Source organism: Bacteroidia bacterium (assembly GCA_033391075.1).
Lineage (GTDB): Bacteria > Bacteroidota > Bacteroidia > J057 > J057 > JAWPMV01.
The window spans coordinates 115,344-230,686 of record JAWPMV010000004.1 but is presented as its reverse complement, the minus strand read 5'-3'; the positions used below and the strand labels follow the sequence as shown (position 1 = coordinate 230,686).

Sequence of the window (115,343 nt, the reverse complement as noted above, 5' to 3'; positions counted from 1 at the left end):
ATTGGTATATAGCAAAGCATGGAATTCGGTCGCTTCTGATTGAAAAACCCTGGAAACAATGTCTTTGAATGCATCAGCTTTCTTTACATATATTTTAGCGGAATCAATTTCCCCCAGGCCAATAAAGGCAGTACTCAAATTATTGAGCCAAAAGGCACGAAATACTCCTCCTGCTTTAGGATAAGAAAGGGCAGACCTAAAATAACTAATGGCTTGCGGATAATCTTCCATAGAGGCAAATGCCGCCCCGATATTGGAAAGAAGAATGGGATAATTGGGATGTTGCAAATCATCCGACAAAGCCAGTTTATAATTTTCAATTGCACTGTAATAATCACCAATAGCCTGATAGAGCCTACCCCTACTCGCATAAGGGACAACTTTATTGGGATTATTATCCGCCAGAGAGTCGCTAATCGATACTGCCTGATGTAAGAGATTCAGCGCTCGGGCATAATCATTCCTTTTGCAATAGCCAGCAATCATGACGCTCGCCAACCCATTGTAAGAAACCCAGAGATCGTTCTGTTTTTCTTGAGCTAATTGCTGGTAAGTATCTATCGCTTTCAGGTAATAATATTCTGAAGAATCACAAGCTTGAACAAGAAGAAATGCCTGTGCCAAAAAATTTAGGGATTTCCCCAATTGTTCACTTTTAGCTCCCCAAATTTCAGCTTGAAAATGAGATGCCCTCCTCAAACAGATAAGAGCAGAATCCATTTTGCCTTCCGCCGGATTGCTGTAGCCTACCCCCAGGGTAAATAATGAGCTCGCATACAAACTGCTGTCATTTCTATTGTTCTTGTTTTCTGTCTTTCGAAGCAGAGCCTGTATAATCGGGAAGGCTTTTTGAAAGGATCCCTTAAAAGTATAAGTAGCTGCTCGATAGTAATTACCCAAACTTCGCTCGTAGGTATTGCTGCCGCTCTCGCTTAGCGCATCCTGATGACGATCCAGTACGAGAAGGGCACTGTCGTAGTAAGCCGTCTTGAATAGTAATATCCCTTTTGCCAATAACACAGAAGGACAGTCCCGCGAATCTTTTTTACAAAATTCACCTAGCTGGTTCAGGTAAAAATATTCTTGTTCATATGATTTCTGGTAATCAGTGGCCTCATCGATCTGTTGAATGTACCAACTGATCTTATGCTCGGAATAATTCTCTCCTTTTTGACAAGCAGTAAGTAAGAGAAGAGAAAAAAATCCTATCCAGCTCAACTTAGGGGATACCAACATCGGGAAGTTTTTGTCCATTTTTGAGTTAAATCAAAATAGTAAATATTTGAAGATCTGTTCTGTTGCCTTCCTTTATTTCCTATTACCTGAAAAACTGATTTTTTCGCATTTCAAGAATTTTTTCTTATAAAGCCCTGCTTATCAGGTAGTTAAATTTTTATCTATATTTTTTTCGGATAAGCAGGCGAATAATTGGGCAAAAAGGGTAATAGGTATATAAACAAGCTATTCATCAAGCATTAATTCATTTAGCCATGAACAGAAACAGTACCTTTATTCTCATTTTCCTTTTCCTTTCAAGCCCTCTTTTCGGGAATTCGCCTGTATCTGGCAACATGATCAACCAGGTATGGACCAAAGCCAATTCTCCTTATTGCGTGTCAGGGGATATTTTCGTTTCCAGCCTCACAATAGAGGCAGGTGTGAGAGTCATTTTTCAGGGAGATTACCTATTTGAAGTGGGGGGTATACTAACTGCCGTGGGAGCCCCTACGGATTCCATTTATTTTACCAAATCGGATTCTATCAGCGGTTGGCGAGGGATCCAGTTCAATTTTAGTAATCCAGCCTCAGAAATGGCCTATTGCAGAATTGACAGTTCAACTTCAGGAGGGATTAGGGTAAATAATTCTTCTCCAACTATCCGAAACTGCAGAATCATACATAATAGCAGCACAGATCATGGAGCAGGAGTATGGACAAATTCACAGTTGACCCTGAATTGTACAGAAATAATCGGCAACTATAGCAGCAGTCGATTTGGAGGAGGAGTTTACAATGAAGGTTCCCTTCGTCTGCTCAATTGTGCAGTAAGATATAATGTGAATGAATGGCTGCGTAGCTCTGTCTGGTCAGCCGGCGGGGGAATTTATTCTACGGGCAGCTTGTATGCTGAAAAATCAGAGATTAGCTACAACCATAACATCTCTACTAATGGCAATCCTTTTCAATCCTCATTTAGCTATGGAGGGGGAATTTATATAGATGCGGATAGCCTCGAACTTAAGGCCTGCGAATTGAATGGGAATGCAACTGCTGCCCATGCAAATACGAGTGCTGAAGTAAACGATGGAGGGGCTTTATACACGCTTGGGCTCAATTACGGGAAAATCAGCAATAGCATCTTTGGCTATGACTCTTTGTACTGGAGAGGAGTATGGGCAGGAAGCTCGGCCAAAGGAGGGGGCATATACATATTTTCGGGTAATCTGGATATCACGAATTCCACCATAGCCTACAACAGCTTTGATGGTATTTTCAATCGAACGGGTAACGTAAACTTACGGAACAGCATTGTATTTTTTCATCCAACAGCTCAGATTCAAGGGACAGTAAGTACCACCTACAGCAATGTTCAGAACTCTTTTCCCGGGACTGGAAATATTGCCCTAAATCCCCTCTTCTTTAGTACAGATGACTTGCGAATCGTGCCTGGTTCCCCTTCCATCGATGCTGGTGATCCTGCCAGTCAATACAATGATGTTTGTTCTCCGCCTTCTTTGGGTAATACTCGTAATGATATGGGTGCAGAAGGAGGTCCTACAGCCTGTTCCTGGCTCATTGACTGCAGCAATTCCCTCAAGATTCGTGCTGAGGCAGGACCTGATCAGGCCATTTGTGAAGGAGAAAGTGTTCAGATTGGGGGTTCGCCTACCGTCTCTGGGGGTACTCCTCCATATACTTACAGCTGGACTCCCACTACTAATTTGAATGCTGCGAACATCCCTAATCCTGCAGCTTCACCGGGAATATCAAGGCGCTATACTGTAAGTGTCACAGATGCTGCTGGTTCTATTGTCAGGGACAGCGTTTGGATAGAGGTGGGCAATCCTGTCTCTGTAAATCTGGGCCCGGATGTCGTGATTAATCCGGGAGGCTCTATTGTGTTGGATGCAAAAAATCCAGGGGCAAGCTATGCATGGAATACCGGAGATACCAGTAGAACCTTGACGGTAAATCAAGCCGGTGATTATTATGTAACGGTTCGATCAGGAGGTTGTATTGGCAGTGATACAATTTCGGTTTTCATGTCTAACAATCTGGATAGTTGTCTGGTCGTACATTATGACTTCAATGGGGATGCAAATGATAGAGGTCCTCACGGTCTGGATGGGACGGTATTTGGAGCGACTCTTACCCAGGACAATTTCGGCAATCCCAATTCGGCTTACCTATTTGATGGAAATGACCGAATTGATGTAGCAGATGATCCAGCCCTCACGTTCGGAACCGACGAATTCACCTTCACTGCTTGTGTACGGATAGATGCCTTTGGACCAGATGGAGGATATTACCTCATGGGACATTCCAATGGACCCGGAACAACACGAAAATGGATTTTTTGGTTGGGGGATGAAGGAATAAGTTTTATCGTAGGTCCTTCAAATGGATGGAATTGGCTGGGAGACTATGATTTCCAATTGAATACCTGGTATACTGTTGCAATAAGAAGAGATGCTGATAGCATTGCAGCTTTTGTAGACAGCGTCCACATTGGAAGTATAGATGCTTCTCTATTTGTACTCCCCAATATGAGTACTAATTTTCAGATAGGAACGGCAGAAACTGGCAGGCCAAACCGTCTTTTCAAAGGTGCGATAAGCGATCTAAGCTTGTATAGATGTGCCTTGAATGACTTAGAATTGCGAGAGTTATGTACACAAAACAGCACAGGTCGCGAAGCCTTTTCTCCCATAGAATCTCTTAAGGTTTACCCTAATCCATCAGATGCAAATTTCCGAATTGAACTCCAGCTGGATCAAATAGAGGACATTCAGATGAGGCTTTTTGACCTGAGAGGGAAAATGATCGCAGAGCAAGCCTGGCATAGGACTCTTTTTATTGAGCATCAAATTGATCTTTCCGCCCAAACAGATGGGGTCTATCTACTACAATTACAAATGGGAAATTATGTGATACATAAAAAATTATACCTGCTACATTAGCGGCAAACCTTCCTTTTCCTCAATGGAATTGCCAAAGCCTGAATACGTATTCAGGCTTTGGCAATAGGTGTTTATTGAAAATAATTTCTGCTTTCTGCCTGCAGGAGACATGCATAGAAATTGCACCATTTGTATGCGCTTTTTTCTGATCTCCGATTAGCTTAAATAGCGTTCGACCAGCACCTTTGTATGGTGAATCTCATGCCCAATGAGTTTAAAACCTATTGCGCGAACAGAGATTTCGTAGCCACTTGCCATGCCTGAACGCAGGAGCATCTCCCTGTCAAGACTCTTGAAGAACTGAATATTCGACATTTTTAAAAAGCGGTACTCTTCGATCATATCCTTAACGGGACGTAAATGAACTTTAGCAGGCGACACATAATCATCTACTTCGAATCCCGGCAGATGGCTTTGGTCATTTCGTGCAAATCTTAGCGCCCGATAGGCAAAAATCCGTTCTGTATCGATCATGTGCTGTAAAACCTCCTGAACACTCCACTTATTGGGGGCATACCGATACGCCCATTTGTCTTCGGGAATCTTGGAGAAAAACTCTATGCAAAACAACATATGCTTTTGCATTAAGTCCAGGAGTTCTCCTTCCGGTACAAGCCCCAGGTAGTGGGCTGTATTCTCATCATACTCTTGCTTTTGTAGATCTGTAACTATCATATTTTTGATAAAATTGAGGTAAATCCTATTGAATTATAAATGAAAGCTATGGCTATACTTGAGGAAAATCGTTTGTGTGCTGCTCATGGCTAACCAGGGACTCCGGCGATCAGTCTGTTGATTGAGTCCCCCATTATAGACGAGATAGAAGTCATTGCCTTCTTTGGGATTGAAGCGGAGCCTCAAACTGGCCAGATAAGATTTGGAAACGTTATTATGTTGTAATTGGGCACTAAGGCTCAATTTGGTGCTAAAGGTGTACAGGAATTTTAGCCTACTCAATTGTACATGAATAGCTGCGGCTTCAGAGGGAAAATGGAGAAGATTGTATTCATAATTTCCTTCCAGAATCAAATCAGGGGTAATATTGACTGCCGGTGCAAACAGAATGGTACTCTTTTTACCATGATAAAAACCTCCGCTCGAAAGACTGGCAAAATAGGAGAAGCCTTGCGAACTCGGGCTACTAACTGAAGCATGGAGAGAATTGAATTGATATTTTCCACGTTCTAAAGCAATATCATGAGTCAGCGGCAATTCATATAGAAGTTCCTCTGCATCTGCCTGTAAGAGAAGATCGAAGCTATAGCCTGATTTACTCAGCACATTGTACCCCAGGTGAATAAATCTGGATTCCAAAATCCTGTTTTCATTTCCCCAGGTCAAATCAGCCAGGATGTAAGGCCCCGATTGCACAATCTTTGACTCCCTTGAGGGAAACATATTGTAGGAAAGATTTGCAGCCAGTTTCTGGAAATCATGTCGATGCTCAAATCCTATACCCGGGACAAACTCTTTTCCGGACCTACCATAATTGACATTATAGGTAAAGCCTTTTTGTGAGCGTTTGGCCACTTCTACATAAAACTTACTTGCATCTAAAGAGTTGAGCTTATTCTCTTGCCCATCCGTAAAACTTTGAGCCCATCTAAAGGAGAGAAAGTTTTGCGGAAGAAAGCGGATATTTGCATCAAGCCCATAGACAGAATTAAAATCCCCCTTAAAGTCGGCACGATTCGTATAGATTAAGCCAATGTTCGAATTTTCATTCCACACTCTTTTTCTGAGTCGAAATACTGTGAAATTCTCAGAACCAAGCTCCTCATGTGCCGCCGTTTGCATTGATAGAAAGCCGCTCTCCCAATTTCCAAATTTTCCTACGGCTCTTAAGCCTCCAAAAATCCTGGTCTGAGCCCCATTTACAATACCTATCCTCCGACTGTGAAATAATTTATCATAGCTTCCAAAATTGAAATCAAACAAACCTGCTCTTTCCTGGAAGAAGAGTCGTTTTTCTGGAAAGAATATATTTAACCTACTCAGATTTATCTGCTGATCATCTGCTTCTACTTGTGCAAAGTCAGTATTGAGCGAAACATCTAAAGTCGCATTACTACTCAAGGCAATTTTCGCATCCAGACCAACTTCCTTTTTTATAGCAGTCTGGGTATGGTAAGATTCAGGATTAGGAATATATTCTGTAGTCCGAGCCATTCCCCCCAAAATATAGGGCGTAATATGAATAGGATTTTTGGAGTTGATTGCTGAAAACTCAAACCTTTGAGTCAGAGAGGGGCGAAAGGAACTACCAGTAGACAAATCTCTGGGAGGAAAAATATCCGTTTCATCATTTCGGGCCAGGTATCGCCAGGTCGTAATGCCCATGATCACCTTACCTTCTTTTTCTTCAAAGGGGAGCGTCGTCCAGGGTATCCGCATTTCAGCAAACCATCCCTCTTCCGTTCGGGTCACAGCTGCATCCCAATAGGCATTCCAACTTAGATTGAAAGCACCCAATCCCTGTATATCATTTGCCAAAGCCATATCCAGTTTTGAAGCCGTAGGGGTTACAAAGAAAGCCAGTGCATTTTCTCTATCATTGTAAGAATCAATGAGCAAACCACACCATTCGCTATTTTCCGTAAAATCATCCCGTTTTTTACTGTTTGCCACAATTTTATCAACTTCTGAGTCAAACATCCTCCCGGATAGGTAGAGGTAATCTTCATCGTAAGCAAGACGAATTTCTGTTTTCTGTGTAGGAGGATCTCCGGCATTGGGCACCTTTTGGCTTAAAGGAATGATTTCTACATTTGCCCATTCCTGTTCCGTAACCTTGCCATCCAGAATTATCTGATGGTCAATTTTTTGAGCCTGTAGAATTTGATTTTGTGCGTAGACCGTTTGAGAAGTACAAAAAAGAAGAGCCAACATTTTGAAAAGAACCAGAGCCTGTGGGAGCCGCCCATAACGTTCATATACATTGCGATTTTGCTGGGCGTTTATATCCTTATCCGGGGAAAGTTTTGCCTGAGTTTGCCTATTGAGACTGAGCAGACGATAGGAGCTTTTCAGATAAGTAGTCGAAATAAATAGTACTCTGATCAGTTTCACTATCCGGCTAAAAATGCTATGCTTTGCCAGGGGCTTTTGGGTATCTGTTTGTGAAGTGTGATGAGTTTTCATTTTATCTGATTTAGAAGGTCCAAAACTCAAGACCGAATGGGGTTCTATTCCCTATTTTTCCAGTTCGGGGAAAGAAAATCTACCATCCAGTAGTGAAGTACAGAATAAAAGTATAGCTTAACTGGAGCAGTAGACTACTCCAGTTTTTATAAATCATGTAGACCAGTTATGCTTCCTTTTAAAACCATGCTTCATCTGGATCGTTCCTCCAGAACCCCTCTATACCTTCAATTGTCCAATGCATTGATCAAAAATATCCATGCAGGCATGATCCAAGCGGGTCATAAATTGCCGGGAAGCAGGAAAATGGCGGCATTATTAGCCATCAATCGGAGAACAGTGATTACGGCCTATGAAGAATTAGAATCACAAGGATGGTTGGAGATTAAACTAAATAGCGGTTGCTATGTCAGTTCTATTTTACCCCAGCTTCATCCCAGACAGTTTGCGGATGCAGACTATCCCATGCAGATTTCTCATACTCCTTTCGAATTTGAGGATCAGTTTTCCTATCTCTCTCATTTTGAACCGGACCCATTCAGGGCTGAACCTTTGGTAATTGATGCAGGTTATCCGGATATCCGGCTCGCACCGCTCGTATCGCTATCCAGTAATTTAAGCAGCTTGATGAAAGGGAAGCGGTCAAATCGACTCATGAATTACAGTACTGATTTTTGCGGGGACCTTAATTTAAGGACGCAGTTGGTTCAACATCTACAAGCTAGTCGAAGCATTCAGATAGATATAGATAACCTTATGATCACAAGAGGAAGTCTCATGGCATTTTTCAATATTTTTCAAATAATTTTGCAAACAGGGGATAAAGTTATCGTAGGAGTTCCGGGCTTCCAGGTAGCAAATAATATTATCCGAATCGCTGGCGGAGAGATTCTGGAAGTGCCTGTCGATGATTACGGGATAGATGTTGATGAGATTGAGCGGACTTGTCAACGAGAGAGAATCAAAGCTGTCTTTATCATGCCTCACCACCATAATCCAACAACCGTTTCTCTACGAGCGGATCGGCGGATGAAATTATTGACGCTTTCCCATCAATATGGATTTGCCATCATAGAGGATGATTATGACTATGACTTTCATTACAATAGTAGTCCAATCCTGCCTATGGCTAGTCTTGATAAAAGTGGGCATGTGATCTATGTGGGTTCTCTGAGCAAGACCATCGCTCCGGCTTTACGGATGGGTTTTATCGTTGCAAGCAAAGAATTGATTCGACATATCAGCCGGCTAAGTCGTTTTATAGATTGTCATGGAAATATCGTGATGGAACGGGCAATTTCTATGCTATTCGATGAGGGAGAGATCAAGCGTTATTTCAAAAAGGCGCTCAAAAAATACCACGAACGCAGAGATCATTTTTGCCAACTCCTTCGCAAAGAATTGGGAAGCGCTATCGAATTTGACGATCCGGAAGGAGGAATGGCAGCCTGGGTGAAATTTGATCCGGCTATTTCTTTGCCCGACTTGCGGAAAAAGTCTTTAACGAAAGGCCTGGTTATTTCTAAATCCGTTTTTCACGATGACAAAAACAATCATTTAAACGCCATTCGAATGGGATTTGCCTCTCTTAGCGAGGAAGAAGCAAGTAATGCCATTGGTATATTGAAAAAGGTACTCTGATAAAAAGGGAGACATATCCTTGAAAAAATCTTCCCTTGGATGGGGGAAGGAGCTTTCTCCCGATGTCTAATAGGTATATCACAATACTTCTACAGGAAAATTATGAATAGAAAAAAATTCTTACGCAAAGGAGCCTGGGGGCTTAGTTCTATTTTTGCAATACCTTCGGTCTTAACGGGTTGTGAAGAAGGAAATGTTGATCCTTCCTCCTGCAATGTTACCCCCAGCGAAATTGCCGGACCATTTCCTATAAAATCACCCGCAGATTGGGTGCGAGAAAATATCATAGGAGATCGCTCTGGAATACCTTTGATGATGACTTTTATCGTTCAGAATACCAATGACAATTGTGCACCACTGGCTGATGTCTTTGTTGATATCTGGCAATGTGATGCTCAGGGAAATTATTCTGAGTATGACGGACAGCTGGATGGGAATTTCACCAGTGATCACTTTCTCAGGGGAAGGCAAAAAACGAATGCAAATGGGACTGCCTCCTTCATTAGTATCTATCCAGGTTGGTATCCGGGCAGGGCTCCTCACCTCCATATTGAAATTCTGGATGGCAATGAGAATTCCCTTTTGGTCAGTCAGGTTGCCTTTCCGGAAGACATTTCGAATGAGGTATATGCAACTTCCGATTACAAAGGAGATTTCGACACTTCCAATAATCGTGACGGATCATTCAGGGATTCTTTGAGCCGCAATATTGTAGATACCATTGGGGGAAATGTTACCGATGGCTATACGATAAGTAAGATAATCAAAGTAGCGGGCTGAGGCCCTGGGAATCTGGCAGATCTAAATCACAATCGCCAGATTCCCTTTTTTTCTACCCAAATCCACATAGGCATGAGCATCTGCAATTTGTTCCAGGGGATAGCTTCGATCAATCACGGCTTTTATACTTTCCTTTTCCAATAACTCTTTTAGCAGTTCCAAATCTTTCAAGCGCAAATGTGGAGCGCGTAAACCAGTAGCTGCAATCCGCATTTTCTTTCGCCCAAAAATAGCTGTCCATAGTACCGGGCCAAATCCCGACAGGCTCATACCCGCTTCCAGAAAGATCCCTCCCTCTTTTAGCGAATCTTTGCATTTGGAGAAAGTTGTTTTGCCAACCGCATCGAATATGATGTCATAATTTCTGCCAAGCTGAGTAAAATCCTCTTTTTTATAATCCACTACCCTATCCGCACCGATCTCGACCATTAGTTTTACATTGGCAGTACTGCAAACAGCCGTAACCTTTGCTCCATAATATTTGGCTACCTGTACGGCTGCTGAACCTACACTTCCGGAAGCACCATAGATCAAAACTTCCTGTCCGGCTTTGATTTCGCCCTGATCTCGGAGGAAAGGCAAGGCTGTCAGAAAACCATCCACACTGGCAGCAGCTTCTGCATGGCTGAGATTTTCGGGTTTGAAAGTCAATACGCCTTCTTCGGCTACACAGAGATATTCAGCATTTGCGCCAAAGCCAGGACCTGCTGTACCAAATACTTCATCTCCGACTTTAAATTTTTTCACATCCTTTCCTACGGCTTCTACAACACCCGACAATTCTTCTCCTAATCGCTTGATTTTGGGTTTTTGGATTCCCGTGAAAAGTCGGGAAAAGTAGGGTTCTCCTTTTCTGAAGGTTGCTTCAGTTGCCGTAACGGATGTGGCGTGAATCCTAAGCAGGATTTCATTGTCCTGGGGTTCAGGTTTGGATACTTCTTTCAGCTTCATTACCTGGGGGCCTCCATAATTTTCGTATTCTACTGCTTTCATTTTCTCCATGTTTGTATTGTTAAATGATTGATGATACAAATATGAAGAACAGGCAGGAGAGAATCGTTCGGGATTATAAATCCGAACAAATTGAGATTCGGGACGCTATGCTTGCTGGAATTTTTGGAATTGGCGAGGCGTCATGCCCGTTTCCTTTTTGAAAAAGGTATTGAAGGTAGTTTTGGAATTAAAGCCACTTTCAAAAGCGAGGCCCATGATGGTTATCGCAGAATTTTTGGGATCTAAGAGGAGGGATTTGAAGGTCTCTACCCGATAATGATTGATAAAATCATTGAAGTTCTTGTCCAGATGCTCATTTAGGAGCCAGGACAATTGGTTGGGATGAATGCTTAGCTGTTCGGCAAGAGAACGAAGCGATAAATCAGGATCTAGATAAGGGCGATCCGTTTCAATATACTTCAACAGGAGCTCCGTAAAATGTTTCGCCTGACTTTCGTCCAATAAGGCTTTCTTTTGTTTCTCCTCAGGCAAAGATTCTCCTAGTTGATAAATCCTGGCTTTGTAGGCGGTATATCGAGGATCCGTCCGAAGATTTTCAACCAAAGGATCTCCATACCTGAGTAAGAGCATAGAAGCTTTTCCTTTCAAGGCATTTTCTACCCACTCAAAAGCCTTATCAAACTGCCCCGTATTGGCGTAATACATGAATAAATAGCCATCAGCGGTTTGCCCCACAACTTCCTTAGCCTTCGTTTTTAAAAGTTCCAGGTGTTCTTCTTCTTTCTGCTTATCTCCCTTCAAGGCATAAGCAAGCGTAAGTATCCCTGTTTTCTCCTGAATGACCACAATCTCTTGAGGTACCTGATCATAATAATTAATGATCTCATCAAATGCTTTCATTTTCAGGAGGGCCATGGTTTTGACAGCATGGGCCGGTATGTTCTTATCATTAGATTCCAAACAAATATTCAGGAGCTTCAGGGCTTCACCATAGTTTTCAAAGGTGTAATGATACAGAGCATTCCAAAAGTGATTTTCATCGGATAAAGGATTGATCCTATTAGCAATATCCAGATGTTCTCGGGCTTTTTCCTTTTCTCCCGAAACGATATAGAAATAGGCAATGATTTGCTGAGCCTCTGCATTATTGGGATTGAGAATGAGGGCTTGTTTCATGTTCATCAAAGCCTTCCGAAAATCGACCTCGATGAAAAAGGCCTCATTGCCTAACTGATAATACACATCTGACAATTGCCTATTTAATTTGAAGGCTTGCAGGGTGTAGGTATGTGATTTTTTCCAGGCTTCATTGAAAGGAAGAAAACCCGTCGTGCCCAGAAAACTATAACAATCCGCCATTCCTACATAGGACTGTGCATGCTGAGGATCTATCTCCAAAGCTTTTTCATACAGACTTATGGCTTTTTTTGAATCCTCTGGATTCCATTTATTTTGGTAGTATTTGGCTCTGAGGGAATATTCATAGGCAGTTATGCTCTGGGTTTGTCGGTCTACCAGTCTGTCCATGATTTCAAAGTGGCCGAAATGCTCCCGCAATTTATCTGCTATCAGCAAACTGATCTCATCCTGTATGTCGAAGATATTTTCCAGCTTTCGATCCCATGTTTCTGACCAAAAGTGATAATCCTCATCTGCCTGAATCAACTGAGCCGTGATACGGATGGCATCTCTATGAATTCGGACACTTCCTTCCAATATGGTAGAAACCTTGAGTTCCTTGGCAATCTGGCTGAGGGGAATTTGCTTGTTCTTAAAGTAAAAAGAAGAGGTACGAGAGGTAACTTTTAACTGCTCGATCTTAGCAAGGGCATTAATTATTTCCTCTGTAATTCCATCACTAAAGAACTCACTATCTTCCTGATTGCTCATATTCACAAAGGGCAAAACAGCAATACTTTTCATATCCTGTTTTCTCTTCCCCTTGCCTTTCAATTCTGCTATATCCGGTATGCGGATTCCCTCATTGCTCACTGCAAATATCTCAACCGTTTCAAGGATATTCTTTAGGCTAAATTCTCCTAAAGAAATGGTTGAAATATGTGCGTGATTCTTGAGTTCGTCATTAAGTTTATCAGACACAAGAATGGCCCCGGCTTCTCCCATACTCTCTATCCTTGAGGCAAAATTCACCCCATCTCCATAGACCTCTGTTTTGTCAAAAACGATGTCTCCCAAATGAATGCCAATCCGTATGGGTACCTCAAGTCCGGATTGAAGTTGAAGTTGTAAAGCAATTGCACATTCGACAGCCTCAACCGCACTTTTAAAAACACTCAGGCTTCCATCCCCATAATACTGAAGAATCTCTCCCTGATGACTTTGATGCTCTCTTTCAAAAACTGACCTGTGCTTTGCCCGTACTTTTGCTGCTTTATCCTCATCTGCCTGCATCAAGGCTGTATAGCCCACAATATCTGTGAACATCACCGCTGCCAACTGCCTTTTACTTCTTTCTAGCATTGTATCGATTAGGACGGAAAGATAAGTTTCTAAATACTGAGATAGAATAATCTTATCGCCTTTTTTCTGGTATTTGGAAGGCCGACTTTCAAAGCAATTAAAGTCCTCGTAACTTCCTTATATATGACACGCAAAGTTCCCGATCAGTTGGAAGAAATTAATCCCCTGCGATTAAAAAAAGCGAAACATGTTTGTTTGGCTGAATATCAACGTTCGGAGCCTTGTGAATCAACACCTACCTTTTTATCTGAGCATAGCCTGATTTTCCTGATAAAAGGAGCCAAACGGTTTTATTATCAAGGCGAAAAAATAAGTGTTAAACTCGACAAGGTTATCCTTTTGAAAAGAGGCTATTATCTCATGTGTGAGCGGGATATTTCGGATGAAGACTACGAAAGTCTGGCCTTGTATTGCAATGAAGCCTTTCTAGAGCCGATCTGGAAAAAATATCAAGCTCTCTTTTCTGAGAAGGAGAGAAGCTCAGTTCCCGATTCTTCTATCCCTTTGATCGAAACGCATCCCTCCTACCTGAAATTGAAAGAGCAATTGTTGACTTATTTCGATTATCGGGGCAATCATTTGGAAGAGCATCTGAGAAATAAAGTAGAAGCATTCATGCTGGAGTTGGCAGATCAAAAGCCCCAATCGGTCTTTTTCAGCTTCTTGCAAGGGATTTTCTCCACAAAGCAACAGCAGATTAGTGATGTTGTCTCAGCCAATCTCTTCAACCCCTTGCAAGTAGAAGATCTGGCAAAATTGTCAGGAATGAGTAGTTCTACTTTCAAACGAAAGTTTAAAGAACTCTATAATAGTCCCCCCAAACGCTGGATCAGACACAAGCGATTGGAACATGCGAAGGCTCTGCTGCAAAGCTCAGAGAAAACAGTGGCAGAGATTGCTTTTGCTTGCGGATTTGAAGATCCTTCTCATTTCATTCGACTCTATAAAAATCAATATGGCCTCACACCTAAGGCTTCTTTGAACCTTCCTTCCTATACTTTGGACTAAACAGCATATAGCCAGGGCATTTGCAGGCCTAATTTTGTCAGGATCATTTATATAATCCACCAACTATGACTGACAAAGAAGCAATTCAACAAGTATTAGCTAATTATGTAGAGGGAGGAACTGAGGGAAATAAAGCTCAATTAAGAAGTGCTTTTCATCCCCAAGCCAAAATCAAATTTCTCAAAGAGGATCGAGTGCAGGAAGTAAGTGTAGAAGAATTTCTTTCCTGGCCAGCGATCGGGAAAAAGCATGATCGAAAGGCCAGAAATATTTCCTTTCAATATCGGGGAGAAATAGGAAGTGCTCATATTGTGCTGGAATATGCTGACTTTCGTTTTGTCGATTTCTTTCATTTGCTTAAAGAGGAAGGCAAGTGGTATATCTCCAACAAAATCTTTTATCGGGAAGAAGAGGAAAAGAATGCCGCTGAGAAAGAAGCCTTAAAGCCCGTTTATCAGTATTTCGAAGGTACGGCTACAGCTGATATCGCAATGCTGAAATCGGGTTTTACAGAAGATTGTAAGATTTACTTTATCAATGAAGAAGGCGCCTATGATTTTCTGAATAAGGATCAGTTTCATCAGATCGTTCGGGAATCAGAGGAGAAATTTGGAGAAAGAATCAATCGACTCATATCTATTGATATCGTGGGAAATATGGCCCGCGCCCATAGTCGCTCAGATTTTGAAAGTTTCTATTTTGAAGACTACCTCAATCTGCTCAAGATTGGGAAGGAGTGGAAAATCGTAGCAAAATGTAGCATACGGAAACCTAAGTAGTTTTCAAGACTTGGAGAATGGCATCTCCAAATCGTTTTTCAGAGCCGGGAAAGTTTGCAACAAATAATTCCGGCTCCACCAATTCCAGTTCCATCAAATAGAAGTTCCCATCTCTGATAATTCCGTCAACCCGCGCATAGCAGATCGCTTCTTCGATTCCATTCAGAATTTCCTGCGCTTGCTCTATGGAATTGGGAGGAGCTTCGAGCAAATCGACCGTTCCTCCATAATCACTCTGGACCCGGAAGTCTCCTTTTTTTGCTCGCTTCAAGACGGCATGACTAAAGACTTTATTGAAAAAGACCAGCGACCATTCCCCCTCTGTCACTACTTCGGGTGAAAATTCCTGAAGGATAAGATCGCGCTCTGAAAGCAGGGAATCTAACTCTCCTTGCCTGGTTGCTGCATCTTCTCTCTTACAGGTCCAGGTTTTATATCCACTGGCAGAAATGACCGGCTTGATTACGGCTTTTTCCCACTTTTCTTTCTCCATATATGCTGCCAGGTCCCAATTGCTTCCTTTTTTCAGGATTCGAAGAGGAAGCTGATTCGTTTTATTTAGAAAATTCTGGAGGTATGATTTATTAGAATTCCAGCGAAGTACAGAGATCGGATTCTGAACCATACAATTATGTTGCTCCAGTTTATCCAGAAAAGCCATCCATTCTTCATAGCGTTTGTGATAGTCCCAAACCGATCGTACCAGATAAAGCTCGTAGGTCTCCAGCTTCAAATTGGGATCATCCCAAATTACAAGTTCTGTATGGAAACCATGAGACTCCAAATAATCCGCAACAAGCTTATCGCTGGGTGTCAGTTTGGGAAAATTGGAGGAAGTCAGAAAGGCAATGGATTTCAAGGCGTTTACTTATTAAATGGAGGAATGAAGAAACGTCCTTCCTTGCTTTTATCAAAATTTTTACTGCTTAAATACGAATGGCAATAGGGGAAAATGGAATGCCAACTGTCATGATGAAAAGCGGCAGCAGTTGCCGGCTCTTTTACGCAAACATGGAATCCTTGAATAATTAATATTGTGTATTTGGGTTTGGGGTTTTTATCAATCCCATCATCTATGTAAAGTGGGTATGGCCAGGACGGGCATATCCGCTTTTTTTATGACGAGCTGTCATCCCGAGCAAAGTCGAAGGACCTAAACAAGCTGCCAACAATCATCGATGCAAAATAAAATCTGCCATGTTTATGTAGAAATAACGTGAGGCCCTTAAGTTTTGGTCAGGGGGACAGATTGTTTAAGCCTCATCCCTCATCTTTATCCAGGCCCTTATGACAGCTTGAAGTGCCTCTTTTTTCTTTTCGATATCCTCCATGCCATGAAAACGGGCAACACGGGATTCTTTCCCATCGCCTTCCAGCAATCCATGTGGATCATCTATCGTAGCTCCTTTGTGAAACATCAGGCTTACCAACTTTTTCGCATTCATAAAAAAGGAAGCAATATTTCCTTTGTACATAAAGGTCGGGCTGCTCCATTTTATAGTTTCCTCAATCCGATCATCCGCAGCAAGTACGATCTCTCGCACCCGTTCAATTTCGGTAGTCAAGGGATGAGCTTTTTTGTCCAAATATTGATCTACTTCAGGATTCTTATTCATTGCATTATAAATTAGAGGAGGCGTATAAATAAGAAACGAATTCTCAGGCTAAATAGCTGCTAGTGAGCTTCTACCCACTCTCTGAATTTGGGACTCCGGCTATTGCTGGTATAAAGGACTTGCTGAGAAGCAAGGAGATTGATGGCCAGTCGATTTTTGGTATAAGGGCTGAAATGTTGAATCGAAGCAAAGGGAATAATTTCACTTCGATTGATGCGAAAAAAAGCTTTAGGATCAAGCAGCTCCTCCAATTTTTGCAAAGTATAATTCAGAATATGCTTTTTGCCTGCCCGATCAATAGCCAATACGAAATCCCCTTGCGATTGAAAGAAAAGTACCTCTTCCAGACGCAGGATAAATATGCCTTCTTTCTTTTTGACGGTAAAGGTTGATTTATGGCTATTTGACTTTTGGGATAATGTCGCTTTCAGCTGCTCTAAACTCTGCTGAAAGTCGGGCTTTCTTTCTTTTTGGGCGAAAAGCTGTTGGTATTTGTTCCAGCTTTCCTCAAACTGCTCCCGACTGTAGGGCTTTAAGAGATAGGCAATGCCATTTGTGCGAAAAGCATCCAGAAAATATTGATTGTAGGCGGTACAAAAAATGAGCGGGCAGTTTGGATGTATTTCTTCAAAAAGAGAAAACACATTTCCATCCAGCAATTCTATATCGGAATAAATAAGATCAAGTTCGGGATGTTCCTGAATAAATATACGCCCCTCCAGTATGCTTCTTTTCCATTCAAGCTTTGCGGTGGGAGCGAAACTGCGAATCATATCGATGAGCTTTTCACCTGCCCCCTGCTCATCCTCCAATACCAATATGTTCAATTGTTCAGCCATATACTTTTTTCAACAAGGGTAAGCGAACGAGAAAATGATCTCCATCCTCTACCAGGATATCTTTATCAGCCAGGAGTTTGTAGCGCGCCTGCAAATTTTTCAAACCCGTTCCATTGGAATCCGAAGCCTGAATTTTGGGTCGTTTCTCATGGGAAATGCTGATGCCGGATGTATCGGCTTTGATTTCGACCTGCAAGGGATCATCTGCTTGCGCCTGATTATGCTTGACTACATTTTCGACCAGGCCCTGAAGGGAAGTTGGAGGAATGAGGTAGGCTTTGAGATCCGACAACTCATTTACTTTGTCAAACACATAGAGTCGATTGAAACGCTTTTCCAGCAAATAGATATAGTCATCTACAAACTTCCATTCTTCTTCAAGACTCACCACATCCTGCTCCGTCTGTCCCAACCAATAGCGGTAAATATTGGCCAACTTGTGAAGGTAGGCTTTGGCCTCCTCCTTATCCCTTTCGATCAGGTCATCCAGGACATTGAGATTGTTAAAAAGAAAATGAGGATTGGTTTGCGCTTTGAGAACACTGAGTTCGAGGGCAATCTTCTCTTCTCTTAATTCCTGTATGGTTCGGGTATTGCTGATGCGGTCTTTGGTAAAGCGATAGGCCAGAGAAAAGACAAAGGCAAAAAACATCGAATTGGGCAGACCCAGGACCAGATTTTCACGACTAAGTATTTCAAAGAAAATGCTGGAGAAAAAAGAATCAGCTTTGGGAAAGCTCAAGGCAAACATACTTGCACGAAGCAATTCAACTCCTAAAAGCAGCAAGAAACTAATCAGAAAATATCGATACCATTTGGGTCCATTCAGAAAGCGGGGAACCAGCCAAAAGGCATTGAGGTAGAAAAAAACGGGAAATAGAAGGGCAGAAATGGGAGCGGGAGTATTAGGACGAAGGCTTCTGTCCAGCCAGTTTTCATTCCAGTCCACATTCAGGATGGATACAAAAAACAGCCAGAACATGAGATGCAGCAGGCTCTCTTTTCTAAAAAACAGGGATTTGATCTGGTTCAGGTGCATAGCTATGGTACCGCTCCCTATAGACACATCCAGCATGTGAAAGGAGGTAAAAGCTAGTCAAAAAATCCTGTTTTTCTGATTCTTTCCTTTATTCTGGGGCGAAAGGAAGATGATGCGGGCCAAATTTCCGATGAATGAATCAAGCGCCTTTTTTTTATTGAACGGAATAATGCCCTTGTTTAGCGGAAAATAGGCCCGGGAGAAAGAGAAGTGCCTGACTTTTAGGAGAAGAATGCCTAAGATTAATCAAGGATTGCAAACACAGCCCTGGTCTATGTTTAGAAAGATATTTTCATTTGAATTTACTTCCTGGTTGAAAAGCCCTACTATCTATGTATATGGGCTTAGCTTTTTTGCCATAGCATTTCTTTCCTTGGCCGGTTCGCTGGGTGTATTTGATGAGCTGAGCCCCAAAGCCGAATTACAATCTCATTTAAATTCGCCTTATGAAGTCAGCTATATCCTTTTCTATTTCAATAAGATCTTTCTCTTTTTGCTCCCAGCTATAATTGGGGCAACGATCTACAAAGACTTTCGGCATAATCTTCATAGTATCCTCTACAGCTTCCCCATTAAGAAACATGCTTATTTGGGGGGCAAATTTTTGAGTGCTTTTTCCATAACTCTCGCTATCAGTTTGTTTGCGGCTTCCGGTCTCGTCTTTGCCGAACTTATGCCGGGAGCTGATCCTTCCAAATTGGGGCCTTTTAGTTGGGGTTCCTATATGCAGGCATTTTCCCTCTTCCTCATCCCCAATTTACTATTCCAGGGCTTGATCGTATTTTCTCTGGTATTACTTAGCAGAAATGTCATTTCAGGCTTTTTGGGGGTAGTGGTATTATTTCTCATTCAGGTAATCAGTGAAAATGCCTTCGCAGGGCATGGCTTTTGGGTGGCACTTTTGGATCCTTTCGCCCAAAATACTTCTCTTTATGAAAGTCAATTCTGGACTTTGAGTGAAAGAAATGTCACTTACTATTCACTCCAGGGAGTACTGCTCTATAATCGAATCTTTTGGCTGGGACTTTCTTTTCTGCTAGGAGTCTATACCTATCGGAAATTTCAGTTTCATCAGGAGCAGCAGTGGAAATGGCAAGTTTTTAACAAGAAGAAATCTAGTAAGGAAGAATCCTCTCCAACAGGCAATATCTCTATTCCCCAAACTACAAAGAGCTACGGATGGAAAGAGGATCTCAGGCGAGTTTTACATCTCAGCTTTTTCAATCTTCGCTTCATTATAAAGAATTGGACCTTTTTAGCCATAGCCCTGATCTCCTGCCTATCGGTTATATTCTCTTTGGGGAGAATCACACGTTTGGATGAAATGGTCCTGCTTCCCACTACTCAATTGATGTTGAGAATACCGGCTTTTTTCTTCCTGACCTTTACGATGCTCCTGACCTTTATCTATGCAGGTAGTTTGATGCAAAGAGATCGGATGACGAATATGTACGTTCTGATCGATAGCAGTCCGGTCCGAAATGGGGTTTTGCTAATTTCTCGTCTTCTGGCTTTACTTCTGATGCAACTCTTGATGCTCTTCCTGATGATTGTATGTGGAATCGGTGTGCAGGCCAGTCAGGCTTACTTTCATTTTGAATTGGACCTCTATGTCTCCCATCTATACGGTCTCCGTTTTTGGGGCTTGATGGTCTGGGCTATTACCGCAGTCTTCGTCCATAGTTTTTTCCCAAATCTGTATCAGGGTTTATTCGCTTTGGTTCTTTTATGGCTGGGTATCAGTGGAATGCCTTCTGTGGGTCTGGATTCACATGTTTTGCTTTTCAATTCTCCTCCGGAGCTTAGTTATTCTGATTTGAATGCTTATGACCATCAATTACCGGCCTTTGCACTTGTGCAGGGCTATTGGCTGATTGGAGCATTTCTACTTTTTTGCCTGAGTTTGTTGATATGGGAAAGAGGCGTTTCCCTGGGAATAAAAGAAAGGTGGCTACAGTTTCGCTCCCGGCTCAATAAAAGCTGGTACTTAAATCTGGGCATCCTATCTGTTGCATTTATCTCATTAGGTGCCAACATCCTCTGGGAAGAACATGAAAGAGAGGTCATATCAAATGAAGGTTTTCAGGCTTCCTTTAAGACATTCAAAAAGGAATTTAAGCAGTATGAAAAACTAAAGCAGCCTCGAATCAAGGCCCTTAATTTGGAAATGGACCTTTATCCGGAAAAGAAATCCTTTACAGCTAGTGGTAGCTATCTGTTGATCAATCCTCATGAAGTCTCTTTGGATACCTTGCTAGTCAGAACAGGATTTGATGAAGAAACAGAGCTGGATTTTGCGGGAAAGGCAGATTTACTCCTAGCAGATAGTATTATGCATTTCAGTGTTTGGGTACTGAAAAGGAGTTTGCTGCCGAAAGATAGTATGCACTTTTCCTTTTCCGTTCAAAGTAAAGGCAATACCCTTTTTGAACAGTATCCCAATGTGAAAGTCAATGGCAGCTTTCTTCGGGAAGATGCCCTGCCTCGTCTGGGCTATATTCGGGGAGCAATGGAACCAGAACCGAATTCTACTCATAGCCGTGAATTCAATTATCAATCCTGGGATTCGGACCATATTGATATGGATATTCGCCTGAGCACTTCTTCCGATCAGATCGCGATAGCGCCCGGGCAGTTGATTGAATCCTACAGTAAGGATAGGAGGAAGTATTTTCACTACAAAAGTCAGAGGCCCCTGAAGTATGCCTTGGGAATTCTTTCGGGGGACTATGAACAGAAAGAAAGCAATTGGCAGCATATAGCGATCCGGGCATTTTATCATCCCGGACATGACAAGAATCTCGAAACCATGATGGATGGACTGAAGGCGGCCTTAGCCTACAATAGTCAGTACTTTGGACCCTACCAACATGCAAGTGCAGAGATCGTAGAATTTCCCCTGACAGATGGGACATTCTCTACGACTTATGCCAATATCAGTCCTACTTCAGAATTTCGCTTTATCAGCAATGCAAGCATAGACAGCCAAAAAGTTGACCTTTCCTTTTACACGGCTGCCCATGAACTGAGTCATCAATGGTGGGGCGCTCAATTGATACCTGCACATGCAAAAGGCGCTCGGATGCTCAGTGAAAGTACAACGGAATATATTAGTCTGAATATATTTCGTAAGGCTTTTGGAGAAAAGCAGGCCCGTAAATTTCTGGGACTTCAACGGAGTCGCTACTTAAATGGCAGAGCCAATCTTTCGAGTCGGGAATTGCCCCTCTATCGGGTGAAAGCCAGTGATCAGTTCATGTTTTATGGAAAAGGAACGATGGCTTTTCATGCCCTTGCTTATTTGATTGGGGAAGAAGAAATGAATCGCATCCTCGGCAACTTTTTGGATGTTTATCGATTCAAAGGTCCCCCCTACCCTTTGTCCATCGACTTTCTCAGCTATCTCAAAGAAGAAAGCCCCGATTCCCTCAATTACCTGATCGAAGACTATTTTGAAAAGGTAATTCTGCATGATGGGAAAATTGAACATGCTGAGATGAGACAGCAAGGTTCAGGCTACGAATTGGAGGTAGAACTGAGCTTGAAGAAAGAAGAACATTTGGATATTGGCCAGTACGAGGAGCTCCCTCTGGATGATCTTGTGGAGATTGGGATTTATGATGCGAAAGATGAATTAATTCGGCTTGAGCGATTTTGGATGAAAGAAGGCAGAAAAAGCTTAAAGTTTAACCTGGAAAAGCAGGCTGCGAAAGTTGTGCTTGATCCGAATCTCTTGCAGATAGATCGGGATTTGCGGGATAATAGTATTGAAGTAGAATAATAAAATACTTCTCACCCCGAACTTGGGGAAGGACCTAAGTGTACATCCAGATTACTTGCCACATAATCAGCAAAGTTACCTGGATTTTAGATATTTCGGATTCGCTCAGTATGACCCTTTCGGATTGGAGCCTGCTTTCCTGATCATCAACAAAAAGGAACTGCCCAAAAGCAGTTCCTCATCGTCATTCTCGAAAAATTTAATCTATTCTTGTGTGAAATCTCCGGAAAAGGAAATGAAAGCTTCGTCGAATCCCACTTTTGTAGGCCTCATGCTTCCATAAAGGATCGCTCCTCCTTCCAAGATCCCATTCTCTACTTTGATCTGGCAAAAAAGGATGCCGTATTCGGTGATCAAGCCATAAAGGTCTTTGTCTCTTAGTTTGATGAGTTGGTAGTTTACCTCCTCCTCATCTCCATTCTTTATCGATAAAATTCCTTTTGCTCCTTCCAGCTGAATCTGTCCCTTTCCTTTGACTTGTTTTTTGCTTCCTCGACGAACAAAGTCCACTTCTCCTTTTCCTTTAAGGCTTAGATCCGCTTCTTCTTCTGACAAAAACAGAGATGCCAGCACATGGGCACTTTCTTCTATCATATGGGGCCTGCTCGCATTTCCCATGATGGATACACTCATTTTTTCTTCGGGGAAAATGCAGATTACGCTGCGGGTTCCTTCCATCGAACCGGCATGTTCATGAACTTTTCTCCCAAAGGGGTCTACATTGGTCCGCCATCCGATTCCCACCCAGGTTTCCTTGCCATCATTCAATGCCTGAGTCTGAAACATCCGATCTACGGTTTGGGAACTGAAGAAACCTGAATAATAGGCACTTCCCAATTTTACCAGATCGCTGGGCGTAGAAGTCATTCCTCCTCCGCCCCACTTATAGCTAGGGTCTTGCGGCTTCTTTACCTGTGATACTTTCCCAGATTTATTGATGTAAAAAAGTTCGCTCATGTCCTTGTGAATGGCATGCCTGAGATCGGGACCAGAAGATTGCATCCCAAGAGGCTCAAAAATTTCCTGATCGAGGTAATCCAGAAATTCCATCTGTGAAGCTCCTTCTATGACCGCAGAGAGCAAAGTATATCCATGGGTGGAATATTTGTATTTGGTCCCGGGTTCAAATAGCAGCTTTTGATGGGAAAAGGTTCCCAGGGATTCGGAAACAGAAGGGTAAAAGCGTTTTTGAATCTTATCGCTAAAGGAATAGTGTGGAAAGCCGGCAATATGTCCCGATAATTGAGCTACACTAAAACTATGTGCCTTTTTGGGGAATTGGGGAACATAGGAACTCACGGCTTTGTCAAAATCGAGTTTTCCCTCCTGGTACAATTTTGCCATGGCAGTAGTGGTCATCATTTTGGAGACAGAAGCTGCGCGAAAGCGGGTATTTGGCGTGACGGCTGCCTGGTCTTCCGATTTTGCAATCCCAAAACCTGCTGCATAAATCGTTTGATCTCCCTTTCTCACAGCAACTGAAATACCGGGAGGACTATCTTCAGATTGTATGAATGCTTTAAAGAGCGCCTGTGCGTGTTCTTTTGCCAGTTGGTGATTTTTCTGGCTATACACCTGCCCCATAAAGAGCAGGAAGACAAGAAGGAAAGTGGCAGTTTTCTGTTGTTTAATCATTTTTAGCGCCTTTGTCTAGTAAATAAGCTACGATATCTGAGTATCCTCCTTTGCGTGCTACTTTAAGAGGAGTATATAAACGAGAATTGAGGTTGTAGACTTCTCGGGAAGACTTGTTTACATCTGCCCCTCTGGCAACCAGAAGCTTTACCAATTCCAGATTCCCTTCTGCACAAGCTCTGATCAGAGGCGTTTCATCACCGGTTATTTCATAGTTAACATCGGCTCCTTTATCCAGGAGATATACCACTATATCTTCATGTCCATATTCCACCGCAGCAATGAGGGGATTTCCATCTCCTTTTACTCCTTTATCTATATCTGCCCCCTTTGATAAGAGGTAGGAAATGATGGCCTGATCTCCCCGAGCTGCTGCAACGATCAGGGGACTTCCGTCTCCCCGAATATCCAAATCCACATCTGCTCCCTGTTCGACCAGGTATTTCACGACCTCCATATTTCCAATTCTCACAGCTATAATCAAAGGTGTGCCGTCTCCGTAATACTTTTTATTCACATCCGCACCCCCTTCTACCATCTTTTTCACCCATTCCAACTGATCTTGTGATGAGGCATTCAACAATCCTTCTTCGTCTTGTTCGTCATCCTCATATTCATAATCATCTTCGTCATCCTCATCATCATACTCGTCATCGTCATCGTAACGATCATATTCTCCTTTATTGCTACCTCCTTTAGCCGTCAGCAAGCGAATCATCTCATCATCTCCTTTATTGAGCGCAATCTCCAGCGGATAACCATCTGCGATATTTCCGAGATTGGGATTGGCTCCATTTTCGAGCAGGTATTTGACTACCTGGGGATGTCCTCCGGCGACTGCATTGATGAGTGCGCTCCCATCTCCTGTGCTAAGGACATTGATTTTTGCTCCCAGGTTTAGAAGTTTTTTGACGATAGATAGGTGGCCGTGTCGAGCAGCGAGGATCAGAGCTGTTCCGTCTCCTCTCTCCTCTTCATTTACATCTGCTCCTTTTTTGATCATAAGATCAACCATCGCCCCCATTCCACTTCCGGATGCTGCCATCAAAGGCGTTTCATCATGTTTGTGATGAAAGCTCACCTTTGCTCCTTTGCTAATAAGGAGTTCGACTATTTCTTTATGTCCTTCCCGGGCTGCCATGACCAGAGCTGTACGAGGATTACTTTTCTCATACACACAATCTACATCTGCACTATTCAGCAGGCTGCGGACGGCGGAGATATTATTTTCTTCTACCGCTTTGAGGAGTTTGCCACAATTGTTTTGAGCAAGGAGAGCATTACAGAAGATGCCCAGCAGTAGAAAGATGACCTGATTTTTCATTGTATATAGAATTATTGAATTGAGCTACGATCCAAAGATGCAGGAAGATTTGATAGGAATGGGAGAAATAAGATCAAGACAAAGCAGCCATCGATAGACAGGCATTTTATGAGGACGAAGCATATTTAGCTCACTAATTCAGCTTTTCATTGTCATTATTCCGGTATTCGTCGACAAAGTAAAAACATAAGCTATTTTGGCTGTATTTTGCATTCATGGCTTACTCGCTATCACTTCATAACTCCAATATCAGTAGGATTGATTCCATCCCCAGGTTTATCTATCATCTGGGTTTTTGGGTTCTTGTAATCCTTTTACTGGCATATCATGGCAGCCTGTTAGGAAGTAGCTTTAAAGATAATCTGATCAATATGCTTAGTATTCTGCCGGTTCAGATGCTGGCTGCCTATTCCTTGATCTATTATCTCATTCCGAAACTATTGTATAAGGGTCGCTGGTTGCTATTTTTTGTCAGTCTGGCATTGATCGCCTATGGACTCTCTGCATTGGCCCGACTTTCCATTATCCATATCGCTGAACCCCTCATCAATTTTGAAAGTTATGAGGAATCGGTCTGGGAAGTGATCACAGACGCTGTCTATCTGATCAAGGTATATATGGTATCTGTTTATTTGCCAGCCGTACTTCTCTTTCTACTGAAGATGATGAAAGAAAGATTTCAGCAGGAGAATAAACTCATCAGCCTTGAGCGTGAAAAAAGCATGGCAGAACTCAACTTCCTCAAGGCACAAATGAATCCCCACTTCCTTTTCAATACCCTCAACAATATTTATGCATTAGCGAAAAGTGGATCAGAGCAAACGGCGGATATGGTTATGAAGTTGTCGGAGATCCTCGACTATACCATCTATGAATGCAATCAGCCAAGGGTACCTATTATAAAAGAATGGGAGTTGATCGAGAGTTATGCAGATCTTCAGAGTTTGCGGTATAAGGATAGCCTCATGATCTTACTGGACCAGAAGATAGAGGATACCGAAGTGCAAATTGCTCCCCTCCTTTTGATCAGTCTTGTAGAAAACGCTTTCAAATATGTGATGACTACCAAAGATGGTGATCCTTTAATCCGGATAAATCTGACGCTTACTGATAAGCTGCTTTCTTTCCGGGTTTTCAATTCCAAATCAAAAATTCTCTCTTCCAGAGACTCAGGAGGTAAAGGAATTGGTATAAAAAACTTGAAACGGCAGCTGAGTTTGCAATATCCGGAACGGCATAGGATGATCATCGAAGACCAGAAAGATTCCTATAGCGTAATCCTACATATAGACCTTTAAACACGAGATATGAAGAGCCCCATAAAATGCCTGATTGTAGATGATGAACCTTTGGCAGCTGAGGTGATCGAGGATTATGTAAAACAGATCCCTCAACTTCATCTTGTGGCAAGTTGTCAGGATAGTATGAAAGCATTTGAAGTCCTGAACCGAGAAGCGGTTGACCTTGTTTTTCTGGATGTGGAAATGCCTCAAATGAATGGGATTGAATTTATTCGCTCTCTTTCTAATCCTCCTCAGGTAATCCTTACAACTGCATTCAGAGAATATGCCATTGAAGGTTATGAGATTGAAGTCCTGGATTATTTATTGAAACCCATCTCTTTCGGACGTTTCTTTAAGTCTGTCAATAAATACCTGAAATTAAATCAGAAAGAGGAAGTAAAAGAAAGCAGCGAAGGACTGGAAAAACCACGTGGATCTATTTATGTGTATGCCGATAAAAAGCATGTAAAAGTTTATCTGGATCAAATTCTTTATATCGAAAGTATCAAGGATTATGTGCGTATACACACAACCGGCAAAAACATCATTTCCAAGGACACCATCAGTCGCTATGAAAAACTCTTACCGGAGGCCTTCATTCGTATTCATCGCTCCTACATCGTAAACAGTTCGATGATTTCAGCCTTTACTCATCATGATATAGAGATTGGAGATATAGAAATCCCGATAGGTGCGAGTTATAAAAAAGCAGTCATAGAGTATTTAAAAGCTCAGGCCTAGATCAGATTTTGAATGTTTCTAATAAAATTCCACCTACTGAGGAATGAGTTTCGAACAATAGGACATGGAAGAGATATTTTTTGGGAATTAAGGATTTTTGAGGTCAATTGAGCCAAAAAGCTATAGCTTTTTTATATTAGAAAATAGAGAAATCGAATTCTTTACAGGCTGAGATTATATAAAATTTCCTATATAGTCAGTTACATTATTTGTTGAGTTGGATTTTTTTTCATTGATTGAGTATTCAAGAAATGGTATGAATAAGGCCCTGGACCATTATAGTTCCCAAAATCTACTTGCAAAAATCAGCAGGAATCTCAGGATTCTTCGGGAGAAATTTGCGGGCCTCGATATTACACCTTCTGTAGACAATAAGACCCTGGGCCTGGAGGAATTCGGAGAAGAAATCTATTATGCACCTAGCGAGCGAAAGGACTTGAGGAATACCTTTACTCAACTAAAGATTAAACCGAGTGATCGTATTCTTGATTATGGATCGGGCAAAGGGGCAGCCATGCTTATTCTGGATGAATTTGGGTTCGAGGAAGTTGCGGGAGTTGAAGTTTCACCCTTTCTCGTAAGTATTGCTAAAAAGAATTTCTTTCTTCTGGAAAGCCAACATCTCTCAATATATGAGTCTGATGCCCGAGATTTTCATGACATAGATCGTTTCTCTCACTTTTACCTCTTTCATCCTTTTCCCGGCAAAGTTTTGAATACGGTTTTGGGAAATATTGAAGACTCTCTTCAAAGAAATCCACGGGCTATTCAGATCATCTACTATATGCCCGTCCATAAGGAAGTTTTTGAGGCACAAAGCTGGCTGAAATTGGATCGGGTAATTCCCGGAGGGACTTTTGAAACCCGTGTTTACTGGGCCAAGCCTACAAATTAAACCATCCATACAGGATTTTCTACCAGCAAGGCGCAGCATGTTTACTCCGCGCTTGTCAATTACTTTATTGTAGAGATATTCCAAAGACATTTCCTCCCCTTCTTCTCAGAAACAGAAGGGTATAGTGTTTGGATATACCTTGCTGCTTGCCGCTCTTTTCTCATGCCATTGAACGTTTTAGAATTGACTGTATGTTGAACGCCCTATATTCACATCAATCGGAATCGATTGATGGAAAAAAGCGCAGCTTCCTGCAAGGGAAGAGCCATCCGCACTTTGTTCCCATCATTGACAAGCTCTATTTTTTTAATGAATCTGATATGTTTCCCGGCCAGGTTTTGGGAAATAAATTCCAAAAACTGGAAAAGCTCCTGGGAAATCAACTGCAGTATGAAATATTTCTGCAACAAAAAGCCCGGCGTCCCAATTATGATATGTACGCCTGCTTTCAACCCTTCAATGAAGCTTCCAAAGCTTTGTATCCTTTCTTTAAAAAACTCAGAGCCACTGTAAAAAAAGGAGATACTATCCTTAATCTCTGGGACCGTTCGGGATGGATCACTGCCCTATTAGCGGGTCTCTTTCCGGAGAATGAAATTCTTACCACCTGGGAAGGGAATAAGGACGTTCTGGGCTATAAAGGCTACAACTTCTGGTTACAGGAAAGAGATAACATCCGTGTAATGTTTTGCGATCTGGATGAGCCTTTGCCATTGGCTGATAATAGCATCGCATTCTCAGTCGGTTTGGATACCTTCCATCGCTTTAATCAAGGCTTACTATTAAAGGAATTGATGCGGGTGGTTAAGGATGAGGGCGCTATTATTTTCCCTCATGTCCATCTCACCAATAATGAGCCGGAGCCCTGGTTTGAAAGAGGCTGCAAGCAGATGCATGGAATGGATTATGATCGTGCCTTTTCCCTTTTTCCGGATGAAAGCAATTGGAAAGGATATGTCTTCTCCGAACCCTATATGTTCGCAGCAAATGAAATCCATGCACTAGCTGAAATCCCTTTGATATCGACCCCGGATCAAACCGATTATAATTCTTTGATAGCAGTTCTACCAAAAGCATGGGAAGGCGATTCTTTGTCAGCTTTCTCTATGAAAGACCTGGATTCGATAGAGGATTGTTTTGTCATCATCAATCTGCTTCTGAATATTGACTTGCATCACCAAAAAGTAGAAGTAGACCACGACTATCTCAATGGATCAGTAGGCTATTTGCTGGATAGACATCCTATTTATATTGAGCGAATCAAAGCCCTGGATAATTTCGAGCTTTCCTTACTTGCAACTCAAATCACCTATTTGGCCACGCATGCTTATTCGGTGAAAGAGATGCAGGAACGCATCGGCTGTAGTAAGGAAGAGCTATATGCAGAGCTGGAAAAACTTGAAAAGCTGGGGATGCTACAGGTATTGCCCGTTTCCAGAGAAGCTACCCGTTTACAATACCACCTGATGTCTCAGGAGTATTTGGTTCCGGAAACACAGCAAAATCTAAAGTCTTTGTGGCAACATGCTGTCAAAGCCTTCCCGGAAAAACATGCACTCATCTCTCTGGAGGATGAAAGTGAATTTACCTATGAAGACTGCGAAGAAGTAGTCGAAATGATCATGCTTGGTTTGCATGCCTCTGGTTTGAAAAAAGGCGATAATGTCATTATTGCAGGCAATATTCATACGGAAGCAGTCATGCTATACTGGGCTTGTATGCAATTAGGGATTGTTGTTGCTCCGATTGGCGGGCATTTGCCTCAGGAAACAATCGAACACATCCTGAAATTGACAGATGCAAAACGGGTTTTCCTGACTGAAAAGCTTTACCAGGAGAAAGGATCATTTTTTGGGGAAAGTTCAATCATTCTTTTTGATGAAGAAGAGCAGGCTGAAGATGCTTTGTACTTCGAAGATTGGCTGGAAGAAATTGAGGATGAAGAATTATCAGAAGTAGAGGTTCAGTCTAAAGATAAAGCGGTCATTTTATTCACTTCGGGATCAACCGGTATGCCCAAAGGTGTTCAGCTTTCGCATGGAAATCTTTTCAGAAGTGGCAGACTGATCACAGAGACTTTTCAATGGGAAGAAGAAGATCGGCTTTTAGCGATTGGAGGTCTGGAAAGTATGAGTGGTTTGCGAAATACCGTTATAGCACCCTTACATGTAGGAGCAAGCGTAGTGCTTCCCGGGTCAAACACGATGGGTAATTTATTCGGAATCGCTGAGGCAGTAGAAGAGAGTAAAGCTACAGTCTTAAGTAGCAATCCTGCCTTACTTCATCAATTTGCCAAGTATGCCGAAAAAATCAGAGGTCAACTGGATAGCATTCGATCTCTGATTTGTACCGGAAATGCCTTGAGTCAATCTCTGAGAAAGGATTTTAAATCAGCTTTTGACAAAGATATTCTCAACTATTATGGCTTAACGGAAACCACCGGGATTTGCATTTCCCAAAATCCTTTGGAAGAAAACCTACTCAACGATAGCATTGGAAAACCCATTGATTGTATAGCACAAATCGTCGATGAATCAGGAAAGCCAGTAGCTAAAGGAGAAGAAGGAGAACTTCGTATCTACAGCGAGAATATTATGCAGGGCTATCTGGCTATGCCGGAGAAAACAGCAGAAGTAATCCGGGACGGATGGTTTTATACCCATGACCGGGCTCGCTATACAGAAGCTGGTAATATTCAACTCCTGGGCCGGATCAGAAATATTGTAAAAATCTCCAGCGGAGAAGTCGTTTATCTCAAAGAAATCCAGGATGCAATTGGCACACAGGAGCAAGTTGAAGACGTCATTTGCTATGCGTATGAGGAAGAAGATGCAGAGAAAATTGCAGCCTGTATAGTCCTGAGAAATCCTGACATGGACCCCGCTTCCTTTCGTGCAGAATTGCAACAGAATCTCCGGACCCAATTGGGAGAGCGCAAGCTTCCCCGTCGAATCTATTTCCTCCCACAGCTCCCCTATTCAGAAAACGGAAAACTATCAGAAAAAGAATTATTACATGCCATACAACAATATCACTGATCTATTTGAAAGCCTGCAAGGACCTCAGTTAAGCAAAAAAGTCTTTGCACAAATAGGCGGTAAAAAATATACCTATCAGACCTTACTCACAGACATAGATAAACTTCACCAGCTTTTCCAGCAAAGAGGATTGAAAAAAGGAGATCGGATTGTCCTCTCCGTAGAGGATGAATATTATGCGAGTCTATTCTTCCTGGCTTTTCTTCGATATGGAATTGTGAGCATTTTTATCGATCCTCGGGTTCCTGCCCAAAGAGCAAAAGGAATCATCCTTCAGGCAGCAGCGAATGGAGCCGTTATGGATGAAGCTTTATTCGCAGAAAGGAAAATTGAAGAAAATCCTTCCTTTTTTAGTCTGCCCGTGAAAAAATCCGCCCAGAAGAAAGGCAAACTTTTTAAGAAACTCCTGAAGAAGAAAAAAACAGAGGCGCCGGTGGATAATCATAGCTTCCCCGCACTTATGGATAGCATTTCAGGTCTAGTTGAACCTTTAGAAAAAATTGAGCCTTCCGATCTTTCTTTTGTCCTTTTCACCAGCGGATCTACCTCTGATCCCAAAGGAGTGATGATTTCTCATGGGAATTTATTCGCCCACCTGAAGACACTCAAGAAAGTATATGCTTTTGATGAAAACAGTCGACTGCTCAATATCCTTACCCTCTACCATGTAGATGGATCTATACAGGGCCCCTTACTTACCCTCTTTTCGCATGCAACATTATTGAGACCTTTCAGCTTTGATATGTCTCGGATGACAGAGCTCTTCGATGCGATTTATAAACTCCGGGCCACTCATTTTATGACCGTTCCGACCATCTTATCTTTTATGGACAAGTACTCAGAGAATTATGAGGAAAGTTTTCAAACGGAAGATTTCAAACTGATTATTTCAACGGCTGCCAAACTGGAAAAGAAATTCTGGGAGGACTTTCAGGATAAATTCAAGGTTGAAATTGCCAATGTATATGGCATGACCGAAACCGTCGCAGGTTCTTTATACTGTGGAGCAGCCGGATATCCAAAGAAAATCGGAACAGTTGGAGTTCCTGTTGATTGTGAAGTGAAAATCCTGACGGAAGATGGGACAGAAGCGGCAGTAAATGAGTCGGGAAATCTCATGATAAAAGGCGATCATATATTTGTTGGTTATCTCAATAATCCGGAAGCAACTGCTGAGGTTTTACAAGACGGCTGGCTATTTACCGGGGATATTGCAGCAAAAGATGAAGAAGGCTTCTTCAGCATTACTGGAAGAAAGAAAAATACCATCAATACAGGAGGGATCAACATTTATCCTGAGCAGGTAACAGAAATGATCAATAGCCATGAGGCAGTATTTGAAAGTGTCTGTTTCGCTTTGCCGGATGAGCATCATGGAGAAATGTTGGCTACTGCCATCGTTTTGAAGGCCGGGCAAAAGCTGGAAAAAATGGATTTGATCAGCTACCTCCGTCCTCTATTAGAAGCAAATCAGATTCCCAAAGAAAGCTTTTTCCTCAAAAGCCTTCCTCGTACCCTCTCCGGTAAAATTCAGGTGAATGAGGTCAGGAAATTGATAGAAGAACATAAGGCTGGATCGAGTATTTCTCAGAATTCAGCTGAGCAGGAGGGATATGTTGAGGCGATTAAAGCTTCTGCAGCAGAAGCTTTTAATATTTCTGTAACAGAAATCAGTCTGCAAGACACCTCTATGACGCTTGAAGGATGGGATTCTTTGGCACATTTGAAATATGTAAACTCCCTGGAGAAGAAATTCAAGGTCCGTTTTTCTACGGCTGAAATGATGATCATGAATAGTCTTAAAGCAACCGAGAACATTCTCCTGGAAAAACTGGCATGAGTGTGAGAGCAAAATCAACTCCTTTATATGTATGGGCCTGGGTAGGAGGATTATTTCTCCTGCTCCAGATCATCGTCCATGTGTATTGCCATAATATTCCCAATACAGACAAACTGGAATTTGATGGACTGTATGAGGAAATGAAGGAGGACTTTCAAAGTTCAAAAAAAAGAGATTTGAAAGTGATTTTTGTTGGTTCTTCCCTGGCTAAGTATGGGATTCAATGTCCGGATGAAATTTATGCTTATTCAAACAGGCTGAAAAAATCTCCCATCCTCTTGAGTAAGATGTATGGCAATGGTGAGCCCTTTAAAAGAATGGTAACTACTCATCAGCTTCTTCCCAAAATAGCTGCGCTAAACCCTGATTTGGTTTGCATCCAAACAGAATTGGCTGTCGTAAATCTGGAAAACGTAGGAGCCAAATATAAAGCGGATAGTACCCTTAAAGCTCACAGCCTAAAAGGCCAACTGGAAATGAGGTCCTGGCTAAATCGAAGGTTTTTTAAAGAAATGCTAGGCATGCTGGGGTATAAGCAAAAAATGGACTGTGTTGCTAAAGCAGGACCCTCCATCCAGCACCTGGATACACTTTCCTATGTTCCACAGAAACGAATTAGCAGATCTTTTGAGGAACTAGGCTATGCCCACGAAGAATTACAAATGCTCAGAGATCAGGGGATCAAAATAGTATTTGTGGATGTCCCTCAACCAGCGGCCCTGATGCATCAAATCTACCCTCCAAAACTTATGCAGGAACAGGCCATTTTACTGGAGCAATACCAAGAACAATTAGGGATAGAATATTGGCCTTATACAGGATCTCCGCTAGGGTATAAATACTTCTGGGATTACAGCCATTTGACCACAGCGGGACAAGAGATATATACTGAATGGCTGATAGATAAAATTGTAGCAGAAAGAAAGAACTGATGGAGATACTGCTGATCATATTGGGAGTAAGTTTTGTGTTGCTGGGCCCTGCCTGGTTGTTGCCAGAGAAATGGCAGCTGGCACCCCTCATCCTGGCAACTGCTATTTTGTTGGGAATTTATTCGCCAGCTTCCCTCCTGATTTTAGCGAGCACCAGCCTTCTTAATTTCTACCTTTTACGACATATTCCTTCTTTGAGCACAGCGACTTTGGTAGTTGTTATCCAATTGAGTTGCATCTTTCTCTTTTTTAAGATGGATTATGCAGCCATTTTTGGATTGGGAGAAACAGGCATTTTACCTTTGGGGCTTTCCTATTATTCCTTTCGCCAAATCCATTATGCTCTGGAGGTGTATAAGAAAACAAGTCTGAGTAAGCACAGCCTATGGGAATATATGTGCTATCTGTTCTTTCTTCCAACCATCCTTATCGGCCCTATCAATCGCTTTCAACCCTTCTTAAGAGATATAAAAAGAAGGCGATGGGATAATTTGCTGTTTTCTCAGGGATTGGAAAGAATTCTTTATGGCTTTGTAAAAATAGTTGTGCTTGGCAATTACCTGTTCAGTTATAAACTCAATAATTTTGCCCTGGGACTGGAAGACAGTCATCTTTGGATAGCGACCTATCTGAAGATGTTTCGATTCGCTGCCAATGCCTATGTACAGTTTGCAGGCTACTCAGATATAGCGATAGGTTTGTCTTTACTCTTTGGTTTTAAAGTCATGGAGAACTTCAATTCTCCTTTCAAAGCCACAAATATTGCTGATTTCTGGAATCGCTGGCATATTTCTCTTTCAGATTGGTGTCGGGATTATGTTTTCTATCCCTTCCTCGGTATGACGAGAAATTCCCGTATCAGCATCATTATGTCTATGCTTGTATTGGCAGGATGGCATGAAATATCCTTGCGCTATTTGATCTGGGGAATTATGCATGCTATAGCCATCAACCTCTGGCATCGCTACAATAATACGCCCATGCAGGAGGCGATCGCAAAGATTCCTCTTGTACAAAAAATCCTGGGAATAGGAATTACCCTGCATTTCGTCATGCTCAGTTTTATCCTGACCAATGAAGTGGATATGGCGGCTTCCTGGCAAACCTATAAAATTCTATTCTTCATAAACTAAGGCTATGTACACTTACCTTTTAGAAAAAATCGGAACAAAATGGGCAAATGTCCTGATGGGTATTTGGTACTTCTCCTTACTATACCTGGTAATTAGTCTTTTTGGATTTGAAGCGGGCTTGTTTAGGTACTTGAATTGGTAAAAAGAAGATTAATTTAGCCATAGCGGACTATTTATATTTTTCATTGGAGATTACGTATTTTAAGGAAAATGCCTAAAGATCCCAGCTAAATGCCGCTTTCCCCCACCAGAATTTACTTACTACTTTTTGCATGCTTTCTCCTATTCATAGATGTTGAAAATATCTATTCCCAAAATAGAAAGCTCGAATTTGAACACATTTCCGTAGAAGAGGGGCTTTCCCAGGGAAACGTAAGCTGTTTTCTCAAAGACTCTTACGGTTATCTTTGGATAGGCACCCAAGATGGACTGAACCGATATGACGGATACGAATTCACCTCCTTTTTCCATGAACCAGGCAATCCCAAAAGTCTGAAGAGCAATTACATTTGGACCGTACTAGAAGATAGAGAGAAGAATCTTTGGATCGGGACCTTTGGCGGAGGATTGAGTAAATGGGACAGAAAAACAGAGCAATTTCTCAACTTCCTGCCTGAAGCTGGAAATCCCTACGGAAGTCTGGCCCATGATGGTGTCAGGTCTTTATATCTCCATCAGGATTCTTTACTCCTGATTGGAACTGATTATGGTCTTTCAATCCTGAATACTCATACCTATCAAATCAAGAGCTGGCCACATGAACCGGGCACTTCCCGCAATTTTTTTGCGAGAAACATCCTGAGTATGAGTCCCCTCAAAGAGGGACGTTTTTTACTCGGTCATAATAATGGATTGGCTGTATTTGATCTGGAAAATGAAAAACTGGAAGCCCTCAACTTTACTTCAGAATTTCTGAGAGAAGACCAGATTTACTTTACATCCTGCATATTAGCTGAGAGCTCTCAGAGATATTGGATAGGGACTAGTATCGGATTGTTATTAGTTGTCGAAGACAGCAATGGGAAATTCAGGATTGAAAAGTATTTGCAGAAAGAGAATGCTGCTGAACAAGGACTTCTAAGCAGCTCAATCACCTCCCTCTTTCTGGATAAATACGGAACCTTTTGGATTGGCACAGCAGAAGGATTGAATTTTGGAGATATTGAGCGATTGGAAACTGAAGGAGCCCACATCCTCAATCGCAGTAGTCATGATCCCAATGTTCTATCCTCTTTATCTCATAATCGCACCAATGCCATTATGGGCGATGAATCCGGGAATCTCTTACTGGGTACAAGCTACGGGATCAATAAAACCTCTATAAATAGTCCCTTTTTTGGGAAAATAAGCTTCGAAAGTTCTCAGAGGCAGCTCTGCAATAATAAAATATTGGGAATCAATCAGGATAAAGAAGGAAAACTATGGGTAGCCACGGTAGGAGGATTGAGCATTTTTAATAGCTGGGATGAGATACCCGGAGACCTTACTTGCTACCATATGGAGCAGGAACTAGGGACAGATTATTTGTTAAATGTTTGCCGGGACAGGAATGATCAGATGTGGCTGACCACTCGCAGGGGAGGTTTCGCCAAAGTCATAGTAGAAGGATCTGGGAAATTAAGCTTTGAACACTATACCCACGATGATAAAGATCCCGAAAGTTTGAGTGCCAATACGGTCTACACATTTTATGAAGATAGTAAGGGCAGGTATTGGGTGGGAACGGCTCTCGGCGGCCTTAATTTATTCGACCCGATAAGCGGTACTTTTAAGCATTATCTTCATAATCCGGAAGATAGTACAGGATTACCTCATCCCTTTGTTTACAGTATACTGGAAGATCGGATGGGCAGATTCTGGATTGGCACTGCCGGGGGAGGATTGTGCAAAATGGATCCGGAAAAAGGAACCTTCACGACCTATGATTCCAAAGGGAACCTTCCCGGTAGCCTTAGCAATGACATGATCCTCAGCCTTCATGAAAATCAGGCAGGTCAATTGTGGATAGGAACGGCAAATGGTTTATGCCTCATGGAAAAAGAAGGAGTTTTCCGTTCTTTTTTTCGAAAAGATGGTCTACCCAATGATGTGATTTATGGGATACTCGAGGATGAAGAGGGAAATCTATGGCTAAGCACAAACAATGGAATCTCCCGAACCAGTTGGAAAGAGGGTGAATTCAAGACACGTAATTTTGGGATCGAAGATGGATTGTCCAACCTGGAGTTTAATCAGTTTGCCTACTTTAAAGCCCAAAATGGACAAATGTTTTTTGGAGGGACTCATGGGCTGGTTTATTTCCATCCCGATAGCCTGAAACTCAATAAACAATTACCCAAACTCCAGATAACAGGAATAAAGCTTTTTAATCAAGAAGTGCCGGTAGATCCCAATCCCGAGAATCAATCAGCTTTTCATTTGCCGCAATCAATCCGGGTTACAGATGAAGTGAAGCTAAGCTATGATCAGGATTTCCTCTCCTTCGAATTTGCTGCCCTGGAATACACCAAAGCAGAAAAAAATCAATTCGCTTATCAGTTGGTCGGAGTAGATAGAGACTGGGTATATAGTGGAAAGAGGCGCTTTGCAGATTATCCCAATTTAGCTCCGGGAACTTATACTTTCCGAGTTAAAGCCTCCAACAATGATGGACTTTGGAACGAGGAGGCTAAGGAACTACAAATCCATATTTCTCCCCCACCCTGGAAAAGCTGGTGGGCCTATGCCCTCTATGCACTTTGTTTTCTGGGAGCCATTTTCCTCTTTATTTCCTACCGAACCCAAGAAGTCCGTCAGGAAATGAGGACGCTTGCCCGAATTGAAAGAATCAAAGTTGAAGAAAGGGAACAATTGAGAGCCAGAACCTCTCAGGATTTTCATGATGAGGCGGGAAACAATTTGACAAAATTATCGCTCTACACGGGCTTAAGTAAAAGAAGTGCTCAGGATAATCCTGACTTGCAGGAGTACCTTCAGAAAATGGAAGAAAACCTGCAGGAATTAGGCTCTGGAATCCGGGATTTTATTTGGACCCTTGACCCCAGACACGATAGTTTGCATGCTACCCTGGATCGGATCAGAGATTTTGCCAGTTCCCTCTTCGAACACACGGATATCGAATTTCACTTTGATAATCAGCTGCAAGGAGATGAAGAGGAAAGTTTGACTTTAACTACCAAAAGGCATTTGCTCCTCATTTGTAAGGAGGCCCTGAATAATATCCTGAAGTATGCAGATTGTAGCAAAGTTTCTATTCGGGTAGCCAGGAAGGACCAAAAGCTGCTCCTTTCACTTATTGATAATGGAAAAGGTTTCCATGAGAAGGATCTTAAACGGGTCAATGGCTTAAATAATATGCGAAGCAGAGCAAAAGAAATGGAGGCTCAACTCCATATTGAGAGCCAAGAAAGTCAGGGAACTTGTATTCGCCTGGAAAAAGAAATCTTTAAGAAAGAGGAAGCCCGATTTTAAACAGGCTTCCTCCTTTTTATTAGCATGTCAGGGCATCCAGACTCGCCTGTGTATCATCAATGGCTTGTCTATAAGCGGCTCTTTCAGAGCTGATCACGCAATCGTCCAGTTTTTCAGCCTCGTCCAGATAGTCCATAAAGGCCTGGCGGTAGGCTTCACAATTTGCCGAACTTTGATCCATTCCATAGGCTGCTGCTGCATTGGAGAGTGCAGTTGCCTCATCCTGTAGTTCTGCCGCATAGTTACAAGTAATCGGATTATTGGTTTGATTACAGGAAATTGCACTAAATGCCAGAAGTAAAAAAGCTAAGATGCTTAGATTTTTAAGGGTCTTCATAGAGAATTAATTAATGATTTGATTATAAGATTTGTGTATGTATTATTTTTCAACCAGTTCCACACGTCGGTTTTGACTTCTTCCTTCTTCGGCTTGATTTGAGAGTATGGGAACCAAAGGTCCAACCCCTTTCGCCTCTAATCGAGCGCGCTTTATGCCATAATCTTCCACCAGCTTTTCTATCACTGCCTGAGCCCGATTTTCAGAAAGTCTCAGATTGTATTCCAGCTCTCCTTTCATATCGGTATGGCCTACCACATATAAATTAAGCTCAGATTTTGACCTGAGAAGTTTGGCGATTTCATCCAAAGCCGCTTTTGATTCTTCTTTTACAATGGCCTTATCAAAATCAAAATAGATTCCATAGAGAGCCACTTTTCCATACTGCTCTATCTCTCGGGAAAGATAGGCCGCATCTGCCGTTACCAGACCTGTTTCCGCTTCCTTTGCCTCAATCACGTCCAGCTGACAGATTACCCGATTTTTGCTGAAGCGTTTCGCATAAAGTACCAGATAGGTAGCTCCTTCCGCTCTTTGCACTTTCCCTACGATAGCAAAACTGCCTCCGCTGCTACTGGTGCCTCGAAACATATCATTGGCACGGGTATTTCCTGGGAAGGGATTATTCCCCAAAGCCAAACCTATCCACGTCATGCCTCCGACTTCCTTTTTGACATTTCTCTGAGGAAAGAGGCCTTTTGATAGGATATCGATCTTTGCCTTTGTCAAAGCCTGCAAATAGTCCTGATAGACTTCTCCTATCGACAACTCTTCTACAGATTTATCAATGAAATAAGTGAGACGACTCAAAGATCCTGCTATTACCCTTGATTCTTTGATTTGACGATAGCCTGTTACAGGGCCGCTTGCAAAATTGTACTCCCTGTATTTTACTTCTTCAAAGTAGCTGATATATGAACCCGGATATCGACTCAGCAAGGGATGATCCTCGCTTCCCTCTATGTCCTGGGCTTCAAGGAGGCCCGGAGAAAGTAGTAAGAGGAGGTATACTATAGTAATATAGACTTTCATAGAGGCTGCTTTAGTTAATGAGTAGGGGTTTACTAATACTACCCAAAGGGGTAAAAACTCTCAGGAGATAACTTCCTTGAGGGAGTTGATCTATACTCAGTTCATCTTCGAAGGAAGCTATTTCCGCATATTCTTTTAGCAAGATTTTCTGCCCCATCATATTCAGAATTTCAATCTGAACCGGAGCTCTCTGCGGCAACTGAAAGCTTAAGCGTATAGCCTTATTAGCTGGATTAGGAAAAAGCCGGAAGTCAATCATCTTGCTGAGAATTTCAGGATCAATAGCAGTCGCGAGGGCCTCCGTTCGGTATTGTGCCTGTTTTGTCAAGGTGCCAGGGCTAGTCGAAATACTATCCATTTGCATTATGAGGTATTTCTCTCCCTCAACGTACCAGGCATAGCGAGTAATTTCCTGGATGCTTGTAGAGGCAGGAAATCCCATAACGACAAGGGTATCATAAACCCTTTCTTCTGTCTTGATGCGCAAAGCATTGTTAAAAGTCCCCAAAGGAGTAGTAATATCTCCATAGGCATCTGCAGTATGGGTAATGCTTCCTCGTCGTTTTTGCATAAACAGATTTCCTTGTACCTGCACCCAATTCGTACCTGCAAAAGAATCTGTTTGCACATCTTCATAACTAATGGGAAAAGCCAGACTCAATTGAGGGTCTTCGTTTAACATAAACCAGGTCGTATCCCCTGTCGGAATACGGGTCAAAGCGGCTCCTAATAAGAAAAGGCTGTCATTGCTTTCCCGGTAAAAGAGATAATTGCCTATGGTATCGCCAATAGGAGTTAAAAAGCTTAAATCCGAATTGGGGAAACTGTCCTGCATCTGAATGGGCAGGGTATCTGGATTGATCGCTCGCCAGTCAAATCTAAAAGAGGGGCCAGAAATATTGCTAAAGTCCCAGCTTACATTGGGGCCGGAAGCACCCGGAGCGTAGAAATCCTGAACGATTTCTACTTCGGAAGATTCTCCCAAATCAAAAATGACCGATGAATTGATCATGGGCTGTCCTATGGCTAAATAGGACGAAAAAACCATGCATATGATGATAGAAAATAATTTCATAGGATAAGGTTAAGATTGGATAAGGTGTATGTAGGCATTCTGATCAGGAATGCCGACTAGCGTTCTTCATAATGCCTTGGGAATTCCCCGAGCAGATAAAATTCTACTTTTGTAAAATTAGAAGGGAGGGGAACGGACTTCAATTCCCCATATGGGTGATTTTAAATGAGGCGATCCTTGAGGGCTTTGGATACAGCCTCTGCTCTAGTGTGGACCTGGAGCTTCTTGTAGATATGTTTGATATGGGCTTTGATGGTATTGCTGGAAACGAACAATTTGTCCGCGATACTTTTATAATTTTCCCCTTCGCAGAGGAGCTTTAGCACTTCTGTTTCTCTTTCGCTAAGCTGAGATTGTTTTTTGTGGTGGTGGAAAGAATTGACTACCCGACGAGCAATGGCCGGACTCATAGGAGAGCCTCCTTTATGGGCATCCTCGATGGCTTGCAAAATCTGCCCGGGCGGGGTGTCTTTCAGCAAATAACCCGTTGCTCCTGCACATAGAGAGTCAAATAGAGCCTCCTCGGCAGCCTGTATGGTAAGAATAATAATATTGGTATTGGGGAGTTGGTCCTTTAGTTCGAGGGTACATTTGATCCCATTGATGCCTGGCAATTGGAGGTCCATAAGGACTACATCGGGTTTTGATATGGGAATATCTTCCAGGGCTTTTTCACCCGTTTCACATAGCGAACTACAGGAAAATCCGGGTGAGCCATCAATCAGAATTTTTAATAACTGACGAATCTCAGGATCATCTTCAACGATGGCCACACTGATTTCAGGATTTTCCATATCCCAAAATAGCAGAAAATGTGCTGAGCTGCCATTACCCATATGGGTGATTTATCTTTCGCCCTATGCTTTTACATATTGCTGAAACTGCTCAAGCAATCTTTGTGCTTGAAGCAAATGTCGTTTTTCATGACTTAGGATGATTTCGAAAGCTGTACTCAAATGGTAAAAGATCATTTTTGAAGCGGGAGAGTAAAGGACCGGATTTTGAGGGAACAAAGTAATGCATGCCTCGAATTCTTGAGTCAATTCCTCTTGATGCTTGAGAAAACGATTCAATATATCGGGAGTCTCTTCCAGATGAATGGGTTCCCAGATCGGAAAGGTTTTAATTTTCTTTTTTGTCTGCGGTTGAACGGATTTCAGGATTTCTTTACCCATAAATCTTACCATAAAACTGAGTTTGGAAAGAAAGGGGCTTTTGTAGGTGCCGTTCTGTAAAGCTTTGAAAGTAGGATAATAGCTTTCATTGATCACTATGAGATGGGCCAGTATTTCGGAGAAAGACCATTGATCGGGATGGGGACGTGTATGCATGAGGTCAGGGCCTAGTTCTCCTGCCAATTTTTCATAGGCTTTACTGAGGGACTGAATTTCCTCCTTCCAATGCTTCATTTCTTCTTGATTCATAGGACAAAGGAAGGAAGTATGGGAGTAAAAAATCTTGGTATAGACCAATATTTTCTGCTTAGCCTCTCCTACAGGCTCTTGATAATGTGTCCATATTGAATGGCATCAGCATGTGCACCCTCTGGCCAGCTTTCGATATTCTCAAAATGGATAGGAAGGCTGCGGCTGTTGGCAGGATCGGCCCCATTCGCCAAATGAAAATGTAAATGCGGAGCCTCGCTATTTCCACTATGCCCTACTCTTCCAATTTGCGCTCCTCTTTCCAGCAGATCTCCTACTTTCACTTCAATGCTATTCTTTTGTAAATGGAGGTAATAGGAATACTCTCCTCCTTCATGCTCAATGACTACATAATTTCCCAATACTCCTTCAAAGCCCTTCGCGAGTAAGGCTTGCTGTCTTTGCATACTTCTTTGTGTCCAGGCTTCTATACTCTCATTGGCTTGTCGCAAATTTTCATCAGATTCCTCATCTCCATCGCGAACACCCACCACTTTTCCTTTCCCTATACTCATGACCGCCTTTCCATAGCAAAAATAGTCTTCCAATTTACTTCCGTCCCCAATGTGGTCCTGGGTCCCCTCCCCTAGCTGAACAAAATCATAGGCAAATTCCTGTATGATTCCCCAACGATGATGGCTATGCAAATTAGGTGCTCCCCCAACAAACCAACTGCCTTTCAGAGGAAAGTGGTAACTATTGGGCGATTGATACTTTTCCACCTTAAGACTGGAAAAGCTAGAGAATTTATTCCCTTGCGAATCCGAAAAACTAATTTCGATGCCTACTTCATCTACCTCCATATCCAAAACCAGAGCTTGTTTCGTAATCAAAAGGGCTTCATTTGAAGCCAATTCTAAATCCGTAGAAAGCTTAAATCCTTCCAGGAGATTTTTGGTTTGGAACTGAAAATCATAAAGATCGAGATAGCCCAATTCCTGATATTGGGCAAAGACCTTGGCTTTCGCCTCCAGATCTTCTTTCAAGAGGCCCTTTCTCAGAAGAATTTCCCCTTCCTTTTTTGCTAGTAATTCCAGGGAGCTTATTTGATAGCTTTCTTTCCGAGGATTTTTTATGGCAATATTCTGAAGGAGCAGGGAGTAAAGTTCAGCCGGTGTCCCTGGGCCTTTTAAAGAGTAGGGGTAAATCTGATTTGTAGGATAAAAAGCGATTTCCAGAGAGGCTTCTTCCAGAATTGCCCCTTTAGGTTGAGGAAAAAGGAGGCTAAAAATGAAAACAATAAGTAAGGCAAAATTTTTCATGCTGAGATTTTCCGTTTGACGTGTGAAGCTTTCTCAGGATAGTCTGAGAAAGTTTTGAATGGGTTGCATGAAGGGATTTGCAGCGCTTTGGCAAGATTCCGCGTTAAGAATAAAAAAGCACTACAAATATGATTTCTCGAGTCAAACGGATAGTCCCTTATATATTCTTTACTTTTCTTTTGGGTGTGGGATTTATGGTTCCTAGTTGTGAATTTACCGGAGGCCCTCAGATTTCCCCCTGTAATTGTGAACGCTATGCATATTTTGACATAAATGGTTTGCAGGTGGATGCCTATGAAAATTTTTCAGAAGGGACGTTAGTTAATGCCCTTGATACCCTGAGTTTTGCCCAATTTGGTGGAATTTATGTCGATTATCAGGTGGAATATCATGCAAGCCTGGAAAAACCTGCCAAAAGCAATTGGTCTTTCTCGCTCATGAATACGGCATACGCCTGTACCTGTGTACCCGGTCCCAGAGGTTCTAAAAGAGAAACCTTCGTCAATTTTCAGGTACTTACCCTCAATGATTTCGATGAGGACCACAAAGCCAATGATGACATAAATGATCTACTCCAATATCAGGGCAATTTTCTGGGATTAGACAGTTCTACCTTAGAAGATTTTCTAAATAATAGCGAAGGGAAAATCGAAAGTGAAGACATGCTCCTTGCGCTGACCAAAGCTCCTGAATTAAACCCCGAACTAAAGCTGAAAGTCATTATGGAACTTTCAACTGGAGAAATCTACGAAGCTGAAACTGCGCCATTTTTCCTATTACCATAAAGAAAGCGCCATGACCGGCTGGCCATGACGCATCGTTTTGATTCCAAGAATTGAATCTTACTAGCAGCTGGTGTCGCGCAGAAGCGTATCCCAACAATGCCAATCTGTGTCATTGTAATGTTGTTCGTTTCTAACCCGTCCGTTTCCATTGGGTTCGTTCCACTGGATCTCAAGGATGTTGGTCGGATTAACAGGGCCGGCTCCTACTTCGAACTCTCTGTTGAAAGGGCTATTTGATGTTGCTCTATATTCTACATAGCCTCCGGTAGAATTGCTGGATGGATTTACATTGGTATAGCGGATTTGATGCAGGACACTTCCCAAATCTTTGTCATACTCAATCATGAGGTAGGATTGAGGATTGTTGGGACGGTGATTGATGGTAAAGTCAGCCTCAGAACCGTCAACTTTGGTTACTGCTGTGATCCATTCGAAATTGCTGAATCCTCCTCTTTGCGAAGTAGTCATTGTCCATTCTACTTCAGTAGCACCAAGGACATATTCTCCCGTTAAGACTACATCATAGGTTTTTCCCCCTAAGGCTGGTGGTGCAGTATATACATAGGACCATTCCCATACACCCCCACCTAAATGAACAGGTCTTTCATTGAATGCGGCGCCTACAGCAGCCAAAGGAACACTTACATTGATGACTACAGCTGTGTTCCAAACCAGGAGGTTGATTCCTGCAAAGGCCCAGTTACGATAGCTAACGTTCATGGTTTGATTAGTAACCGTATCTGTTTCGGTTTCGGTTACCTCATCAAAAGGCATGGTGTACATTTCAGCTACGGGTAAATCAGGAGCTTCGGTTTCGGCGATAGGAGGAACAGGTACGTTCTCTTCACAAGCAGAGAAAAAAGCGAGGGCAAGGATAAGAAGCAATAAGCTTGATAACTTTTTCATAACAGATTCTTTTGTGTTTATGTGTAAAAGAGTGAGCGTCTTTTTATGCTCTTTGCCTTTAATACCCAGGATCATATTCCTACCCTTAGTCCGACCCTTATTTTTTTTCAATTTTTTTGAAATTATTTTTCACCACAAGGATAAAAGACAGAAAACCAGACACTTAGAGAAAGTGTCCGGTCTCGAAAAAGGCAAAAAAAATCTTATTCAGCGATCAGGGTGTCTCGTAAAACGGCACAGGTACTGAAAAATCCCAAAGCTCCATTGCTGATATTTCCTGGAATATTGTCGGGAGTAGCATAGTACACATACCCACTCCACTCTGTTTCTAATGCCATCGCTCGCAGGAATTCAGCAAAATCATCATTCAGCCCAAACTTTTTGACTTCCACAATACTTCCTCTGGGAAAACGGACTTGCTCCCGACGAGGGAAAACCAATTGACCGATATGAACGGAATTGAAGGTGTAGAAATACTGAATCGCATGAGTATTTTCCTCATTGCTTAAATGGGACCAGTCGATATCCATTTCATACATAGCCTGCTGACTGGGATTGAAGACATGAATGAATCGAGAGAAAACCAGGCTATCAACATCCCCATTTTCTTCAAAACTAAAAGTCGGAATGGGACTCACATTGGATAACTCACTTTGAGCAGCATATCGTTCTCCTTGCCACTTTATCTCCAGGCTATAAATCAAGTTATTGATTATTTCAAAGCTCTGATCACTCAGGTAGCTTCCCGGCTCTGTATCATTGTGGGAGAAAGTATATTGCACCCCATTTACTTCTACCAGAATTTCAGCATCTGTAACTGCTGGAACAGCGCCATTGATATCCGGGAAACTTTGAGAGAGCTTGATTTCCTGTCGAATATTTTCGTCCGTAAGGATCGCTTCTACTACGAGATAGCTTTCCTCTGAAGTCTCTAGTTCCCACTCTCGATACTCTTCACAGGCAAAGAAAGTCAGGCATAGCAAGCAACAATATGTTATTGAAAGTTTCATGATTTACAATTTGAATCGATAGCTCACAGATGGTAAAAATCGCCCCAGACTAAACTGACTGGGATGGACCGGAACCTCAGAGAGGACATTCGTTTTTACTACATGGCTAAGATTACCGTCCGGTATCTTATTGAATTGAATGATGAATGGATTGACATGTCCCAATACATTGTAAATAGATACTGCAAGACTATGTTGGTATTTCCGGCTCACATCTTTATTCAGGCGAAGGCGGAAAGATATATCCATGCGATTGTAGGTAGGTAGGCGATCATTGTTCCTTTCTCCGAAAATGGGAACAGGTTGATCATTGAAATTGAGATAGGCAGTAGGTGAGCTAAAGGTCGCTCCACTATAAGTCGTCCAGTATGCACTTGCCAGGATTCGATCAGACATCTGATAGTTGACAAAAACAGAAAAATCATGGGGCCTATCCTGAACAGCTGGATACTCCAGGCTATTATTTATTCCAAGCGTCCTTCTGAAACTACGAGAATAGGTGTAGGATAGCCAACCATTTAGCCTGCCAAAATCTTTCTTCAGCAAGAATTCAATGCCATAAGAACGTGTCTCGCCAAATCGTAATTCCCCTTCAAATAAAGGATTCAAATAAACCGTTGCATGCGGCTCGTAATCGACTTGCCCGCGCATCTTTTTGTGGTAAGCCGCAGCACTAATTTCCATACGGGCTTCTTTGAAAAATTTAAGATAGCCGAGGGACCATTGCTGAGAACTTTGGGGGAAAATGTTAGGTCCGGCAGGCGCCCAGATTTCCAGGGAGGTAAAGGGTGAAATGGAATTGGAAATCAATTGTAGATATTGATGATAATTGCCGAAACTCAATTTCAATTGAGAACTTTCATCTACCTGATAGCGCACACTGAGTCTAGGATCCAGGTTTACATATCGATTATAAATCCCACGGCCATGCGCAACAGTATCTTCTACCCTATAATTTTGGTCGAAATTGTAATAGACATCAGGGCCTCCTCTGGCAAAATTGATCAGCCTTACTCCTGCCTGTAGGCGCCATTTCTTTTTAATCTTCCAGTCTCCTTGATAATAGAGAACATTCTTTCGGGAATAATTCGGATTTAGATTGGGAATAATGGATAAAGAGGAATCCAATGAAAGGCTACCCGGATTTGTAAAATAGCCCTGCAGTTCCATGCCGAATTTCTCCGTGAAATTTTGTCGTTTGTAATGGGTGAAATCTATTTTAAATCCCAACATGCCCAATTCGGACTTCCAGGTATTAGGGTCAATCAATAAGCGATTTGAATAAGTACCGGAATTGATAATGATATTGGAGAAGAGCTTGGCATTGTACAGGTGGTTCCATCGAAAGGTCGCTGCAAAGTTATTCCGAAAAACGCCAATGCGCGATCCGATTTCATTGCTGAAGTTTTGGGAAATATCCGAACTGGAAATCGTGGTAAAGTAAAGGCGATTTTTATCATTAAGTCGTCGATTCCATTTCAGGTGAAAATCCTGAAACTTTACTTTGAGTTGAGGATTATTTCTCTGGTATATCCAATCGAAATTAGATTGCCTTGTGGTGAGAAAAATAGAGCTCTTTTTCTTTCTAATAGGAGTTTCTATAGAGTAGCGAGACACAAAAGGAGTAATGGCTCCGCTAAAGTGAAATTTATTCAAATTCCCTTCTCTTGTTCGGATGCTGATGATAGAAGAAAGGCGATCTCCCATACTGGCCGGCATATCCCCCTTATAAACCCTGATGCTTTTGGTGAAATCCGGGATCACCATGGAATAAAAACCAAAGAGGTGAGAAGGATTGTAAATGGGTGCATCATCGACTATGATCAGATTTTGATCCCTTTCTCCTCCTCTTGCATAAAAATAGGCCGAACCATCCCCATCTGCTTTGAGGCCGGGGAGGCTTTGCAGGCCTTTTACCAATCCACTTTCTCCTGCGAATTCCGGCATATTGTTAAGGACTTCGGGCGAGAGTTCCATGGCATCCAATTGCTTTTTATTGAGAATATCCTCCAAAGGAGGAGCAATTACAACCTCCGGCATGTCAAAACTGACTGGAGAAATGGAGACATTTTGTTGTTCCGATACTTCCAGAAGGATGGCTTGTTCTTGTCTTTTATAGCCTACGTGAGAATAGGCAATGGTATAATTTCCCTTTTCCAGCGGAAGCGAATAATACCCAAACTCATTGGTAAAGGTTCCAAAAGAAGTTCCTAATGCATGGACCGTAGCTCCTATTAAACTTTCTCCCGAAGTCCGATCCGATAAAAAGCCTGAGAGAATCAGGTGTCGCCTCTTATTTCTTCGTGCAGAAGTGAGAACAATTTGATCATCAAAAATACGGTAACGGATATTGAGCTTCTCGGAAAGCCGATCCAGACATTCTGTAAGACTGATGTTATTAGCAGAAAAGGAAATGGGTTCCCGGGTATCGATCAGGCGAGAGTTGTAGGAAAATTCATAAGCGGATTGCTCGCTAATCTCCTCCAGGAGCTCTCCAACAGTAATCCTGGATCGTTCGATATTGATCCTAGGACTATTAACCTGCGCATAGAGCTGGCTACAGAAAAACTGAGCAAGAATTAGGTATACAAGGATTTTTTGCATGTGATCTGTGTTTGCGGAGCATGCATTACCTCGTTTCTATTTATTGCATGTTCCTTTGAAAATGATCTTTCCCCGCTCTCTTTTAGCCTGAACTCCCAGAGATTCTTCTATAACATCCAGAATATCTCGAAGCGCTTTCTTTGAAAAGTTTGCCGTTAAAGGACAGTCCATCAATTCAGGATTTACTATTTCCATCTCTTCATGGTATTGGCGCTGCAGGGCAAAAATGACTTCTTCAAGCGGGCTTTCCTCAAAAGAAAGTTGTTGATCTTTGATGGAGAGATAATTGGCATCATCATTTTCCTGTTTGTCCAAAGCACCATTAGATTTGGTAAAAACAGCTTTCTCATTGGCAGTCAAAATCTCTTCCTTGCCACCACTTCTCACCGCTACCCTACCCGATTCGACGATGACCTGAATTTCGCCCAATTCCTCCCGAGCGTCTACATAAAAGGAAGTTCCCAATACTTCAATCTCTACATTTTGAGTTTCTATGATAAAAGGACGAGCAGTGTCTCGGGCCACATCAAAAAATGCGTCGCCTTTCAATCCCACTTTGCGGATATTTCCTTTCTCCTCATTCGCGAAACTCAAGAAGGATCGTTGATTAAGCGTAACGGTACTTCCATCTTCGAGCTGTACTTCCTCAATCTCATCAAAGGTCTGCGCATAATATGGTTCAGAACTCAAGATATTTCTCCATAAGAAAATCGAGAGAATCATAAGCACTAATACCGCTGCAGCAACTCCCAGCCATCTCTGAGTATAGAAGGGCTTCTTCATCTCCAGCACTTTCGCCTGAGGTTCAATCTGTCCGAGTAGCTGTTCCCAATTCTTATTCACGTCCACAGAAACAGGATTTTCCTTCATTCCGGATAAGATCCAGGCTTTTTTGAAGTTTTTAAAAACTTCCTGGTTCTGCGGATCAGCCAATACCCATGCCTCCAGTTCCTGCACTTCTGCATCACTGGCATTCCCACTCAAATAGCGACTTATGAGTTCGGAATGATGTGTATGTATGTCCTGTTTTTCCATGATTCAGTCTCGATTTCGGCCTGATCTACCTTTACTACCCAAAAAGATATCTCTACCCTTAGTCCGGTGATCATTTTTTTACACATTTCTTATCATGAGCACTAAGAGCCAGAAATAGGGGCCCAATACTTCCCGTAAAATTTTCATGGCTTTGCTCATATGGGCTTCCACAGTTTTCTGCGAAAGCTCAAGTTCCTCGGCAATTTCCTTGTACTTCATTTGTTGAAATCTGCTCATCTCAAAAACCTGCCTACATTTAGGCGGAAGGCTTGCGAGGGCAGCTTCGATTTTCTGTTTGAGTTCCTCTTCTCCAAAATGATCCTCCTCAACAGCAATCTCAAAATCCGCATGATCCAGATCGAGGACCTGAGATCGATATTTCTTCTCGTCCCGGATGTGATTCAGGCATTTGTTTCGGACTGCAGTAAATAGGTAGGATTTGATAGAAAGTGTGGGATCGATTTCTTCTCGTTTTTCCCAAAGGGAGATGAAGACCTTTTGTACGATGTCCTGAGCGACTTCCTCATCGAAGACAAATTGGCGTGCAAAATTGCAGAGATGGGTAAAGTGCGATTTGAAGAGGACTTCAAATTGCTGTTTGTCAAAGGAGTTCTGTGATAATTGCTGAGACATCTCAGCACTAAAGGTAGGAAATAGAATTTATTTGCGCTTGACCGGGAAATTAATCACTTGAATTTTGAAGGGGAATTGTCATTAAATGATTCGCCCACCATCCAGGATCTTCTCACCCCTACCCTAAAGTCCACTTCAATAAAATCAGCTGTCTATTCCTCTGTTAGAAAAGCACTTAATTACGATTTTTCGTAATAGTATTTATTTCCATATTTACGTACTTCATTTAAAGTCAATGCTTATTCCCACATCTACTTCATTACATATTTCTTTCTAGGTCTGCGTTCCGATTCAGGCAACAGCCTTCATTTAAGACAAAAGGTTTATGACAGTTCTTACGAGTCTGGTATATGGTATATGTGCGACATTCGCCACCACAGTGGGGATAGCTTTAGATCCTTCCGATCTGTCGATCAGCCTGACTTCAGGCCCAAGCTTGTTAGTAGACAATAACAAAGGTTGTGATGAAGAGCCTCATGCTGCCTATGTTTCCTTTGAAGTATGTAATAATGGTTCTTCCGATTTATCGAATGTAACAGCTCGCCTTGAGGATTTCACAAATGCAAATTTTGGACTGGCCGCAGGTCAGTTAGCAGACCAAACAATAGGATTACTTTCAGCAGGGGATTGTAAGTCCATTTTCTGGTATATCTATTATGACTGTTCAAGCATAGGAGCAAGTTCAGACCTTAGCATCAAGTTGTTCGAAGCAAGTGGCGATACGGCAAGTCTTACAGAGACCCTAACTACCGTTTCTACTATAGATGCTGGGGCTGGCGGCACCATAATTGGAACAGAGCTCCTGGCGGGAGTGGGTATTGGAGATACGGTAGAAGTAGAAATGGAATATTCTATAGGTAGCACAAAAGCTGGTAACCCGGTAATTATTCAGCCGGCAGGTAACCTGGATTTTGATGCAGATTGTTATCAACTAGTCAGTAGCATTGTAGAATATTCAGAAGTAACTGAAATCCTGGTCGGGGATGAGGATCAACTCTATTACAGCAGCGTAAGTAAACACACAGGAAATTCGCACACTTTCCGGCTTAAATACAGATTTGTTTCCAACTGTGTAAGCTCCGACTCCACCCATTTACGGGGATATTCAGCTGCTGTTAGTGGAGCAAATATGAAACGCTACAATGTGGGAGATGAAGTTTTCAGCAGTGGGCCTACCCTGGATTTGGGATGGGAAGACCTGGAAGTTCAAAAACAAGGTCTATATGCTCAGATCAGTTGGAAACAAACAAGCAATGATCCGGAAGATCTTCTACAAATCGAACGTTCGTTGGATTCGCGCATCTTTCAAAATATTTACACTGCTCCTTATATTGAATTCAAACAGAAATCCGAGAATTATCTGTATAGAGATAAACTATCTGCATATCAAGTCGATCAAAAAATTTATTACCGGCTCAAGCATACCAATATCAATGGTGAAAGCAGTTATAGCTCAATTCTCGAACTACAGCTCTCTGAAAATTCTAGCGATCCTCTCCTCTACCCCAATCCAGCAAATGATTATCTGACAATCAATTTACAGGGTCCCGATTGGCAAGGAGGAGAACTCAGGCTTTGTGATATATATGGGAAAGTCCTTTTGCAAAGCCCATTAAAAGAAGGAGAATCCCAACTGCAACTGATTCCGCTCCAACAACTCCCCTCAGGAAAATATTTTATCCAAATCCTTCATCCTGAGTATCCATACTTTTCCTCTTTTGTGAAAAAGTGACAGAAAAACAATCCCTATATCCTATCATAATTCCGATCTAACTTATGAAGTAGAAGTTAAATATTTTTTGCATAAAGTTTAGACACTATTGACTAATTACTTAAAACAAACTAACTTGTTGGAAATTCACCTTTTTGACAACTCGCCAAAAAATTATACAGGAAGCCACCAGCTATTTCAATAAACATGGATATAGCTCCACGACTTTATTCGAATTGGCAAAGGTGCTGGGAATGAGTCGAGGCAACCTTGCCTACCATTTCAAAGAAAAAGATTTACTACTTGAAGCCATAGCCGACGATATGTGGCAATCTCTGGAGCAGGAGCGTAATAAGTCGCGCCAACTCCCCTCTTTTGAAAATCTCCATAATGAGATTCAACTTTACTATAAGTACCAAAAGAAGTATGCCTTCATCTTTCTGGATACCCATGTACTCAAACATCCTTTGATCAAAAAGCGCTTTCGGGACCTTACCTCCCAAACTATTAAAGACAACAAAGCCACTATCGCTTTTTCAATCAAATTGGGCAATATGCGAGAAGAACAAATCGCAGGTACCTATCATAACATTGCTTTTATTACCTGGATGTTGACCTTCTTTTGGCTTTCCCAACAAATCATTCGAGGTGAAAAAAGCAGAGAGGATGGAGAAAAAATGATTTGGAGTATACTCCTTCCCCATTTTACAGAAAAAGGCCAACAATCTTTCAAGGCATTCTTCGGAGAAGACTATTTCAATAGTCTCGGAGAGCCTTTCGATATAGATATTCAATCTTTAATCTCATTTTAACATAAAGAGATGAAGTCCAAAATAAATCCCAATAGCAAGAGTTTTCAACAGAATCGTGAAGAGATGCTTGCATTTGTCGAAGAGCTGGAGAAACATATGGAAGCCAGTCGATTCCAGGGCAAAGACAAGCATATTGACAGAGCTCGTAATCGAGGAAAATTGCTTGCACGTGAACGCCTTGAACTGGTACTGGATCAGGACAGCCCTTTTTTAGAGCTACTCCCCTTGAGCGGAATGAAGCAAAAAGGTGGTTTCGGAGCAGGTGGGACAAATATTTCCGGCATTGGGCTGGTACAGGGGAAACTTTGTATGGTCAATTCTAATGTAGGGACTCGTAAAGGAGGCTCAGTTGATTATGCTACCGTTTTCAAATCTTTACGTTTAGGGCAAATCGCAAGAGAAAATCGCTTACCTTCCATCAATTTGGTGGAAAGTGGTGGGGCTAACCTACCCGATCAGGCAAAGATCTTCAATTATGGAGGTGAAAGTTTCCGGGAGATTACCCGACGATCCAAAATGGGAATTCCTACCATTTCGGTGGTCTTTGGAAATGCGACTGCGGGTGGGGCTTATGTGCCTGGTATGTCAGATTATTCTATCTTCCAGAAAAAAGCGGCCAAAGTCTTTCTCGCAGGTCCGCCACTGGTAAAGATGGCGACCAATGAAGTAGCCACAGATGAAGAACTGGGCGGAGCAGAAATGCATAGCCGGGTATCGGGTGTTTCTGATTACCTGGCTGAGGATGAATACGACGGCATCCGCATTGCCCGCGAAATCATGGAATGGGTGAATGTTGCCAATCCTCATTTGATTCCGGAGGGACCCATTGAAGAGCCGCTCTATGACACCGAAGAAATCCTTGGAGTAATTCCCTCAAATCCCAAAACTCCTTTCGATGCCAGAGAGTTGATCTATCGAATTGTGGACGGATCAAAATTTTCGGAATTCAAACCAGAATACGGCAGTACCATGGTAACTGGCTGGGCAAAAATCCATGGCTATCCCATCGCCATACTCGCAAATAATGGAGTTATCTTCTCAGAGTCCGCCAATAAGGCTGCTCATTTTATCCAGCTTTCCAATAAAAAGAATATTCCTCTCCTTTTCCTCCAAAACACTACGGGTTATATGGTGGGAAAAGCCTATGAAGAAGGCGGCATCATAAAAAACGGAGCTAAACTCATCAATGCCGTTTCCAATAGTGAGGTTCCTTCCATTACCTTGATGATCGGTTCTTCTTATGGGGCAGGAAATTATGGGATGAATGGTCGCAGCTACGATCCTCGTTTCCTATTTGCCTATCCCAATTCTAAAATCGGAGTCATGGGCTCAGAACAGCTAGCCGGAGTGATGGAGATCGTTCAACGAGCTTCCGCAAAATCATTAGGAAAAGAATACGATGAAAAACAGGGTGAAATGCTCAAGCAAATGTTGATCCATGAAGCAGAATCCAAAGCATCTGCCTGGCATTCGACTTCCGAATTGTGGGACGATGGTATACTTGATCCTCGTCAAACGAGAAATTATCTGGGAATCAGCTTAGCGGTTTTATATAGCCAGCCCATCAAAGGTAGCGACGGCTTCGGTGTATTCAGAATGTAATCCTTGCCCTATGAAAAAGAAACTTATACTCATCGGATTGATCATTGCCTTGGCGGGTAGTTTGATCTGGTATGCGCTGCCTACAGGTATGCCAGCTGGTGATCTTTATTTCAAGGATATAGGGGAAAGAGAACTTCAGCAAGATGAAATCGGTCAATTCAATTATGTATATGACCAGTACCTGAAGCTGGGCATCACCGGGGACGAATTTTCGGAATGGGATGAAGATCAACAATTACTTTGGCGCTATGGAATAGCCTTTTCCTCCTACGCTATGCCTTCTATTGTGATGATTTCTGACGAATATGGCAATACAGCCAAAAAAGCCATGAAAATCATGATCGAAAAGATGAAGTCTCGCAAAGTATGGGGAGACTGGATTGACTATGGCATGGGGGATGATCCCATTTCTGAAGGAAATATCATGTACAAAGGGCATCTCAACCTGATGTATGGCCTTTTCCAACTCATTTCAGGGGATACCACTTTCGCCCGAGAATATACCTGGATGACCGAAAGGATCGTCCATGAACTTCGCAGACATCATAAAGAAGGAAAGCACGAAGGAGCTGATTGTGAACCCGGTCGCTATTTCGCCCAATGCAATTCCATCAGCCTCATGAGTCTCAAAGTCTACGACAAACTCTACGGAACGAATTACCTGAATGAGGAAGGCTCCTGGACGCTCGATTTCATCAAGGATAAAATGACGGACGAAGAAAGCGGCCTGTACAAAAGTATGTATAACTCTGATATGGAGTTTTCCGACCCATACCTCACGGGCTATACCAATGCCTGGACCATGAGTTTTTTACAGTCCTTTGATAAGGATTACAACCAGGATCTCTATCCCACCTGGAAAGATAAATTCGTCATTGATTATGGTCCTTATGCCAGCGTTCGAGAGGATTTGGGAGCCGGACCTTCTCCCCTCGCCCATATGACAGGCTTACTGGCCGCGAAAGAATTTGAGGACATTGAGCTCTACACCAAACTTCGCAATTCCATGGATCGAAGATTGTATAAAGAGACAGAGAAGGATTTCCGCAAATACGAGGGTATCAACAATGCCATTTACAATGGTCCCATCCTTTGGACGAAAGTTCATATGGGCTGGGATAATATACTGGAATACGACTGGGGACATAAAGTTCCTTACTCGATTCCCGATGTGTCCGACATGCTTTGGACCGATATACTTGATAAAAATTTAATGCTTAAAAGCGAGAATTGATCTATGAAGTCCATCAATTCAATACTCATTGCCAATAGAGGGGAGATTGCCTCTCGCGTGATTCGCAGTTGTAAAAAACTGGGGATTCGAAGCATCGCTGTATTTTCGGATGCAGACAGAAATATGCCCTTCGTAAAAGAAGCAGATATAGCTGTTCATATTGGAGCAAGTAGTCCCAGTCAGTCCTATCTGGATCAGGACAAAATCATCTCCACCGCCAAGCGGACAGGGGCTGATGCTATTCATCCAGGCTATGGTTTTCTTTCGGAGAATGCTGCTTTTGCCCGCAAATGCGAATCAGAAGGCATCATATTCATTGGCCCTCATCCCAAAGCCATAGAAGCTATGGGTTCAAAGTCTCAGGCGAAAGATCTCATGCAGAAGTTTGAGGTTCCTGTTGTGCCCGGCTACCAGGGAAAGGATCAAAGCATAGAGCGTTTGACCCAGGCAGCCAGAGAAGTCGGCTATCCTCTCCTGCTCAAAGCGACTGCAGGAGGCGGAGGAAAAGGTATGCGGATTGTTCATGAAGAATCAGAGATCGAAGCGGCCATTGCGGCTGCTAAGAGAGAGTCTAAATCAGCCTTTGGAGATGATGAATTGATTGTAGAGAAATACATCGCTTCTGGTCGGCACATTGAATTCCAGATTTTTGGGGATAAACAGGGCAATGCTATCCACATCCTGGAAAGAGAATGTTCTATCCAAAGGCGTTATCAGAAGGTCGTAGAAGAAAGCCCCTCTCCTATTATGAGTGAGGATCTCAGAACTAAGATGGGAGCCGCAGCAGTCAATGCAGCCAAAGCTTTGAGTTACGATAATGCCGGCACCGTAGAATTTATTTATGATGATAAAAGTGGGGATTTCTATTTTCTGGAAGTAAACACCCGTTTGCAGGTAGAGCATCCCGTAACAGAAGAGATTAGCGGTCTGGATTTGGTACAAATGCAAATCGAGTCTGCTTCGGGCAAAGAATTATCAATTAAGCAGGAGGATATACAGGGGAAAGGCTATGCCCTTGAGCTTCGCTTATATGCAGAAGATGCTGCCAAAGGTTTCCTCCCTGTAACAGGCAGGATTTTGAAGTTTGAATATCCGGAGGTTGAAGGTTTGCGGGTTGAGTCTGCTATCGAAAGTGGATCTGAGATTTCGATTTTCTATGATCCTATGATTGCGAAATTGATTGTTTGGGATGAAAGTCGTGAAGGAGCGCATAGGAAGATGGAATACGTATTGAAAAACATGCGTTGCCAGGGTATGATGACCAATCAGGATTTTTTATTAGCTCTTTTGGAGCATCCTGATTTTCGAGCGGGGAAATATGATACCCATTTTATCAGCCAGCAACTCAATTATAATCCGGATCGAGCCAAAAGCAATGGAGCTTTACATCAATCTATAATGGCCGCATGTTTAGCAGGATGGGTAGCAAGGGAAAATAAGCGGGTATTGCTTGCGGCTGTTCCCTCGGGCTGGCGAAATAATTTCAATGATCATCAATTAGAAAAATATAGTTGGGGAGGAGAGCTTTTTGAACTCAAGTATCGATACCTGAACAATAGCTTTAGCATGTCGATTGGCGAAGAAAATTACACGCTTCAGTTCCTGGGAAAAACAGGCGATCAACTCCAATTAGAAATAGACGGTCTTCAACAAAGCTTTTCCGTGATTTCAAATGGAAGCAAACGCTATATCCACAATGAACAATTCGGCAACGTTGAACTGGAACTACAGCCCCGCTTTCCCCAAAAAGAATCCGAAAAAGAAGCCGGAGGATATGAAGCACCTATGCCGTCTCAGATAGTAAAGGTTTTGGTGAAAGCCGGCGAGGAGGTTGAAAGTGGAGCCCCCCTTATGATCATATCTTCTATGAAAATGGAAAATACCATAGAGGCGGTAGCAGATGGAAAGGTAGAAGAAATCTTCACCACAGAAGGAGCCAATGTTGAAGCAGGTTTTCTGCTGTTAAAGATAAAAACTTGATTTTGCGTATGGGAGATGAAACGAGTGTGAACAGACAGATATGTGAGAGAACTCTGGATTACTCCTTCCACTTTGTGCCAAACTTTTCTAAAAAAGTTTGAAAAAAACAAAAAGAAACAATGAATATATACACCAAAGGACAAGTCTCAGAAATCGCAAAACAAACCTTTGCCTTTATCGAAATCGAAACAGGGGATCATGTGCTGACCCTTACCCTGGATCGGGCTGAAAAGAAAAACGCCCTGCATCCCCAAATGGTAAATGAGATTGCTTTTGCTCTTCAATATGCTCACTATCAGAAAGATATTTGGGTGGTAGTGATTCAGGCGAAAGGCAATGTTTTTTGTGCAGGAGCAGACCTAAAGGCCATGGCAGGACTAGTCGAACCCAATGATTCGACCATCCCAAAACCGGCTGGTACCATCTTGATTGGAGAACTCTTCAATAAAGTATATAAACCCACCATTGCAAAGATTACCGGGGATGTTTATGCAGGTGGATTCTTCTTCCTGGCAGGATGTAATATTGTGATCTCACAGGACGATGTAAAGTTTGGCTTACCAGAGGTAAGAAGGGGTATTTATCCTTTTCAGGTGATGGCGGCTTTGATGAAAGTTATGCCTTCCCGCAAGGTTCTGGACTGGTGTATCAGAGGCTATAATTTGCCGGTAGCAGAAGCAGAAAGATATGGTCTTGTGACCCAGGTCGTATCAGCAGATGAAATCAAAACGGCTTCAAATAGTGTCATCGAGGAGTTAAAACAAAACAGTCCCTTGGCGATCAGAAAAGGACTCGAAGCCTACGACCACATCCAGCCCAGTGCCGAGCAACACAAATACCTCCTGAAAATGCTCCAACAAACCATCATGAGCAAAGACGGACAAGAAGGCCTCAAAGCCTTCCGCGAAAAACGCTCCCCCAACTGGACTGGCGAATAATAATCATACTCCTTCGCGCGCTGGTCATCAAAATTCGGTGTTCGGGGCCAGGCTGCGAGAAGGCTTTAGAATTTTGACGGTTTTTGGGCAGCTTTTGCCGCCAAAAAGCTGCGGAAGAACCAAAAAGAAAAAATAAGATGAAAAAACTCATACTATCAGCCGCCCTCACTGGCGCAGCTACTACCAGAGCCCACTGTCCCTATATTCCCTATACGCCCAAAGAACTGGGAGAAGAAGCAAAAAGAGCCCAGGATGCGGGAGCAAGCATCGTTCATATCCATGCTCGAGAAGACAATGGAGCTCCTTCCTGGAGATTAGAAGTTTTCGAAGAGATCAAAGCGGAAGTGAGGAAGCGCTGCCCCAATATCATTATCAATTTCTCGACTGGGGCTATTGGACTTTCCAAAGAGGATCGCATGAATCATATCGGCCCTACCCGACCAGATATGGCGGCTTTCAATATGGGAAGTATGAATTACGGCATTTACTCCAAACGCCAGAAGAAGTTTCACTGGAGTGGGGTTTTTGAAAATTCCTTTGACACCTTACAATACGTAATCAAAGTAATGAATGAAGCAGGCACAACTCCGGAAATGGAATGCTTCGATACCGCACATATAAGAAATGCTGAACCGCTTAGAGATATGGGGCTGCTGCCTGAAAATGCCTGCTATAGTTTGGTAATGGGCGTCATGGGAGGGATTCCAGCAACTCCACAAAATCTCATGCACCAGATCAGCCAGGTACCCGATGGAAAGTTCTGGCAGGTAATCGCTATCAGTCGCAAACAATGGCAATTGGCAGCGATAGCCTGTACAATGGGAGGCAATTTCCGGGTAGGTCTGGAAGACAATTTCTACCTCCCAAATGGAGAAATGGCGAAATCCAATGGAGAATGTGTAGAATGGGGCGTTAAACTGGCCAAAATGATGGGAAGGGAGATCGCTAGCATTGAAGAAACAAGAGAAATGTTGCAAATTCCCTTTAGAGATTAGGGCAATGATGAGCATCAGATAATATGACCACTGAGATCAACGGACTTAACTACTATTACAAGGATAAGGGTAAAGGGAAAGAAATCATTCTTCTTTTACATGGCAATCCTGATAGTTCGGATATGTGGGAGGGAATCTTCCCATTTCTGGAGAAAGAGTATCGCTGCATTGCTCCGGATCTTCCGGGATTTGGTCGCTCAGAAATTGAGAGAAAGCCTCAATTCAGCCTTGAGAAGGGAGCCCATTGGCTCAATGCTTTCATCAGCAATCTGCTTATCACAGATCCCGTCCATATCATCTTGCATGATGTTGGGGCATTTTATGGAATTCCCTGGGCTATCAAACATCCTGAACTGGTAAAATCACTCTGTATCAGCAATACCCTCTTTTTCTCTAATTACTCATGGCATTTCTGGGGGCGAGTTTGGAGGACCCCTATTCTGGGAGAGATTGCCACAATTTTTACCACCAAATCCTTATTTAAAAGAGAAATGTTGAAAGGTGGGCCCGGCTTATCAGATGATTATCTCGAAAAAGCATTTGCGAAGCTTACCCCTCAGATGAAAAAGACTGTACTCAATATGTACAGGTATATGGATCCCCTGATTTTTAAGGAATGGGAACTGGCCTATGAAAAATTAGCCGGAGAAGTTCCGATTCAGGTGATATGGGGTGACCTCGACCCATATATACCCCTGAGATTTAGCTATGCCGAACGCTTTGCTCAAAGTCAAAATCTCCTTCATGTACCGGGAGCAGGACATTGGGTGGCAGCTGAAAAACCTGAACTTTTTGCCAAGACCTGGCTTACCTTTATTCAAAACTGAAAAAAATGTTCGCACAAGATTTATACAAAGATAAAATAGCCCTGGTAACGGGAGGAAGAAGTGGAATCGGATACGGCATCGCCAAAATGATGCTTCAATTAGGTGCTACGGTTTATATCGGCTCACGAAAAGAAGAAGCCTTACAAAAAGCAGCGGAAGAATTGGCTGAGTTTGGAGATGTACATTTTCAAAGTCTGGATATCCGCAATACTGAGGAAATCCAATTCCTGGCTGAAAAAATCAAAGCCGAACAGGGGCGCCTGGATATACTTGTTAATAATGCCGGGGGACAATTTCCGGCATTAGCCGAGATGATCAATGATAAAGGCTGGAATGCCGTAATCAACAACAACCTAAATGGAACCTTTTATATGATCCGGGAAATGGGCAATGCCTTTTTCCTTCCTCAAAAAAATGGGATCATCATCAATATCATCGCCGATATTTTCAGAGGCTTTCCCGGAATGATCCATACCGGAGCAGCCAGAGCAGGAGTCGAGAATTTGACCAAGACTCTGGCAGTAGAATGGAGCGAATATAATATCCGGATAAATTCCGTGGCACCGGGTACTATAGAGTCTTCAGGCCTTTCGACCTATCCTCCCCAGATTCAGGATATGTTTAAAGAAGCTCGGGAAGCAGTTCCATTGGGCCGCTTTGGCACTGTGGAAGATATAGCAAATGCTGTTGGCTTCCTGGCAAGTCCCTTAGCCTCTTATATAAGTGGTATCACCCTCTATGTTGATGGTGCCTCTCACTTAAATTCCGATAAAATGGGCCTGCCCAATGTTTTGAAATCCTTTATGAAACCTAATAAATAGATATAGATCACATGAATTTTGACAATAAAGTTGCCATCGTTACTGGTTCCGGTTCGGGTATAGGTAGAGCTACGGCTGTATTATTTGCTAAACAGGGAGCCAAAGTAGTTGTTTCTGATATCAATGAAGAAGGCGCCAAAGAAACCTATGATAGCATTGTGGCCGAAGGGGGAAAAGCGCTCAATATTCCTTGCGATGTTTCTCAAAAGAGTCAGGTCGAGAACCTATTTGCTCAGACTAAAGCTCAATTTGGCAGAGTAGATATTGCGGTAAATAATGCCGGAATAGGAGGCATGCTTGAATTCACTCATAAATATCCGGATGAGATGTACGAAAAGATCATGCAGGTCAATGTAAATGGCGTTTGGTACTGCATGAAAGAAGCCCTGAAAATCATGTTGGAACAGGGAGAAGGAGGTTCTATTGTGAATATTTCCTCTGTAGCAGGAATTGGTGCAGCTCCCCGGATGTCGGCCTATTCAGCAAGCAAGCATGCCGTTATAGGAATGACTCGAACAGCTGCTCACGAATATGGCAAATACAAAATTCGTGTCAATGCGATATGCCCTACAATTATTGAAACCCCTATGGGCATGGGATACGCCAATGAAGAAGAAGGTTTGATCCAGATGATCAAACATAGCATTCCCCTCAAAAGATTCGGCCAAGCAGAAGAGGTCGCAGAAAGTATTGCCTGGCTTTGCAGCAATGAAAGCAGCTTTGTTACCGGTATGGAATTAAGAGTGGATGGCGGAATGAAGGCCTAAGTTGCCCTCAGCTTCACTACCTCTTTACAGGCAGATCATATTAAATACGATCTGCCTGTAATTTTTATACCATTCCCATGATGCTTTTCAACTCCCTTCTGGCAAGGTAAATATTCTGGTGAGCCCACTTGGGAGTTTTGCCAAAAGCTTCAGAAATTTCCTGCGCATCATAACCTTCACTCAGAAGTTGCAGGATACGACGACGGGCCGGATGCGAAACCCCCTGGATCATTTGTTGAATATCTGCGACATAGGCAGCATCCAACCCATAGGGACTCACGCTTTTCTCGACATAGGGCTTAACATATTGAGCCAGGATTTCCTGACGACGTCGAGCTTTTTTGCTTTTGGAAAAATACATCTTCTTACCAATCTCAATGAGAAAGGCAGAGAGGTTTCTAACCTCAAGATCCTTAAGCCTGGTTTGACTTTCCATCAACCAGATAAAAATCTCTGAGATCAGGTCTTCAAGTTCAGTTTCATTGCAGGTATAGCGAAGTAAAACGCAGACCAGCTTTGAATGGTACTTGTTTACAATGTCGGACAATGCTTTTTCATCCCCTGCTAAAAAGGAAGTCCAAAGCAGTTTGTCTGCTTGCGTAGATTTTCTGCTGTTCATAAACATATCCCTTTGGCTGAGCCGGGTTATGCTGAACTTTCAGTATTGAAAATTCTTTAGCAGAAAATTTTTAAAAGCGAAATAAAGATGGGACTGACAGGCAGCACCTACTTATAGCAATCTAAAAATATTTCTTTCCGGCTCAGCTAATGAAAATTGACGGCTTCTAACTCCATCAATTGATGACTGCTGGAAGGATTCCATGAAAGATGATATTTAGATTTACTTAATGACATACGTTTGATATTAGTGGTTATATCTAGTAGATGTGCCAAAGAGATTATTCTCTTTTTAAATTTCATTTTATTCCCAAAAGAAAGGGGATTGATTTTTCTTACGACCAAAAGCTGCGTAGGGTTAGGCATATTTAGCGATGTTAATATCATTTTCAGCCGCCCAGCGTCTCACTATTCGTAATTCTCTGGGCTGGGCTGCTCGATTTCTTTTTCCTCTGATCTGTATGATGTAGTTAGTTGAAGAAAGCACCTCTATGGTTAGCACTCTTTCCCCATTACAATACATGGACCAGATAGAACATTTGCCTCTCATGCACTTTTGCGCATAAGATGCTACACAATGATTGAGTGCTCGCCCTTCTGCAGCCAATTCTTTCCCATTTAGCAGCTCAATGATTTTCCAGATTTTCAAATTCCGGTTTTGTGCCTGGCCTTCGATATAGTAGCCTTCTTTTTGCCCCACAGAATTCCAGCTAAGTTGACTAATACTTGATTTTCGGGCCAGCTTTTGATGCCATTTCTCTACCAAATCCAATAGGGTTTTGGGATTTCTGCCCTTCATCGAAAAGTTGGGTTTCTCCGGATCCTTCATTTTCACCTTTCCACCAGGACGGATGACACGCTCTCGTTCGTATTTTAGCGTACGTATATAATCAACCACGGGTCCAAACTGACTACTCTTTAAAGAGGGATTATCTATAAAGAATTGAATCACACTATGCCAGAAAACTTGTTGCTGAGCTGAAATCTCTCTCAAACTAGCCCTTACAGCCTGTGCCAGTGTTGGACTCCCACCCATCGCGATCGTCTGGCCCCATAAGATGGCTTCCTTGATTGTGCAATCCTCTGGCGCCTGCATAAAATGGTGTGCAACTCTTTTCGACATCTGCAATTTGAAGCCCGTGAATTTTCGCACACTGAAACCCAATCCGATATGAATAAAGAGATTCTGAGCCATTTTATCTCCGGACATATAGCCCCTAGTGATAAAGGCCGGCACCTCATATTGAGCAAACAAATGATGAATTAGGGAATAGAATTGTTTTTCGCGATTGTAGCTTTTTGCTTTCCAGGATGTAAAATCGCGTATCCAATAGCTCTTGTATTTTACCAGAGAGGAAACGATTTCGACAAATTCAACTTCTTCTAAAAGATTAGATTCTTTTGCCACATGGTAAAGGAAACGATTTCGGATATGATCCATGCCCGTTTTTCCTTTTCTCAACTCTTTGGCGAGTTTATGGAGAACTTCGGAATCTCTTTCACCCAAGACTATTTCCTCATTACTCAGACGTAAAATTTGAAGGGGAAGATTTTTAGGTTTTCTCGTTTTTTTCAGGGCCTGGTTTGCCTTTAGGGAACGAAGGAAGGTTCTTTCTTTCCAACATTCCATTTGAGACTTATCCATGCTGTAGCGAAACTTATATTGCTTGCACCATTTCAAATAGGCTTCATGACTTGCAAACCCCATTAAGCGTAGATGCTTTTGCACCCAACTATTTACCTTGGGATCTACAGGCCTCCTCGGAGCCTTCATCTTCTGCCTGTGCTGATAGTTGTGATACCTTTGCATTTGTGTTTTCTTTTGTGCTGTAGGAACTCGTAGGCTAGATGGCTAAGTAAAGGGAATCTCTTTTTTCCAGAAAAATTTTAGTCATTCATCTCAGGAGTGGAAAATTTAGGCATAGTTTATCAAGCAGAAAGTTTCTATTTTTCATTCTACAATTTCATCTCAACAACCCATGAAAAACATCCCTATAGTTCTGCTAGTCCTACTATTTTCATCCCCATTCCTCAATGCACAAGGAGATAAGAAATACGACATCCGACTGAGAGCCGGTGTACATGCAGGTATCAATGAATTGAGATTTAGTCCTCCTACCGTAGAAATTCAAAATTTTGACGAAGCCCCGGGATTTGTCTTTCTATCCAGAGAATTGGGTAGGTCATTTAAAGCTGAGCTTGCCTTCTCTATCGTTTGGAAGCGTACCAAAGATTCCTCTTTCAAGGAAAGCTGGGGGATTTCCCTGGGTTATACTTATAACCGACAAGAATACCTGCAGGCTTTAGCAGAGGATGACTTTATACGGAGTTTGTCTTTTCGATATTATAACTATTTATCTTTCCCCATCATGTTCTCCAGGAATATTTTCTGGGGAAGTCAGGATAATCGACTGGAGCTTTCCATTGGCCCCGAGTTTTCTGTGCTTTCGGGGGGGAGCAGGGGGTATCGGAGATTTATTTCAGATGGATATTTGCGAAGCAGCTTAAGAAGACCCAATGGCATAAGAGTAGATCTGGGCATTAGGGCTTTGTGGAAAGGACAGCTTTACAGGAAACAGGATATAGGCTTTGGTTTCGGGATAAATTATGGCCTGCAAAGTGTGGTAGATCAGGAATTTCAGCTATATGCAGTTGAAAGCCCCAATATTCGTCCGGACCTTATTCCCGAGAATGAATTGTATCGAATTGAAAGCAAGGTTTTACCTATCAGCTATTCTTTAATTCTCCAATATGATATTTCCCTCACCAAAAGGAACTAGTTTTTCAAATCCGATCCGATTCCTGTATTTTCAATCCTATGCAGGAAAAAAGATTCACAGGACAAACAGCCATCATCACTGGAGCCGGTATAGGTATTGGATTTGAAATAGCCCGTTCCCTGGCCAAAGAAGGAGCATCTATTATTCTCAATGATGTGGATGGAAAACTCGCTAATCAGGCCGCTAAAAAAATCCAGCAGGCAGGAGGTCGATGTATTCCTATCGCAGCAGATTCTTCTGAACTGGAGAGCATTGAGATCATGATAGAAGCTGCCAAGTCTCAATTTGGCTCTGTTGACCTGGCCATTGCCAATGCAGGTATCACTACTTTTGGCTCTTTTCTCGAATACGATCCCAAAGAATTTGATAGACTCGTCAAAGTAAACCTTAAGGGAACTTTTTTCCTGGCTCAGGCAGCTGCCAGGCAAATGATCGCTCAAAAAAGCGAGGGCAGAATCCTTCTTATGTCATCAGTTACCGGTCATCAGGCACACCCGGACCTGACAGCATATGGTATGTCAAAAGCAGCGATCCGTATGTTGGCAAAAAGCCTGGGAGTGGAATTGGGGAAATTCGGCATAACTGTCAATGCAATTTCACCCGGTGCTACTATCACAGAAAGAACTATGCAATTGGAAGGAGATTATATGACCGAATGGGAAAAGATCACTCCCAAAGGAAAAGCTGCAACAACTGAAGACATCGCACATGCAGCTTTATTCCTCCTTTCTCCCCAGGCTCATCACATTACCGGCCAAAGCCTGATAGTAGATGGAGGATGGACTTCCTATAGTCCCCCACCCCACTGATCTACCATAAGCCGTTTTTTTTCTACAAAATTCGCGTGCTTAGGCAGCGTATTTACTAATTATGCTGTTCTATGTTAGGTGGTTGTGCTCCTGCACACATATAATAAGGACGGACCACTGTCTTGAGCTAACCTAAAGATGAAAACTTCGACATGAAAAGATCCCTGATTCTCCTCGGGCTTTGCTTATCCATTGCACCTCTTTTCTCCCAAATGGGCATTGGCCTTGGAGGATCCTATGTGGTTCCGATGAATCGCAACTCCGAATTCTACGGAGCAAGTCAAGGGTTTAAGCTCTTTTTTACTCCCGATGTATCGGATGAAGATCTTGCCTGGAACTTTGGATTTGGATGGACCAAATTTCAGCCCAGACAAGAAGTATTCAATACCGAAACGCCTAATGGCGTAAAGGGAGATGTGTCTTATTCCAATTATACTACCGTACCCGTATTTGCCGGAGCTGATTTTAAAATCAAGACTCGGCCTATCAGTTTTTTTGTGGGGGCCTATGTGGGAACTAATTATATCAAATATGAGGTGGATAGTAGAGATATTTGGGGAAGAAGAACAGAGAACTTTAGTGGATTAAATGTATTTTTTTCACCCAGAGTAGGTGCGAACCTGGTGGATACCGATAGAATATCCATAGTTATAGACGCGCAGTACTATGCCACCCTTAACAAAAAAGCAGGTTGGATAGAAGACTATGTAGGCTTCAGCCTGATCTTCATGTACAAAACCAGTGTTTACATGTAAACGGCTAGTTTCTGGATGGATAGATCCCTGTCAGGCAAATAATATAATTCATCCCTAAAGCCGGAGACATACTGCTTACCGGGCTTCCCTGAAGGACATTGTATGCAGCAGTAGAACGACTTATTTCCATACTCAATTTCTTCGAGATTCCATTAAGAGGTAGGCTCAGGTTTTCTGATCCGAATTTGGTTCCCAGATTTCTATCGGACAGACCGGGTCCCGCTCCAGTACCTACCGCAGTTCTTCCGCGCAAATCAGGTAAGGCAAAAGTTGTACGGCCATCCCCTCCATAGGTAGTTCCCAGGATAGAAAACAACGCACTATTAGAAGATATGGCTAACAATTGTCCCTGACAAAGAGCCCATCCCCTAGGAGCAAAATTGCCCGCAAACATTTTGACTTCGCCTATATATCCTTCCATCACCTGAGGTTCAGGAAGCTCTGATTTTTCTGCTTCATCAAATCCGCTAAAGATGAGTAAAACAAACGCAAGAACGCCTAATAATAATAGAAGGGTTTTTTTGGGGGAAATAGTAAGTGTGAGTGTGTTCATTTTTCTCTAAAAGTTAAGGATTTATTTTCGCTTTATCTCTACACAAAGCGGATAAAAAAAGGCCCTGCAATTGCAGGGCCTTTTTTTGTTTTCTTTTGGTACTCCCTTTAGAAATTGAATCCCAAACGGGCGAAATAGTAAGAACCTCCAAAGCCCATCTGAACCGCATCAAAATAACCCCCACTATCGGTATTATCACTGGCTATTTGCTGGGTCGGATAGGTATTGAAAATATTATTCAATCCAAGCGTAAAGTTTACATTTCCAGAGAAATATACTGTACCTGTCAAATCGAATACTGTCTTGGCATCATATTCTACAGGCGTAACATTATCAAAGGAGAAATAACTTACTTTTCCGAAGTTGGTTGCCCCCAGATTGATGTTGAAGTTATCTGTAATGTAGTTAAGGTTCAGGGCAAATTTGCTGGAAGGCGCAGCATCCTCGAGCAAAGACACCTCTCTTCCTCCGAAGAAAGTTTCCACCTCCAGATTACCATTCTTGATACCGGTCACTTCCAGATCATTGAGGTTACCTGCAAGAGATGCAAGGAATCTATGTCCATTGTCAAGATCGGTACGATAAGACAAAACGACATCCAGTCCCAGAGAACGAGTATCAGCAGCATTTGCGAAGAACTGAGCCGTTTCTACTCCCTGATTAAGGAAGCTGGCATCAAAGTTACCTGTGATCACAATCCTGTCGGTAATGTCAATATAGTAACCGTCTACTGTCAGAGTAAAAGGCCCTTTCCCGTACGCAAATCCAACGCTGGCATTAAATGACTCTTCCTGCTTCAAAGGCTGGATACCAAAACCGGCAGTAACCGGGCTATTGTTAGCAGAGAGCAAAGACTCTGTCAATACACCATTTACAAAAGAGGTGAACCTTAGATTATAATAAATCTGAGCCAAGGAAGGCGCACGGAAACCTGTACTTACTGCTGCTCTGATCGTCAAGTCATCACTGGCCAGAAATCTGGAAGCTACTTTCCAGTTCAGGGTACTACCGAAGTCGGTATAGTTTTCAAATCTCAAGGCAGTATTTAACAGGAATTGGCGAGAAAGGTCAAATTCCGCATCTCCATAGATGGCGAAGTTCGAACGGTTGCGATCTACTTCATTGGCAGGGCTATAACCAGGAAATCCCTGAGAACCTGCCGCCAAACCAGTAGATACCTGATCTGGTTGCGTAATGATCAATCCATTTACGTCATAAGCCGCATATGAACCGGGCTCACCTGCAAAGATTGTGAAGTTGTCTGTACGATACTCCAGACCAAAGGCAATGTTCATTCCTTTACCTTCACCTTGCTCGTAGTACTTGGAGAAATCAAGGCTGGTAGTATTCTGAGTAAGGGTATGACCACCTGCATCAAAATCTGTAGGAGAACGGTCTCCTAAAGTTGCATTATTGGTGCCTTTGATAAAGTAGTGGAAAACATTGGTTCCAATGGTATTGTTGAAATCTGCATTCCATCCTCCAGCCAGGGATTTCCTGAAACCGGCAGATAGAGAATTATCCGTAATGATAGAGGTAATACGGGGAGTAAACCCATTAGGATAAATGGAAGGAACGGCACGATCGTCTCCTGCGTTTCTGGTAAAAGCAAAAGCATCTGTATCTCGATAGTTTCTCCCTCCAAAGAGATAAAACTCAGTATTATCTCCAACGGGGATCACAGAGTTGATAAATCCAGAGAAACCGGAAATTTCAGCTTCGCCCATTCCTCTACGGAAAGTCGCACCTGGTCTCAAGGTCTTTTCCTTATTGATAAATTCAGTAGTGATATTGGCAAATCCGCCTTTCTTACCAATGTCAAATCCATAATTCGCTGCAATCTTGGTGGTGAGTCCATCCAGGGTTGGATCATCACTTCGGGTTGTAGTTCCGCTACCATCCAAATCCAGAAAGTTTCCGGAGGTATTGGGGGTATTTGCATCATACAAACCAAATTCATCAGGAGCAATAGGATTGAAACCACCTGCTGTAACCGAACCGGTCAGCTTATTGGTTTCACTTCTCAAAACGATATTGATTACACCGGCAATGGCATCAGAGCCATACTGGGCAGCAGCACCATCTCTCAAAATCTCAATTCGCTCGATAGCCGAAGCAGGAATGGCGTTCATATCCGTTCCGGTATTTCCTCTACCACGGGTTCCAAAGATGTTGATCAATGAAGATTGATGCCTTCTTTTACCATTTATCAAAACCAGGGTCTGGTCTGGTCCCAATCCTCTTAAAGAAGCCGGGTCAATGTGTTCTGCACCATCCGATCCTGACTGCTTTTGGGCATTGAAGGAAGGGGCAAGATATTGCAGGATTTTGTTAAGCTCTGCATTACCATTGCGTAATGTTACTTCCTGGACATCGATCACATCAACCGCAGTTGGCGTATCCGTCGAAGATCTTTTGTAAGAACGAGATCCTACGATCTGGACATTTAGGGTGATCAAATCTGCCAAAGAAGCATCGATCGTACTACGGCCCGCAACCGCAATTTCCTGTTCTTCAAAGCCTGCATAGCTGATTACGATAATTGCATCAGAAGCCGATACACTTAATTTGTAATTCCCCTGAGCATCGGAAAGGACACCTCTTGTGGTTCCTTTTTCAACAATACTCACGCCCTGTAAAGCATCACCATCAGAATCTGTTATGGTTCCGCTGATAGAATGCTGTGCCCATGACGATAAAGTCAGCGTCATTGACAACAGCAGAGTGAATAAATTTTTCATAAATAGTTGCTAGATAGGTTAGTAAAGTTTTAACTAACCGTGCAATTTAATAGAAATTTTCTATTTATAAATTAATCCGTTTAATATCCCAAAACATCACCTTAATCTAATGAGTGGGTTAGGACATATTTTGATCGACTTTATAGGCTTCGGTTTGCGGGTCTTCATGAAGCTGATATTCCGCTCACAACTACAGCCATTTATATCTGTCGCAGAAAGCAGATGTTTATCTTTTCCTTTCCCCCAAACTGTCAATTCATCCACTTCCTGATCATCCATATAAACAGAATAGGGAGCAGTACCTCCTTTCACTTCAAACTTGTCTCTCTGCATAAAGCCGAGGGAAACCCGTTTTTTTCGGACGATTCGAATCTTGGGAGGATTCCTTAGAACAATGGTCTGCTTACTTGTACATCCATTATCATTTTTTACTTCTATTTGGTACCGGCCGGCTGGAATATTGGTGAGGTTTCGGGACTCACTATAAAAGCCCTTGCTATTCTTCCAGCTGAAGGTATAACTCCCTGCCCCTCTGGAACCATCAGACAATTGAACACTGATCGCACCACTACTATCTCCAAAACAACGAATTGGATAGCCTTCAAAATCCGAGATACTTGCATGAATCGCTATGGTATCCGGCATAGTCAATTGAACGGTGTCATGGGCCAGGCATTGATTGATATCCTTAAGTTCTACTGCATATTCTCCCGAATTCAATCTATCTGTCACAAAGGCATTACGGTCGCTTTTCAAACTCAGGGTATCTTCAGACCATAGGTAAGTAGCCAGATAAGGTCCGGTTCCCCCGGAGAGTTCCCATTTCACCGATCCATCCCTTTTCCCCTGACAACTCACAGAATAACCGTCATAATCGGAAGTTACAATGCCTTTGAGGGTCAATTCATCCGGTTCCTTTACCACAATGCTATCAGAAGCACAAGCCCCATTGCCTTCGATCTGATACCGATAGACTCCAGCGGGCAAATTATAATGGGCATACTGGGACTCGAGGGAATCCCAGCGAATATTGTATCGATAGCCATTTGAAATATGGAGTTCTATTGAGCCTTTTCTTTCGCCAAAACATATATTGTCTTTTACTACCGGTCGGACTGCTACTTTTTTAGGACCCGGCACAGAAAAGGAAACCGTATCCTTGCAGGTAACTGCATCTTCAATTATCACCTCATAATCTCCCTCTATCAAGTCTTCCCTTATTTCCTTTCGCCCACCATCATTCCAGAAAAATTTATAGGGCCCAAAGCCGTTTTTTACTTTCATTTCCACCCGCCCATCATTTTCTCCATTGCAGGATACAGGATCTATGAGGGGAGTACCTTCTACCCAAAGTTTTTGAGGAACGATACTCGTTTTCATCGTCAATTCGCAACCCGTAACGGACGTGATGGTACAGGAAAACTCTTTATCGATTTGATCACTGGGCACTATGATTTTTTGAGAAGCGGTAATACCGGTTGACCATTGATACCTGGCAAAGCCCTCCGGTGCGATCAAGGTCGCAAAATCATCCCCCCGACAATATTTGATCTTTACCTCAAGGGCACTGTAATAAGCATCCATATAGGCATAGCCAAAATGCCCGGTCTTTTCACAATCAAATACCGTAAACTGAACCTTGATCTTCTTTCCTATATAAGGAGTCAGATTTATGGCCTCCGTGGTCCAGTCTTTATACATCGCCTTATCGGGACCTTTCTTAAAGCCTTTCCGTTCGGCTTCCTCCCCGGCGATCACTTTATAATAGCCGCATTTAGGATCGAGAATATTTCCCAGAGAATCGGTAATGGTAATTTCAAAATAGGGTTGTTCGACCTCATCATGCTTGGGATCCTGTAGGATAATGGCATACTGGTAGACGAAAAGAGAGCTTTTGGGAGTTACCCGAAAGGTGTAGGTCACTCGATCGGCCTGGGCACCAACCTGCTTATTTCCCAACCTCAAAACCCGTCGTTTACCAAAAGGAACAATCTTGACCTCCTGCTCGGTATAGGGATCAAATTTGCTGGTATCCCGCATAAAGGTATGGCGACCCCGGATTTGGCCTTGTCGCCAATTCCCGTAATAGTTGCCGTGATAAAAAGCCAGTTGGGTAGAGTCAGAGAATATACTTCTTTGACCCATCACTGGTAAGCAAAGGCATAAAACAAAAATAAGGGTACAGATCTGTTTCATAGCGCAAACACATGTTTTAACATTAGCCCAACCCGCCAATACCCTACAGACTCAAAAGTCTGCAATAATTTGGTCAATAATTGCTTCGTTGATCCAGGTTCTCATCAAAGAAAACACTGCGAATGTTTGGTATTGGAAATTAGAAATGAGTGGATTCTCAAGGAACCCAGCAGGATAAAGTATCGTGGATGCGGAAAATACGTGTACAGCTCTAATCCTATCAAAAAAAATAGGTTTCATACAAAGAGCGGGGGATCAACATATTCAAATTACAGCTTTAGCAGCTTTCTTTCAATGAAGTGATGAAATTTAGCGGATTTATCCTTAGATGTCCTCCAATCATCTTATCCCTATTCTTTGCACGCGATTTTTTATAGAAACTATCATGCAGTTCTGAGAATCTTTTAATTATTCAAGCCTCTGATAACTATATTGCCCGTTCCATTGGGATTGCAGGGGTATTTAAAGTCCTCTACTCTTTTCTTATTGTCCAGAAGGTTTTTGTAGAATTCAGCGATATATCTTCGGAGAAATTTTTTATCCTTCGGGCCTAAAATCTCCGCTTCTTCTATGACATTCATCACTCCTTCCTTAGCATCCAGAAATTCCTGAATCACCTCTCGCAAAATCGGATCGTCCATGTCGATGCAGTATCCTCTGTATCTTCTTTCCTGTACAGAACTCATCTGCAGTGCCTCCGCTGGATGTGCATAGGTGGCACTTACGACACCAGAGTGATCAAAATCGTAGGCTACTGCTATAGGCTTCTCGTATCCCTCTTTCTCCAGTATTTTGATATTATGGTTGAATTGAATGGACCAGTCCGTATTCCCTATCATATACTGGAAAATACTCATCCGCAAAAATTCTTTGGGATCCAGCTGCTGGGGTTTGAATGTTCTATCCTCCTCAATCTTAGCTCCATTTCTTTTTGCCATCAGATCCTCATCTTCGATTAAAAAGGCGAGAATTTCATTGCTAGACTTATTTTTTTTGATGTCTTCAAAGGTGAGTTTCACCAGACGCGCCTTAAAACTTAGCGGACTAATCTGATTGTATAGTTTGTATGCCACATATTCTCTTGCGACATAGTTGTCCCCTTTACAAGGCATAACCAGCTTCAATTTATCCTGTCCCTGAAAAATAGAACCTTCCGGTATCATCTTTTTCGGAAAATTCAGGCGTAGCGGAGGATATTTACAATTGCCACGCTTCCTTCTGAAATTGCCCCGTGTTTTTATTTTAAAATCATGGGCCATAGAAGCCTGTCCTTCTTCCCGATAAAAGAGCTTCATTTGATGATAGGAAGATTCTTCTTCCCGATCTTTCATGAGCATCTTGATATCTCCCATAATACGCAACTCAATAATGCCTTCTTCCTGAAACAATTGGGGTTCCTTTTTGTCCAAAGAAGAAATATCAGAGCTACCCTGTATGAAAAACAGAAATGTAGTATAAAATAGTAAGATCCATTTCATAGGTAAAGTCTTTGAGCCAAATGAAGATACTAAATTTCCTAATTTCGGATTACTGATTATTGGGAAAATAAAGGGGAGGGTATTTGAGGTGGAAACTGCTTATTTGTTGAAAGAAGTGAGCAAATTCAAGAATTTTATCTTCCTCATACAAATTTCCCAGAAAACTGATGCTTGTGGGATGGTCCTCACTATCTAGTCCTGTTGGGACACAAACAACGGGATGACCGGTCAAATTGGTAATCATGAGTTGTCTCCCTCCGAAAGTAGGGCTGATCAGGATATCCAGCTCTTTCATGATCTCATGCACAGCTTCTATAAGCTCGCCTCTATAGCGATTTGCCTGCAAATACTCCACTGCAGGTATGAAGCGAGATTGTCTTAAACTATTGGCCCGCGATCTTTGGTTTTGTTGAACCATTTGATCTACCTCTCCGCTTCTGACCAAGTCATCGAAAAAAGCTCCAGCTTCAGCTCTCAGAATGATATCAAATACCTGATAGGGAAATCCTTCCGGTAACTCTATTGGAATGGGTTCTATCCCCTTCTCTTTCAAGATGGCCAAAGCTGCACGTAGATTATCTCCACTCTCGGTCGTGTCCTGATCTACCAGTTTCTTTAAATAACCAATTTTATAGGTTTCCGGCTTTGATTGGTGATCAAAACGATAGGGGCCATCAACAGCCGTTTGATCTAAAGGATCCTTGCCTTCAATTGCATCAAATACCATAGCACAACCTATGGCAGAACGACACATAGGGCCTACTTTATCCATAGACCAGGAAAGACTCATGACTCCATTTCTACTCACTCTCCCATACGTTGGCCTCAAACCACTGATTCCATTGCGAGTACTTGGACCGGTAATTGAGCCCAGAGTTTCCGTACCTATAGAGAAGCCCACCAATCCTGCTGAAGTGGCTGAACCCGAACCTGCAGAAGAACCACTGGCACCTTGTTCAGGATCCCAGGGATTGCGCGTCTTTCCTCCAAACCATACATCCCCTCTAGCCAAAGCTCCAGAGACAAGTTTTGCCACAAGGACTGCTCCAGCTTCTTCCAGACGCCTTGCGACTGTGGCTGTTTCTTCTATTTGCTGATTCTGATATGGTGCTGCTCCCCAGGTAGTAGGATACCCTTCAACAGAAACCAAGTCTTTGAGGCCGTAAGGGATTCCATGCAAGGGGCCAAGTAAAATTCCTGCCGCCAATAAACTGTCGGCTCTTCTTGCTTGTCGAAGGGCTAAATCCTCCGTCAAACTTATTACACAGAAGAGGCTTTTGTCGTGCTCCTTGAGTCGCTTTAGATACAACTGAGTTAACTCCACAGAGCTGATCTTTTTTTCTCGGATCAGGGCATGAAGTTGAGGGAGGGTATAAAATACAATGCTTTCTCTGTTTAGGGGTATCTCTGCAGAGGTATACAAGCCAAAATCACTCCCACCTGCTTCCCCTTCCGGCATCTCAAAAGCGATGGGATGAGGGTTGAATTGCAGACTTGGGATGCGTTGATGTTTCAGAGAATAGGAGCGCATGCTATCATAGCCCTCACGATTCCGAAGGAGATAAGGATAAAGGGTATCCAGATAGGTTTCCTCAAAGTCCAGCCCAATTATGGCCTGGCTTTTTTGCACATCTTTTTTTGAGAAAAGTGCTTTTCCAGTGGATTTGCAGGAAAGTAAAACAGAGCATAGAGAGCAGTAGAATAGTAGAGTTCGCAGGCGCATTGGGGAAATTAGGAAGATTTTCCTAATTAATTGAAATCTCCGCTTTATTTACCCCACTCCCCAACCCGCTGCCAAAAGGCATCTCTATAGGCGGGTCCGATGGATATCCGCTCCTCTCCTACCAAAACCTGATTATGCTCAACCTTCTTTATGTGGCTAAGATTAACCAGAAAGGATCGATGGATTTGAACGAAAGCATCCGGCAATAGTTCTTTCGCCTCCGTGATCTTCATCCGAACAGTAACTTTTCCCTGCTCGGTAAAGAAGTCTACATAATTGGCGGCTCCCTGAACATGACTCAAAGATTCGAAATCAATGCGAATGTATTGGTGGCCGCTTTTGACAAAGGTAAATTCCGGGCTCTGTTGTTGTTTGAGTTGAGCGGCTCTGTTGGCCGCTTTTAGAAAGCGATTGAAAGGAATAGGTTTGACCAGATAATCAACTACTCCTTCCAGTTCATAGCTTTCAACCGCATATTCAGAGAAAGCAGTAGTAAAAATGATGAGTGGGGGCTTGCTCAAGCCCCGCACCCAATCCAGGCCCGAGATGTCTGGCATTTTGATATCCAGAAATACCAGATCAACCGGATTCTTTTGTATGTACGCCATTGCAGCCAAAGCGTCTGTAAAGCACTCCTGCAAATTTAGAAATGGAACCTTCTTTGTAAGCACGCGGATCACTTCCAGCGCTTGCGGCTCATCGTCAATGGCAATTACATGCATAGATCACTCAGCTAAATCCAAACTTAATTGTGTAAAATATCGATCTTCATCTTCCTCAATCCGCCATTCGTGTTTACCGGAATAGAGAAGATTCAGTCTTTCTCTTGTATTGACCAGACCAACCCCACTTTCCTTGATCACGGCATTTCCACCTACGGCTACCAGGTCCTTGGGATGAACCGAATTTTCTACCGTAAGAATGAGGCCTTTATCCAGAATAAAGAGGTCGATATGTATATAGGACTCCTGGCTCATACTGATCCCGTGCTTAAAGGCATTTTCAATCAGGGTAATGAGCATTAAAGGAGCAATTTGCAAATCATTGGCTTCTCCATCTACCCGATATTGCAGGTCATGCTTGATCGGATTGATGCGCAGACGTTGCATGTCAATGTAGTCTGAGAGGTATTCCAATTCCGTTTCCAGAGGAATCTGTTTCTTATCTCCGTGATAGATGGCAAAGCGCATCAGGTCGCTGAGCTTCGTGATAGCCTCCGCAGTACGTGGACTTTCCTCCGTCAAGGCAAATCCATAGACCGTATTAAGGCTGTTGAAGAAAAAGTGAGGGCTAATCTGAGTCTTCAGGGTGTTCAGTTCGGCATTCAGTGCTTCTTTCTGCGCACGCAAACGAGGAATACCATTGAGAACGATGTGTCTGAGTATGGCATATAAGGGTGCAATCAGCATCATGATGACAAAGGCCATTCCGAGATCTTCAAAGCTAGGAGAAGGATGCCATTCGAAAGGATAATCCGTTACGTACCAGGAACCGTCAACCAGGGCAAAAGTATTTCGGAGGAAAGGATTGAGTGCCTGAGTAATGTTCAAAGCAATATAGATCAAACCGAGTCCTCCAACTGAGAGCAAATATTTTCCCCATCTTCTCTTGAGTAAAAATCGGCTGGCCAGTATGCGCCAGTTCACCGTAAATAGAACGATAGAACCTATGAATATAATCCACATGGCTATGCCCGGAAGTTCTACATATCCTGAATGTGTTCTCGGCATAATCTCAATCATCAGGAAGGACCAGAAGAAGGCATGGAAGGTCCACTCGATTTTTTCAAGGGTTTTGGTATTGAAGAATTTGGAACCTGTCTGCCTGAGGTAAACACCAACACCGAAAAGTATGAGACTTAGTAGAAATCCAACTAGTAGTACCGCAGAGTATTCTTTCACTTCATCATATCCATTTCTGCGTCGTATGTCCTGACGCTCATCATAGGCTCTGTCAAAGAGATCTTTCCAGGACCTTTGACCGATGGAATTGATATGGGTCAGGAAACGCTCAGGATTGGAATGATTTTCTTCATAAAAAGGAACAATAGCTCGAGACCAGGCAATGAGGGTATCCATGCGAGACTCACGATTACCCATTAAAGCATTTACCAGTTGCTTGTAAGCGTCTTTGCTCATTCCGTGAGCATATCGATGGCTTAAGAAGTCCTGAGCACGGACACCATGGTAGTGCTGTCTTTCTCTATCGGTAAGGTCAAGCAATGTAGGATCATGCTCCGCCTGTTTCCACTCAAGTCTGTAATAATCATGTGGCGAAATCAGCATGGGATAAAAAAGGTCTCCATATTGGATAAAGCCAATGGAGGTGAATATAGGATTGACCTCCAATTCAAAACGGGCAGTCATCCAGTCGATATCACCTTTAAGGGGTGTTTTGTACACATCTTGAGAGCCTTCCCATGTGGTAAAGGGAAGATGTAGGTAAATATGTTCGGGTATATCTTTTTGTTCCAGATGCTGAATGGGGAACTTGCCACGAATTTCAGTCTTGCGATCCCTGATCCCATTGATGATATCTTCTCGTGTCCAGATTTCTACTCCGGCAGGAAAAAGATGCTCACTTAGAATAGAAATGTAAATCGGTGAATTCCCTTCTGGCAATTGTATGAAATGGGTTTCGTCTCCCAGGCTAAGCATAACATCCTCACCCGCATTTTTAGGAAGGGAAAACTCATACCAGTTCTGGTCTTCTTGCAATTCCTGGGTGAAATTCTCATCGCCATCAACTGTGAAACTCAATTCATTACTATACTGAGAAGAATAATGATGGCCGTAGTGCCTGTAGATGTCATTATCGTGTAGGTAAACAAAAACATCTCTTTTGTTGCCGAAACTAAAATTGAAGTTGAAATTAAATTTCTTGGCAATGAAGCCTTCGATGGGAACTTCAAGAAATTCTCCCTCAACTTCCGGCTCAGATTCGAAAATAAGTTCAGCTTCTTCCAGTTCTGAAAATTCGGAGATTTCGATTTCATCAATCACATTCTCAGCTTCTTGCTGACCAAAGGCTGTAATCGGGAATGTGAAGAGGCATAATAGGAAAAGTCGTGTGATATATGTCATGGCAAATTAATTTGATCCCAAAATGCCGGAACCTGAGTAGAAGATAAATAAAATGTGACGAATATGGGGAGAGCTGGGATGAAATGGAGGAAAACGTATTCTGGTGTTCTCGTGTTCTGGTATTCTTGTTTATACCTCTAGAACACTTGAACACAAGAACACAAGAACACTTCCCTTTTAATTCCCTTGTCCGCCGGACTGAAGACGCTTGCTTTCGGCTTGCATCCCGCTTTTGCGCTTTCGGCTGGCTTTCACCTTGTCATTCCCAAAGTTGAAAGTAAAGTTTGCCCGGAACTGGCGGCTCTCGAATCCACCGGAAGCATCATAGAACAAGCCTCCGAATTCCTGGGTTCCTTGCCACTGCATGCTGTAGAAGATGTCATTTACAGATAGTTTGAGCGTAGCCTTCTTGTCGAACATACGAAACAATGCTCCTCCATTTACGCCCCAGAATTCGCGGGTCAGGTAATTGGCGCCCCAGATAGAAGGAGAGGAATAGAAGCCCGATACTTCCAGGCTTACATTTTCAGTCAGGGTAAAAGTATGCTGTTGATAAAGATTGGCAGTAGTACGAGCGATATCAATGCCTTTGCCGGTTTCTCCAGCTTCATTGAAGTCTCCCCTATTCTGGGTGCGGCTGACATTAAAGTTGGTGTAGGTATTCCAACGCTTGTTGATCGCAATGGGAGCACTGATATTGGCACTGAGTACTTCGCGACTTTCCAGATTTTCCAGGATGATAAAGGATGCATCTTCACTGAGGATATCGGTCAGTCGGGTGAAGTAGTCATTGGTCAGGGTATAGGAAAGACTGGCTGTATAACGATACTTATATGTATAGTTCAGTTGGACACTATGGCTAAACTGAGGTCTCAAAAATGGATTACCCTGAGAAAAGGTGATCTGGTCGATTTGAGTCAGGAAAGGATTCAGGTCCTGGTAGCGAGGACGATCTATGCGACGACTATAGTTCAAGCTGTAACTATTGCTGCGATTGGGTGAGAAAGTAAGTCCGCCGCTGGGAAATAGATTCAGGTAGGAACGCTTCACACTATCCAGTTCGGTATTCTGCAGACTGACCAATTCTCCATTGGTACGGGTATGCTCAGCACGAAGGCCCAGATTCCAGTTCCATTTCTGACCTATGCGTTTCTGAAAACTTGCATAAAGCGCATTGATATTTTCCTTGTAGACAAAATTATTGCTACGATCCTGATTCAGGATTTCTTCTCCATTGTGAAAGTCAGAGAAATTGAAGGTATTGTTTGTTTCGATAAAGGCGGATTTGAGACCGCTAGAGAATGTTCCTCCAAAAAGCTTGCGTTGGTGATCGGCTTTGAAGGTATAGATATTTATATCTCTGGGCGCATCTGTAGCGAAGGAAGCATCTCTTTCTACCTCATTGGTTTGTGGATCCAAATATAGATTGGGCTGCAGGGTCTCATTTCTCAGTCTGTATCTTCCGTAGTCTGCATCCAGGTTCCAGCTATTGCCCGCTTTATTTTTATAGGCATAGTTCAGGTTAAAGGTCTGACTGCCATTATTACTTTCTCCAAAAGTCTTTGCATCCAGGATACTCTGCACCTCATTATTCGCGACCAAGGATATAGGCGTAAGACTGATGTTGCGATTTTCTTTATCCGAAAAGAAACCGGAATACATAACTCCTAGCGTATGTTCTTTATCGATAAAGAAGTCCGCCCCCAACTTTACATTATTACTATTCCCATCGTCAAAAAAATCATTGCGCTGATCCACTTCAAATCCATTTTGCCTACGGAAGAAGTTGGTATAGCTATATCCCATCGCCTGATTTCCGCTATAATTTCCAAATACATTAAGGACCTTATTGCGGCTGTTGAAATTCAAGCCTCCATCCCATTTGCTAAAGCGTCCGATCCCATAACCCGCTGAAATACTTCCCTGAGTTCCCAGGCTTTTGTCTTTTTTCAGGCGAATGTTGATGATGCCTGCATTGCCTTCTGCATCATAGCGTGCAGAGGGATTGGTAATAATCTCAATGGATTCAATCTGGCTGGATTGCATACCTTTCAGCATGATAGCCAGGTCAGCAATCGACAGAGGCGAACGTTTTCCATCTATATAAATGCTCACACCAGATTTGCCCATCAAGATGATATTGTCAGAATTATTTACTATCACACCGGGAGCTTTCCGCAATAATTCAAAAGCATTTTCTCCTATACTATTGATGGTACCTGATACATTAAAGACCGTCATATCCGGTTTTACTTCAATCAAAGGCTTTTGGGCATAGATGTTTACTTTCGCCATGTCCACCTCTTTCTCCTGCATAGAGATATCTTCCAGTCTAAGGCTTTCCCCCTCTCCTAGCTCTAATATACCTGTGCGAAAGGTCGCCATTTCACTAAACTCCACACTGATCCAGTATTTATTTGCTGATAAAGGGGCCAGTAGAAAATTTCCCTGCTCATCACTAAAAGCTGTTTTCGCAATAGAAGAATCCTGGGCTGTATATGCGATGACCGTTGCATATGCTATAGGAGAGGCATCCATTCCTACTACTTTGCCTTTGATATTTGCTCCATTTTGTGCCGAGACATTTGCCGCACATAGAAAGCTGACGATAGCGGTAATAATCTTATTCATAATTCTTATTGTTGATTCTTGTCTACATTGTTTGATGATCCAAAACTATCGCAGGCTTTATTAATAGGCACGCAGGAATAGATAAGCTGCAGGATTTCTCGATAAAGGCTTGTTTTGTCATTCGTCGAACTATATTGCCATTCATCGATTGAGGGGAGTTCGGGAGAAAGTCTTATCTTAATTTAGGATCAAAACAATAGGCATGGATCGAATTGAGAAACCTCCCATAAAGCGTGAAGCAGTTATAGCCGTAGTCTGCTTGTATATATTTTTCGCCTTGAGTTATGGACTAACCTTATATACCTCAACCGGTTTTAAGAGCAACATTTATTTTAAAACAGCTGCCTTAGACTTTTTGACCAAGGGCCTTCTTTCTTTGCCGGTCTGGTATTTCGTATTCAGACTTTTTCAGACGAAAATTCGCTGGAAGCGGTATCTATGGCATATTCTCTTTGTCCCGATTTGGGTGTTTCTCTTCATAAAGACTTATTACTTCCTCTGCGAAAGTTTGGGCTTTTATCATTTGCAGGGGAATAACATCGCCTGGGATGTCTACTATCCTTTTATGTTTTATGTGATTCAGTTTGGCTGCTTTCACCTCTATGATGAGATCAACCGATCAGCCAGACAAGCAAAAAGAGCTATCGAATTACGGGAAATGGCGACAAGAAGCGAATTGACGGCTCTCAAAGCCCAACTCAATCCCCATTTCCTTTACAATGTGTTCAATACCATCAATGCATCCCTACCCCCCAAAGAAGAATATACACGCGAGTTAATCGCCAAGCTGGCAGACCTTTTCCGCTATCAACTGGTCGCCTCCCGTAAAAACTTTGTTCCCCTGGCCAATGAGATTGAGTTTATCCAAACCTATCTGGAACTGGAAGAGGCGCGACATAAAGAAAGGTTAAGGGTCAAGTGGGAGGTGGATCAAAGCCTGCTGGGAGTACAGGTTCCTCCTATGCTTTTGCAGCCTTTAGTTGAAAATGCCATTCGACATGGAATCGCACCCAAAATAGAAGGGGGTACCGTTAGCATTCGGATACAAAGACGCGCTGAGCAAATTCAGGTATGCATCATAGATGACGGGATCGGTTTTGCTCCTCAAACGAAAGAAAACGCTGATGGCTTCGGGCTGGGTAATACCCGAAAGATTCTGCAAAAACTTTATGGAGAAGAACTGGATGTTATAGACAATCCATCCGGAGGAACACGCGTTTGTTTTTCACTCCCTATACAACAAGATATCGCCGAACTGGCTAAAGCATGAAGAAAGTAATAATTGTAGATGATGAGGCACCCGCTCGTCAATTGATAAATGAATACCTGGAGGATTATGAGGATCTGTTTGTGGTAGGGGAATGTAACAATGGAGTTGATGCCCTCAAACTTATTATCGAATTCAAACCCGATCTGGTTTTTCTGGATGTCCAAATGCCCGGCATGACCGGATTTCAGGTTCTGGAAAAATTGCAGGAAGTTCCCCAAATCATCTTCTCAACCGCCTATGATAAATATGCCCTGGAAGCTTTCGAAGTAAATGCGGTTGATTATCTCCTCAAGCCCTACACCCGCGAACGTTTCAGTAAAGCCGTAAATAAACTGCAGGATAAAGAGAATCCCCTGATGGATCAGTTACAAAGACTGGCAGAGAACCTCCGTCAAGACCCCGTTGATCCCGGCTTTACAGGAAAGATTTTTGTTCAGTCAGGAAATAAGCTGCACGCTGTAGATAGCAAAGACATCATCTGGCTACAGGCAGAAAAAGATTACACCTGGCTCATTACTTCTGAGAAAAAATATCTCAGCACCTATGGTATGGGCCAGCTCGAACAGAAACTGGACAAGTCCAGCTTTCTCCGTGTCCATCGGTCCTCCATCATCAACTTAAATTATATCCGGGAAATCGAGAAGCATGCTTCTTCCTATGACATCGTCATGGAAAACAAGGATGTAGTCCGCGTAAGTCGGAGCTATATGGAGGATATAAAGAAGAGACTGTTGTAAACAGTCTTTGGGTGTTCGGGTGTTCTCGTATTCTTGTGTTCAGGCAGGTATTCAAACAAACACGAAAACACCTGAACACCCGCGCACTTTTTTAAATCAAAGATTTAAAAAATATCAGTGCATCCACATATCCCTGCTCAACATGATAAAAGCCTCCGGGTATCGTCCCGATGATCTCAAAACCATGATCCTTCCATACTTTGATGGCTCCCTTATTGGTGCTGACTACAAAATTGAATTGCATGCCTCGATAGCCTTCTTTTTTTGAGATTTCTATCGAATCGGCACAAAGTAAAGAGCCAATTCCTTTCCCTCGAATTCCCGTGTCCACCATATAGGCCGCATTGACAATATGTTTGCCGTAGCCGGGTTGGTTGGGATGGAGGATATAAGCACCTACGATCTTGTTTTCGAGTTCTGCTACCCGAATCGTATTTCCCATATGAATCCATAATTGCTCTATATCCGCTCGACTAAAGCTATTATCATAGGGATAATAGATCTTTTGATCCATAATGACCTTCCAGAGCCTCCATACGGCTTCCAGATCGGCTTCTGTAGCCGAACGTATATTAATATCAGCTCCTGGCTTCATAGCGCTAAAAGCAATTAGAATTCCTGGGTTTAGGTTTCTTCCTGGGTTTTCATTTTTTTCACAATCCACTTATTCGCAAAGAGCAATCCCCCCATTACGATAGCAAATTGGAAAAGAATAGCTCCAACATTGTACAAGTTCTCGGGATCATAGGGACTCAGCCATCCTTCAGGATTGGCTTTATAGGAATCATAGAAGAACCATCCTAGCAGCAGGACCATCTCAAGTGGAGCTATATAGCCAATCACAATATCCCACCATTTGCCAACTCGAATGTTGGAGTCTGGATGATTGATTTGTTCTTCTCTGAATTTCGTGATTCCATATTTGCGGATGGATAGGGTAAAGAATAAACCTGCGACCATCAGCGCCACTCCCCAAACCCAGTCCTGGTTATTGAAGATGTTCATGCTCAAAGCCGAAGGAACACCCATCAGGAAGCCTACGATTCCTATCCATCGGATTACCTTCGTTCGCTCAGCTCCCATATCCACAAATGTCCGGGTCACTACTTCTACCATCGAAACCAAACTTGAGAAAGCAGCAAAAGCCAGTGCGAGGAAGAAAAGGATCATGAAGAATTTGCCAAAGCCCATATATTTGAAGAGCTGAGGCATCCAGACAAAGGTGATCCCGGTATTGCCCTCAGAGAAAATCGTTTCCTTCATCAAATCGGTCGAATATTGTTCGCCATTGGCTACCCTTTCTTCCAAACTTCCCAGTCCGGCTAAAACAGTAGGATCTGTCTGCCCTTGCTCAACCAGACCCGGCATGATTGAAAATACCGTACTGAAGATCATAATACCGGCAAGCAGAGATATGATATTGTTGGCCGTTGGAAGAATAAAGGCATTGAGTGCCGTGTCTTCTTTCTCCCGTAAATAAATCGCATAACAAAGGACCAGACCCCAACCAGCTCCTGTATCCCAGGCATTTTGCGTCAGGGCTTCTATCCAGATACTGGCTTTCCCCAACTCTGCCCAGTCTACCGTAAAAAGGTAAGAAAGACCTTCGCTGGCTCCCGGTAAGAAGAGTGCTCGAACGGTCAGTAGGATAATGATTCCTATCAAGGTAGGCATCAGGATATTGGTTACCTTTTCGATTCCTTTTACTCCCTTTGCGACTACAAAGACCGCTAATCCGATCATAAATCCATGCGTCAGGATAGGGATAAAGGAAGTTGTGAAGTCGGTCCAAAAGGCACCCGGAACTGCGCCCGGAATTTCGCCTATTACCGCAGCCACTGTATACCGAACCGTCCAGCCAGCCACTACCGAGTAGTAAAACATGATAGCTGCTGTAACAAAGACGATAAAGGCTCCCATCCAGGCAAAGCGAGGCCCCATGATGTTGAGAAATGCTTTAATCGGACCACTGCGGGTTTTCCGGCCCATCCCAAATTCAAGAAGTATCAGGGGAACCGACCAGAGAAGCAGAAAACAAATCCAGGCAACGAGAAACTCTCCCCCGCCATTTTTTGCTGCTATTCTGGGAAAGCGCCATATATTACCAGTTCCTACGGCCATGCCCAACATTGCCAGCATCATAGACCAGCGGGAACTAAAAACGGGAGTATTATTTTTCATCTGTAGTAGTATGCGTTAGTGTCAGTTAAAAAACTGTCATCCCGGAATCCACCTCGATATCCGGGATCTCTAGCGATCAAAATGTGTTTGCGAGAGATCCCGGCTCTTGGACAAAGGCCGGGATGACATATATATTTTGATTTTTGATCAATTCAATTTTGTGATTAACAAACCTTAAAGCGAGAAGGACTCAATTGTATTTCTGCCCCTTCTCCCGCATTCGCAGCGAGGCGAGCTTCTATCTCTTTGGATGTTTTGGTAATGGAAAGGCCGCCCAAAGTCGTACACCTCAAATCATTGGGGATACTTTTGCCTACCTTATCCATGGTTTCGATTACTTCGTCCAAGGGAATCAGGTGGTCATAATTCGCAAGGGCCATATTTGCACAGGAAAGTGCATTGGATGCGGCCATTATGTTTTTGCCCAGACAAGGGGCTTCCACCCGATTGGCTATAGGATCGCAAATCATTCCCAGTGAGTTTTGTAATGCCTGAGAAGAAGCAGATATGGATTGAGACAGATTCCCTCCGCCCAAATGAACAATAGCTGCGGCAGCCATGCCTGATCCGGAACCACATTCTGCCTGGCAACCTCCAACTTCCGCAGCGAAAGTAGCATGCGCAGAAATAAAAACGCCTATCATCCCCGCTGCCAACATAGCTTTGATGGCTTCTTCTTCGGGTAAATTCATTGCTGCCCTGGCTCCCAGAACGGCTCCCGGCAAAGCCCCACATGCACCAGCAGTAGGTGCAGCTACAATAACTCCCATTGCACTTTTTACCTCCATCATGGCGGTAACATAAAGAATGATCTTATTTAGGACTTCATTATGTACCAGGCTATCTGCTTCCATTTTCTCCTGAAAACCTTTAGACTGATTTCCTAAAATCCGATCTGCATATTCTGTTCCCAGCAATCCGTAGTCAATGGATTTTTGCATGATCCCTACCAATTCCCTCATCCGATCAATTACCTCCAACTTAGAGATATTGCCTCGCATACTTTCATATTCGATGGCCAGTTCCCAAAGCTCCAGATCTTTGTCTTTATTATAAGCCAGCATTTCCTCACAGCTGATAAAGGGAACTTTCAAGCCCTGGCGAGACATGATCGGAAGAACCGGCGCCAGTTTTTTGATGAACAAAACTTCCTCCATGGCTTCCAATTCCTGCATGATTTCCTCAGACAGAAATTCCTGCGCCTTTATCTCCACAAAATCCATTTCTCCAGCATGCTCTATGATCTCATCAAATTCACCCAGGCTATTCAGGTAATCGAGAATAGAACTCCCTTTCTTCAAATAAATCAAGGTCTCATAATAATCTCCCGCCATAAAAAGAGGAGCTCCATCTATTTCAATGACCTCAATCATACCCCCACCTGTCGAAAGGGCAATCATTTTCCTTTCCTCTCGGGCATTCTTTAAACTGATCTTATAGGTGTTGGGGTGATCAGCCTGTATATCATGGATTTCTATTTGAATATCCATTCCTGCAGCTTTCACAGCTTTGAGGTAATCCGGCAATCTCTCGTCATGTGCTTCCCATCCCAGGAATCCTCCAAATAATCCCATATCTGAGCCTTGCCCTTTGTGGGTAGTCGCCAATGATCCATTGGGATCATATTCAATCAAAACCTCTTTGATATCACCATCCATCAGGTCGCGGCACAATCTTCCTATTCGCAAAGAAGCAGCACAATGGGAACTGGAAGGGCCTCGCATGACCGGGCCGAGCACATCGTTAAAGATACTGGGGTAGTTCATGTTTCAATAGATTTAGGTTTAAATATACAGGAAATCATCAATTCTTTTTGTCTCTCTTTCCCAATCTGCCTTGCCCTATAAATTTCCTCTCTTGTAAATTTCTCTTAATTTAAATCCTGAATCCTACTTGCCTCAGCATTGGTTCTGCTTTTTTCACCCTCAACAAGCTAATTGGAATTCTTTATAGACATATTCAGATTTGTTACCGTCGGCCAACTCCTGCTGACCTTAATTATGGTTCTGAGATCAGACAAAAAGAATTTTTTTAGCATGAGTGCTTCCCTCTTTGCCTTATCTCTGATGGCATACCTCATTGCCTATTGGGAACCGGTGAAAAGTAATTTCTGGCTATTTCATACGATCTTGCCTTTTTCGGTTGCAGTCCCCTTAAGCTTCTACCTCTTTAGCAAAGCCTTATTCGATGATGTCTTTCGGTGGAAAAAGAAATATCTATGGCTAATTCTGGGAATCGTTGTTCTGCATACAAGCCTTTATGTATTCAATGGCTTATTTTGGAGCAATCTGGAAGATGATATAAAGGTTCTTGCCTATTTGCCTCCTTATCTGATTTCTCTTGCATTTGTGATAGCCGGACTCTTTGAGGCCATGAAAAATTATCAGGGAGATCTGGTGCCGGGAAGGATACGATTCCGCATGCTCTTTATTCTTCTTTCCGCCTTCCTTATGATTCTCACCATAAGTTCTCTGATGGCCCTTCAACATGACGAGCTCCCAACTCTCATTGAATTTGTACAAAAGCTGGGGATATTACTCCTGGTATTGCTCTTTTCCATTTACCTTCTCAATATCAATGAGGAAATTTTTGATGCTGCAAAAAAAGTTACGCCTAGCCTACCCGAGCAGGGCAAGGAGAAAGACTTGCCTGAAGGATTGCGAGAGCACTTAGTTGATAAAAAAGTTTATCTGGAGGAAGGGCTCAGTATACGGGACCTGGCCGATCGACTGGACATGAAGGAATACAAACTCCGCCAAAGTATCAATCAGGAACTAGGGTTTCGAAACTTCAATCAGTTTATCAATTCCTTTAGGGTAAAGGATGCCATGAAAATCCTCAGCGATCCTTCTCAAGAGGAAAAAACCATCACTGAAATTGCATTTGAATTGGGCTATGTTTCGATCAGTCCTTTCAATAAAGCCTTTAAGGAGTTTAGCGGACAAACCCCCAGAGCTTACCGCAAAGAAAGGCTTGTTTCCGGAGTTCTGGAAAACGAAAATCCTGATGGATTTTGAAATCCGTCAATAATTTTTGAAAATGATAGGCATTCTCTCTCAAGCTCTGATAGCTTCGTTCCTATATTATTCACTAAAAAAGGTTCAAGCAAATGAAAGCCTCATTTCAATTTTTCAAAGCAATACTTTCTATCCTGTTCCTTCTTTTCCTAGGCGCCTGCAGTTCAGACGAAAATTGGGATTATAGCGGGCCTGTAGGAAACTGGACTTCTTATGGAGGGACTGATTTCGGAGAAAGATATTCCCCTTTAACTCAGATCACCAAAGAAAATGTAGACGAACTGAAAATAGCCTGGGAATATCATACAGGAGATGTATCTGATGGAAAGGGAGAAGTTCCTACAAGCACTGCCTTTGAGGCTACGCCAATATTGGTAGATAGTACCTTGTATTTCCCTACTCCTTTCAATCGCATTATAGCCCTGGATCCGGAAAGTGGGGAAGAAAGATGGACCTTCGATCCTCAGATAGATCTCAAAGGATTTTACGCGAATCAATTGATATGCCGTGGGGTTTCCTATTGGAAGGAAGATTCCTGTAATGCCGGAAATTGTGATGAACGCATCCTGATGGCTACGGCTGATTCTCGGCTGATAGCTGTTCAGGCTAAAGATGGACAGCCCTGCAAGGACTTTGGGAATAATGGGGAAATAGATTTGATGGAAGGCATGGGCGAAACTTTATGGAAAGGAGAATACCAAATCACTTCTCCTCCGGCTATTGCGGGTAATTTGGCAATCGTCGGATCTGCCGTAGCAGATAATATGCGAAGAGATGCCCCCAGTGGAGTGGTCAAAGCCTATGATGTGAGAAGCGGAGAATTGGTTTGGAGCTGGGATTTGAGACCACCTGAAGGAGTCATTGATAGTAGTTTGCTTTCTGAGGGAGGCTATCACTTGGGCTCGCCTAATGTTTGGGCGCCTATGTCCGTGGATATAGAAAATGACCTCCTCTTTGTTCCCACTGGCAATCCTTCCCCTGATTATTTTGGGGGCTTGAGAAATGGACTGGATTACTATGGAAGTTCGGTTGTTGCGCTACGGGCATCTACTGGTGAAGTGGTATGGAACTTTCAAACGGTTCACCATGATCTTTGGGATTTCGATGTTCCGGCACAGCCTACCCTTACAGAAGTAGAATGGGAAGGGAAAAAAGTTCCGGCGGTTCTGCAAGCTACCAAAATGGGACTCATCTTTACCCTAAATCGACTCAACGGCAAACCCATTATTCCTGTAGAAGAAAGAACAGTTCCTCAAACTACGGTTCCAGGCGAATTCACTTCCCCGACTCAACCCTATCCAACAGCTCCTCCCCCCCTTATCAGACATGATCTCTCAAAAGATGATCTTTGGGGGCCATTAGGAATGAGTGGAGATTGTGAAGAAAGCTTTGCGAAAGTTCATTATGAAGGGGCTTATACACCTCCGCGATTAAATCAAGCGACCCTGGCATATCCCGGCGTAGCAGGAGGAAGCAATTGGGGAGGGATAGCTTTTGATAAAGAAAATCAGATTTTGGTGGCCAATGTCTCTGATTTGCCCTATCTCGTCACCTTGCTACCGAATGAAGCATTTGAGCAGGCCAAAAAAGATAATCCGGGAGTAGAAATAACTCCTCAAACAGGAACTCCCTATGCAATGAGACGTGAAGCCTTCCTTTCTTCTCTGGGATTACCCTGTAATGCACCTCCCTGGGGAAAATTGATAGCCATTGATATGAGGAAGGGAGAAATTCTGTGGCAACAGCCCTTTGGTACAACTAAAGACTTAGCGCCAGTGCCCATCAAGCTGAAATACGGAGTACCAAACCTCGGAGGGCCACTTATCACAAAATCCGGCATCATTTTCATCGCCGCTGCATTAGATAACTACATACGAGCCTTCGATCTTAAAAGTGGAGAAATGTTGTGGGAGGAAAGATTGCCTGCAGGTGGACAAGCGACTCCCATGACGTACCGTACAAGTAAGGAGAATAAACAATACCTAATCATTGCTGCAGGTGGACACGGAAGAGGAGGTTCAAAACTGGGGGATTCGGTGATTGCTTATGCTTTGCCTGAATAGCAATTTCCGAATCCTTCCTATATTGGGAGGGTAGACTGCACGGGAAACTAATCATTAAATCTTGGAAGAAGCCTCTTATCAAATAGAATCCTTTCAACTTCAAACTGAAGATGGGATCGAGCTTTCTGCAAATTTCTTTCCGTCCAACGGCCCATCCAAAGCGGCAATTCTTCTGACGCCTGGTTTGGGTGTGCCGCAGGCTTATTATTTCAAATATGCGAGCTATCTCAGCGAACAAGGATATAATTGTTTGACCTTCGATTTTCGGGGCATAGGTGAAGAGCATCTCAAAGCCAAATATGCGGATCGAATCAACCTCCGAAACTGGGCCAGGCAGGACATGGTAGCAGGGCTCAATTGGATTAAAGAACGCTTTCCGCAAGAGGATATATACGGTATTTTCCACAGCATTGGAGGTCAAATTTTCGGATTGGTTGAAAATCATCATTTGCTGAAAAGGGTAGTATTCATCTCTGCAATGGGAGGCTATTGGGGAGATGAGAAGTTCCCGGTAAATTTCTTCACCCTCTTCATGTGGTACATCCATATCCCGCTCCTGACTCGCATCTATGGTTACCTCCCCAAGAGTCTGACCTATCGAGGAGTAGCTGTAGCAAAAGGAGTTGCCAGAGAATGGGCAGATTGGGGAAAGAGATCCAGGTATATATCAGGCATGCTAAAGAAGGAGCTTTCCGATCATTTTTATGATCAGATTGATTGCCCCATAGATGCGATCTGGTTTACAGACGACGAACTTGCAACAGCGGGCACGCTCTCTAGTGTTCTGGACCTTTATACCAAAGCCCCTTTAAACAGACTCCCGCTAAACCCCTTAGATTTCGGGAGGAAAAAAATCGCTCATAGCGGATTCTTTTCCTCCAAATGCCGAGATAGCCTATGGGAAGTCCCCTTGAAATTGCTGGAAGGCAAAAAAGCCTGAATGCTCCTCAGGCTTGTCTAAAAAATCACATCATTGGGCGAGAATAAGGCTTTTTATAAATGATCGCGTATTCAGACAGCGATAATTTCCATATATTAGACCGATCTAAGCTAACCTAAAAACCACCTTAGCCCATGCACTTGATAAAAGAAACGCTACGCAAAAGTCTGCTTATGCTTGCTCTGGGAATATTTACCCTTAGCCTGCTTCAGGCACAAAAATCTCAATTTCGCATTACAGTTTCTCCAGAAAATCCAACAATGAATGTCGGAGAAACTCTTCAACTCAGAGCAAAGGTTATAGATAACGATGGAAAAGAAGTAGGCACTTCCGGTCTCCGATATTTTTCCCGCTCATCCAAAACTGTATCTGTTGATGAACAGGGGATGCTAACCGCCTATAAAGGAGGAGTCGTAGGGATCATAGTAATTCGTCCTGATCCTGAAGGCAATTTTGCCCGTGCAGATATAGAAGTTAAAGTGAACTTCCCGGATCCCAAGGATGTTCAGTTTCTCAATGCCCCAACTATGGTTTATACCGGAACTCAAACCAATGTCAAAACAAGAGTTCTGGATGAAAGTGATCTATTTAGAGATGACCTGAAAGTAAGCCTGGAAAGTAGCAATCCTGCTGTTGCCAGTGTTGATCCTTTTGGAAATCTGATCGCTCATAAAAAAGGGAAAATCACCCTTACTGCCAGCCATTCAAATCTGGAAAAAAGAATCGCCGTTTCGATCGCCAAAAATCCTGTAGCTGAACTGGAAATTGCCAATCTGATACCAGAAGCTAAAACCGGAGATGTTATTCCTTTTACCGTTATCGCCAGAGATAAAGGAGGAAAGGTTCTACAGAATGTCCCTATTCACTATAGCTATCAAGGAAGATCCAACAATCCTTCTTACACAGCCGCTGGTATGATCGAGCAAGACGGAAGATTTGTAGCCTATATAGATGGAATGTATTCTATATCGGCCAATTGTGGGCCGGTTTCTGTTACTCGTAGCATCAATATTGTTCCAAGAAACATCCAGACGCCCATCGATTTCGTAGGAAAAGGTTCTGTAAATAACGTACACACCTCAGACCTCTGGGTTTGGGAAGGAGTGGATGGCAGAGATTATGCCGTAACCGGAACCTGGGGGGCAAATGGTGAAGCTTATTTCTGGGACGTAACCGATCCAGCGAATATTGTAGGAATCGATACTTTCACCGTGGATGCCAGAACCGTGAATGATGTAAAGGTTTCTGAAGATGGCAAGGTATGTATCATCAGTCGGGAAGGAGCATCCAATAGAAAGAATGGAATCGTAATTCTGGATGTTACCGATCCTAAAAATGTGAAGAAGCATACAGAATTTAATGATGGACTTACCGGAGGCGTACACAACCTCTTTATCTATAAAGATCATGTTTATGCTCTTTCCAATGGAGAGCGTTATGACATCATTAATATCAAAGACCCAAAGAATCCCAAGAAAGTAGGAACCTTTGAACTGGATTCTCCCGGACATGCTATTCACGATGTCTGGATCGAGGATGGAATAGCTTATTCTTCCAATTGGTCTGATGGGGTTCAAATGGTGGATATTGGAAATGGAAAATGGGGAGGAACTCCTGAGAAGCCTGTGAAAGTTGCCAGCTATGCCTATCCAAGCGGATGGAATCATGCGGCTTTCCCTTTCAGAAGCCCATCTACTGGAAAATTCTACATCATTGCAGGGGATGAAGCCTTCCCCAATGGCTTGTATACAGATGATAAGCCTACCTATGCTGGAGGATATTTGCACGTAATTGATTTTACCGATTTAGAGAATCCAAAAGAGGTTGCTTATTATGAAGTGCCTGGTGCAGGTTCTCACAACTTCTGGATCGAAGGAGAGACACTCTATGTAGCTAACTACAATGCAGGATTACGAGTAGTAGATATTTCTGGTGATCTTATGGGCGACCTCTTTCAACAAGGAAGGGAAATGTCCTGGTTCAAGCCAACAGATGCTAATGGACGTATTCCTAATGCCCCTATGACCTGGGGACCTCAACCTCACAAAGGACACATCTTCTTCTCCGACTGGAACAGTGGGCTTTGGTCCGTAAAAATGCAGGAGAAGAAAGAAGAGGTTAAATAATAGATCCTTCAACAAACACAATGATTGCCTTTATGCAAAAAATAATGTTAACCATAAGTTTCCTGTTCCTCCTGACTTTAGGGGGAATAGGAAGTCTTTTTGCTCAGAATTATTATGCCTATGCAACTGCTGAATCAGAAGATGAAGTTGCCCTGGTAAAATTTGATGGGGAGAAAGCTGAAGCCATACAGCGTATTCCGGTAGGATATATTCCTACAGAAATTGAAGGCCCTCACGGAATCAGTGTAAGTCCGGATAAAAAACATTGGTATCTGTCGATGGCTCATGGAATGCCTTATGGAAAAGTCTATAAGTTTACGACTGGTGATAATAAACTGGTTGGAACAACTGAATTGGGCTTATTTCCGGCAACCATGCAGATCTCACCAGCAACAGGCTTGATGTATGTTGTAAACTTCAATCTACATGGAAAAATGGTTCCCAGTTCTGTATCTGTTGTTGATCCGGAGACCATGACCGAATTGAAAAAGATCACCACCGGTTCTATGCCTCATGGTTCCAGAATTTCTCCAGATGGTATGTTCCACTACTCCGTGGCCATGATGTCAGGTGAACTTTTTGAAATAGATGCAGCCAGCCTGGAAGTGAGTCGCACCCTGAGTCTGGATGAAGAGGAAGGAGGCATGGATCATTCTATGCAAGGAATGGATCATAGCAAAATGGACCACAGTAAGATGGACCATAGCAAAATGGATCATTCGGGCATGGGAGGAGGAATGAAGATGAAGCATTCTAAAGTAAAACCCACCTGGGTTATTCCTCATCCGACCAATAATAAACTTTATGTTGCTGGAAATGGAGTAGCAGAAGTCTTGGAAGTAGATCGTGCAGAATGGAAGATTACCCGCAAATTTTCTACCGGAAAAGGACCTTATAATGTGGAGATCAGCCCCAATGGAAAATTGATGGTTGTTACCTATAAATCGGATGCACAAACCGGCGTTTGGAACCTGGAAACTGGAGAAGAACTCGCTCGCATACCCAATAGCCGCAAAGTATCTCACGGAATTGCGATCACACCAGATAGTAAATTCGCTTTCGTAACAGCAGAAGGCATAGGTGCAGAGCCAGGTTCTGTTGACGTAATTGATCTTACGAAACTGGAACTGGTTTCTACGGCAGATATCGGTAAGCAAGCAGGTGGAATTTATTTTTGGAAAATGGAAGACTAAACCTCATGAAATACTTCACACTTTTACTCAGCTTCAGCTTCCTGCTCATGAGTAGCAGCATAGCTCAAGACAAATATGCGGCCGATGTAGCTTCCCTGGATGCTATCATCGAAGCTCTTTATGGCTCCATTTCCGGAGACAAAGGAGAAAAACGAGATTGGGACCGTTTCAAATACCTCTTCACGCCGGAAGCAAAACTTATCCCTTCTGCCAAGAATCCTGAAGGAATTACCAAATACCGCATCATGACTCCTGAGAGTTATGTGGAAACTTCTGGTTCTTATCTGGAAGAAAACGGTTTCTTCGAAAAAGAAACCTACCGTGTGACTGAAGAATATGGATCACTGGTACACATTTTCAGTACCTATGATTCTTACCATACCTCAAAAGATGAGAAACCTTTTGCAAGAGGCATCAACAGCATTCAGTTGCTACATGATGGAAAGAGATGGTGGATCATGCAAATTTACTGGCTAGGGGAAACCAAGGATAATCCTTTGCCCGCCAAATATTTGCCGAAAGAATAAAACGAAGGCAGTCATTCTTAGGGCTGCCTTTGTCTTCTCTTACTCAAGCTTACTTTAGTTCCTGAGAACTTCGAATCATATCCAGAATAGTTTCCCTGGGAATCTTTTAAACTAATGTCGAAGACATAAAGGACATTTAGCAGTCGGGCTCCGGCGCTGATGTACAGGAGGTTTTTCTGGGGATCATATTTCCATTTACCAGAAACCTTGATTCGTTTGAGGTTAGAGATATTGGATTTCATTTTTGGAGCTAATAGGCCCGTCAATAACTCCCCCGTTTTACCAAGAATCGAATATTCTCCGATCAACTTGCCGTCATCCATCAATTTCAAAAAATAAGTCTCTTTAGGAATTTTCTGGATGGTGCTTAACTCCCATAATCCGGAAAAAGTTCTTTTCATCCTCGAAACTAATTCGAGGGCTTTTGGAGCATAATCACTCAAAGGATAGGTTTTTAAATACGTTTCCAAAGATTCTATGGAACCGTTTGCCAATACTGAATGCCAAATTTCTCTTTCCCTGTCCTTTGGGTTCAGATCAATTTTCTGAACAGTCTCTTCCTTTTGCTCCACTACTCTCTTGGGTCTGCGAAGTCCAATATCGAAATACTCTTCCTCTTCTTCCTCTTCGTTCGCATCTGGAAAGTCTTCATAATTACTTACATTATTTACAAGCTGAATAGGATATGCCTCTTCTTCTGATTCCGTTTGAGGGGTCTTGATTTTTGGCCTAAAAATAAATTGACCGCCCATTCCTCCGGTATCCTGAATGGGTCTTCCAATAGGAGTTTGCTTCCCATTATGAATGCTTGCTGTGGTAACTTTATCTACCAATGAAATTACAGAAATTCCTTCGTCAGCGTAATTTTTTAAAACGGCCAATAACTGTGTTGCAAAGGGACTATTTTCGCCACTTTTACCATCAGGAACAACTTCATTTCGACCGGAAGCAAGTAACCAACGACTAGGATCTTTCTCTCGGGGATCTGGTTGCGAGGAATCCCTGTTTTTCACCAAGTATGCCCCCGAGTAACAAGAGTCAACAATCACAAATGTATGCTGACTAGGAATCTTTTTCAGGGCCCTAAATATATAGTGGTAAGGATAATATTCTCTGTCAGATTCAAAATGTGCATCTACCGGAATCCAAAAGCCTTCGTCCTTAAAATCATCGTAATGACCATGCCCACTAAAATAAATGATAAGGTTATCCTGAGGCTTAACTGCATTGGGCAACTTTCTCAGTGCCTTATCGATTCCATCGTAACTTGCATCATCATTATACAATTCCGTAACTAATTCCGGAAGAAATTGATACTTATCAAGCAACAATTCTTTGAAGGCTTTTGCATCTCGAACCGCATTGTTTAGTTGACCTACATGATGATATTCATCTATGCTGATCAGCAACAAATGGTTATTGGGGAATGGATTTAAATTTTTATTATCCGACTCCAGGGGGCGAAAAGTGAATTTTCTATCCAAGGTTAATGAGTTAACAACTGGAAAAGTAATTACGCACTTAACTGTCAGGAGTATTCTTAATATACTTTTTTGAATGATTTTTTCAAAAAGTCAGCGGGATCTCAAAATCCCTAACTCCAATCCTCTTAACTCAGCCAATCCCCTTAGCCTACCAATGGCCGAATAGCCGGGATTCGTTTCTTTGGTCAAATCATCCAGCATTTTATGGCCATGATCCGGGCGCATAGGAATCGCTTCTTCGCGTTTTGCCTGTTCTGCTAGTAAAGCTTTCATGACCGCATACATATCTACATCTCCATCCAGATGATCTGCTTCGTAAAAATTGCCTCTGCTGTCTCTTTTCGTAGCGCGAAGGTGAATAAAATTGATCCTCTCCCCCATCCGTTCAATCATGCCGGGCAAATCATTATCCGATCGGACTCCGAAAGAACCGGTACAGAAACACAAACCATTAGCGGGTGATTTTATCATATCTAAAATAAACTGGGCATCTGATTCCGTACTCATAATCCGTGGCAATCCCAGAAGCGGGAAAGGAGGATCGTCCGGATGAATGGCCAATTTCGCTCCCACACTTTCGGCTACCGGAGCAATTTTCCTCAGAAAGTAAACCAGGTGAATTCTCAATTTTTCTGCATCTATCCCATGGTAGGTATTGAGGACTTCTTGAAATTTTCGTAGAGAAAATACTCCTTCTGTAGTTCCGCCCGGCAAGCCTGCAATGATATTTTTTGAAAGCCGCTCTATTGCCATTGCATCCATTTCCTCAAAATATTCCTGTGCAAGTTTCTGTTCTTCCTTTGTATAGTCTTTTTCAGCTCCGGTCCTTTTTAGTATAAATAATTCAAAGGCGGCGAATGCAGCTTTTTCAAAGTAAAGGGCCTGTGATCCATCGGGCATAGGTTTATCCAATTCTGTCCTTGTCCAATCAACTACTGGCATAAAATTATAGGTGATGATTTTGATATCACAAGCTGCCAGATTCCGAATACTTTCCTGATAATTGGAAATGTATCTTTCGAAGCTGCCTGATTGACGCTTGATGTCCTCATGAACTGGAATGCTTTCTACAACGGACCAGCTCAGCCCCGCTTCTTCTATCATCCGTTTTCGTTCCAAAATTTCCGGAATCGGCCAAATTTCTCCATTGGGGATATGATGCAGGGCTGTTACTATTCCGCTAGCGCCTGCCTGTCTGATATCCGATAAACTGACCGTATCCTCCGGACCATACCAGCGCCAGGTCTGTAGTAGTTTTTTCATCGGTGGTGTTCTTTTTATTTAGCTGTATTTATTTCCATTTAGGGGCCTGGGCAATCTTATCTTCCAGCCTCTTTCTTATCTTTTTCTGTTTTTTGCTCAAGTCGCTTTCAGAAAGCGGATTGACTTCCATCACATCTTTGTCCAGATCAAAAAACTTACCATCCTGATAGAGTTTGTATCTGCGGCTTCTGGCAAATTGATTCCTGAATTTGTTCACATTCTTTCCCCACATCGGATCATAATGAACAAAAGCCTCCTCCCGCGCTATCTGTTTCTCTCCCAGCAATAAAGGAAGAAAACTTTTTCCATCTGAAGCTTCTCTTTTCCCTACAATATCTGCCAGTGTAGCATAAAAGTCGCTAAACTCAATTAGGTCTTTGTAAACAGAGGCTTTTTTTACTTTCTCCGGCCAGCTCATGATCAGGGGAACATGCGTTCCATGATCTATGGTATTTCCTTTTGCCCCTCTGATCTGGCCTCCCTGAGTAGCCGAATAGATCCTGGGATGCGTTCCATTATCCGCTGTAAATATGAGCAGAGTATTTTCATAAACTCCAGAGCTTTTTAGTTGATCTATAATCCTGCCTACGATCTTATCAGTATACTTCATCATGTCGGCGAAATAAGTAGTATCCTGCTTATACCTGCTTTCTTTCTCCGCCCAATTATCAGAATCAGGAGTAGGTACAAAAGGGTCGTGAACCAGTAACATAGGATAGTAAACAAAGAAGGGACGATCTTTATTTCGGTCAATAAAATCCATGGCAAACTGGGAGACGATATCGGGTCCATAAGCATCCTCGTCTCTAGCTAAAAGCTCTCCGTTTTGCTCCAATAAAGGGTCGGCAAATCTTTCTCCTTCTTTTCTTAATTGGGTGAGTTGCCAAAGGCAATATTCATCAAAGCCAAAAGCATGCGGGCGTTGATTATCCTGATATCCTTCTTTTTCATAAACCAAGCCATTGAGTTGCCACTTACCAACGATACAGGTCGCATAACCCGCTTCCTTCATCACATTGCCAAAAGTTCTCTGATTGGAATTGAGCCAGGTAAAGGCTTCGTAATTGCGATAATTATACTTACCCGTCATGATCTTTACCCGGGACGGTGTACAAAGGGGCTGGGAAATGGCTTTGGTAAAACGAATGCCCTCTTTCGCAAGTCCATCCAAAATAGGGGTCTCGTATTCCGTACTTCCATTTGCACTCAGACATTCATACCCCATATCATCTGCCATAATGAGGATGACATTGGGTCGGGAATCCCCGGATTTTTGCCCCAACATGAAAAAAGGGAAGGCCAGACTTAACAGAAATAGTAGTAGTCTCATAATGATGGTCTATAAAAACAAGATAGGATAAAGCGAAGAAAGCTACCAAGGAGAATAGGATTATCTGTTTTTTTTCAAATAAAGAATGGGATTTATTCTCGAATCACCTAAAAAACCCATAAAAACATCTCTTTTTTCGACTGGAAATTACACCTGAAAGGATTAAATCAAAAAATAGCTCGATTCGTCCTTAAATGTGTAGAAATTCACAGCCTACAGTATTGACACCTATTCAGGGGCGTTCTCTATGTTAAAACAACAAAACAAGACCAGACATTTTTTTTCCTTGCGCAATATTGTGGCTGTATCCGGGCTAGTATTATTCGCGGGAATCTTATCGACCATGTCGACAAATTCAGTAGATGGGGCTTATGCAGATTCTGGTTCAGGGACATATAAGGATAAAATTTTCTGGCTTACCTGGGAGAATGGTGATTTGGCTGATGGGATTCATGAAAATGATAGCAAAACCTTTACGGTACCAGGAGGATTATCTATTACAGTAACTTTCACCAATGTTAGTGCAAACGGATCAACCTATGTTCCTACAGATATGGCAACCTGGTCAGGAGCAAAATCTCATAATTATTATCAGATCAGTACAAGTTCAGGAGAAGCCCTATATGGTGCAGATGCTAATGATGTCAGTTTCACATTGACATTTTCAGCTACCTTGGAGGGGCAGGTATTTACCCCTGATCTTATTTTTATTGACCCTGAATCTACAGATGGTGGAGAGGAATTATCAGTTGGGACCAATGGATCCAATTGGGAATTGATTGAAACGCTGGGAAGCGGTCAGGTAAGTCTTTCTCTGGCTGATCCCGATAGCCTGATCGTAGTAGATGGGAGCGACGGGAATCCACTTTTACTGACAAGAGGAGCTACTGTAATGAATGCATTTATAAATGCAGGGGGAAGACAGGCCATAACTTTTGGTCTTTGGTTTAGCATGGACTTCGGCGATGCTCCCGATACCTATACGACTCAGGACATAAGTAGCGGAGCAAAACATTTGGTTGATTTGCGCGATTCTCTATTCCTTGGTAATAGTGTTGATTCTGAAACAGATGGATCAGCCTCGGGAGACGGTTCTCAGGATGGAGCGGATGAGGATGGAATTATTTTCCCTTCCTCCGTTGAAATGGGTACAGAATACAGCATTCCCGCAAGTGATATCAGCATTACCAATCAATCCGGAAGCAGTGCAACTTTACATGCCTGGATTGATTTTGACCAAAGCGGAGATTTTGATGCAGGTGAATATACGAGTATAAGTGTAAGTGATGGCCTGACCAATGCCAATCCTGCAAGCGCTCTGCAATGGACAGGGATTTCAGGTGCTGTAGTGGGAACAACCTATGCTCGATTCAGATTGACGAGTGATGCAGGTATTACTGCCGCCAGTCCAGGAGGATTGGCTATGGATGGAGAGATCGAAGATTATGCCATTAATATTACTAATACCAGCCTGCCCGTAGAATGGATTGGCTTCGATGGATATTGGCGAAATTCACAGCTCGTACTGGAATGGGCAACAGCCAATGAAATCAATAGCGATTTTTTCCAGGTCGAAAGGAAGATTCCGTCTCAGGGAATGTTTGAAATCATCGGCAAAGTTAAATCTGCCGGTTATAGCAATAGTATAGAGGAATATAGTTTCATAGATGAGTTCAAGGGAGCGCAGCAAAATGAGGAGGAGGTATTAATTTACCGACTAAAGCAGGTAGATTTTAATGGAGAATTTGAATATTCAAACACAATTGAGGTACATAAAGGCGAGGACCTGGGAATAAACATGAATGTTTATCCTAATCCAGCCCAGGACCATATAAGAATATCTCTTCAAGGAAGTTATACTTCTGATACAAGGATCAGAATACTTGGGATCAGAGGCGATGTCCAATATGATCAAGGTCTAACTGATCAAAATTCCATCAATCTGAATGTATCTCAATGGGCAAGAGGCACCTATATCCTTCAAATATATTCCGATACCCAGAGTTCGAGTAAGCGTCTCGTGCTAAACTGATTATTCCGCTGAATTTACTAGCGAACGACTGTTGTTGTACCCAACAATTGATTCAAGGCATGATTGGCCACACGCACCACGTATTTATTTTTATCCTCCATGACACTTTGTAGAGCGGGAATTGCTGGCCGTGCAGCTTCCCCCATTTCATCCAGGACCTGAGCGGCATTCAAACGTACCCATTCATCTTCATGTTCAAGTCCAGCTACTAAAATTGGCAGCGCGAGATCAGCTTTCCTATATTTTTGCAATGCTCTGGCAACAGCAAAACTTACGACAGGGACCTCATCCTTCAAAGCCTCTGTCAAAGCAGGATCAAAAGATAGGTTTGTATGTTGATTTCCCAGACTGATTGCAGCCCAGTATCGAACCGCTGCATTTGGATGACCTAAATTTTCCATGAGTTTTTCAGGGGAAATTTCGGCCAGAGCTGTTTGACGAATCTCATTTACCGGAATATCTTTCTCCCGCATGATCTGATAAATGGAACGCTCATAATTCTTCTCCCAATCTCTTAAAATCGTCTCTGGGATCAGGCCTCCATCCTTTGTTTCTTCCGACCAATGCGCATGTACCTTTCTCATTTCTTCCAGTTTTTCCTGATAAATCGGGTCCAAGGCAAGATTATGAAGTTCATACGGGTCTTTCTCCGTATCAAATAATTCCTCAGCCGGCTTTGTATCAGCCACTATATGCAATCCAGCTTCAGGCAATTCGCCTCTTTCAAAAGAAGTCCTAATGGAACGCATGATGCCTCCTTTTTCTGGCGTATTCATGTATTGACAAAAGGGCTTATAAGGTTCGTAATAGCGGATATATTTAAATCGCTTGTCTCGAACCGCTCTTTGCATATCATAGCGTTCGTCCATACGGTCACGGCCCGCATAAATATAGCTTCGGCGAGGACTTAAATCTTTCCCCAGAAAAGACCGTCCCTGCATGTATGTTGGTATTTCTATGCCTGCCAGGTGCAAAGCAGTAGGAGGCAAATCAATAAAGCTCAACAATTCATCTGTTTGACTCCCAGACTCAGCAGCAATCCAGTCTTTATATTTCTCAGGCATTCGTACGATCAGGGGAACCCTCAAGCCGCTATCATACAGCCAACGTTTATGTCGGGGAATACCAGCTCCGTGATCCGAGTAAAAAATAACAATTGTATTTTCCTCCAGCCCATCCTCTTTCAATTTCTTCAAGACCTCCCCTACTTTCTGATCCATAGCTGTAATGATATTGTAATACCTGGCCCAGAGTTCACGTGTCTCAGGAGTATCAGGATAATAAGGAGGCAAAGGAACTTCTCCTGGCTTTTTTAATATTTCCGGAGAAAGCTTCGAAATGGTTTGAAGGTAACGATCCGAATTATTTACCCGACTTTCATGAGATTGAGTAAAATTAAAAATGGAGAAAAAAGGCTGCTCCTTATCTTTTCGATTTCTCCAGTGGGCGTTCTGGCTGGATTCATCCCAAATAGAGGCATGATCCATTTCAAAATTATAGTCTGTTTTGACATTATTGCTGCAGTAATAACCTGCTTTCCTCAATATTTCGGGATAAAAGGAAATTCCTTCCGGAATTTTCCCATTGCAACGCATATGCTGCGTACCCTGACTCGAAGCATACATACCCGAGATGATAGTAGATCGAGCAACGGCACAAACGGGAGCTGTCGCAAAGGCATGGGTATATAAAACACCTTCTTTCGCCAATTGATCCAGATGAGGTGTATAGGCATAGCTATCCCCATAAGCCCCCAGATTGGGACTAATGTCCTCGCAGGTGATCCAAAGGATATTGGGCCTATCTCCCAAATCTTTCTGCTCTTCTTTACAGGAAAAGAAAAAAGGAATTAGGGAAAAGCTAAGGAGGTAAAGGGTAATTATCCTTTTATCAGCTTTCATGGCTATCGTAGGTATTCTTGATTACCCGATACAGAACATAGCATGCACCCGCCAAAAGGAGGAGTCCGGGATAACTTCCACCCGGGACTTCTGCAAAACGAGGAATTTCATCCAAAGATCCAACCGCCACAATTCCAATAGCTATGAGGATACCCATAATCGCTTCTCCTGTGATCAGCCCCGAAGCTAATAGAAGCCCATAACGACTGGCGACTTCACTGGCTTCTGTATTATTTCCACCTTTAGGATTCCGTTTAAAATATCGGTCTGCTAACCAGGCAATTATTCCTCCGACAAAAACTGCTGTATCCAGTTCCAGAGGAAGGTATAGTCCCACAGCTACTGCAAGTACAGGCATGCGAAATTCTGAATTCTTACTGGCTAAATATTGATCGATAGCAATGATGATCGCGCCTATTGCTGCACCTATTCCTACCATATTCCAGGGAAGGTTTCCTCCGAAAATTCCATCAGCTACACTTTGCATGAGGGTGGCCTGAGGCGCCGCCAATGAATTGGGAGCTTCAGGAGTTGGTGCACCGATTCCAAATGCTTCCAATAGGAAACCCAGAGTCGGGGCCATCACAGCAGCACCTGCCAATACCCCTACCATCTGCATGACTTGCTGCTTCCAGGGAGTAGCACCTAGTATATGACCGGCTTTGAGATCCTGCATATTGTCTCCCGCTATGGCCGCAGCACAACATACAACTGCTCCGATCAAGATAGCAGCAGCAGCTCCTCTTGCAGGATCACTGGTGCCTATTAGCGCAGCCAATAAAAGTGCAGACACCAAAATAGTTGCGATTGTTACCCCTGAAATGGGATTATTGGAACTACCAACCAGACCTGCCATATAACCTGCGACTGCCGAGAAAAGGAATCCCGCCAGAACCATCAGAACAGTCATAAACAAACTGACCCCGACAAGTGATATTTGATTTACATAAATAATGAATATGGGAATCAGCATGGCGATGATCCCCATCAAGACCCAATTCATAGGAGTATCTTTCTCCGTTCTCAATATGGGGCCGCCACCTTTGGACCGAAAAGCTTCCATTCCTGCCTTGAAGGCAATCCCTAAAGAGCCTCGGATACTAATCAGGGCCCAAATACCTCCGACCAACATAGAACCTACGCCCAGGTATCGGATCTGAGAATTCCAGATTTCCCAACCGACATCTACTGCAGTTCCTTCGGGGGCTCCATAAATAGCGAGGTGAATGGGAATAGCAAAATACCAGCTTATAGCACCTCCCAAAAAGACCAAAAAGGCAATGTTTAATCCAACAATATATCCTACAGCAACCAAAGCAGGAGAAAGATTGATGCCGACATACAGCAGCCCTTTTTTCCCAATCATCGTTGCAGCTTCGAAGGTTCCCGCTATTCCATTAAAAGCGGTAGAGCCCAATTTCATTAAACCTCCGATCAAACTACCAATTAGTAGATAGCGAATCGATTTGCCCGCTTTTTCTCCCGTCTTCAATACCTCCGCAGTCGCTACCCCTTCCGGATACTTCAATTGCTCCTTCACAATCAAAGCTTTCCGCAAAGGAATGGTAAACAGAACCCCCAATACTCCACCTGCCAGGGCAATCATGGTGGTCTCGAAGTAATTGAACTTATCCCAATAGCCCATAATGACCAAAGCCGGTATGGTAAAAATCACGCCTGCTGCAACAGATTCTCCTGCTGAAGCCGCTGTTTGCACCAGGTTGTTTTCCAGGATATTGCTATTGCGAAACATGCGCAATACAGCCATGGAAATTACTGCCGCGGGAATGGATGCAGAAACCGTCATTCCGGCAAATAAACCAAAATAGGCATTGGCAGCAGAGAGGACCATGGAAAGCAGGGCTCCGAGAAGAATAGCCCTTAACGTAAGTTCTTTTACACTTTTATCAGCCTTGATATAAGGGCCTTCATTGGGTTTCATGCGTAGAAGTTTTTGGTAAATGAAAGATTTATCTTTTCATAAGATACTGATTTCTGAATTTGTAAAAACCACCGCATTCGGGAAAGTCTGCAAAAATTGTAGGGTCTCCCCGGATTTTTTTGTAAAATGAGAGTACAAGACACCGCACTTCTTCGTTTTATAAAAAAAACGCTATGTATCTATGAAGCCGCTACTCAGCGATGTCTTAAGTCCCTATACCGGTGTGTGGGGAAATCTCCAGGCTGCACATTTGTTAAGAAGGTGTATTTTCGGTCCTACCCTTGATCAAATCAGAGAAGTCGAGGCACTGGGAATGGATGCAAGCATAGACCTTCTCCTGGCAGATCGCCCGCTACCAGATCCTCCTATCAATTACCTCGATGCAGATGATCCCTGGGTTCCTTTAGGGGAAAGTTGGGTAGATACCCGCTATCCTCCCGATGGTTCTGGCGTACGGGAAAGAAGGAATGCCCTGGATGCCTGGATTTTGGGACAATTGCTTAATCAAGGTTTGTCCTTACGTGAGAAAATGACCCTCTTTTGGCACAATCATTTTCCAGTAGAAAGGGATGTCGTCCTGGATGGTAAATTTCTTTATAACTATAATAATCTTCTCCGTAAAAATGCCCTGGGAAATTTTAAAAGTCTGGTAGAAAAGATCACCCTTGATCCTGCCATGCTTGTGTATCTCAATGGAAAGGACAATACCAAGGATAATCCCAATGAGAATTATGCGAGAGAGTTACTGGAACTCTTTACCATCGGGAAGGGAGACTTTGCGGGACCGGGAGATTATACCACATTTACTGAGGAGGATGTCATTGCCATTGCCAAAGTCCTGACAGGATGGTCGGGCGTAGAGCGTTTTAGCGTGGACATAGATCTGGTCTTTAGCGAATTTCATTCTGAACTTCATGATAATGGTACCAAAAGGCTATCCCATAGATTCGATAATATAGAGATAAGCGCTGCAGGGGAAAATGAGTATAAAAACCTTATCGATCTGATTTTCCAAAAGGAAGAAGTAGCCGCTTTTATCTGTAGAAAAATTTACCGCTGGTTTATCAATTCCGAGATAAATCCCACCATCGAAAGTACCGTCATACAGGGCATGGCTCAGTTCCTTCAAGCCCATGACTTTGAGATCAAACCTCTAATGTCCATGTTGCTTCGGAGCAAATTATTCCATGATCCTGCACAACATGGGGCCATCATCAAAAACCCAATGGATTTTGTCTTTTCGGTTTACAATGGCCTGGAGGTGGAAATGCCGGATTATATAGAAGGCTGGTATCGGGCTTTTCGGGCCATGACGCATTTTATGGGTTTGATGCAGATGTCCTATTTTTATCCTCCCAGTGTGGCAGGATGGGAAGCCTATTATTTGCAACCGCAATACTATAAGCAATGGATCAATTCGGCGACCTTAAGGCCTCGAACTGAATTTACAGATAAACTGTCTCAGAATGGATTCCGTTTTGGGGCCCATTTGATGCGAATTGATGTGCTCAACTATATTGAGAAGTTTGACAATCCGGCAGATGCTGCCAGCCTGATCAATAGTCTGGCAGAAGTCATGTATCCGCGACCGCTGAAGGATTTCCAGGTTGATCAATTGAAAAACGTCCTCATTCCCGGCCTACCGGATTTTGAGTGGACCATCGAATATGAAACCTATAGAGAGGAGCCGAGCAATGAGGAGATCGCTTTATCTGTGGAAAACCGATTACGAAATCTTTTTCAGGCTATGTTGAGTTTACCAGAATTTCATACTTCCTGATTTAGCCCAAATGAAAAGAAGAAATTTTATACAAAATCTATCTGCTTCCATGCTGGGTTTACCCCTGACGCTTAGCGGCTTCAATCTGGGAGTATTGCCTGGGAGACCTGGCATCTTCTCTGCCATGGAAGAAACGGATAAGGTATTGGTACTGGTTAGGCTTACTGGTGGAAATGATGGATTAAACATGCTACTTCCGCTAGATCAGTATGCAAATCTATATCAGCACAGAAAAAATGTAATTCTACCCGAGAAAAATGTTCATAAAATCTCTGATTTTGCGGGATTACATCCAGTCATGGGGGATCTCAGTATCCTACATCAGGAAGGAAAATTAGGCATTGTCCAAAGTGTGGGTTATCCCGATCAGAATCGATCTCATTTCCGTTCGATGGATATCTGGACTTCGGCTTCTTCTGCCCAGGAAAAATTACTTTCTGGCTGGTTGGGAAGGTATTTTGAAAACCGCTTTCCAGGCTTCCCGGATGATTACCCCAATCCAGACCATGTAGACCCTTTTGCGGTTACTATTGGCAATAGCGTCAGCCATACTTGTCAGGGCTATGTAGGCAACTTTAGCATGGTTGTCGGTTCTCCTTTGAACCTCTCCCCTATTTCTTCCAATGATAGAGGCAATTTTGGAGATAGCCTCTATGAACAAAACCTGAAATTCCTCACAACCTCGATTGAACAGAGCAATGCCTATTCAAAGGTTATAAAAAAGGCTTCGGATCAGGGAAGCAATCTTGGACCCTATTGGGAGAACAACAGCCTTTCACAACAACTTAAAACGGTTGCTCGCCTCATTTCTGGTGGGATAAAGACGAAAATATTTATCGTAAGTCAGGGAGGATATGATACGCATGGGGGACAGGTCCTGGAGTCAGATCATGCCAAGGGTTTTCACGCCAATCTTTTGATCAATCTATCAGCTGCAATCTCTCAATTTCAACATGACCTCGAATTATTGGGCATAGAAGATCGGGTATTGGGCATGACTTTTTCTGAATTCGGGAGAAGGATCAAATCTAATGGTAGTCGAGGTACAGATCACGGCACAGCGGCTCCTTTGATGTTGTTTGGGAAATGTGTCAATCCTGTCATTTTGGGCGAAAGTCCTGAGATTCCGGCGGAGGTTGATATCATGGATGGAGTAGCTATGCAGTATGATTTTCGCTCGGTCTATGGCTCGATTCTGGAAGATTGGCTGGAAGTAGGAGAAAGTGAGATCAAAGAACTCCTATATGAGGATTACACACATCTCCCTTTGGTGACCTGCGGCAAGTATGTCGAAACGCAAGGATTGAAAGAGGCCTTCAATTATCCCAATCCCTTTACCGAATCAACCATCATCACTTTTGAGAGTGAGACCGAAGACGTCAGGATTCGGATATTGGATGGATCGGGTAAAGTTGTAGATCAACTGCTCAACAAAAAGCTCAGAGCGGGCAAGCATAGAATTCCTTTTTTTCCCAGAAGAATGGCAGGAGGGAATTATTATTTCTACATCAATAAAGCCAGTGGGGATATTACCCGGAATATGGTGAAAATATAGTATTTGGGACAGATTATTATCTGCCCCAAATACTTTTCAATTAATCACTTTCTCTTCCTTTATCGCCTCCATAGATATAATGCTCCTCATCTCCTCCGGAAATGAGATAAGCCATGAGGGCTACGACTTCATCTTCATTGAGTCGATTAAGAAGTCCGGGAGGCATAGGCGAAATTGGGGAAAGTTCACGGCCTTCTACCTCAGCTTTGGCAATTTCTACAACTTCATCACTGGTAAAGGGATTGGGAAGAATTTTGATGACATCTCCTTCTTCTGAAAGAATACGGCCTGCAAGCTTGCGACCATCTTTCATTCTAAACAGGGTATGGGCGTACTGGTCGGAGATTTCATCATGGGGAGCTATTATAGCATTGGCAATTTCTCCCAGGCTAAAGCGTGTATGAATCTGGGTCAAATCCGGCCCATTGATCCCTCCTTCACCATTCATGCGATGACAACTGGCACAAAGAGCCGCCTGAAACATTTGCTTTCCTGCAGCTATATCTCCTTCATGATTTTGAATTTTTCCTCCCAGTCGCCAGAAATCTCCATTGATATAGTTTTTACCCGGTCCTTCTGGTTGGGGTAAATCTGCCATAGCAGCTGTTGGGGAATAGACCCCCGATAACTCCTGAAAATATTCCCGATCAGCTTCAGGCACTTTTTCCATGGCTTTACTCCGTACATGTTCCATAGTAGCTTTAAAACTCAGGCCGCCTTCTGCATTAAAAGCATCATAAAACCACTGGAAATATTTTTCGCGAAGTTCCTTTGTCCAACCCGCTTTTGCATGACTTAAAAGGGTTCCATAAAAAATTGCTTCAGAAGGAGGCATCTTTTCTACGATTGCCTGAATTTTAGGACCGTACCTTTCACTTCGATTGGTAACTTCCGTATCCAACATTTCATGCCCATTGGTCTTGGCAGCAGTATGGGTTTCCAACAGACTGATACATTTTTTTACAGCCACTTCATCTTCCAGGGCAATCAATAATTCTGCGATTTCTCTATCCAGGGCATTTGAATGAGAAGGGAAGTCATTATTGAGATTTTTTGCCAACTTTTGGGCCTGCTCTCCAGAAGGTTTACCCAGACGAATAAACGCTAATTCATACACCCGCATAAGATCTAATTTCGAAGACTCATCCAAAGCACTCATATCAAGGCTAGCCAGTTTTGAATAAATAGCATCGGCTTCTTCCTTTTCTGCCTGACGCACGCGAGCTACGGAGGCCTGTATGGTTTTTCCAGTACCACTTTCCCCATAAAACGCATCTTTCCAGCTATCCAGGGCTTGATGTTCCAATACCATGCGAGCAGCATAGCGGATATGCCGGTCTTCATGATCCAGATGGGCCCAGGCTTTTTCTATGCCTTCTTTGGAAGCTTCAGTATTATGAAAAGCCTCCAAAGATTTCCTTAGTTCTCTTAAATCCGCTTCTTTTCCAGCAGTCATAGACGGACTTTCGCCTACCCCCTCTCCGGTATAACTAACCCTAAATAAATGAGACTCCAGTCTTCGACCTCCTGTAGCGAAATATAAATTGCCATCTTCCCCGGCAACTGCATCCGTCAGAGGCATAGGAGTTCCAGATAGAAATTCTTCTCGTTTTGCGGTATACGAACTTCCATTGGGTTTAAGATCTACATAGTACATGGTTCCAAAGCTCCAGTCATTGGCAAAGAGGCCATTGGAAAATTTAGCCGGAAAAGCCAGGTGATGTCCCATGACTACTCCTGTAGGTGAGCCCTGATTGAGATTTACTACTGCTGGTAAAGCATCTGGATAATAGGTCGGCCATTTACCCGTACCCGTTCTCCAGCCAAATTCACTCCCGCTGGTTACATGACAAATCCGAGTAGGCCTATACCACGGCATTCCCATATCCCATTCCATATCGGCATCATAGGCAAAGAGTTCTCCATCCTGATTGAATCCCATGTCAAAGGGATTTCGGAAACCGGCACTGATCAATTCCCAGTTTTGCCCGGACGGATCCATATTAGCGATCCAGCCTCCGGGAGCCAGGATATCATTGGCATGGCCCCGAGCATCCAAATAAGGCTCCGCCAGATTATCTTCCCCCCAATTATTGGGCAAACGTGTATTCTCTTTCAATTCATCCGGTATCAACACATGATTTCCCGCGATGAAATAGATACTTTCTCCATCTGGACTCAGGACCAGGCTATGAGGCCCATGTTCACCCGCTCCTTCCAGTTTTAATAGCTGTTCGATCTTATCAAGATTTCCATCTGCATCCGAATCAGTAAGTCGATATACCCCACTTCCATTTTCAACTTCCTCATTGTTCCATCCACGATTTACAGATACATAAAGGCTATTAAAGGCCCAAAGCAAGCCATGAGCATAACCAATATTGATGCCGAGGCTATCTACCTCTTCGGCCTTAAGTCTGACTCCAGGAGCAGGCATAGAAAATCGATAGAGATTTCCATATTGATCACTGGAATACATCATGCCATTTTCACCCTTCGCAAGAGCTACCCAGGAACCCTGATCGTTTTCACTGGGGCTGTAAAGGGTATCAATGCTAAATCCTTTCTGGATCTTGATCCCCTGACTGTTGTCGTATTCTGTTGTTTCTATAGTAGGTTGACAGGCAGAGATGATGAGTACTATCATCAAAACTGCTGAAAGAGAGACTTTCATTTGAGCAATTTAAGTAGTGAGTTCAATAGAATTTTCCCTCTTAATCTACTAAAAAGCAGATTAAGAAGGAACAAAGATTACTTATTTTCATTTGTACCATAAGATCCTTTCAATACACCCTCAAATTCTGTAATTTAATTTTAAGCCCAGCCTATAAATAAGGTTGGACGAAATTTCTCAAAACTCATTTTTACTACTACAATTAGCCAAATTATTATGGACACAAACAAAGAAAGCAGACGGTCTTTTATCAAAAAGACGGCCCTGAGCGGAGGGGCAATTGCTATGGGACTTAGTGCAAAATCATATAGCCGAATCCTGGGTTCAAATGACAGGGTGCGCGTAGGGATTGTAGGATTTTCCAATCGTTGCAGAGGGGCCTTAATTCCGGCTTTTCTCAAAAAGAATAAGGAAATGAATTTCGAGCTTGTAGGAGTCTCGGATATCTGGAAAAGAAGGAGAGAGGAAGGGGCTGACTATGTGAAAGAATTGACCGGAGATAAAATCAAGCAGTATCGGAATAATGAAGAGATGTATGAAAAAAATGAAATCGATTCCGTAATAATTTCTACGGCAGACTTTCAGCATGCCCTTCATACGGTCCAGGCAGCAGAGGCTAAAAAAGATGCTTATGTCGAAAAGCCTTTTGCAGAAACCATGGAAGATGCCCGTATTGGATTAAAGGCAGTAAAGGAATCCGGAATCATCGTACAAATTGGTTCTCAGAGAAGAAGCAATCCCAATTATCATGCGGCCAATGAATTTATCAAGTCAGGCAAATTTGGCGACATCGTTTCTGTCCATATGACCTGGAATGTCAACCAGCCCGGTCGCTGGCGACTTCCGAAGCTGACACGGGAAATAAGAGAGTCTGATACAGACTGGAAGCGTTACCTGATGAATCGCCCCTTTGAGAAATGGGATCCACGTAAATACCTTGAGTATCGTTTATTCTGGCCGTATTCCTCCGGAATTCCCGGCCAATGGATGTCTCACCAGATCGATACTGTTCATTGGTTCTCGGACTTAGCTCATCCTCGAAGTGTCGCAGCAAATGGTGGCATTTATTTGTGGAAAGATGGTCGGAAGAATTTTGATACGATGACAGCAGTATTTGATTACGGCCCCCTGGATGATCCTTCCAAGGGTTTTCAGGTCGTTTATTCCTCTCGTTTCACCAATTCAGCAGGAGGAACCAAAGAAATCTATTATGCCAATGGAGGCGAACTCAATCTCAAAACTCGTAAAGTAACGCCTAATGGAAGCTTGCAGGAACGCCACGCAAGTGCTATGGATATGAAACCTAATGCCTTGCCGGAATTTGACCTCACCAAATCTGACGTAAAGGTGGTTACTTCTGCCAATACAGGCGCGGACAATTCTACGACCCTGCATATGCTCAACTGGATGGAATGTGTGAGAAGCCGCAAAACCCCCAATGCTCCGGTAGAAGCAGGTTATAATCATTCTATCGCCAATATCATGACTACGGCCGCCCTCAGAACCGGGAAATATGTGAGCTTCGATGAAAAGAATCAAGACGTCTTGGCAGGAGGGAAAGTCTTTCAATATTGATATGCCATGAAATATCTGCTAAGTCTGTCTCTCCTCCTAATGGGTATTCAAGTAGTTTGGAGTCAGGAAGGTGTTCGCTTCATAAGCAAAGAAGACCAACAGGAAATTGAGATCTGGATCAATGGGCAGCACATCAGTTCATACCTCTATCGGGATGAACTCAAAAAGGCTGTCCTCTATCCCCTAAAGACCATGAGTGGGAAAGTCCTCAGTCGAGGCTTTCCTCTTGATACCCGTCCGGGAGAAAGAGTTGACCATCGACATCATCTGGGACACTGGTTCAATTATGGCGATGTAAATGGCTTGGATTTTTGGAACAATTCCTCAGATCGTCCTCCTGAAAAACGGCATAGGTACGGAGAAATACGACATCAGGAGTTCCTCAAACTAGAAGGAGGGAAAGAAAAAGGGAAATTAGTTGCTCGTTCTCATTGGGTGGATCATGAGGGAAAAGTGCTGCTTGAAGAGCAAGCGACTTTTCATTTCCAGGAAAAGGAAGGAGTCATCATCATTGACAGGGAAAGTGAGCTGACTGCAAAGGAAAACCTTAGTTTCACCGACAACAAAGAGGGCATGTTTGCCATCAGGCTAAGAAGAGAATTGGAACTCCCTTCAGATAAGCCCGGACTTTTTGCCGATAAAGATGGACAAATTCCCAAAGAGAAAGGTCAAAGTTCTGTAGAAGCCAATGGGAACTATGAAAGCAGCGAAGGAATTAGGGGGGGAGAAGTTTGGGGAACGCGTGCCAAATGGATGAAATTAGCTGGAGAACTGGAGGGCGAATCAGTAGAAATTATTATCCTGGACCATCCTGAAAATCCTGCTTATCCGACTTACTGGCACGCGAGAGGCTATGGTCTTTTTTCTGCGAATCCTTTAGGGCAGGCCGTTTTCTCTAAAGGGAAAGAACAACTGAATTTCCGACTAGCTTCAGGAGCTTCTGAGGTCTTTCGTTTTAGAATCCTGATAAATGAAGGCAAAAACCTCTCAAAAGAGAAAATTGAAAAGTTTCAAGAAAAATTTTAATTCGCATCTTGTTAAGGTAACAGGCAATTTCGAGCATGCGTTTGGCAAAGTTCGAGATGAGCATAAAATTGTATGCTAATACTGTCTGATTACTTATTTTGTAGCGGAAATTGATTGTACCTATGCGAGCCCAACACATTATCTATATTTTTCTGAGTCTGAGCTTCCTGATTCTGCCACAGGCCTGTGAGGAACCAAAAACGGAAGAGCAAACCCAAACATCTACAAATTTTGAGGAATTAGATCCAGTTGATCTGGTAGAACCTCTTGTAGATGCCGCCAATTCCCGTTGGTTCTTTTTTAATTCTGCGACTCGTCCTTTTGGGATGGTCAACCTTTCTCCTGATATGGTGATCAATGGAGCCTGGAATTCTGGCTATCGCTATAATCAGGATACAATCAGAAGTTTCAGCCACATCCACGCCTGGCAATTGTCCGGCATTCCGGTTCTCCCGACAAAGGGCACATTCAAAGGGCATTTAGGTGCTGATGCTTATGGGTCTACCTACTCACATGATAAGGAGGAAGTAAAAGCTGGATATCATCAGATTTTCCTGGAAAGCTATGGAATCAATGCAGAGCTAACTGCTACCACAAGGGCAGGCTTTCACCGATATACTTTCCCAAAATCCGATCAATCTCATATCCATATAGATTTTTCCACCTTTTTAGGCCCTTCTGATACAGAAAGTGGCTATGCAAAAAAGCTCAGCGATACGGAAATAGAGGGTTATGCCCTCATGGCCCCTACACGCAGAAGGCCCAAGGCAACTTATGTGTATTATGTCATCCAGTTTGATAAAGCTTTTGACAGCTTCGGAGGATGGAAAGATGGTGAACTACTAAATGCTATAGAAGAAGTTGAAGGAGCCAATACAGGCGCTTATGTGAGTTTCAAAACGGAGGAAGATGAACAGAGATTGATGAAAGTAGGGATTTCCTATGTCAGCGAAAGTCAGGCACGAAAAAATCTGGAGTCCGAATTGCCAGCCTGGGATTTTGACCAGGTCGTAGCGGATTCCAGAACTGTATGGAATG

General features: G+C 42.8%; 84 protein-coding genes (2 of these 84 cut by a window edge). 43 read left to right on the top strand and 41 right to left on the bottom strand.

Annotation, left to right across the window (positions count from 1 at the left end; genetic code table 11):
- Positions 1 to 1,254, bottom strand: the 5' portion of a protein-coding gene (locus R8P61_35010; protein ID MDW3652340.1) for a tetratricopeptide repeat protein. Its footprint begins 393 nt before the window's first position; the window shows 1,254 of its 1,647 coding nt (coding positions 1-1,254); the start codon lies at positions 1,252 to 1,254; its stop codon lies beyond the left edge, outside the window.
- Between the two features lie 236 nt (positions 1,255 to 1,490).
- Between R8P61_35010 and R8P61_35005 the strand changes: the two genes are divergently transcribed.
- The gene (locus R8P61_35005; GenBank protein ID MDW3652339.1) at positions 1,491 to 4,181 is read left to right on the top strand and encodes a LamG-like jellyroll fold domain-containing protein; all 2,691 of its coding nucleotides are present in this window, start codon (positions 1,491 to 1,493) and stop codon (positions 4,179 to 4,181) included.
- Positions 4,182 to 4,337: 156 nt separating this feature from the next.
- On the opposite strand, the gene R8P61_35000 is transcribed toward R8P61_35005, so the two are convergent.
- Both R8P61_35000 and R8P61_34995 read right to left on the bottom strand, forming a co-directional pair.
- Complete coding sequence (locus tag R8P61_35000) at positions 4,338 to 4,856, bottom strand: DinB family protein (protein ID MDW3652338.1); 519 nt, start codon at positions 4,854 to 4,856, stop codon at positions 4,338 to 4,340.
- 33 nt (positions 4,857 to 4,889) lie between these two features.
- Complete coding sequence (locus tag R8P61_34995; GenBank protein MDW3652337.1) at positions 4,890 to 7,322, bottom strand: DUF5916 domain-containing protein; 2,433 nt, start codon at positions 7,320 to 7,322, stop codon at positions 4,890 to 4,892.
- Between the two features lie 168 nt (positions 7,323 to 7,490).
- Between R8P61_34995 and R8P61_34990 the strand changes: the two genes are divergently transcribed.
- A complete protein-coding gene (locus R8P61_34990) occupies positions 7,491 to 8,963 on the top strand; it encodes a PLP-dependent aminotransferase family protein (GenBank protein MDW3652336.1) in 1,473 nt (490 codons plus the stop codon).
- 102 nt (positions 8,964 to 9,065) lie between these two features.
- Entirely contained in the window at positions 9,066 to 9,743 is a 678-nt protein-coding gene (locus tag R8P61_34985; GenBank protein ID MDW3652335.1) for an intradiol ring-cleavage dioxygenase, read from the top strand.
- Between the two features lie 21 nt (positions 9,744 to 9,764).
- Here R8P61_34985 and R8P61_34980 read toward each other — a convergent pair whose 3' ends face one another.
- Both R8P61_34980 and R8P61_34975 read right to left on the bottom strand, forming a co-directional pair.
- Positions 9,765 to 10,736, bottom strand: a complete 972-nt coding sequence (locus R8P61_34980) for an NAD(P)-dependent alcohol dehydrogenase (protein MDW3652334.1) — start codon at positions 10,734 to 10,736, stop codon at positions 9,765 to 9,767.
- Between the two features lie 105 nt (positions 10,737 to 10,841).
- A complete protein-coding gene (locus R8P61_34975; GenBank protein MDW3652333.1) occupies positions 10,842 to 13,178 on the bottom strand; it encodes a helix-turn-helix domain-containing protein in 2,337 nt (778 codons plus the stop codon).
- Positions 13,179 to 13,301: 123 nt separating this feature from the next.
- On the opposite strand from R8P61_34975, the gene R8P61_34970 reads away from it, so the two are divergent.
- Together R8P61_34970 and R8P61_34965 are read left to right on the top strand one after the other, a co-directional pair.
- Entirely contained in the window at positions 13,302 to 14,186 is an 885-nt protein-coding gene (locus tag R8P61_34970) for an AraC family transcriptional regulator (protein ID MDW3652332.1), read from the top strand.
- 65 nt (positions 14,187 to 14,251) lie between these two features.
- The gene (locus R8P61_34965) at positions 14,252 to 14,965 is read left to right on the top strand and encodes a nuclear transport factor 2 family protein (GenBank protein ID MDW3652331.1); all 714 of its coding nucleotides are present in this window, start codon (positions 14,252 to 14,254) and stop codon (positions 14,963 to 14,965) included.
- Here the strand turns inward: R8P61_34965 and R8P61_34960 are convergent.
- The 4 genes from R8P61_34960 to R8P61_34945 form a co-directional block, all read right to left on the bottom strand.
- On the bottom strand, positions 14,958 to 15,824 hold the full coding sequence (locus tag R8P61_34960; protein ID MDW3652330.1) for a hypothetical protein: 867 nt from the start codon (positions 15,822 to 15,824) through the stop codon (positions 14,958 to 14,960). The two genes, R8P61_34965 and R8P61_34960, sit on opposite strands and share 8 nt — an antisense overlap.
- Positions 15,825 to 16,218: 394 nt before the next feature.
- Positions 16,219 to 16,581 (bottom strand): DUF1801 domain-containing protein, encoded by a 363-nt coding sequence (locus tag R8P61_34955; GenBank protein ID MDW3652329.1) that lies wholly within the window; start codon positions 16,579 to 16,581, stop codon positions 16,219 to 16,221.
- 59 nt (positions 16,582 to 16,640) lie between these two features.
- Positions 16,641 to 17,420: a LytTR family DNA-binding domain-containing protein gene (locus tag R8P61_34950; protein ID MDW3652328.1), complete on the bottom strand. Its 780-nt coding sequence runs from the start codon at positions 17,418 to 17,420 to the stop codon at positions 16,641 to 16,643.
- Positions 17,413 to 18,495 (bottom strand): histidine kinase, encoded by a 1,083-nt coding sequence (locus tag R8P61_34945; protein MDW3652327.1) that lies wholly within the window; start codon positions 18,493 to 18,495, stop codon positions 17,413 to 17,415. The genes R8P61_34950 and R8P61_34945 overlap by 8 nt, the downstream gene beginning before the upstream one ends.
- Before the next feature lie 238 nt (positions 18,496 to 18,733).
- On the opposite strand from R8P61_34945, the gene R8P61_34940 reads away from it, so the two are divergent.
- Entirely contained in the window at positions 18,734 to 22,240 is a 3,507-nt protein-coding gene (locus tag R8P61_34940) for a hypothetical protein (GenBank protein MDW3652326.1), read from the top strand.
- Positions 22,241 to 22,444: 204 nt separating this feature from the next.
- Here R8P61_34940 and R8P61_34935 read toward each other — a convergent pair whose 3' ends face one another.
- The gene (locus R8P61_34935; GenBank protein MDW3652325.1) at positions 22,445 to 23,875 is read right to left on the bottom strand and encodes a serine hydrolase domain-containing protein; all 1,431 of its coding nucleotides are present in this window, start codon (positions 23,873 to 23,875) and stop codon (positions 22,445 to 22,447) included.
- Positions 23,868 to 25,199, bottom strand: coding sequence for an ankyrin repeat domain-containing protein (locus R8P61_34930; GenBank protein ID MDW3652324.1), 1,332 nt, complete (start codon positions 25,197 to 25,199; stop codon positions 23,868 to 23,870). Before R8P61_34930 ends, R8P61_34935 begins: the two co-directional genes overlap by 8 nt.
- Positions 25,200 to 25,414: 215 nt before the next feature.
- On the opposite strand from R8P61_34930, the gene R8P61_34925 reads away from it, so the two are divergent.
- The 9 genes from R8P61_34925 (at position 25,415) to R8P61_34885 (ending at position 38,532) form a co-directional block, all read left to right on the top strand.
- Entirely contained in the window at positions 25,415 to 26,497 is a 1,083-nt protein-coding gene (locus tag R8P61_34925) for a sensor histidine kinase (GenBank protein MDW3652323.1), read from the top strand.
- Positions 26,498 to 26,506: 9 nt separating this feature from the next.
- Entirely contained in the window at positions 26,507 to 27,223 is a 717-nt protein-coding gene (locus R8P61_34920; GenBank protein MDW3652322.1) for a LytTR family DNA-binding domain-containing protein, read from the top strand.
- Between the two features lie 256 nt (positions 27,224 to 27,479).
- Complete coding sequence (locus tag R8P61_34915; protein ID MDW3652321.1) at positions 27,480 to 28,118, top strand: class I SAM-dependent methyltransferase; 639 nt, start codon at positions 27,480 to 27,482, stop codon at positions 28,116 to 28,118.
- A 191-nt stretch (positions 28,119 to 28,309) separates the two neighbouring features.
- Positions 28,310 to 31,156, top strand: coding sequence for a class I adenylate-forming enzyme family protein (locus tag R8P61_34910; protein MDW3652320.1), 2,847 nt, complete (start codon positions 28,310 to 28,312; stop codon positions 31,154 to 31,156).
- Complete coding sequence (locus tag R8P61_34905; protein ID MDW3652319.1) at positions 31,134 to 32,996, top strand: AMP-binding protein; 1,863 nt, start codon at positions 31,134 to 31,136, stop codon at positions 32,994 to 32,996. Before R8P61_34910 ends, R8P61_34905 begins: the two co-directional genes overlap by 23 nt.
- Entirely contained in the window at positions 32,993 to 33,928 is a 936-nt protein-coding gene (locus R8P61_34900; protein MDW3652318.1) for a hypothetical protein, read from the top strand. Before R8P61_34905 ends, R8P61_34900 begins: the two co-directional genes overlap by 4 nt.
- The gene (locus R8P61_34895; GenBank protein MDW3652317.1) at positions 33,928 to 35,061 is read left to right on the top strand and encodes an MBOAT family O-acyltransferase; all 1,134 of its coding nucleotides are present in this window, start codon (positions 33,928 to 33,930) and stop codon (positions 35,059 to 35,061) included. The genes R8P61_34900 and R8P61_34895 overlap by 1 nt, the downstream gene beginning before the upstream one ends.
- Positions 35,062 to 35,065: 4 nt before the next feature.
- Complete coding sequence (locus R8P61_34890; protein MDW3652316.1) at positions 35,066 to 35,203, top strand: hypothetical protein; 138 nt, start codon at positions 35,066 to 35,068, stop codon at positions 35,201 to 35,203.
- Positions 35,204 to 35,292: 89 nt separating this feature from the next.
- On the top strand, positions 35,293 to 38,532 hold the full coding sequence (locus R8P61_34885) for a two-component regulator propeller domain-containing protein (protein ID MDW3652315.1): 3,240 nt from the start codon (positions 35,293 to 35,295) through the stop codon (positions 38,530 to 38,532).
- A gap of 19 nt (positions 38,533 to 38,551) precedes the next feature.
- Here R8P61_34885 and R8P61_34880 read toward each other — a convergent pair whose 3' ends face one another.
- The 6 genes from R8P61_34880 to R8P61_34855 form a co-directional block, all read right to left on the bottom strand.
- Positions 38,552 to 38,869, bottom strand: a complete 318-nt coding sequence (locus R8P61_34880) for a hypothetical protein (protein ID MDW3652314.1) — start codon at positions 38,867 to 38,869, stop codon at positions 38,552 to 38,554.
- Positions 38,870 to 38,911: 42 nt separating this feature from the next.
- Positions 38,912 to 39,901, bottom strand: a complete 990-nt coding sequence (locus R8P61_34875) for an OmpA family protein (protein MDW3652313.1) — start codon at positions 39,899 to 39,901, stop codon at positions 38,912 to 38,914.
- A 10-nt stretch (positions 39,902 to 39,911) separates the two neighbouring features.
- Complete coding sequence (locus R8P61_34870) at positions 39,912 to 40,976, bottom strand: T9SS type A sorting domain-containing protein (GenBank protein MDW3652312.1); 1,065 nt, start codon at positions 40,974 to 40,976, stop codon at positions 39,912 to 39,914.
- A 161-nt stretch (positions 40,977 to 41,137) separates the two neighbouring features.
- Complete coding sequence (locus R8P61_34865; protein MDW3652311.1) at positions 41,138 to 41,812, bottom strand: response regulator transcription factor; 675 nt, start codon at positions 41,810 to 41,812, stop codon at positions 41,138 to 41,140.
- A gap of 21 nt (positions 41,813 to 41,833) precedes the next feature.
- Positions 41,834 to 42,400, bottom strand: a complete 567-nt coding sequence (locus R8P61_34860) for a DinB family protein (protein ID MDW3652310.1) — start codon at positions 42,398 to 42,400, stop codon at positions 41,834 to 41,836.
- A gap of 68 nt (positions 42,401 to 42,468) precedes the next feature.
- Positions 42,469 to 43,662, bottom strand: coding sequence for a M23 family metallopeptidase (locus R8P61_34855; GenBank protein ID MDW3652309.1), 1,194 nt, complete (start codon positions 43,660 to 43,662; stop codon positions 42,469 to 42,471).
- 128 nt (positions 43,663 to 43,790) lie between these two features.
- Between R8P61_34855 and R8P61_34850 the strand changes: the two genes are divergently transcribed.
- The gene (locus R8P61_34850; GenBank protein MDW3652308.1) at positions 43,791 to 44,447 is read left to right on the top strand and encodes a hypothetical protein; all 657 of its coding nucleotides are present in this window, start codon (positions 43,791 to 43,793) and stop codon (positions 44,445 to 44,447) included.
- A 60-nt stretch (positions 44,448 to 44,507) separates the two neighbouring features.
- Here the strand turns inward: R8P61_34850 and R8P61_34845 are convergent, their stop codons facing one another.
- From R8P61_34845 to R8P61_34825, 5 genes are all read right to left on the bottom strand, one after another.
- Complete coding sequence (locus tag R8P61_34845; protein MDW3652307.1) at positions 44,508 to 45,353, bottom strand: hypothetical protein; 846 nt, start codon at positions 45,351 to 45,353, stop codon at positions 44,508 to 44,510.
- 203 nt (positions 45,354 to 45,556) lie between these two features.
- Positions 45,557 to 46,363 carry a DUF4249 family protein gene (locus tag R8P61_34840; GenBank protein MDW3652306.1) on the bottom strand — a complete coding sequence of 269 codons (807 nt, stop codon included), beginning with the start codon at positions 46,361 to 46,363 and terminating at the stop codon, positions 45,557 to 45,559.
- Between the two features lie 3 nt (positions 46,364 to 46,366).
- Positions 46,367 to 48,967 carry a carboxypeptidase-like regulatory domain-containing protein gene (locus R8P61_34835; protein MDW3652305.1) on the bottom strand — a complete coding sequence of 867 codons (2,601 nt, stop codon included), beginning with the start codon at positions 48,965 to 48,967 and terminating at the stop codon, positions 46,367 to 46,369.
- Positions 48,968 to 49,003: 36 nt separating this feature from the next.
- Entirely contained in the window at positions 49,004 to 50,002 is a 999-nt protein-coding gene (locus tag R8P61_34830) for a FecR domain-containing protein (GenBank protein MDW3652304.1), read from the bottom strand.
- Between the two features lie 78 nt (positions 50,003 to 50,080).
- On the bottom strand, positions 50,081 to 50,635 hold the full coding sequence (locus R8P61_34825) for an RNA polymerase sigma-70 factor (protein MDW3652303.1): 555 nt from the start codon (positions 50,633 to 50,635) through the stop codon (positions 50,081 to 50,083).
- Between the two features lie 325 nt (positions 50,636 to 50,960).
- On the opposite strand from R8P61_34825, the gene R8P61_34820 reads away from it, so the two are divergent.
- The 10 genes from R8P61_34820 (at position 50,961) to R8P61_34775 (ending at position 62,322) form a co-directional block, all read left to right on the top strand.
- Positions 50,961 to 52,367 (top strand): T9SS type A sorting domain-containing protein, encoded by a 1,407-nt coding sequence (locus R8P61_34820; protein ID MDW3652302.1) that lies wholly within the window; start codon positions 50,961 to 50,963, stop codon positions 52,365 to 52,367.
- Positions 52,368 to 52,501: 134 nt separating this feature from the next.
- Complete coding sequence (locus R8P61_34815) at positions 52,502 to 53,158, top strand: TetR/AcrR family transcriptional regulator (protein MDW3652301.1); 657 nt, start codon at positions 52,502 to 52,504, stop codon at positions 53,156 to 53,158.
- A gap of 9 nt (positions 53,159 to 53,167) precedes the next feature.
- Positions 53,168 to 54,760 (top strand): carboxyl transferase domain-containing protein, encoded by a 1,593-nt coding sequence (locus tag R8P61_34810; protein MDW3652300.1) that lies wholly within the window; start codon positions 53,168 to 53,170, stop codon positions 54,758 to 54,760.
- Positions 54,761 to 54,770: 10 nt separating this feature from the next.
- A complete protein-coding gene (locus R8P61_34805; GenBank protein MDW3652299.1) occupies positions 54,771 to 55,994 on the top strand; it encodes a hypothetical protein in 1,224 nt (407 codons plus the stop codon).
- A 3-nt stretch (positions 55,995 to 55,997) separates the two neighbouring features.
- A complete protein-coding gene (locus R8P61_34800; protein ID MDW3652298.1) occupies positions 55,998 to 57,974 on the top strand; it encodes an acetyl-CoA carboxylase biotin carboxylase subunit in 1,977 nt (658 codons plus the stop codon).
- 119 nt (positions 57,975 to 58,093) lie between these two features.
- Positions 58,094 to 58,912: an enoyl-CoA hydratase-related protein gene (locus tag R8P61_34795; protein ID MDW3652297.1), complete on the top strand. Its 819-nt coding sequence runs from the start codon at positions 58,094 to 58,096 to the stop codon at positions 58,910 to 58,912.
- A 137-nt stretch (positions 58,913 to 59,049) separates the two neighbouring features.
- Positions 59,050 to 59,907 (top strand): 3-keto-5-aminohexanoate cleavage protein, encoded by an 858-nt coding sequence (locus R8P61_34790; protein ID MDW3652296.1) that lies wholly within the window; start codon positions 59,050 to 59,052, stop codon positions 59,905 to 59,907.
- Between the two features lie 23 nt (positions 59,908 to 59,930).
- Positions 59,931 to 60,734 (top strand): alpha/beta hydrolase, encoded by an 804-nt coding sequence (locus R8P61_34785; protein ID MDW3652295.1) that lies wholly within the window; start codon positions 59,931 to 59,933, stop codon positions 60,732 to 60,734.
- 5 nt (positions 60,735 to 60,739) lie between these two features.
- The gene (locus R8P61_34780; protein MDW3652294.1) at positions 60,740 to 61,555 is read left to right on the top strand and encodes an SDR family oxidoreductase; all 816 of its coding nucleotides are present in this window, start codon (positions 60,740 to 60,742) and stop codon (positions 61,553 to 61,555) included.
- A gap of 11 nt (positions 61,556 to 61,566) precedes the next feature.
- Entirely contained in the window at positions 61,567 to 62,322 is a 756-nt protein-coding gene (locus tag R8P61_34775; GenBank protein MDW3652293.1) for an SDR family oxidoreductase, read from the top strand.
- Positions 62,323 to 62,386: 64 nt separating this feature from the next.
- Here R8P61_34775 and R8P61_34770 read toward each other — a convergent pair whose 3' ends face one another.
- Positions 62,387 to 62,941: an RNA polymerase sigma factor gene (locus R8P61_34770; protein MDW3652292.1), complete on the bottom strand. Its 555-nt coding sequence runs from the start codon at positions 62,939 to 62,941 to the stop codon at positions 62,387 to 62,389.
- A 357-nt stretch (positions 62,942 to 63,298) separates the two neighbouring features.
- Entirely contained in the window at positions 63,299 to 64,750 is a 1,452-nt protein-coding gene (locus tag R8P61_34765; protein MDW3652291.1) for a PcfJ domain-containing protein, read from the bottom strand.
- A gap of 169 nt (positions 64,751 to 64,919) precedes the next feature.
- Here R8P61_34765 and R8P61_34760 point away from each other — a divergent pair, with 169 nt between their 5' ends.
- The 3 genes from R8P61_34760 to R8P61_34750 all read left to right on the top strand — a co-directional run bounded on the left by R8P61_34760 (position 64,920) and on the right by R8P61_34750 (position 67,284).
- The gene (locus tag R8P61_34760) at positions 64,920 to 65,720 is read left to right on the top strand and encodes a hypothetical protein (protein ID MDW3652290.1); all 801 of its coding nucleotides are present in this window, start codon (positions 64,920 to 64,922) and stop codon (positions 65,718 to 65,720) included.
- A gap of 38 nt (positions 65,721 to 65,758) precedes the next feature.
- On the top strand, positions 65,759 to 66,529 hold the full coding sequence (locus R8P61_34755; protein MDW3652289.1) for an SDR family oxidoreductase: 771 nt from the start codon (positions 65,759 to 65,761) through the stop codon (positions 66,527 to 66,529).
- Between the two features lie 152 nt (positions 66,530 to 66,681).
- The gene (locus R8P61_34750) at positions 66,682 to 67,284 is read left to right on the top strand and encodes a hypothetical protein (protein MDW3652288.1); all 603 of its coding nucleotides are present in this window, start codon (positions 66,682 to 66,684) and stop codon (positions 67,282 to 67,284) included.
- Positions 67,285 to 67,288: 4 nt separating this feature from the next.
- Here the strand turns inward: R8P61_34750 and R8P61_34745 are convergent, their stop codons facing one another.
- The 8 genes from R8P61_34745 to R8P61_34710 all read right to left on the bottom strand — a co-directional run bounded on the left by R8P61_34745 (position 67,289) and on the right by R8P61_34710 (position 81,689).
- Positions 67,289 to 67,837, bottom strand: coding sequence for a tail fiber protein (locus tag R8P61_34745; GenBank protein MDW3652287.1), 549 nt, complete (start codon positions 67,835 to 67,837; stop codon positions 67,289 to 67,291).
- A gap of 107 nt (positions 67,838 to 67,944) precedes the next feature.
- A complete protein-coding gene (locus R8P61_34740) occupies positions 67,945 to 70,578 on the bottom strand; it encodes a TonB-dependent receptor (protein ID MDW3652286.1) in 2,634 nt (877 codons plus the stop codon).
- 96 nt (positions 70,579 to 70,674) lie between these two features.
- Positions 70,675 to 72,774 carry a SprB repeat-containing protein gene (locus R8P61_34735; protein ID MDW3652285.1) on the bottom strand — a complete coding sequence of 700 codons (2,100 nt, stop codon included), beginning with the start codon at positions 72,772 to 72,774 and terminating at the stop codon, positions 70,675 to 70,677.
- Positions 72,775 to 73,178: 404 nt separating this feature from the next.
- Positions 73,179 to 74,252 carry a hypothetical protein gene (locus tag R8P61_34730; protein MDW3652284.1) on the bottom strand — a complete coding sequence of 358 codons (1,074 nt, stop codon included), beginning with the start codon at positions 74,250 to 74,252 and terminating at the stop codon, positions 73,179 to 73,181.
- Between the two features lie 49 nt (positions 74,253 to 74,301).
- The gene (locus R8P61_34725; protein MDW3652283.1) at positions 74,302 to 75,882 is read right to left on the bottom strand and encodes an amidase; all 1,581 of its coding nucleotides are present in this window, start codon (positions 75,880 to 75,882) and stop codon (positions 74,302 to 74,304) included.
- 137 nt (positions 75,883 to 76,019) lie between these two features.
- Positions 76,020 to 76,697, bottom strand: a complete 678-nt coding sequence (locus R8P61_34720; protein MDW3652282.1) for a response regulator transcription factor — start codon at positions 76,695 to 76,697, stop codon at positions 76,020 to 76,022.
- Between the two features lie 3 nt (positions 76,698 to 76,700).
- Complete coding sequence (locus R8P61_34715; protein ID MDW3652281.1) at positions 76,701 to 79,058, bottom strand: histidine kinase; 2,358 nt, start codon at positions 79,056 to 79,058, stop codon at positions 76,701 to 76,703.
- 177 nt (positions 79,059 to 79,235) lie between these two features.
- Positions 79,236 to 81,689, bottom strand: coding sequence for a TonB-dependent receptor (locus tag R8P61_34710; GenBank protein MDW3652280.1), 2,454 nt, complete (start codon positions 81,687 to 81,689; stop codon positions 79,236 to 79,238).
- Between the two features lie 202 nt (positions 81,690 to 81,891).
- On the opposite strand from R8P61_34710, the gene R8P61_34705 reads away from it, so the two are divergent.
- Positions 81,892 to 82,959, top strand: coding sequence for a histidine kinase (locus R8P61_34705; protein ID MDW3652279.1), 1,068 nt, complete (start codon positions 81,892 to 81,894; stop codon positions 82,957 to 82,959).
- Positions 82,956 to 83,696, top strand: a complete 741-nt coding sequence (locus tag R8P61_34700) for a LytTR family DNA-binding domain-containing protein (protein ID MDW3652278.1) — start codon at positions 82,956 to 82,958, stop codon at positions 83,694 to 83,696. The genes R8P61_34705 and R8P61_34700 overlap by 4 nt, the downstream gene beginning before the upstream one ends.
- A 91-nt stretch (positions 83,697 to 83,787) precedes the next feature.
- Here the strand turns inward: R8P61_34700 and R8P61_34695 are convergent, their stop codons facing one another.
- The 3 genes from R8P61_34695 to R8P61_34685 all read right to left on the bottom strand — a co-directional run bounded on the left by R8P61_34695 (position 83,788) and on the right by R8P61_34685 (position 87,643).
- Entirely contained in the window at positions 83,788 to 84,291 is a 504-nt protein-coding gene (locus tag R8P61_34695) for a GNAT family N-acetyltransferase (GenBank protein ID MDW3652277.1), read from the bottom strand.
- Positions 84,292 to 84,320: 29 nt separating this feature from the next.
- Positions 84,321 to 85,877, bottom strand: coding sequence for a sodium-dependent transporter (locus tag R8P61_34690; GenBank protein MDW3652276.1), 1,557 nt, complete (start codon positions 85,875 to 85,877; stop codon positions 84,321 to 84,323).
- 164 nt (positions 85,878 to 86,041) lie between these two features.
- Positions 86,042 to 87,643: an L-serine ammonia-lyase, iron-sulfur-dependent, subunit alpha gene (locus R8P61_34685; GenBank protein ID MDW3652275.1), complete on the bottom strand. Its 1,602-nt coding sequence runs from the start codon at positions 87,641 to 87,643 to the stop codon at positions 86,042 to 86,044.
- A gap of 270 nt (positions 87,644 to 87,913) precedes the next feature.
- Here R8P61_34685 and R8P61_34680 point away from each other — a divergent pair, with 270 nt between their 5' ends.
- The 6 genes from R8P61_34680 to R8P61_34655 all read left to right on the top strand — a co-directional run bounded on the left by R8P61_34680 (position 87,914) and on the right by R8P61_34655 (position 95,743).
- Entirely contained in the window at positions 87,914 to 88,894 is a 981-nt protein-coding gene (locus tag R8P61_34680) for a helix-turn-helix domain-containing protein (protein ID MDW3652274.1), read from the top strand.
- Positions 88,895 to 88,986: 92 nt separating this feature from the next.
- A complete protein-coding gene (locus R8P61_34675; GenBank protein ID MDW3652273.1) occupies positions 88,987 to 90,957 on the top strand; it encodes a pyrroloquinoline quinone-dependent dehydrogenase in 1,971 nt (656 codons plus the stop codon).
- A 61-nt stretch (positions 90,958 to 91,018) separates the two neighbouring features.
- Positions 91,019 to 91,897 (top strand): alpha/beta fold hydrolase, encoded by an 879-nt coding sequence (locus tag R8P61_34670; protein MDW3652272.1) that lies wholly within the window; start codon positions 91,019 to 91,021, stop codon positions 91,895 to 91,897.
- 134 nt (positions 91,898 to 92,031) lie between these two features.
- Positions 92,032 to 94,023: an Ig-like domain-containing protein gene (locus R8P61_34665; protein ID MDW3652271.1), complete on the top strand. Its 1,992-nt coding sequence runs from the start codon at positions 92,032 to 92,034 to the stop codon at positions 94,021 to 94,023.
- A gap of 32 nt (positions 94,024 to 94,055) precedes the next feature.
- Positions 94,056 to 95,216, top strand: coding sequence for a YncE family protein (locus R8P61_34660; GenBank protein MDW3652270.1), 1,161 nt, complete (start codon positions 94,056 to 94,058; stop codon positions 95,214 to 95,216).
- Positions 95,217 to 95,221: 5 nt separating this feature from the next.
- Positions 95,222 to 95,743: a hypothetical protein gene (locus tag R8P61_34655; protein ID MDW3652269.1), complete on the top strand. Its 522-nt coding sequence runs from the start codon at positions 95,222 to 95,224 to the stop codon at positions 95,741 to 95,743.
- Positions 95,744 to 95,760: 17 nt separating this feature from the next.
- Here the strand turns inward: R8P61_34655 and R8P61_34650 are convergent, their stop codons facing one another.
- From R8P61_34650 to R8P61_34640, 3 genes are all read right to left on the bottom strand, one after another.
- Positions 95,761 to 97,227, bottom strand: coding sequence for a caspase family protein (locus tag R8P61_34650; protein MDW3652268.1), 1,467 nt, complete (start codon positions 97,225 to 97,227; stop codon positions 95,761 to 95,763).
- Between the two features lie 90 nt (positions 97,228 to 97,317).
- Entirely contained in the window at positions 97,318 to 98,490 is a 1,173-nt protein-coding gene (gene uxuA / locus R8P61_34645; protein ID MDW3652267.1) for a mannonate dehydratase, read from the bottom strand.
- Positions 98,491 to 98,518: 28 nt separating this feature from the next.
- On the bottom strand, positions 98,519 to 99,820 hold the full coding sequence (locus tag R8P61_34640; GenBank protein ID MDW3652266.1) for a sulfatase-like hydrolase/transferase: 1,302 nt from the start codon (positions 99,818 to 99,820) through the stop codon (positions 98,519 to 98,521).
- Positions 99,821 to 100,163: 343 nt separating this feature from the next.
- Between R8P61_34640 and R8P61_34635 the strand changes: the two genes are divergently transcribed.
- Positions 100,164 to 101,852 carry a CshA/CshB family fibrillar adhesin-related protein gene (locus tag R8P61_34635; protein MDW3652265.1) on the top strand — a complete coding sequence of 563 codons (1,689 nt, stop codon included), beginning with the start codon at positions 100,164 to 100,166 and terminating at the stop codon, positions 101,850 to 101,852.
- A 17-nt stretch (positions 101,853 to 101,869) separates the two neighbouring features.
- On the opposite strand, the gene R8P61_34630 is transcribed toward R8P61_34635, so the two are convergent.
- Positions 101,870 to 103,753: a sulfatase-like hydrolase/transferase gene (locus R8P61_34630; GenBank protein ID MDW3652264.1), complete on the bottom strand. Its 1,884-nt coding sequence runs from the start codon at positions 103,751 to 103,753 to the stop codon at positions 101,870 to 101,872.
- Complete coding sequence (locus tag R8P61_34625) at positions 103,743 to 105,695, bottom strand: oligopeptide transporter, OPT family (protein ID MDW3652263.1); 1,953 nt, start codon at positions 105,693 to 105,695, stop codon at positions 103,743 to 103,745. The genes R8P61_34630 and R8P61_34625 overlap by 11 nt, the downstream gene beginning before the upstream one ends.
- Positions 105,696 to 105,876: 181 nt before the next feature.
- Here R8P61_34625 and R8P61_34620 point away from each other — a divergent pair, with 181 nt between their 5' ends.
- Both R8P61_34620 and R8P61_34615 read left to right on the top strand, forming a co-directional pair.
- Entirely contained in the window at positions 105,877 to 107,475 is a 1,599-nt protein-coding gene (locus R8P61_34620) for a DUF1800 domain-containing protein (protein ID MDW3652262.1), read from the top strand.
- 10 nt (positions 107,476 to 107,485) lie between these two features.
- Positions 107,486 to 109,030, top strand: a complete 1,545-nt coding sequence (locus R8P61_34615; GenBank protein ID MDW3652261.1) for a DUF1501 domain-containing protein — start codon at positions 107,486 to 107,488, stop codon at positions 109,028 to 109,030.
- Between the two features lie 40 nt (positions 109,031 to 109,070).
- Here the strand turns inward: R8P61_34615 and R8P61_34610 are convergent, their stop codons facing one another.
- On the bottom strand, positions 109,071 to 111,704 hold the full coding sequence (locus R8P61_34610) for a c-type cytochrome (GenBank protein ID MDW3652260.1): 2,634 nt from the start codon (positions 111,702 to 111,704) through the stop codon (positions 109,071 to 109,073).
- A gap of 216 nt (positions 111,705 to 111,920) precedes the next feature.
- Between R8P61_34610 and R8P61_34605 the strand changes: the two genes are divergently transcribed.
- The 3 genes from R8P61_34605 to R8P61_34595 all read left to right on the top strand — a co-directional run.
- Positions 111,921 to 113,279 carry a Gfo/Idh/MocA family oxidoreductase gene (locus R8P61_34605; protein MDW3652259.1) on the top strand — a complete coding sequence of 453 codons (1,359 nt, stop codon included), beginning with the start codon at positions 111,921 to 111,923 and terminating at the stop codon, positions 113,277 to 113,279.
- A gap of 6 nt (positions 113,280 to 113,285) precedes the next feature.
- Complete coding sequence (locus R8P61_34600) at positions 113,286 to 114,305, top strand: PmoA family protein (protein MDW3652258.1); 1,020 nt, start codon at positions 113,286 to 113,288, stop codon at positions 114,303 to 114,305.
- A 122-nt stretch (positions 114,306 to 114,427) separates the two neighbouring features.
- Positions 114,428 to 115,343, top strand: the start of a protein-coding gene (locus tag R8P61_34595; GenBank protein MDW3652257.1) for a GH92 family glycosyl hydrolase. The gene runs 1,496 nt beyond the window's last position; only the first 916 of its 2,412 coding nucleotides appear in the window; its start codon is at positions 114,428 to 114,430; its stop codon lies beyond the right edge, outside the window.

Excerpts from the sequence above, each read along its gene's own strand:
- R8P61_35005 (MDW3652339.1), top strand. The coding sequence starts at position 1,491 with ATGAACAGAAACAGTACCTTTATTCTCATTTTCCTTTTCCTTTCAAGC.
- R8P61_35000 (MDW3652338.1), bottom strand. The coding sequence starts at position 4,856 with ATGATAGTTACAGATCTACAAAAGCAAGAGTATGATGAGAATACAGCC.
- R8P61_34995 (MDW3652337.1), bottom strand. The coding sequence starts at position 7,322 with ATGAAAACTCATCACACTTCACAAACAGATACCCAAAAGCCCCTGGCA.
- R8P61_34990 (MDW3652336.1), top strand. The coding sequence starts at position 7,491 with ATGCTTCCTTTTAAAACCATGCTTCATCTGGATCGTTCCTCCAGAACC.
- R8P61_34985 (MDW3652335.1), top strand. The coding sequence starts at position 9,066 with ATGAATAGAAAAAAATTCTTACGCAAAGGAGCCTGGGGGCTTAGTTCT.
- R8P61_34980 (MDW3652334.1), bottom strand. The coding sequence starts at position 10,736 with ATGAAAGCAGTAGAATACGAAAATTATGGAGGCCCCCAGGTAATGAAG.
- R8P61_34975 (MDW3652333.1), bottom strand. The coding sequence starts at position 13,178 with ATGCTAGAAAGAAGTAAAAGGCAGTTGGCAGCGGTGATGTTCACAGAT.
- R8P61_34970 (MDW3652332.1), top strand. The coding sequence starts at position 13,302 with ATGACACGCAAAGTTCCCGATCAGTTGGAAGAAATTAATCCCCTGCGA.
- R8P61_34965 (MDW3652331.1), top strand. The coding sequence starts at position 14,252 with ATGACTGACAAAGAAGCAATTCAACAAGTATTAGCTAATTATGTAGAG.
- R8P61_34955 (MDW3652329.1), bottom strand. The coding sequence starts at position 16,581 with ATGAATAAGAATCCTGAAGTAGATCAATATTTGGACAAAAAAGCTCAT.
- R8P61_34950 (MDW3652328.1), bottom strand. The coding sequence starts at position 17,420 with ATGGCTGAACAATTGAACATATTGGTATTGGAGGATGAGCAGGGGGCA.
- R8P61_34945 (MDW3652327.1), bottom strand. The coding sequence starts at position 18,495 with ATGCTGGATGTGTCTATAGGGAGCGGTACCATAGCTATGCACCTGAAC.
- R8P61_34940 (MDW3652326.1), top strand. The coding sequence starts at position 18,734 with ATGTTTAGAAAGATATTTTCATTTGAATTTACTTCCTGGTTGAAAAGC.
- R8P61_34935 (MDW3652325.1), bottom strand. The coding sequence starts at position 23,875 with ATGATTAAACAACAGAAAACTGCCACTTTCCTTCTTGTCTTCCTGCTC.
- R8P61_34930 (MDW3652324.1), bottom strand. The coding sequence starts at position 25,199 with ATGAAAAATCAGGTCATCTTTCTACTGCTGGGCATCTTCTGTAATGCT.
- R8P61_34925 (MDW3652323.1), top strand. The coding sequence starts at position 25,415 with ATGGCTTACTCGCTATCACTTCATAACTCCAATATCAGTAGGATTGAT.
- R8P61_34920 (MDW3652322.1), top strand. The coding sequence starts at position 26,507 with ATGAAGAGCCCCATAAAATGCCTGATTGTAGATGATGAACCTTTGGCA.
- R8P61_34915 (MDW3652321.1), top strand. The coding sequence starts at position 27,480 with ATGAATAAGGCCCTGGACCATTATAGTTCCCAAAATCTACTTGCAAAA.
- R8P61_34910 (MDW3652320.1), top strand. The coding sequence starts at position 28,310 with ATGTTGAACGCCCTATATTCACATCAATCGGAATCGATTGATGGAAAA.
- R8P61_34905 (MDW3652319.1), top strand. The coding sequence starts at position 31,134 with ATGCCATACAACAATATCACTGATCTATTTGAAAGCCTGCAAGGACCT.
- R8P61_34900 (MDW3652318.1), top strand. The coding sequence starts at position 32,993 with ATGAGTGTGAGAGCAAAATCAACTCCTTTATATGTATGGGCCTGGGTA.
- R8P61_34895 (MDW3652317.1), top strand. The coding sequence starts at position 33,928 with ATGGAGATACTGCTGATCATATTGGGAGTAAGTTTTGTGTTGCTGGGC.
- R8P61_34890 (MDW3652316.1), top strand. The coding sequence starts at position 35,066 with ATGTACACTTACCTTTTAGAAAAAATCGGAACAAAATGGGCAAATGTC.
- R8P61_34885 (MDW3652315.1), top strand. The coding sequence starts at position 35,293 with ATGCCGCTTTCCCCCACCAGAATTTACTTACTACTTTTTGCATGCTTT.
- R8P61_34880 (MDW3652314.1), bottom strand. The coding sequence starts at position 38,869 with ATGAAGACCCTTAAAAATCTAAGCATCTTAGCTTTTTTACTTCTGGCA.
- R8P61_34875 (MDW3652313.1), bottom strand. The coding sequence starts at position 39,901 with ATGAAAGTCTATATTACTATAGTATACCTCCTCTTACTACTTTCTCCG.
- R8P61_34870 (MDW3652312.1), bottom strand. The coding sequence starts at position 40,976 with ATGAAATTATTTTCTATCATCATATGCATGGTTTTTTCGTCCTATTTA.
- R8P61_34865 (MDW3652311.1), bottom strand. The coding sequence starts at position 41,812 with ATGGGTAATGGCAGCTCAGCACATTTTCTGCTATTTTGGGATATGGAA.
- R8P61_34860 (MDW3652310.1), bottom strand. The coding sequence starts at position 42,400 with ATGAATCAAGAAGAAATGAAGCATTGGAAGGAGGAAATTCAGTCCCTC.
- R8P61_34855 (MDW3652309.1), bottom strand. The coding sequence starts at position 43,662 with ATGAAAAATTTTGCCTTACTTATTGTTTTCATTTTTAGCCTCCTTTTT.
- R8P61_34850 (MDW3652308.1), top strand. The coding sequence starts at position 43,791 with ATGATTTCTCGAGTCAAACGGATAGTCCCTTATATATTCTTTACTTTT.
- R8P61_34845 (MDW3652307.1), bottom strand. The coding sequence starts at position 45,353 with ATGAAAAAGTTATCAAGCTTATTGCTTCTTATCCTTGCCCTCGCTTTT.
- R8P61_34840 (MDW3652306.1), bottom strand. The coding sequence starts at position 46,363 with ATGAAACTTTCAATAACATATTGTTGCTTGCTATGCCTGACTTTCTTT.
- R8P61_34835 (MDW3652305.1), bottom strand. The coding sequence starts at position 48,967 with ATGCAAAAAATCCTTGTATACCTAATTCTTGCTCAGTTTTTCTGTAGC.
- R8P61_34830 (MDW3652304.1), bottom strand. The coding sequence starts at position 50,002 with ATGGAAAAACAGGACATACATACACATCATTCCGAACTCATAAGTCGC.
- R8P61_34825 (MDW3652303.1), bottom strand. The coding sequence starts at position 50,635 with ATGTCTCAGCAATTATCACAGAACTCCTTTGACAAACAGCAATTTGAA.
- R8P61_34820 (MDW3652302.1), top strand. The coding sequence starts at position 50,961 with ATGACAGTTCTTACGAGTCTGGTATATGGTATATGTGCGACATTCGCC.
- R8P61_34810 (MDW3652300.1), top strand. The coding sequence starts at position 53,168 with ATGAAGTCCAAAATAAATCCCAATAGCAAGAGTTTTCAACAGAATCGT.
- R8P61_34805 (MDW3652299.1), top strand. The coding sequence starts at position 54,771 with ATGAAAAAGAAACTTATACTCATCGGATTGATCATTGCCTTGGCGGGT.
- R8P61_34800 (MDW3652298.1), top strand. The coding sequence starts at position 55,998 with ATGAAGTCCATCAATTCAATACTCATTGCCAATAGAGGGGAGATTGCC.
- R8P61_34795 (MDW3652297.1), top strand. The coding sequence starts at position 58,094 with ATGAATATATACACCAAAGGACAAGTCTCAGAAATCGCAAAACAAACC.
- R8P61_34790 (MDW3652296.1), top strand. The coding sequence starts at position 59,050 with ATGAAAAAACTCATACTATCAGCCGCCCTCACTGGCGCAGCTACTACC.
- R8P61_34785 (MDW3652295.1), top strand. The coding sequence starts at position 59,931 with ATGACCACTGAGATCAACGGACTTAACTACTATTACAAGGATAAGGGT.
- R8P61_34780 (MDW3652294.1), top strand. The coding sequence starts at position 60,740 with ATGTTCGCACAAGATTTATACAAAGATAAAATAGCCCTGGTAACGGGA.
- R8P61_34775 (MDW3652293.1), top strand. The coding sequence starts at position 61,567 with ATGAATTTTGACAATAAAGTTGCCATCGTTACTGGTTCCGGTTCGGGT.
- R8P61_34770 (MDW3652292.1), bottom strand. The coding sequence starts at position 62,941 with ATGAACAGCAGAAAATCTACGCAAGCAGACAAACTGCTTTGGACTTCC.
- R8P61_34765 (MDW3652291.1), bottom strand. The coding sequence starts at position 64,750 with ATGCAAAGGTATCACAACTATCAGCACAGGCAGAAGATGAAGGCTCCG.
- R8P61_34760 (MDW3652290.1), top strand. The coding sequence starts at position 64,920 with ATGAAAAACATCCCTATAGTTCTGCTAGTCCTACTATTTTCATCCCCA.
- R8P61_34755 (MDW3652289.1), top strand. The coding sequence starts at position 65,759 with ATGCAGGAAAAAAGATTCACAGGACAAACAGCCATCATCACTGGAGCC.
- R8P61_34750 (MDW3652288.1), top strand. The coding sequence starts at position 66,682 with ATGAAAAGATCCCTGATTCTCCTCGGGCTTTGCTTATCCATTGCACCT.
- R8P61_34745 (MDW3652287.1), bottom strand. The coding sequence starts at position 67,837 with ATGAACACACTCACACTTACTATTTCCCCCAAAAAAACCCTTCTATTA.
- R8P61_34740 (MDW3652286.1), bottom strand. The coding sequence starts at position 70,578 with ATGAAAAATTTATTCACTCTGCTGTTGTCAATGACGCTGACTTTATCG.
- R8P61_34735 (MDW3652285.1), bottom strand. The coding sequence starts at position 72,774 with ATGAAACAGATCTGTACCCTTATTTTTGTTTTATGCCTTTGCTTACCA.
- R8P61_34730 (MDW3652284.1), bottom strand. The coding sequence starts at position 74,252 with ATGAAATGGATCTTACTATTTTATACTACATTTCTGTTTTTCATACAG.
- R8P61_34720 (MDW3652282.1), bottom strand. The coding sequence starts at position 76,697 with ATGCATGTAATTGCCATTGACGATGAGCCGCAAGCGCTGGAAGTGATC.
- R8P61_34715 (MDW3652281.1), bottom strand. The coding sequence starts at position 79,058 with ATGACATATATCACACGACTTTTCCTATTATGCCTCTTCACATTCCCG.
- R8P61_34710 (MDW3652280.1), bottom strand. The coding sequence starts at position 81,689 with ATGAATAAGATTATTACCGCTATCGTCAGCTTTCTATGTGCGGCAAAT.
- R8P61_34705 (MDW3652279.1), top strand. The coding sequence starts at position 81,892 with ATGGATCGAATTGAGAAACCTCCCATAAAGCGTGAAGCAGTTATAGCC.
- R8P61_34700 (MDW3652278.1), top strand. The coding sequence starts at position 82,956 with ATGAAGAAAGTAATAATTGTAGATGATGAGGCACCCGCTCGTCAATTG.
- R8P61_34695 (MDW3652277.1), bottom strand. The coding sequence starts at position 84,291 with ATGAAGCCAGGAGCTGATATTAATATACGTTCGGCTACAGAAGCCGAT.
- R8P61_34690 (MDW3652276.1), bottom strand. The coding sequence starts at position 85,877 with ATGAAAAATAATACTCCCGTTTTTAGTTCCCGCTGGTCTATGATGCTG.
- R8P61_34685 (MDW3652275.1), bottom strand. The coding sequence starts at position 87,643 with ATGAACTACCCCAGTATCTTTAACGATGTGCTCGGCCCGGTCATGCGA.
- R8P61_34680 (MDW3652274.1), top strand. The coding sequence starts at position 87,914 with ATGAGTGCTTCCCTCTTTGCCTTATCTCTGATGGCATACCTCATTGCC.
- R8P61_34675 (MDW3652273.1), top strand. The coding sequence starts at position 88,987 with ATGAAAGCCTCATTTCAATTTTTCAAAGCAATACTTTCTATCCTGTTC.
- R8P61_34665 (MDW3652271.1), top strand. The coding sequence starts at position 92,032 with ATGCACTTGATAAAAGAAACGCTACGCAAAAGTCTGCTTATGCTTGCT.
- R8P61_34660 (MDW3652270.1), top strand. The coding sequence starts at position 94,056 with ATGCAAAAAATAATGTTAACCATAAGTTTCCTGTTCCTCCTGACTTTA.
- R8P61_34655 (MDW3652269.1), top strand. The coding sequence starts at position 95,222 with ATGAAATACTTCACACTTTTACTCAGCTTCAGCTTCCTGCTCATGAGT.
- uxuA (MDW3652267.1), bottom strand. The coding sequence starts at position 98,490 with ATGAAAAAACTACTACAGACCTGGCGCTGGTATGGTCCGGAGGATACG.
- R8P61_34640 (MDW3652266.1), bottom strand. The coding sequence starts at position 99,820 with ATGAGACTACTACTATTTCTGTTAAGTCTGGCCTTCCCTTTTTTCATG.
- R8P61_34635 (MDW3652265.1), top strand. The coding sequence starts at position 100,164 with ATGTCGACAAATTCAGTAGATGGGGCTTATGCAGATTCTGGTTCAGGG.
- R8P61_34630 (MDW3652264.1), bottom strand. The coding sequence starts at position 103,753 with ATGAAAGCTGATAAAAGGATAATTACCCTTTACCTCCTTAGCTTTTCC.
- R8P61_34625 (MDW3652263.1), bottom strand. The coding sequence starts at position 105,695 with ATGAAACCCAATGAAGGCCCTTATATCAAGGCTGATAAAAGTGTAAAA.
- R8P61_34620 (MDW3652262.1), top strand. The coding sequence starts at position 105,877 with ATGAAGCCGCTACTCAGCGATGTCTTAAGTCCCTATACCGGTGTGTGG.
- R8P61_34615 (MDW3652261.1), top strand. The coding sequence starts at position 107,486 with ATGAAAAGAAGAAATTTTATACAAAATCTATCTGCTTCCATGCTGGGT.
- R8P61_34610 (MDW3652260.1), bottom strand. The coding sequence starts at position 111,704 with ATGAAAGTCTCTCTTTCAGCAGTTTTGATGATAGTACTCATCATCTCT.
- R8P61_34605 (MDW3652259.1), top strand. The coding sequence starts at position 111,921 with ATGGACACAAACAAAGAAAGCAGACGGTCTTTTATCAAAAAGACGGCC.
- R8P61_34600 (MDW3652258.1), top strand. The coding sequence starts at position 113,286 with ATGAAATATCTGCTAAGTCTGTCTCTCCTCCTAATGGGTATTCAAGTA.